Raw genomic sequence first — 114,795 nt, 5'->3', positions numbered from 1 at the left:
CGCCTGGGTCTCGACCGGCTGCGCTCTGCGCCACGACGCCGCGAGTCCTACTTCGGACAGTGGCTGCCCGAGCCCGTGGTCACCGGTGTCGGAGACTCCGATCCGCTGTCGGCCGTGGTGGCCGGTGAAGAGGCGCGGTTCGCGGCGATGGTGGTGCTGGAGCGGCTGACCCCCGACCAGCGGGTGGCCTTTGTGCTGCACGACGGCTTCGCGATGCCGTTCGGCGAGGTGGCCGCCGTACTGGGCACCAGTGAAGCCGCGGCCCGTCAACTGGCATCGCGGGCCCGCAAGGCCGTCCAAGCCGATCCGCCGCTGGCCCCCGACCCGCGCCATGACGAGGCGGTCGGCGCGCTGATGGCCGCGATGGCCACCGGGGACCTGGCCGCCGTGGTGGCAGTGCTGCACCCCGAGGTGACGTTCACCGGCGATGCCAATCGCCGCGCCCCGACTGCGGCGCGGGTCATCCGCGGCCCCGAGAACGTGGCCCGATTCCTGCTTGGCCTGGCGCGCCGTTACGGCCCGACGCTGCTCAGCGCCAACCAGCTAGCCCTGGTCAACGGCGAACTCGGTGCCTATACGCCGGGTGCGCCCGAGACCGACGGCTTTGCCGAACTGATGCCCCGCGTCACCGCGATGACGGTGCGAGACGGACGAGTGGTGGCGATCTGGGATATCGCCAACCCCGACAAGTTCAGCGCCTCACCACTGCGTCATCGGTGACCGCTTCAGGCCCACGGCACCCGGCAGGCATCCCCGGAGCTGAAGCCCTGCTCGGTGATACCCAGCGCGCAGTACATGCGGGCCCGCATGTTCTCGATCCCGATCTGGTAGGTCAGCTCTAGGACGCCGGCGTCACCGAAGCGGCGCCGCAGATCGGCAACCTGGTCGTCGGTGACGGTGTGCGGGTCGGTGGTGATCGCATCGGCGTAGGCGATCGCGGCCCGCTCGTCCCCGCTGTACAGCGGAGAGCTCGCGTAGTCGTCGATGTCCCTGAGCCGATCGATGTCCAGCCCTTCCAGCCGGGTCAGCATGGTTCCGAAGTCGACACACCACGAGCAGCCGACGGTACGGGCGGTCCAGAACACAGCCAGTTCGCGCACCGTGGCGGGCAGTGTGCGCGACGCGGACTGCAGCATGCCCTCGTGGACGGCGTTGGCCAGCAGCAGCCGAGGGTGGTGTGCGATCACGCTGAAGGGCTCCGGTACCTCTCCGAAGCGCCGTTTGGTGCAGCGGTACATCGCGCGCACCAGCGGGTTGGCCTTGCGGGGGGACAGCGGTTCGATTCGAGGTTTGGTAGTCATACCCGTCAGACGAGCCGGCCCGCCGAAGTGTGACAGCACCCCTCCGCCGAGCGTGAAGCCACCTTCACGCTCGGCGGGCGAACGTGAAGGTGGCTTCACGCTCGGCGAACGTCAGGACGGGCCTCAGATCAGAAAGGGGACCAGTGCCTTGCGGTCGGTCGGGTAGTCGACGAACTTCTCCTGGTACCACTTGTGGGTGCCCAGGGCGCGGGGGATCAGGTTGCCGGCGGTGATCAGCAGGATGGCGACGCCGGGCAGCGCCCAGGTCAGGATCGCGAATCCGGTCCAGGCGATCATCTCGCCCAGGTAGGCCGGGCTGGTGACGAACCGGAATCCGCCGCCGAACGGGATCCGGTATTCGGCGCCACCGGGGTTGTTCTTCTCACGCAGGTTGCGCACGATCGACTCGGAGTTGACCAGCAGTGCGAAGCCGCACAGGTAGATCACCAGGCCCACCAGGAATCGCGGGTCGGTCAGCCACTCGGATCCGTATCGACCGAAGTAGTTGTGGCTGAACAGTGCGCCGTTGAGGAACCCGTGCATGGACGTGACGAGCATGCCCATCACCACCACCGAGATGTTGAAGGTACTGCGCTTACCCGGTACCTGCCGGATCGCCAGCGGGAAGAACCACCCGCGGTTGGCGTAGTGCAGCGCCCAGATCCCGGCCAACACCAGTGAGGTGGGCTCGAAGCGGGCCGGCCCGCTCAGATAGGCGGCCAGAAACACCACGGTGGCCGGGATTTCCATCAACCACCACCCGAACTTCGGGTTGAGGTTCAGCCCGAGCTTGGTCGTGGAGAACCGGCCGTAGGAACTCTGCCCGAAGAAACCACCGATGATCACGAAGGCCGCGAAGGCAAACGCAGCGGTCAGGACGGAGTCATAGACGGTGTTTCCGGTGTACCAGTGCATGCCTAGTGGTCTATCACGGCCGGTGTGGCGCTGCGGTGGGCGGGGAACCCGAAGAGGCGGGCGCGTGCACCGAATCTCGGTCCGGTGTGAGATGCCCTGCCGGCGGGCGGGGTTGACGGTAGTCTGCCCCCTTCGTCGAGGTGGCAACGGCCGCTTGGTTTTTCCGACAGATTCAGGGGTGACGACGTATGGCGACTGCTGCTCAACCGGAGTGGATGGCACGTCGTATCAGCGAGTTGTACGCCACCGATCCGCAATTCGCCGCGGCCCGGCCCAGCGACGTGGTCAGAGCCCAGATAGACCGTCCCGGACTGAGGTTGCCGGAGCTGGTGCGCACCGTCTGCGAGGGCTACGCCGAGCGCCCAGCGCTGGGGCAGCGCGACTACCGGCTGGTCACCGACCCCTCGACCGGTCGCACGTCGGCGCAGGCTCAACCCGGCATGACGACCATCAGTTACCGCGAGATGGCCAAGCGTGTGGACGCGGTGGCCGGAGGCCTGGCCGGTGACCCGGTGCAGCCGGGGGACCTGGTCGCCGTACTCGGCTTTACCAGCGTGGACTACACCATCGTTGACCTGGCACTGGTCCAGCTGGGCGCGGTGGCGGTGCCGGTTCAGTACACGACGGCCGCCGCCGGACTGCAGCACATCATCGCCGAGACCGAACCGACCGTGCTGGCGGTCAGCGTAGAAGACCTGCCCAAGGCGGTGGAGGTGGCCGCCACCGCATCGGCACTGCGGCGGCTCGTCGTCTTCGACTACCTCGCGCAGATCGACGATCACCGGGACGCGATCGCCGCGGCGCGCCAACGCTTGACCCAGGCGGGCAGCGCGGCCGTGGTGGAGACTTTGGCGCAGGTGATGGACCGCGGAAAAGACCGGCCCACACCGAGAGTCGATGCGCCGGCCGACAACCCGATGGTCGCGGTGCTCTACACCTCCGGGAGTACCGGGGCTCCCAAGGGCGTCATGTGTTCCGAACAGTTGGTGACCCTGGCCTGGCGGGGCATCGCACCGGCCGGACTGCGCCACGACCTGCCGAGCATCACGCTCAACTTCCGTCCGATGAGCCACGTGGTGGGACGTTCGATGCTCTACGGCACGCTGGGCGCAGGCGGCACAGCGTATTTCGTCAGCTCCCGCGATTTCTCCACCTTTCTCGACGACCTGGCTCTGGTGCGGCCCACTCAACTGAACTTCGTGCCCCGGGTCTGGGACATGCTGTCCGAGGAGTTCGGCCGCGCCGTGTCACAGCGCGTGACCGACGAAGCTGAGCGCGCGGCGGTCCAAGAGCAGGTGATGGCCCAGCAGCGCCGCGACCTGCTCGGTGCCCGCTACGTGGTGGCGTCGACGGGCTCGGCACCGATCTCGGCGGAACTGAAGGCCTGGGTGGAAGCCTTCACCGCCATCCATCTGACCGAGACCTACGGGTCGACCGAGTCGGTCTTGCTGATGGTCGACGGCCGGGTGCAGTGCCCGCCGGTGACCGACTACAAACTCGTCGACGTGCCAGAACTGGGCTACTTTCGCACCGACCGGCCGCACCCTCGGGGCGAATTCGCGGTCAAGTCCAGCAGCCAGTTCTCCGGGTACTACAAGCGGCCGGACAAGACCGCCGAGGCCTTCGACCCTGACGGCTACTACCTGACCGGCGACATCCTGGCCGAAGTGGCGCCCGGCGAGTTCACCTTCGTCGACCGACGCAACGACGTGCTCAAGCTGTCGCAGGGCGAATTCGTCACCGTCTCCAAGGTGGAGGGGGTGTTCGCCGACAGCCCGCTGATCCACCAGATCTACGTCTACGGCAACAGTGCCCGCTCCTATCTGGTGGCGGTCGTGGTTCCCGCCGAGGAAGCGTTGGCCGCCCACGACGAGCGGACGCTGGAATCGCTGATCCGGCAGTCGTTGCAGGACACTGTGAAACGCGCCGGGCTGCAGTCCTATGAGGTCCCACGCGACTTCCTCATCGAGACAGAACCGTTCACGGCGCAGAACGGGTTGCTGACGGCGGTGGGTAAGCCGGCGCGGCCCAAGCTCAAAGAGCACTACGGCGAGCGGCTCGAACGGCTCTACGACGACGTGTCCGCGCGGCAGGCGCGCGAACTGCAGGCGCTGCGCGAGGGGGCCTCCGACCGGTCGGTGCAGGAGACCGTCATCCGGGCTGCCGCGGCGTTGCTCGGGGTAAGCGCCGCCGAGTTGTCCGCAGAGGCGCGTTTCGCCGACCTGGGCGGCGATTCACTGTCGGCGCTGACGTTGTCCAACCTGCTGCACGAGATCGTGAAGGTCGAAGTGCCGGTCGGTGTCATCGTCGGACCGACCAGCGATCTGCGCACCATCGCCGGCTACGTCGAGGCGCAACGCGAATCCGGCTCCCAGCACGCCAGTTACGCCGGCGTACACGGCCCCGACGCCACCGAACTGCACGCCGCCGATCTGGCGTTGGACAAGTTCCTCGATGCCGACACCCTGGCGGCGGCGCCGACCCTGCCGCGCCCGGCCGAGCAGGTGCGTACCGTGCTCTTGACCGGCGCCACCGGCTTTTTGGGCCGATATCTGGTGCTGCAGTGGCTGGAGAGGTTGGCGCCGATCGGCGGCACACTGATCTGCCTGGTGCGCGCCGGCGACGCAGCTGAGGGCCGTGCCCGGCTGGACCAGGTCTTCGACAGCGGCGACGCCGGCCTGCTGGCCCACTATCAGCGGCTGGCCGCCGAGCATCTGGAAGTGATCGCCGGCGACAAGGGTGAACCGGGCCTCGGCGTCGACGCCAGGACCTGGCAGCGCCTGGCCGACACCGTCGACCTGATCATCGACCCGGCCGCGCTGGTCAACCACATGCTCCCGTACCGACAGTTGTTCGTGCCCAACGTGCGTGGCACGGCCGAACTCCTGCGGGTCGCGATCACCGGACGGCTCAAGCCGTACGTCTATCTGTCGACGGTGGCGGTCGGGGACCAGATACCGCCGGCGATGTTCACCGAGGATGCCGACATCCGCGCCATCAGCCCGAGCCGTCAGCTGGGCGAGGGTCACGCCAACGGATACGCCAACAGCAAGTGGGCCAGTGAAGTGCTGCTGCGGCAGGCCAACGATCTGTGCGGACTGCCGATCACGGTGTTCCGTTGCGACATGATCCTGGCCGACACCACCTACGCCGGTCAGCTGAACCTGCCGGACAACTTCACCCGGCTGATCCTGAGCCTTGCACTCACCGGAATCGTGCCCGGCTCCTTCTATGAACGGGGCCCGGACGGTGACCGGCAGCGTGCGCACTACGACGGCCTGCCGGTGGGGTTCGTGGCCGACGCGGTGTCGACGCTGGGCGAGAAATGCGACGCCGGCCACCGGACCTTCCACGTGGCCAACCCCTACGACGACGGCATCGGGCTCGACGAGTTCGCCGACTGGCTGATCGCGGCCGACCCGGCGATTCGGCGCATCGACGACTATGCGATCTGGCTGCAGCGTTTCGAGACTGCGTTGCGGGCACTGCCGGATCGGCTGCGCCAGCACTCGCTGCTGCCGCTACTGGGCAACTATCGGCGCCCGCGCACGCCCATCGCGGGATCTGTGGTGCCGGCCACCCGGTTCCGGGCAGCAGTCCAGGCGGCGAAAATCGGCCCCGACCAAGATATTCCGCACATCTCGGCGCCGATCATCGGCAAATATCTCAGCGATCTGCGCCTGTTGGGGCTGCTCGGCTGATCTGGTCAGCGGGCGAACATCAGCGCCCGCTTGACCTCCTGGATCGCCTTGGTGATCTCGATGCCGCGCGGGCAGGCATCCGTGCAGTTGAACGTGGTGCGGCAACGCCACACCCCGTCGACCTCGTTGAGGATGTCCAGGCGCTCGGCGGCGGCCTCGTCGCGGCTGTCGAAGATGAACCGGTGAGCGTTGACGATCGCGGCCGGCCCGAAGTAGGCGCCCTCGCTCCAGTACACCGGGCAACTCGTGGTGCAGATGGCGCACAGGATGCACTTGGTGGTGTCGTCGTAGCGGTGCCGGTCGGTCTGGCTCTGGATGTGCTCGCGGGTGGGGTGGTTACCGGAGGTGATCAGGTACGGCTTGACCGCCTTGTAGGCATCCATGAACGGTTCCATGTTGACCACGAGGTCTTTTTCCACCGGAAGCCCACGCAGCGGCTCGATGGTCAGCGTCAGCTCCTTGCCCGGCTTCTTGGGCAGGATGTCGCGCATCAGCAGCTTGCAGGCCAGCTTGTTGTTGCCGTTGACCCGAACCCCGTCCGAACCGCACACGCCGTGCGCGCAGGACCGGCGGAAGGTCAGGCTGCCATCCAGGTAGCTCTTGACGTAGATCAGCAGGTTGAGCAGCCGGTCGGTGGGCAGTGCGGGAACCCGGAAGCTCTGCCAGCCATCGGTGGCGGCGTAGGCGTCGGGGTTCTCCGGGTTGTACCGGGCGATCTTGAGAGTGACCATCTGCGCGCCCTCGGGGACCGCGGGCAGTGGCGGGTCACCGGCCGGGGCAGTGTCGACCAGCGCCGCCGGTGCCGGACTCGACGGCCCTGGTGAGCAGCATCCGCCCTCGGACGAGCAGCAACCGGAGTCAGCTGAGGAGGACATCAGTACTTCCGTTCCTTCGGTTCGTAGCGGGTCTGCACCACCGGCTTGTAGTCCAGCCGGATGTCGGCGATCAGGTCGGAGCCTTCTTTGTAGGCCATGGTGTGGCGCATGTAGTTGACGTCGTCACGGTTGGGGTAGTCCTCGCGGGCGTGCCCGCCGCGCGATTCCTGGCGGTTCAACGCGCCCAGCACGGTGACCTCGGCCAGCTCCAGCAGGAAGCCCAGCTCGATCGCTTCCAACAGGTCGGAGTTGAAGCGCTTGCCCTTGTCGTGCACGGTGATCCGGGCGTAGCGCTCCTTGAGCGCGTGGATGTCGGTCAACGCCTGCTTGAGGGTCTTTTCGGTGCGGAACACCGCGGCGTTGTTGTCCATGGACTGCTGCAACGCACCACGGATGTCGGCGACGCGCTCGTTGCCGTGATCGGAGAGGATGTCGGACACCCAGCCCACCACCATGTCGGCGGGGTTCTCCGGCAGCTCGACGAACTCGTGGGCATTGGCGTACTCCGCGGCGGCGATACCCGCGCGCCGGCCGAACACGTTGATGTCCAGCAGGGAGTTGGTACCGAGCCGGTTGGCGCCGTGCACCGACACGCAGGCGCATTCGCCGGCGGCGTACAGACCCGGCACCGTGTTGGTGTTGTCGCGCAGCACCTGACCGGTATTGGTGGTCGGGATCCCGCCCATCACGTAGTGGCAGGTCGGGTAGACCGGCACCAGTTCCTTGACCGGGTCCACACCCAGGTAGGTGCGGGCGAACTCGGTGATGTCCGGCAGCTTCTCCTCGAGAACCTCTTCGCCCAGGTGACGCACGTCGATGTAGACGTAGTCCTTGTTCGGTCCGGCGCCGCGGCCCTCGAGGACCTCCAGCACCATCGAGCGGGCCACGATGTCGCGTGGGGCCAGGTCGACGATCGTCGGGGCGTAGCGCTCCATGAACCGCTCGCCGTCGGCGTTGAGCAGCCGGCCGCCCTCACCGCGGACGGCTTCGGAGATCAGGATGCCCAGGCCGGCCAGACCGGTCGGGTGGAACTGGTGGAACTCCATGTCCTCCAGGGGCAGACCCTTGCGGAACACGATGCCCAGTCCGTCACCGGTCAGGGTGTGCGCATTGGAGGTCGTCTTGTACATCCGGCCCGAGCCGCCGGTGGCGAACACGATCGCCTTGGCGTGGAAGACATGGATGTCACCGGTCGCCAGCTCATAGGCGACGATGCCGGTGGCCACCGGGCCGCTGGGCGTCTCGGTGAGCACCAGGTCCAGTGCGTAGAACTCGTTGAAGAACTCCACGCCGTGCTTGACGCAGTTTTGGTACAGGGTCTGCAGGATCATGTGGCCGGTCCGGTCGGCGGCGTAACACGCGCGGCGCACCGGGGCTTTGCCGTGATCGCGGGTGTGCCCACCGAATCGACGCTGGTCGATGCGGCCCTCCGGCGTCCGGGAGAACGGCATGCCCATGTTCTCCAGGTCCAGCACCGCGTCGATGGCCTCCTTGGCCATGATCTCGACCGCGTCCTGGTCGGCCAGGTAGTCGCCGCCCTTGACCGTGTCGAAGGCGTGCCACTCCCAGTTGTCGTCCTCGACGTTGGCCAGGGCCGCGCACATGCCGCCCTGGGCCGCGCCGGTGTGGCTGCGCGTGGGGTAGAGCTTGGTCAGCACCGCGGTGCGGGCCCGGGGGGCCGCCTCGACGGCCGCGCGCATCCCGGCGCCGCCGGCACCGACGATCACCACGTCGTATCGATGTTCTTGAATCACCGCGATATCACCCGTTCGCTACCGAAATCTGCCGTCAAGAAATGTTCGCGTCGAAACTCAGCAGCACGTAGCTGCCCAGCATCAGCGTGAATATCACCGACACCGCCAACAACGCCATCAGCCAGAACCGGCTGCGGGAGCTGCGGGTGTAGTCGCCGATGATCGTGCGCAAGCCGTTGGCACCGTGCAGCTCGGCCAGCCACAACAGGCATAGGTCCCAGATCTGCCAGTACGGATGGTGCCAGCGCTCCGCCACGTAGTTGAAGTCGATGCGGTACACCCCGTCCTGCCACATCAGCATGACGAAGAGGTGCCCCAGCACCAGGAAGATCAATGCGGCACCGGAGAACCGCATGAACAGCCAGGTGTACTTCTCGAAGTTGGCCATCCCGCTGTGCCGCTGCGGCGACCGGGGGTCGCCGAGGCTGGCCGGACGGTCCCGGTCCGGGCCGAGAATCGGGGCTATCGGGCCCCTGCTGCCCTGTACCTCAGTTGTGCTCATAGGAACCGCTCCACCATGTGCATGCCGATCCGAACCATCACCGGGACCATCACCACGAGCCAGATGGCGCCGACGGCCACCAGCATCTGGCGGTGCCAGCGGGTGCCCTGCCACCAGAAGTCGATCAGGATCAGCCGGACGCCGTTGAGGCCGTGAAACAGCACCGCGGCCACCAGCCCCAGCTCCATCAGGCCGACGAGCGGGGTCTTGTAGGTCGAGATCACCTCGTTGTAGGCCTGCGGGCTCACCCGCACCAGGGCCGTGTCCAAGACGTGGACGAACAGGAAGAAAAAGATGGTCGCCCCGGTGATCCGGTGCAGCGCGAACGCCCACATTCCCGGGTCGCCCTTGTACAGACTCTGCCGCCGGAGCCGGGTCGGATCCTTCCGCGTGCCCGGCGTAGCCGAATCGGCGGATGTCGCCGTCATCAGCGCCTCCAAATTTTCTGCGGCGGCCCGCTGTGCCCGGATATACCGTGCGTACGGTCGCTCCGCAACGCCATCGCTGTCAATAACCTCGGCAAGGACTCTAAACCCATCCACAGGGTGCCCACGACCACGTAAAAGTTACCGGCGAGTAGCCAGGGCCTGCGGCTACGCTGATTTGTGTTCGTTGCCGACGGGCTGATGGGGTCAGGCGGCGCGCCCACATCGACGGGAGATCTGTTGAATGTCCCACCAAATAGACTGGGATATGTTGCGGCGCAATGTGATCAACGTTTCCGCTCATGCCTACGCGCCGTACTCCGGCCTGCGGGTGGGTGCGGCCGGGTTGACTGACGACGGCCGGGTGTTCACCGGCTGCAATGTGGAAAATGTCTCATATGGGCTGGGTCTCTGTGCCGAGTGCGCGGTGGTCTGCGGGCTCTACGCCGCCGGTGGCGGACGTTTGGTGGCGCTGTCCTGCGGTGACGCCGACGGGAACCTGCTGATGCCGTGCGGCCGGTGCCGGCAGGTGCTGCTCGAACACGGGGGCGCGCAGCTGCTCATCGACCACCCGGCCGGGGCCCGGACGTTGGCCGAGCTGCTCCCGGACGCCTTCGGGCCCGAGGCGCTGCCTTGACCAGCGCCGTTGCACCTTTCGATGCCCCGACGCTGATCGCCACCAAGCGCGACGGCCACCGGCTGCCCGACGCCGGCATCGACTGGCTGATCGACGGCTACACCGCTGGGTGGGTGGCCGAAGAACAGATGTCGGCGCTGCTGATGGCGATCTACCTGCGTGGGATGGACGAGCAGGAGACCGCCCGGTGGACGCGAGCCATGATCGCTTCGGGCGAGCAGATGGACTTCACCGATCTGCGCCGCGACGGCCTGCCCCTGAAAACGGTGGACAAGCACTCCACCGGTGGGGTCGGGGACAAGATCACCTTGCCTTTGGTCGCCGTCGTCGCCGCCTGCGGTGCCGCGGTGCCCAGTGCCTCGGGTCGCGGCCTGGGCCATACCGGCGGCACCCTGGACAAACTGGAGGCGATCGCGGGTTTCGATGCGACGCTGTCGACGGCCCGGCTGCGTGAACAGCTGGTCGGGGTGGGCGCGGCGGTATTCGCCGCGGGCGCCCTGGCCCCGGCCGACGCCAAGCTCTACGCGCTGCGGGACATCACCGCCACCGTGGAGTCGCTGCCGCTGATCGCCAGCTCGGTGATGAGCAAGAAACTGGCCGAAGGGGCCGCGGCGCTGGTACTCGACGTCAAGGTCGGCTCCGGTGCCTTCATGAAGTCTGCTGAACAGGCCCGGGCCTTGGCCGACAGGATGGTCGACCTGGGCGCGGCATACGGGGTGCCGACCCGTGCGCTGCTCACGGACATGAGCTCGCCGCTGGGGGCCACGGTCGGCAACGCCCTCGAGGTCGCCGAGGCGCTGGAGGTGCTGGCCGGGGGCGGGTCTGACGATGTCGTGGAGCTGACGGTGCGGCTGGCGCAGGAGATGCTGGACCTGGCCGGCATCCACGACGCCGATCCGGCCCACTGCCTGCGTGACGGCACCGCCATGGACCGTTTCACCGCCATGGTCGCCGCCCAGGGCGGAGACCTGAGCGTGCCGTTGCCGCTGGGGGCGTGCACGGAGACCGTGACGGCCGATCGGGGTGGCGTCATGGGCGACATCGATGCGATGGCGGTAGCGCAGGCGGCGTGGCGGCTGGGCGCGGGCCGGTCGACGCCGGGGGAGCGGGTGCAGCACGGGGCCGGGGTGCGGATCCACCGGCGGCCGGGCGAGCCGGTGACCGCCGGGCAGGCCCTGTTCACCCTCTATACCGACACGCCCGAGCGGCTCGCACCGGCGTGCGGCGAGCTCGACGGCGGCTATCGCGTGCTGCGTCTCGGCGACACGCCGCCGCTCCGGCGTCCCCTGATCATCGAGGCCACCCCATGATGAAGCCATGAGCACACCGGTCAGCCTGGAGACCATCCGGGGAGTCCCCAAGGCGCTGCTGCACGATCACCTCGACGGTGGCCTGCGGCCGGCCACCGTCGTCGACATCGCCGGGCAGGTCGGCTACGACGCCCTCCCGGCGACCGACCCCGACGAGCTGGCGCTGTGGTTCCGGACCCGTTCCCACAGCGGCTCACTGGAGCGCTATCTGGAGCCGTTCAGCCATACCGTGGCCGTGATGCAGACCGCCGACGCCCTCTACCGGGTGGCCCGGGAATGCGTCGAAGACCTCGTCGCCGACGCGGTGGTCTATGCCGAGGTGCGCTTTGCCCCGGAACTGCACATCGAGGGCGGGCTGTCCTTCGATGAGGTGACCGACGCGGTGCTGGCGGGTTTTGCCGACGGTGAGCGCGACGCGGCGGTGGCCGGCCGCGAGATCACGGTGCGCTGCCTGGTCACCGCGATGCGTCACGCGGCGCTCTCGCGTGAGATCGCCGAGCTGGCCATCCGGTTCCGGGACAAGGGCGTGGTGGGCTTCGACATCGCCGGTGCCGAGGCCGGCCACCCGCCGACCCGGCACCTGGACGCCTTCGAGTACATGCGTGACCACAACGCCCGATTCACCATCCACGCCGGCGAGGCGTTCGGCCTTCCGTCGATCCACGAAGCCATCGCGTTCTGTGGTGCCGACCGGCTGGGGCACGGGGTGCGGATCACCGACGACATCACCGTCGACGACACCGGCGCGGTGCGGCTGGGCCGGCTGGCGGCGATCGTCCGGGACAAGCGGGTCCCTCTGGAGTTGTGCCCGAGTTCCAACGTGCAGACCGGCGCGGTCGGCAGCATCGCCGAACACCCCTTCGACCTGTTGGCCCGCGCTCGACTTCGGGTCACGGTCAATACCGACAACCGGCTGATGAGTGACACCACCATGAGCAAGGAGATGCTGGTGTTGGCCGAGACGTTCGGTTACGGCTGGGTCGATCTGCAACGGTTCACGGTGAACGCGATGAAGTCGGCATTCATCCCGTTCGACCAGCGGGTCGCGATCATCGAGGAAGTGATCAAGCCGCGATACGCGGCGTTGATCGACTGATTCGATCCAGGAACAACGCCGAAGGCCGGGCAATCGCGCTGGCGACTGCCCGGCCTTCGATCGCGGATCAGTGTTCGGTGACAGTGGCCTCGGCGTCACCGGTCTTCCAGGTGATGATGCCGTGTTCGAACGTGGTCTGCTTGGACCCGTCAGCGTTGGTGGTCTCGTCGCTGGTCGGGTAGCCGAGCTTGCCCTGCGAGCCGCCCAACTCATTCCACTTGTCGCGGATCTTGCCCCACACCACGTACGAACGCGTGGTGTGAACGATCACGCCACCGTCGAACTGCTGGTAGATGCCGCCGTCGGGGTTCTTCTGCTCGGCGCCGGTGGGCTCACCCAAGTCCTGCTTGGCGGCCGCGTCCAGCGAGTCGAGCTTGGCCAGGATCGGCCCCGAAACGGTGTACTCCTTGCCGTCGGCACCGGTGATCACGGTGGAGCTGCCGGCGCCGTCCTCGTCGGGGGCACCGACCACGGAGCTGACCGCAGAGGAGATCGCGGAGCCGGCCGACGACGCGGCCGAGCTTGCCGCGGATGCAGCCGAGCTGGCCGAGCTGAGGGCCTCGTTGGTCTTGTCCTTGGTGCTGCTGCTGCAACCCGTGCCGATCAGCGCGACTCCCAAAACTGCTGCGGATACTGCTGCGGCCCGCTGCGTTGCCTTGCGCATGTGTAGTCCTTTCGAATTGGAAGGCCCCCGCAAACCGCACGGCTCGGCCCGAGTGTTACCGGGCCAGATGTTAGTCGCGAATATCACGAGTCGACAGTGAAATGAGCAAATGATTGCCGCAATTCGAAATGAATTTCCGCAGTACGAGGCATGTCGCGCTGCGTGACGTCAGGCGCCACCTTCACCGAAGTGACGTGGCGATCGGCAAAGAGCTACTCGCGCCGCAGCCGTGACTGCACGAATTGTTCGAGCTGCTCCCATTCTTTGACTGCCGGAGCGAATGGCCGCTGCGGCTCGCCCACCGATTCCCGGTCGAGCACGTAGCTGACCATGCGGCCCAGCGGACGCTCGGGCTTGAGTGTTTCAGCGACCACGCCGTCCTCGGCGTAGGTGCCGACATCCTGGAGAAACTCGACGGCCAGGTCGAGCTGCTCGCGGTCCACCGCGTCCGGCCCGTCGGTGAGGTCGTCGGTCATTCCCGACAGCACGTAGACGTTGTCTTCGGTGATGTCGATCGACAGGGAACCGTCGGTGGCGGCGGTCCGGATGTCGTCGTAGGTGCTCAGATCCGACAAGTCGTGGTCGTGCTCGTCGGCCAGATACCGGGCCAGGGCGCGCTCGGAGCCGAAGACGCTGATCCGGCCATTGCGGCCCAGGAACACCGGCTGCTCTCCGAGATAGCAACGCAGCGTGAAGTACGTGCCGTTGTCGGTGATGATCCGAATCGGGTCAATGCCCACCTTGGTCCAGAAGTCCTCGTCACCACCGAGGACCACCCGGTCGCCTGCGGCGCGCTCGCCGGTCTTGACCGCCGCCGCCTCCTCGTCCTGGGCGTCCGTGCCGGTGGTGTCCTCGGCTTCGTCGGTCTCCGCGGGAGTCGGCTCCGGCTCGGCGGGAGCATCCGCGGCCAGCTCCTCGGCGGCCCGCGACGCCGCGGCGGCGTCGACGTCGGGCGTCGTGATGATCTCTTCGACCGCGGTGAGCGCATTGCCCCAGTTGCGACCGATGACCTCGGCGATCAGATCCCAGCGCTTGCGGCCGGCCCGGCCGGTGAAGTTGTCGACGCCGCCGGCCAGCCATCCCAGGTTGGGATTGCCGTTGAAGAACTTGGTCACCGCGGGCAGGTCGCACACCGAACCGATCGCCGAGACGATCTCCAATGCGGCGGCAATTTCCGCAACGGACTGTGCCGTCGGCTTCTCGGTCAGCAGTTCCTCGACCGCGATCAGGTCGTACTCGTCGTCGATGGCCGGTTCGAGTTTGTGGGCATTGGCCTGGACGAGTTGGGGCCAGCCCGGGTGGTCCACCAGGTCGTTGTTGGCGTTGACGCGTACGAACGCCACCAGGTCCGCCACGGTGGCGAAGCCGTAGAGGTCTTCGTCCCTGCCCAGAAACGCCTGCCACTCATCGCCGGAGTCGCGCCAACTCGGCGCCCAGAGGGTGTAGCGGTCGCCGGCGGTCACCGTGAGGCGGATCGGTACGAGGTCAGCTGCCATGGCGCAAACAATAACGATGCACGCTGGCGGCCCTGAAGCCGGGATTGCGCCGGGATCAGCACCGGGACCGGCGCGGCGCCACCGCATCGCAGTGGGAAGAACTCAGAAATTTGTGTTGCCCGGGTCATCGGGTGGCTAGGGTTCCCGCCGGGGGCGTGAGCCCTGGCAGGGCTTGATCATGACGGAACCGGCGCCCCTCATCCGGCCGGCGGTTTCAGCAAACGGCAGATCGACTGTCTTCGATTTGACAACACGTGTTTTCTGAAAGAAGGTCAACACTGAAATCTGCCTAATAGATTAATGTGATCTTGTCAGGTGGATTATGTGATCGCCGATCACAAATTCCAGACGACCCGGGAGGTCTGCGATGACGGCTAAGCGAGTTCATCCGCTGGGGGCCACGCTGCTGGCCGCGCTGTGCGCCGTCCTACTGGGTATGTCGTCGCTGCTGAGTCCGGCGCTGGCGTCGCGGGTCGACAAGATGATCGCCGATGTCGCGCTGCTCGCCGGCGAGAGCTGGATCATGAGCGGCACCGGCACCTCGGACCCGAACCTCGGCAACTACATGAACGCGGTGCTCGACTTCTACCTGCAGCCGACGACTCCGTGGTTCGCCGGACAGGCCACCTACCCGGGCTACGTACCCAACGGTCTGATCACCCCCGAACAGTTCTGTCCGATCGTCTGCCAGCCCTTGCCCGTTCCCCAGCTGAACTTCGCCGATTCGCTGGCCCAGGGCGCCGCCAACCTCGAAGGCGCCATCCGCCCGCAACTGGAGGCCGGTGAGAACGTCACCGTGTTCGGCTTCTCGCAGAGCGCCGTCGTCTCCACGCTGGCCATGCAGAACCTGCTCGCTGACGCGCCGGGCGGTTCCTACGACCCGCTGAACCTGCAGTTCGTGCTGATCGGAGACCCCAACAGTCCGATCGGCGGCATCCTGAGCCGGCTGCACTTCGCAGACGGGCTCGATGGGAACATGCAGCACATCCCGTTCCTGAACATCCCGGTGGGCATCGGCGCGGGTCCGACCGATTTCGCGGCCAGTATCTACAGCACCGAATACGACGGGTGGTCCAACTTCCCGCAGAACCCGCTCAACCTGCTGGCGGTCATCAACGCGTTGATGGGAATCCCGGCGGTACACAACGCCTATTTCAACGACAATCTCGCCAACGTCATCGAGCTCGGCTCGATCGGGTCGAACGACTTCTACATGCTGCCCACCGCTCACCTGCCGATCCTGGGGCCCCTCTACGCGCTGGGAGATGTGGGCAAGCTCGTCGGCGACGCGCTGTCGCCCATGCTGAAGATGGCCATCGACTGGGGCTACGGCAACCCCGGTGCCCCCGACGCCGGCATCACCGTGAACGGTGTGGACCCTATCGGCGCGGCCGGATCCTGGGCGGTCACCGCCACCGGCCAACTGTCCGAGGACACCGGAGTCGCAGGATTCCTGTTGCGGATGGACCCGCTGCAGATGTTGGCCGGCATGCAATACGCCGGTGTGCAGAGCTTTGCCAACACCGTCAACAACCTGCTGGACTTCGCCGGTCTGGCTCCGCTGTCGCAGTCCATCATCGATGCACTGCTCACCGGCTACAACTTCACGATCGACCTGGACCAGATGCTGCTCAACGGGTGGCAAGACCTGGCCACCGAATGGAACGTCCTGGACGTGCTTGGCCCTGACGCGATTTTCAATGGGGCGCCGCTGATCTCCGGTCAGCCGGTGCTGGACCTGGTCGGCGTGGGTTTCAGCCTGCTCAACTACCTCGGCATCGACCTCTGATCGATGCATACACGGCGGCCGCTGGGGGCGGTGCTGATTGCGGCGGCCTCGGTCCTGGCGGCGACCTGCGGGCCGGACGTGGCATCGGCCGGCCTGCAGGAGCGGCACGATGTCGAGCTGTTGGCCGGTGACGGCTGGATCATGGGCCCGACCAGCATTCCCGACCCCACGGTCGGCGGCTACATGGATGCGGTGCTCGACTTGTTCCTGCAGCCGGCCTCGCCGTGGTTCCCGGGGCAACCGACCTTCCCCGGCTCCACATTCGAGCCCTTGGTCACCCCTAACCAGTTCTGCCCGTTGGTGTGTCTGCCCCCGCCGAATCCCCAACTGACGTTCGCTCAATCGATAGCCAGCGGCACTGAGATCTTGCGGGCCGCGGTGGTGCCGCAATTGGAAGACGGTTCACAAGTCACGGTGTTCGGCTACTCGCAGAGCGCCACCGTCTCCACCCAGCTGATGATCGACCTGCTCGCCCAGCCGCCGGGCGGCGGCTACGACCCGGACAACCTCAACTTCGTGCTGATCGGCAATCCCAGCAACCCGCTCGGTGGCGTCCTGACCCGCTTTCCCGCCTATCCGCTGTTGAGCGACCAGCCGGTCACCCTGCCGTTCTTGGGCATCCCGCTGAGCATCGGTCCGACGCCGACCAGCGGATTCGAGACCGACATCTACACCGGCGAATACGACGGCCTGGCCAACTTCCCGCAGGATCCGACGAACCTGCTGGCCATGCTCAACGCGCTGATCGGTACGGCGACGGTGCACTTCTCCTACATCGACTTCGACAACCTGGCCGACACCATCGACCTCGGCCGCATCGGGGACACCGACTTCTACCTGATTCCCCAACAGCTGCCGCTGCTGTGGCCCATCTACCAGCTCGGTGACGTCGGCAAGGTCATCGGTGACGCGCTGGCGCCCCTGCTGAAGCTGGTAATCGACTGGGGCTACGGCAATCCCGGCAATCCGTTCGTCGGCGTCAACGGAACTGACGCCGTGGGGCCCTGGGCGGTCAACGCCAGTGGCGAATTGGCTGACGGTTCCGACGTCGCGGGTTTGCTGCTGCGAATGGACCCGCTGCAGATGTTCGCCGGGCTGCAGTACGCCGCGGTGCGCAGCTTCGTCGACCCGGTCAACGATCTCTTGGGTTTCGGCGGGTTGAGCCCGCTGTCGGATGGCTTCGTCGACGCACTGCTGACCGGCTATCGCGTCACTAATGACGTCGACGCGTACATCCTCGACGCCTGGAACGAGCTGGCGGTGTCGCTGAATGTCGCCGACTGGCTGGGCCCGGACGCGGTGTTCAACGGCGAACCGCTTATCTCGCTTGCTCCGGTGCTGGAGATGGGTGGGGTGGTCTTTGAGATCCTCAACTTCCTCGGCGCATGACCCGTAGGGTCCCAGGCGTGGATGTCTGCGTGGTCGATCACCCGCTGGCCGCAGCCCGATTGGCCACGTTGCGCGACCAGAGCAGTGGCAACGCGGTATTCCGGTCGGCGCTGAGCGACCTGACCTGGATGCTGGTCTATGAAGCCACCCGCGAGGCGCCCCGCGTGGAGATCACCGTGCGCACCCCGCTGACCGAAACCGTTGGGGCGCGGCTGGCGCAGCCCCCGTTGTTGGTACCGGTGCTGCGCGCGGGTCTGGGCATGGTCGAGGCCGCACACGCACTGATACCCGAGGCCAATGTCGGCTTCGTCGGTGTGGCCCGCGACGAGGCCACCCACCGGCCGGTGCCGTATCTGGCATCGCTGCCCGCCGACCTCAGCGGCACACCGGTCATGGTCCTCGACCCGATGCTGGCCACCGGTGGTTCCCTGGTGCACACCCTGGGACTGCTGTGCGAACGCGGCGCGACCGACATCACCGTGCTGTGCGTGGTGGCCGCTCCGGAGGGGGTGGCGGCGCTCGGGCAGGCGGCACCGGGAGTGCGGCTGATCACCGCCACCGTGGACGACGGACTGAACGAGAACGCCTACATCGTTCCGGGACTGGGAGATGCCGGCGACCGCCAGTTCGGGCCGCGCTGAATTCTCTGCCGTCATACCGGCTACCGATTTTCTACCCTCATGCGGCGACCGGCGGGCGTGTGTGGTTGTTGCCCGCCTTTGAGCGACAAACATTTCTTGCGTTGCTGGATTCGGCCCCGCCGACTCCCGTTGTCGCTCAAAGGCGGGCAATCATCACATACGGTCGGGTTGGTGCCAGCTGAGCCGGGTGTGGCGGCTGGTAGTTGATGGAGCGATCGGGCGTTACCAGGAGCGGACCACATCGGCGACGGCCTGGCACACCCGCTGCGCCTCGGCGTGGTCCGCGGCGAGGTCATCCGACGGTGGCCGGGTGACTTCCAGATAGCACTTGAGCTTCGGTTCGGTCCCGGACGGACGGACTACCACCCGTACCGTGGTGCCGGCCCGCTCGCCGGTGAACTCCAGGGCATCGGTGGTCGGCCCGCTGCGGTGCAGTAGATCGCTTGCAGTCACGGCGAATTCAGCGAGTTCGCCCGGCGGATCGGAACGCAGCCGGGCCATCACACCGGCCGCCTCGGCCGGACTCCCGACCCGGCGTGTCACGGCGTCAGTGACATGAACACCGTGCCGCCGGGCCAGCCCGTCCAAGGCCTGCAGAATCGAGCTGCCTCGACCCCGCAGCGCCGCCAGCAGGTCGCAGGCCAGCACCGCTGCGCTGATACCGTCCTTGTCCCGCACCGCCTCTGGGTCGACGCAGTAGCCGATGGCCTCCTCGTAGGCGTAGGCAAGCGTGGCACCTGGCGGCCCGACGGGCGGCATGTCGGCGCGCGCCAGCCATTTGAAGCCGGTCAGCGTCTCGACATGTCGAGCGCCGTAGTGCTGCGCGATCCGCGCCAGCATGCGCGACGAGACCACGCTGCTGGCCACCACGGCGGCGCCCGCGCGTGTCGCGGGCAGCTGCGACAGCAGATAGTCGCCTAACAGCCAACCGGTTTCGTTGCCGCTCAGCATCCGCCAGCCCCGCGGGCCGCAGATGCCGACGGCGCATCGGTCGGCGTCGGGGTCCAAGGCGATCGCGATGTCGGCGTCGACCTCGGTGGCCCGCTCCAAGAGCGCATCGGTGGCGCCGGGTTCTTCCGGGTTGGGGAAGGTCACCGTGGGGAATTCCGGGTCGGGATCGAACTGGGCGGCCACCGTGTGGATGTCGGTGATGCCCGCGGCGCGCAGGGCCGCCACCGCCACCTTTCCGCCGACACCGTGCAGCGGTGTCAGTGCTACTCGAACCCCGGTGCGGCTGCGGCGCACCGTGGCTGCCCGTGCGATGTAGCGTGCCAGCAGCTCGTCTCCGGTCGGGGTGACGGGGCGCCGGGCGATGGTGTCGGCTGGGGGAGCGTCGGCCATGGCGTCTTCGATCTCGGTGTCGATCGGCGAGACGATCTGGATGCCGCCGTCGAAGTACACCTTGTAGCCGTTGTCGGCGGCCGGATTGTGCGAGGCGGTGATCTGGACCCCGGCAGCTGCGCCGGTGTGGCGCACCGCAAATGCCAGTACCGGTGTCGGCGACGGATCCGGTAACAGCAACACCGAAAAGCCTGCTGCGGCAAACACTTCCGCCGTCGCTGTGGCGAACATCTCCGATCCGTGCCGCGCGTCGCGGCCCACCACCACCGTCGACCCGGTGCGTTGATGGGCGGACAGAACGCGGGCCACCGCCCAGCTGGCGCGCAGCACCACGGCGAGGTTCATCGCATCGGGCCCGCCGCGCACCGGACCGCGCAGCCCGGCGGTGCCGAACCTCAGCGGTGCCGCGAACCGGACGGCTAACTCGTCGGGGCTGCATGCTCTGAGCTCCGCGGCGGTCACCGGGTCGGGATCGTGCGCGATCCATTCCTTGGGAGTCACCTGCCAATTGTGCCAATTGTGGCAATCGACGTCGCGTCCAATATCAACTACTTGTTACTCTTCCCCGGTTTGCGTCCACCCGACCATGGAGTACCGGTGACCGATGTGACGTCCTTACTGGCGAAACGCTCAATCTGCTCGCCGGTGAACTGGCGCAGCATGATGCCGGTGGCCGTCGTGGTCGCCGTCACGGCCATCGTGCACCTGGCGGTCGCCACCCACTACGGCTGGCACACCGACGAGTTCTACTACGTGGTGTGCGGTCAGCACCCCGCTTGGGGCTACTTCGACCATCCGCCCCTGGTGCCCCTGATGGCCAGGGTGGCTGCCGTAGGCGGCTTGTGGGGACTGAGACTGCTGGCCATCGCGATCCACCTGGGCTGCATCGTGCTGGCGGCGCTGCTGACGGCGGAGTTCGGCGGACGGCGAGTGGCCCAGCTGATCACCGCGGCCGCGGTGGCGGCCAGCCCGCTGTTCATGGGTGCCGCGATGTTCTTCGGGACCACCGTGGTCGACCAGCTGATCTGGATCGCGGTGCTGCTGTTGGTGACGCGGGCGCTGCGGATCGGAACGATGATGGCCTGGCTGCCGGCCGGTGTGGTCGCCGGGATCGGGCTGGAGGCCAAACAGACCGTCGTCTTGCTGCTCATCGGGATCGGGGTCGGCCTGGCGATCTTCCGCCGAGATGCGCTGCGCACCACGGGGCCCTGGGGGGCCTGCGCGGTCGCGGCGGTGCTGGCGGCTCCGAACCTCATCTGGAACGCCGCACACGGCTGGCCGAGTCTGACGTTCGCCCACGCCATGTCGGTACGCATGGGCGGCCCGCTGGGTTCGCTGTCCCAGATGCCGTTACTTGTCTTTCTCTACGCCGGGCCACTGTTGATCGTCCTGTGGTTGATCGGCATCGGCTGGCTGGCCTCCCCGGCGGGAGCGGACTACCGCTGGATGCTGGTGGTGCCGGTGGTGGTGGTGGCATTGGTGGTCATCAGCGGTGGCCGCTGCTACTACGTGGGACCGGTGTTCGCGGTGCTGTTCGCCGCCGGTGCCATGCGCATCGAAGGGGCGAACCCCCACCGGGTACCGCCGGGCTGGGCCGCCGCGCTTGTCGGGCTGTTTGCCGGAGCGGTCTTGCTCTGCCTGCCGATGCTGCCCGTCACGACCGCCGACTCGTTGCGCAAGATCAATCCGATTCCACTCGAGACGTACGGCTGGCCGGCGTTCGTCGACGAAGTCGCGGCTGTCGCGGCGACGTTGCCCGCCGATGTGCCGATCTTCGCCGGGGACTACGGCGAGGCCTCCGCGCTGCGACTGTTCGGGCCGGCGGCGGGCATCACTGGTCCGGTGGTCAGCGGCGACAGCAACTACGCCGTATGGGGCCCGCCGAAAGGCAGCCCCGCCACCGTGCTGTGCGTGGGGAGATTCCCGGTCCGCAAACTCACCCAGTACTGGGAGAGCGTCACCTACCTGGCGTCGATCAAACTGCCCGGCGGGGTACACAACGGGTTGCACGGGGCCCACATCTACCTGTGTGAGCACCCGCGGGGCAGCTGGGCCGCGATGTGGCCGCGGATGCGGCACAGCTCCGGCGTTCCGTACTGATCTGTAGGCGCGGGACGGCGGGCGGTCGCCGGGGCAAGCAGTGTCAATTAGTTGCTACCATGCTCGGATCTGTACCGCTTGACGATGGAGAGCCGGTGATTCGCTCCACAGCCGTGCCGGGGCCGGAATCCACAGACTCGTGGGTGAGTCGCCACTCGCTCCTGCCTGTGGCCGCCGTGATGGCCATCGCCGCCGCGGTGCACGGGGTCTTTGCCATGAACTACGGCTGGCACCCCGACGAGTTCTACTACGTGATCTGCGGTCAGCACCCCGCCTGGGGCTACTTCGACCATCCGCCACTGGTGCCACTGCTGGCTCGGCTGGCGGCCGTGGGCGGCTTGCCGGGGCTGCGGCTCTTGGCCATCGCGATCCACCTGGGCTGCATCGCGCTGGCGGCGCTGCTGGCGGCGGAGTTCGGCGGACGGCGGGTGGCCCAGGGGATCACCGCGGCCGCGGTGGCGGCCAGCCCGCTGTTCATGGGTGCCGCGATGTTCTTCGGGACCACCGTGGTCGACCAGCTGGTCTGGATCGCGGTGCTGCTGTTGGTGACGCGGGCGCTGCGGATCGGAACGACGGTGGCCTGGCTGCCGGCCGGTGTGGTCGCCGGGATCGGGCTGGAGGCAAAGCAGACCGTCGCGTTGCTGCTCATCGGCATCGGGGTCGGCCTGGTGATCTTCCGGCGCGACACGCTGCGCTCGCCGGGACCGTGGCTGGCCGCCTCCACGGCGATCGTGATGGCGGTCCCCAACCTCATCTGGAACGCCGCACACGGCTGGCCGAATCTGACGTTCGCCCACGCCATGTCGGTGCGCATGGGCGGCCCGCTGGGATCACTGACCCAGCTACCTCTGCTGTTGCTGCTGTACGCCGGCCCGCTGCTGGTGCTGCTGTGGGTGATCGGAGCTCGCTGGCTGGTGGCCGACGAGGGCCGGGACGACCGTTGGATCCTGGTGGTGCCGGCGGTGGTCTTGGTGCTCTGCGTCATCACCGGAGGCCGCTGCTACTACGCCGGGCCGGTGCTCGCGGCGCTCTTCGCCGCCGGCGCGGTCCACATCGAGACCAAGTGGTCCGACCGGGCGCCGCTGGGCTGGGCGGCGGCGCTGGGTGCGTCGTTCGTCGGCGCGGTCGTGTTCTGCCTGCCGGTGCTGCCGCCGACCACCGCAACGGCGCTACGGCAGGTCAACCCCATTCCGATGGAGACCTACGGCTGGCCCCAGTTCGTCGATGAGGTGGCCGCTGCCGCTGCTTCACTGCCCAGCGACGTGCCGATCTTCACCAGCAACTATGGTGAGGCCTCGGCGCTGCGGGTCCTCGGGCCGGCGGCCGGCGTCACCCGGCCGGTGGTCAGCGGCGACAGCAGCTACGCCCTGTGGGGGCCACCTACGGGCAGCCCGGCCACGGTGCTGTGCGTCGGGCGGTTCCCCGTCCCCAGACTGAGCCAGTACTGGGCCCACGTCGGCTACCTGAACTCGATCCGTTTCCCCGCCGGAGTGCACAACGGCGAAAGCTCGGCGAAGATCTACCTGTGTGAGAAGCCACGGGGCAGTTGGGCCGCCATGTGGCCGCGGATGCGCCACAGCTCCGGTGTCAGTTACTGAGGTGCCGGTAGCCGGCTGATCACTTCGGCGAGGAGTGCCCCCATGTTCGCGGCCGCTTCGCGTCCGGCGGCCAGCACCTCGGCATGGCTGAGGGGTTCGCCGGTGATTCCCGCCGCCAGGTTGGTCACCAGCGACAGTCCCAGGACCTGGGCGCCGGCCGCTCGGGCGGCGATCGCCTCGTGGACCGTCGACATGCCCACCAGGTCAGCGCCCAGCGTGCGCAGCATCCTGATCTCGGCGGGGGTCTCGTACTGAGGGCCGGCCATTCCTGCGTAGACGCCCTCGGCCAGCGAGGGGTCGACGTGGTGGGCCAGTGCGCGCAGCGCTGGCGTGTAGGCGTCGACCATGTCGACGAAGTGCGCACCCTGCAGCGGGGAGCGCCCGGTCATGTTCAGATGGTCGCTGATCAGCACCGGCTGGCCCACGTGATAGCTGGTCCGCAGTCCGCCGGCGGCGTTGGTCAGGATCACGGTGGTGGCTCCCGCGGCGACCGCGGTGCGCACCGGACGTACCACGTCGGCCAGATCGTGGCCCTCGTAGGCATGGATGCGACCCGCCAGCACCAGCACCCGGTGCGTGCCGATCCGTACCGACACCAGCTCGCCGGTGTGGCCCGCCGCGGTCGGTGCGCTGAACCCCGGCAGCTCGGCCATCGGCAGGCTCGCGGTCGCGGCGCCGAGAGCTGCCACCGCGGGTGCCCACCCAGAACCGAGCACCACCGCGACGTCGTGCGTTTGCACGCCGGTGCGCTGGGCGACCACCGCCGCCGCCTGCGTTGCCAGCGGTACCGTCACAGGTCCTGAGTTTAGTCGCGTGCCGCGATGGGATACTGCCTGAATGTCTCCAGCCCCCATGTCGCACGCCGTCGAGGCGTGGCTGGCCGGCCATGCCGAGGAATTGGTGGCATGGCGGCGGCACCTGCACCGCCATCCGGAGTTGAGCCGCCAGGAGTTCGCCACCACTCAATTCATCGGTGAACGCCTGGCCAGCGCCGGCCTCAATCCCAAGGTCCTGCCCAGCGGGACGGGCTTGACCTGTGATTTCGGGCCAGAAGGCGGGCCTCGTCTGGCGCTGCGGGCCGACATCGATGCCCTGCCGATGACCGAGCAGACCGGGGCGCCCTACGCGTCGTTGGTGCCGGGGGTGACCCACGCCTGCGGTCACGACGCGCATACCGCGATTCTGCTGGGCGCGGCGCTGGCGCTGGCGTCGGCCCCGGAGTTGCCCGTCGGCGTGCGGCTGGTGTTCCAGGCCGCTGAGGAACTGATGCCCGGTGGAGCGATCGACGCGATCGCCGCGGGCGTCTTGAACGGGGTCAGCCGGATTTTCGCGCTGCACTGCGACCCCCGGCTGGAGGTCGGTCGGGTCGCCACCATCGCCGGGCCCATCACGTCGGCGGCGGACACCATCGAGATCATGGTCACCGGACCCGGCGGTCATACCTCGCGTCCGCATCTGACCGCGGACCTGGTCTACGGGCTGGGCACCTTGATCACGGGGCTGCCGGGAGTGCTGTCGCGGCGCATCGACCCGCGCAACAGCACGGTGATGGTGTGGGGGGCCGTCAATTCCGGAGCCGCCGCCAACGCCATACCGCAGTCGGGGCGGCTGGCCGGAACGGTGCGCACCGCCAGCCGGGATACCTGGGTGGCGATGGAGGGCATCGTCGAGGAGGCGGTGGCCTCGCTGTTGGCGCCGTTGAACATCGAGCACACGCTGCACTACTACCGCGGAGTGCCGCCGGTGGTCAACGAGGTGCTCTCCACGCGAATGCTGACCCACGCGATCGAGGCCATCGGGCCCGACGTGCTGGCCGAGACGCAGCAATCCGGTGGTGGCGAGGATTTCTCCTGGTATCTGGAGCAGGTGCCCGGCGCCATGGGCCGACTCGGGGTGTGGCCGGGCACCGGTCCGCAATTGGATCTGCACCAGCCGACGTTCGATCTCGACGAGCGGGCGCTGGCGGTGGGTGTGCGGGTGATGGCCGGCGTCGTCGAGCAGGCCGGTTTGCTCTAGCGGTCGCCTGAGGGCGACCCGGGGCCGATGTTTCGGGCCGGGCGGGTCTGCAGGTCGCGCACGTATTCCTCTGGCGCGCCGGCGATCTGGGCGGCCTCGGCCACCACGCCGAGGTATCGGGCGGAGGGTAGTCCACGCTCCCAGGCGTCCACCACATACAGCCAAGCCAGTACGGGGCCCGGTTCGCTGTCGGCCGGGTCGGAGGTGATCCCGTCCACCCGGTCCACCCGGCAGCGGATCTTCTTGTGGATGCCGAACTCCGAGCCTTCCCAGCTGTCCATGTTCTTCTCGTCCTCGGGCGTCACGTCGTAGAGAACGACGAACACGCTCGAAGCGGGATCCTCCACCACCGTCGCCAGGGCGCCCTCCCAGCCGATGTCCTCGCCGGCGAACGTCAGCCGCCAGCCGTGCAACCAGCCGGTGCCCGTCATCGGGGAGTGCGGGGCCCGCTGAAGCATCTGTTCGGGATGCATGTTTGACCCGTAGGCGGCGTAGAGCGGCACGGCAGAATCTTAAACGTCGCGCTGCAGATAGGTTAGTCGCTGTGACTTCTCCCTCGACGCGCATCGTGATTGTCGGCGGCGGCCCCGCCGGTTACGAGGCCGCCTTGGTCGCGGCCGCCAAGGGCCCCGAAGCCGTTTCGGTGACGGTGGTCGACGCGGACGGCATCGGCGGCGCCTGTGTGCTGTGGGACTGTGTGCCGTCGAAGACCTTCATCGCCTCGTCCGGGGTGCGAACTGAGCTGCGCCGCGCCCCCCACCTGGGTTTCGACATCCACTTCACCGACGCCGAGATCGAGCTGAGCCAGATCCACGAGCGGGTGAAATCGCTGGCCTCGGCGCAGTCCCACGACATCCGCACGCAACTGATCAACTCCGGGGTGGAGGTCATCGCCGGCCGCGGCGAGCTGATCGACTCCGCGACCGGCCTGGCCCATCACCGGATCAGGGTCACCGAGCATGACGGGACGCAACGGCTGCTCGACGCCGATGTCGTGTTGATCGCCACCGGTGCCAGCCCGCGCACCCTGGCCAGTGCCGAACCGGACGGCGAACGCATCCTGACCTGGCGTCAGCTCTATGACCTGAACGCGCTGCCCGAGCACCTGGTGGTGGTGGGTTCCGGCGTCACCGGCGCGGAGTTCGCCAATGCCTACACCGAACTCGGGGTGAAGGTGACGGTGGTGGCCAGCCGCGATCGGGTGCTGCCGCACGAGGACCCCGACGCCGCCCGGGTGCTGGAGACCGTGTTCGCCGAGCGGGGCGTCACCCTGGTCAAGAATGCGCGCGCCGCGTCGGTGACCCGCCACCAGGACGGGGTGCTGATCACCATGGCCGACGGCCGCACCGTGTTTGGAAGCCACGCACTGATGACGGTGGGTTCGGTACCCAACACGTCCGGACTGGGCTTGGAGCGCGTGGGGATCGCGCTCGGGCCGGGCGGCTACCTGCAGGTGGACCGGGTCTCGCGGACTTCGGTACCCGGGATCTACGCCGCCGGCGACTGCACCGGCCTGCTGCCGTTGGCGTCGGTGGCGGCCATGCAGGGGCGCATCGCGATGTATCACGCGCTGGGCGACGCGGTGGCACCGATTCGGCTGCGCACGGTGGCGGCCGCGGTGTTCACCCGCCCCGAGATCGCCGCGGTGGGAGTGCCGCAGTCCCAGATCGACGACGGCACCGTGCCGGCCCGCACCGTCATGCTGCCGCTGCAGACCAACGCCCGAGCCAAGATGAGCCGGATGCGTTACGGGTTCCTCAAGCTGTTCTGCCGGCCGGCGACCGGAACGGTGATTGGTGGGGTGGTGGTGGCCCCGATCGCGTCGGAGCTGATTCTGCCGATTGCGCTGGCGGTGCAGAACCGGATCACCGTGGCTGATCTGGCGCAGACGCTGGCCGTGTATCCGTCCCTGTCGGGATCGCTCACCGAGGCGGCGCGCCGGCTGATGACGCACGACGACCTGGACTGAGCCGCCCCGGTGAAGCGCGCGTCACACCCGGTCGGGCGGCAAAGCCACGTAGCCTGGCACACGTGAGCACGCTGGGACCGGACCAACGAGCACGAGCCTGGGAACAACTGGGCAGTGAGCAGTTCGACGTAGTGGTGATCGGCGCGGGTGTAGTGGGCGCCGGCTGCGCTCTGGACGCCGCCACCCGCGGCCTCAAGGTGGCGCTGATCGAGGCGCGTGACTTCGCCGCGGGGACCTCGAGCCGAAGCTCGAAGATGTTCCACGGTGGACTGCGCTACCTCGAGCAGTTGGAGTTCGGCCTGGTACGCGAGGCGCTGCACGAGCGCGAGTTGTCGCTGACCACGCTGGCCCCGCACCTGGTCAAGCCCCTGCCCTTCCTGTATCCGCTGACCCGGCGGTGGTGGGAGCGGCCGTATGTGGCCAGCGGAATCTTTTTGTATGACCAACTGGGTGGGGCGAAATCCGTTCCTGCGCAACGGCATCTGACTCGGGCGGGCGCCCTGCGGCTGTGTCCGGGGCTCAAGCGCAGTGCCCTGATCGGTGGCATCCGTTACTACGACACCGTGGTGGACGACGCCCGTCACACCCTGACCGTCGCGCGCACCGCGGCGCACTACGGGGCGGTCATCCGCACCTCCAGCCAGGTGGTCGCGCTGCTGCGCGAAGGCGACCGGGTAACCGGGGTGCGCGTCCGCGATTCCGAAGATGGCGCGATCACCGAGGTCCGTGGCCACGTGGTGGTCAATGCCACCGGGGTGTGGACCGATGAGATCCAGGCATTGTCGCGCCAGCGCGGCCGGTTCCACGTCCGCGCGTCCAAGGGCGTACACATCGTGGTGCCCCGGGACCGGATCGTCTCGGAAGCGGCGATCATCCTGCGGACCGAGAAGTCGGTGCTGTTCGTCATCCCGTGGGGCACGCACTGGATCATCGGCACCACCGATACCGACTGGAACCTGGATCTTGCGCACCCGGCGGCCACCAAGGCCGACATCGACTACATCCTGACCCACGTCAACACCGCGCTGGCGACCCCGCTGACGCACGCCGACATCGAGGGCGTGTACGCCGGTCTGCGGCCGCTGCTGGCGGGGGAGAACGACGACACCTCCAAGTTGTCGCGGGAGCACGCGGTGGCCGTTCCCGCGCCGGGTCTGGTGGCCATCGCCGGGGGCAAATACACCACCTATCGGGTGATGGGCGCCGATGCGATCGATGCCGCCGCCGAATACATCCCGACGCGCGTGGCACCGTCGATCACCGAAAAGGTCCCGTTGTTGGGGGCCGACGGCTATTTCGCGCTGATCAACCAGGCCGAGCACGTCGGCGCCGAGCAGGGCCTGCACCCCTACCGGGTGCGGCACCTGCTGGACCGCTACGGCTCGCTGATCCATGACGTGCTGGCGCTGGCCGACGAGGCGCCTGATCTGTTGGATCCGGTCGCCGAGGCGCCCACCTACCTGAAGGTCGAAGTCGCCTACGCCGCCTTCGCCGAGGGCGCCCTGCATCTGGAGGATGTTTTGGCCCGGCGGACCCGGATCTCCATCGAATACGCCCACCGCGGCGTGAACTGCGCCCGCGAGGTCGCCGAGGTGATGGCGGGGGTGCTCGGCTGGGACGAGGCCGCCATCGATCGCGAGGTGGCCAACTACCTGGCTCGGGTGGAGGCCGAGATCCTCTCGCAGGAGCAGCCCGACGATGCGTCGGCGGATGCGCTGCGTGCCAGCGCCCCCGAGGCACGGGCGGAAATACTCGAACCGATCCCGCTGACCTGAGTGCTGTCGTCTCGGTGAACGCTGGTCGCTCCCCACTGTTCGGCCACGCGTCGTCGACCGAGGCCGGCCGACTCGCCGATGTGCTCCGCAAGGAGACCGTCGGGGGCGCACTGTTGCTGGTGGCCGCGACCGTCGCCGTCGGATGGGCCAACTCGCCGTGGGCGGAGGCCTATTTCCGGCTGGGGGCCATCGCCGTCGGCCCCACTGCCTGGGGGCTGAACCTTCCCCTGTCGGCCTGGGCCGCCGACGCCCTGCTCGCGGTGTTCTTCTTCGTCGTCGGTCTGGAGCTCAAATACGAGGTGCTGGCCGGAGACCTGCGTGACCCGCGTCGCGCGGTGCTTCCCGTCGTCGCCGCCGTCGGCGGGATGGTGGTGCCCGCAGCGGTGTACGTCGCGTTCACCCTTCATGCCGGAGACGGGGCACTACGGGGATGGGCCATTCCCACCGCCACCGACATCGCGTTCGCGCTGGCTGTTCTGGCCGTGATCTCCTCGCATCTGCCCTCGGCGCTGCGCACTTTCCTGCTGACCCTGGCCGTGGTCGATGACCTTCTGGCGGTCACGGTGATCGCGGTGTTCTACACCGGGCACCTCGACCTCGTCGCTCTCGGCCTGGCCGGCGTCCCGCTGGTGTTGTTCGCGGTGGCGGCGCGACGCCTCGGCAACGCCGCGGTGCTGCTCCCGCTTGCGGCGGCCACCTGGTACTTCGTCCACGAATCCGGGGTGCACGCCACCATCGCCGGGGTGTTGCTCGGCCTGACGGTTCCGGTGCGGGCTCCGCGCAACGGCAGACCGAGGCAGCGGCGCCGGCTGGAGGCCAAGGAACTCGAGCACCGGATGCGTCCACTGTCGGCGGGCGTCGCCGTGCCGGTGTTCGCGTTCTTCGCGGCCGGGGTCACCCTCGGCGGGCTCGCCGGATTGACCACGGCCCTGCGTGATCCCGTCGCTCTCGGCATCGTCGCCGGCCTGGTCGTCGGCAAAGTCGTCGGTATCAGCGGCGCGGCCGCGCTGACCGCCGCACTGACTCGAGCCGAGCTCGACACCTCCCTGAAGTGGATCGACGTGGTGGCGCTGGCTCTGCTCGGCGGGATCGGCTTCACCATCGCGCTGCTCATCGGAGACCTCGCCTTCGCCGATCCCACCCGCCAGGAACACGTCAAGGTGGGCGTGCTGATCGGCACCCTGGTCGCGGCGTCGCTGGCGGCAACACTGTTGATCCTTCGTGACCGCAGCTACGCCCCCGATCCCGAGGGGCAGCCGCGATGACGCGTCGGCGCCCCGCGCCGCTGCCGGTCCGCGACGGACTGGGCCCGGCCCGGCTTCGCCTGCACGGCGGCCCGGTGGCGGCCGAGCTGCGGACCCGCTTCGGCGCCGCTGTGGCGGCCAAGGTGGCCGCCGGGGAGGTGGTGACCGCGACCGGGGCGCCCGTCGACGACACCACCACGCTGCCGGCCGGGAGCCATGTCTTCATGTACCGGGATCTGCCCGAGGAGGTCCCCGTGCCTTTCGAGATGCCGGTGCTGTACCGCGATAAGGACCTGGTCGTGGTGGACAAGCCGCATTTCCTGGCGACCATGCCGCGAGGCAGCCACGTGGCTCAGACCGCGCTGGTGCGGCTGCGGCGCGAGTTGGACCTGCCGGAGCTCAGTCCGGCGCACCGGCTGGATCGACTGACCGCCGGCGTGTTGGTGTTCACCACGCGCCGAGAGCTGCGCGGGGCCTATCAGACCCTGTTCGCCCGGGGTGTGGTGCGCAAGCAGTACCTGGCACGGTCCTCGGCGCAGCCCACCGGGGATTTCCCCCGGCTGTTACGCAGCCGGATCGTCAAGCAGCGCGGCTGCCTGCAGGCGCGTGAAGAGGAGGGCGAGCCGAACGCCGAGACACTGGTGGAGTACCTCGGCGAAGGCCGTTACCGGCTGAACCCGCGCACCGGGCGCACCCACCAACTGCGCGTGCACCTGGCCGCCCTGGGCCTGCCGATCGACGGTGACCCGCTCTATCCGCGGGTTCTCGACGTCGCCCCCGACGACTTCTCCCAGCCGCTGCGGCTGCTGGCCCACCGGCTGGAGTTTGAGGACCCGTTTTCCGGCCGGTCACGCAGCTTTTCCAGCGCCCGCGATCTCGACGCCGAGGGGCAGCCGCCCGTGCGGGTTTCGGCGGCCACTGTCCGGGGTACAGGAAGTCACGACCCAGAGCAGAGGGGAGTCTGATTCTCATGCAGGCACACAGCAAGATGACGATCGCGGTGATCGGCAGTGCGATGGCGCTGATGGCAGCCGGCTGCAGCGGCACCAAGGAAGAGGCGCCGAGCACCACGAGCACCACCACGACAACCACGAGCACCACCACCACCGAAGTCGCCCCTGAGCCGGTGCCCGGTGAGCCCGGTCCCGGTGAGCCCGGTGAACCCGGCGGTCCCACCGGAGGTGGTGGTCCCGGTGGGGGCGGCGGTGCGATTCCCGGTGGCCCGACCGGTGGCGGTGGCCCCAATGGCGGCGGCGGCGAGATTCCCGGTGGGCCGACCGGCAGCGGTGGCCCCGGCGGTGGCAGTGGCAGCATTCCCGGCGGGCCCACCGGTTGGGGCGGTCCCGGCGGTGGCGGCGGCTGCGTTCCCGGGGTCGGCTGCGGCGGCTGGCCGTGAGCTTCGCGCGACGGTGACGGGAATGGTGTTCAGCGCTGGCAGGTTGAGCACCAGAACCGGATCCGGTCACCGGCGCGATCCTCGCTGATCGCGGTACCGCACCGGCGGCATGGCAGACCGGCCCGGCCGTACACCCACAGGTGGCGGCCAGGCCGGGTGTCACCGGTGGTGCAGCGGGTCCGGCGCAGGCGATTGGCCCACAACATTTCCCGCGCCCGCGACACCAGTCGAGAAGGATCGGTGAGTTCGGCGACGGGACTGATCGGCAGTCGGCCCATCACGAAGCACAGTTCATTGCAGTAGACGTTGCCGATTCCGGCCATCACGGTCTGGTCCAGCAGAGCTGCCGCCAACGGGCGCTGCGGATCAGCGATCAGTCCGGCCACGGCCGCCTCGGGATTCCAGTCGTCCCCGAGCAGGTCGGGTCCCAGGTGAGCCACCGCGGCAGTGTCGAGGCGACGATCCAGCACCTCCAGCGTTCCCAGATCGATGCCGGTGGCACGAATCTGACCGGCCTCCACGATGATGCGCGCCCGGTGGTCGGGCAGGCGGCGGCCTATGCGCCAGCTGCCCTCCATCTTCAGATGCGAGTGAATGCTGGCCGACCCGACGCGGATGAACAGATGCTTGCCTCGACTGAGCACCTCGTCCACCCGCGCGCCGGTCAGATCGATCTCGGCGTAGCGGGGAACCCGGATGTCGCAGCGCGTCAGTGTCTTGCCCGACAGCGCGTCGGCCAGCACGGTCGCGGTGTGGAAGACGGTGTCTCCCTCGGGCATCAGCGCATCCGCAATCCACGCGGCGTGCGCGAGAACCCCGCCTGGATCAGCGCGTCGAGGGTGGGGGATTGGCGAACCTCCAAAACCGTTGCACCGTCGATCCGTTCGATGAGAATGCCGTCGACTCGCCGGTCGGCGATCAGGCCTGCCAGTGCCCCGGCGGCGGCGTTCTGCGCCTCGGCGGTGGCGGCAAAGTTCAGCAGTGATCGGCCACCACGCTCGACGAACCACGTCAGCTCGCCGTCGACCAGGACCACCAGCGCGCCCGCCTTGCGCCCCGGCCGCGCGGTCCCGGGATGGGCCGGCCAACTCAATGCCGCCCCGTAGGGATTGGCCGGGTCGGCCGCGGCCAAGGCCACGGCGTGGAATTCGGGTCGGGCCGGGTCGACGCCGTCGAGGTAGCCCCGGAGCCGATCGACGGTGGAGGCCCGCGCGAACTGTGCGGCGCCCAACGACTCGATGAAGTAGCCGCGTTGGCAGCGTCCCGCCTCCTCAAAGGCCGTCAGTACTTTGTAGGCGGCAGCGAACCCGCCCGGCAGCGCTTCTGCGGCGACGGCGCCGCGGGTGAGTACCCCGTAACGGTGTAGGAGAAGTTCGGCGCTGTGGTGTGCCCGCAGCGTGGAATCGGGTTCAGGCGCAGGCAGAACTGACCAGCGTCCGGCGACGGCCGGGTCCGCGGTGCGGGCAGTGGCGTGTGCGACGCTGTAGCGGCTGAGCCGAGGCGGGCGTCTGGTGCGGTGTGCCGGGGTGGTGCGCCGGGTTCCTGCCAGGACCGCCCGCACCGGAGCGAACGTGTCGCCGGTGATCCAGCCCGCCCAGATCAGCTCCCACAGTGCGGATGTGAACTCCGACTCGCTCGCGTCCCCGCACAGCTGTCGGAAGAAGAACGCTCCGCCGCCGCCGAGCGTGTCGAGGATGGCCCGGTGGGTGTCGCCGAATTCGATGGGTGTCCCGGGCGCCAGCGTCAGCGCAGCCGAATCGGCGGTATGAAAGCTGATCCAGCCGTCGCTTGCCGGGGCACTGCCGGCGGGAGCTCCGGCGCCCGACCAGAGCACCTCCCCGGAGGCCAGCAGTTCGTCGAGCATGGCCGGTGAGTAGTCGCGCACCCGTGGACCGAGGATCAGCGGTTCGACTGCGGATGCGGGCAGGGCCACGCCGGCCAGCTGCTCGATCACCCCGGCCAACCCGTCGATGCCGCTGGCGGTGGCGCCCGGAGTACCGATCTGCTGCCAGGCCGGCAGGAACCTCCCATAGGCCGCCGGTGATACCGGCTCGATGGCCGCGCGCAGTGCGGCCAGCGAGCGGCGTCGCAGGATCCGCAACACCTCGGTGTCGCACCACTGCTCGCCGGGAGACTGCGTCAAGTCGGTGAATTCACCGCGCATCACCCGGCCGTCGGCCGCCAGTCGACCCAGCGCATCGGCCGCCACCCGCACACCCAGCCCGAATCGCTGCGCTGCGTGCCCGGTGGTGAACGGACCCCGGGTGCGGGCGAAGCGGCCGAGCAACTCACCCAGTGGGTCGGCCACCGGTTCGGTGAATCCCGTTGGAACTCCCGGCGGTACGGCTACGCCGAGCCCGTCGCGCAGCCGGCCGATGTCCTCGATGGCGACCCACCAGCGCTGCCCGCCGAACGCCACCGTCAACACCCGCCGGGCCGACAGCAGGTGTTCCAGCCAGCCACCCACGTCCGCTCCGGCGGCCCGCGCGCCGATCTCCTCGATGGTGAGCGGGCCCAGCAGCCGAAGCAGGTCGGCGACCGCCTCGGCATCGCGGGCGCCCTTCTCGGGGGTGAGGTGCTGCAGTTGCGCGGTCAGGGTGGTGATCACCGCCGGGTCAAGCAGCTCGCGCAGCTCGACCCGGCCCAGCAACTGGGCCAGCAGGGTGGGGTCCAGCGAGAGTGCTGCCGCGCGCCGCTCGGCCAGCGGGCTGTCGCCCTCATACATGAACGCCCCGACGTAGCCGAACAGCAGCGACGCCGCGAACGGCGACGGGGTGGCCGTCTCGACTTGCGACACGCGCACCCGGCGCTGGGCGATCTGTGTCATCAGGCTCGTCAACGCGGGGACGTCGTAGACATCCTGCAGGCACTCCCGCACGGTCTCCAGGACGATCGGGAAGGCCGGGTATCTGCGTGCGACATCAAGTAACTGGGCGGCGCGCTGGCGTTGCTGCCACAACGGTGTCCGGCGGCCGGGGTGTCGGCGCGGCAGCAGCAGTGCCCGGGCCGCGCACTCGCGGAATCGGCTGGCGAACAGTGCTGAGCCACCCACCTCCGCGGTGACGAGCGGCTCGATCTCGTCGGCGTCGAACACGAACAGGTCTGCGCCAGGGGGCCCGGCATCGCCGTCGGGCGTCATGTCGGGCAGCCGGACCACGATGCCGTCGTCGGAGGCGGTCGGCTTCTCGTCGATGCCATAGCGGTCACGCAGCCGGCGGCCCACGGCCAGGGCCAGCGGCCCGTGTACGCGCAGTCCGTACGGTGAGTGCAGCACCACCCGCCAATCGCCGAGCTCGTCGCGGAACCGCTCCACCAGCAGTGTGGTGTCGGTGGGCACCGTTGCGGTGGCGGCGCGCTGGTCGTCGAGCAGTCGTCGCAGGTTGTCGATCGCAAAGTCGTCGAAACCCAAACCTGCACAACGCTTGTCGAACGCGTCGGGCGCCAGGCCGGCCAATTCTCCGGTGAAGGCGCCCAACGCCGCGCCCAGCTCGGCGGGTCGTCCCACGCCGTCGCCGTGCCAGAACGGCAGTCGGCCCGGCTGGCCGGGCGCCGGGGCGACCAGCACCCGGTCATGGGTGATCTCGGTGATCCGCCAGCTGCTGGCCCCCAGGGAGATCACGTCGCCGGGACGCGACTCGTAGACCATCTCCTCATCGAGTTCGCCTACCCGGGAGGGCTTCTCCGCGCCCGCGAGATACACCGCGAACAGTCCCCGGTCGGGGATGGCTCCGCCGGAGGTGACGGCGAGCCGTTGCGCACCCGGCCGGGCGGTCAGAATTCCGTTGTCGCGGTCGTAGACCAGCCGCGGCCGCAGCTCTGCGAATTCGGTCGAGGGGTATTTACCGGAGAGCAGATCCAGCGTCGCCTCGAACACGCCCCGCGTCAGGGTCGCGAACGGGGCGCTGCGGCGCACCGTGTCGAACCAGGCCTCGGCGTTCAGTGGCTCCAGGGCGGCGGCGGCCACCGTGTGCTGGGCCAGGATGTCGAGCGGATTGGCCGGCACGGTCAGCGTCTCGATCGCACCTGCGAGCATCCGCTGCACGGTGACACCGCACCCGATCAGGTCGGTACGGTGCTTGGGAATCAGCACGCCCGACGAGATCTCGCCCACCTGGTGGCCGGCACGGCCGACGCGTTGCAGGCCGCTGGCCACCGAGGGTGGCGCCTCGATCTGGATGACCAGGTCGACCGCGCCCATGTCGATGCCCAGTTCCAGGCTCGAGGTCGCCACCACCGCGCGCAGCCGCCCACTTTTGAGGTCTTCTTCGACGTCGGCTCGGGTCTGCAGTGACACCGAGCCGTGGTGTGCCCGCGCCAGCGGTACCGCCGCATCCTCGGTGTCGACGCAGCGTTCTGCGTGAATCTCGTTGAGCCGCCCGGTCAGGCGCTCGGCGAGCCGCCGGGAGTTGGCGAACACGATCGAGGACCGGTGGGCTTCGATCAGGTCGACGACGCGCTCTTCCACCTCCGGCCAGACCGACCCCTCGGCCGGGTTGGCCATGTCGGGAACGGGGACCTGCACGCTCAGCTCGAACGTCTTGGCGGTCGGGGGAGCCACGATCGTGGTCGGGGACTGCCCCGACAGGAATCGGGCGACCTCGTCGGCGGGATGCACCGTTGCGCTGAGCCCGATCCGCTGGGCGGGGCGGGGGAGCAGCGCATCGAGGCGTTCCAGCGACAGGGCCAGGTGTGTCCCGCGTTTGGTTCCCGCCACGGCGTGCACCTCGTCGACGATCACGGTGCCTACCCCGGTCAAGGTTTCCCGGGCTGCCGAGGTCAGCATCAGAAACAGCGACTCGGGAGTGGTGATCAGGATGTCGGGCGGTGTGGCAATCAGCTCTCGGCGTCGTGCCGGTGTCGTGTCACCCGAACGCACGCCGACGGTGATGTCAGGGCCGGGCAGGTCCCGCTGTGCGGCCATGCGGGCGATGCCGTTCAAGGGGGTGCGCAAGTTGCGCTCGACATCGACGGCCAGGGCCTTCAGCGGTGAGACGTACAGGACCCGCGTGTTGTTGCGCGGCGCGGTGGTCGGCTGGGCGCTGAGCTGGTCCAACGCCCACAGGAATGCCGCCAGCGTCTTGCCCGATCCGGTCGGGGCGATCACGAGGGTGTTGTGGCCGTCGGCGATCGCCGACCAGGCCTGTTCCTGTGCCGGTGTCGGTGCGCTGAAGGTGCCGGTGAACCAGTCCCGGGTCAACGCCGAGAACCGTGTCATCGGTTCGGCGTGCTCGGAGCTCATCTAGCCATCGTGCCAATTTCTCAGCCGCCGTGGGGGCGGGTAGCCGGTCAGCGGGTTTGGCCGGCCTGCCCAGGGGTATTCGGGGTCGGTGAGTGGAGAGGGACTGAAGGCCATGGTGGACCACGGAGTGCGACCCATGGGGCCGATCTTCTCGGACGCCGTGCAGGATGCGGCGGTGCCGGCAGATCTGCAGACGCCGGTCCGAGATTGGACGTGGATCAACTGGACGTTGTCGCTGCTCACAGCTCCTGCAGCGGTGTTGACGATGGCGTTCTCTCTCGGCAGGCTCTCGGGCGCCGCTGCATGCGCGTCGTCTTGCCCCGGTCTCGCAATGAGTGGGTCGTCGTTCGCCGTGCTCTATCACGCCGCAGCGGGAATTGCCGCGCTGACACTATTTCTGGCGTTCTTCTTCGCCACCCACCGTCATGGGTTCCTGGTGTGGATCGGTGGCTGGACACTGCTCGCAGCCGATCTGCTGACCGTGCTGGCGCTGTTCTGACCCTTCAGTTGGCGACGGCCCACGGCGTCTGGGGCGGCTGCGGAGCCATGTAGCCGACCCCGCGGACGGTGTCGACCATCGACTCGTACTCGCTGCCAAGCTTGGCGCGTAACCGCTGGACGTGTACGTCGATCTTGCGGCGGTTGCCCTTGCCCGACCACAGGTCTTGAAGGAGCCGTGTCCTGCTGCACGCCTGACCGGCATGGCGGACCAGGTGGTGCAGGAGTTTGAACTCGGTGAGGGTCAGATCAAGTTCTCGATTCGACAGCGATGCGGTGAAGCTGTCTGGGCGAATCACCAGGGGGCCGAACTGCAGTGTGTTCGGATCGAATTCGTGTCGGCGTGCCCGTGCCAACTGCAGCCTCGCATTCACCTCGGCGGGGCTGGCGGTCGCGACTACGACATCGTCGACGTGCCAATCGAGACCGACCGCGGAGAAGTCTTCGGTGGCCACCACCGCCAGTACAGCAGCCGAGGGAGCCCAGGCTCCGAGCTTGCGGCAGCTCTCACGCGCGGCGGCTTCCTCGGAGCTGCCGTCTACCAGAACGGCCTCGGCGAGTCCGCAGTTCGCGCGCGTGTTCACGGCCAGCGGGCCGCGGGTGGTGGAATGCCCGAAGGCACGCAGACCCGACAGCGATTGTGCGAACTCGTCGCGATCTGTCAGTAGCAGGATCTCCATCGCCTGACTCCAAACCGTGGATACGTCTCCGTCTCAACGCTTTTAGTACCCAATGTGCCGCGGATGTAATCGGCGGCACCGTAGCGACAGGCCCGGTCCGCGTGGCGGACCGGGCCTGCCCTCCCCTCGGGTTACTGGTGCGACTGCTCGCGCGCCTCAGCCGCCTTAGCGGCTGCCCTGGCCGATTCGGCCTCGGCTTGATGTTTGGCGGCGTCGCGCTCTGCCTCGCCTTTGTCCTGCTGCGCTCGGCCCTCGCGTACCGTCTCGTCGTCCCCGGTCACGGCTCCGAACACTTCCTTGGCCTTGCCTTTGATACCTTCCACGGCACCTCGGACGCCGTCTTCGGTGGCACTTCGTTTCTCGTCGGACATCTGTCCTCCCTTCGTGGCGGTGACAGACCCATGCGGTCTAGAGCCCGTCACAACGGCAAGGCTTCCCGGCCCGTCGAGCGCCCAAACGTTGATGCCGGTGTCGAATCGCCTTGACGCAGAGTTCATCAGCGCGGACGGTGGAGATGTGGAACCACGGATGCGAGCGGGCGCCACTCCCGGTGGCGACCGCCTGGGGCAGGAAGATCCTCAGGTACGTGCGGCCGTCCACTTCGCCGCTGCCACCGGCGCCGCAGCAGTGGCATTCGTCGTGATGGCGCTGCTGTGGACGGGCTCCTGTGACCCGGGGTCGGCCACCGTGACGTGTGGGAGGCCGTGTCGGACGGTGCTGGCGGTCGGAGCTCCGGCGATCTTGGCCGGCGGGGGCCTGCGGGCGTTCTGCCGCACCTATCGGGTCTGGCGTCGGCAGGGCACCTGGTGGGGCTGGCAGGGCGCCGGGTGGTTCCTGCTGACCTTGATGCTGGTGGTCTTGTTGATGACCGCCGTTCCGATCATAGGTCTGGGGTGATTGAGTTCATCGGAGAGTGGGTACAGACTTGCCATGACTGATCTCCCGGCAGCCGGCATGCCATGGTGATGTCGTCGGGTGAGGGCGGAATGCGTGTGGGTGCCTGCATGCCAGGGTGGTGGGCAGCCGATTGACGCGCAGCAGTAGTCTCGGTCCGATTTCGCCGGGAGGCTTCATGACCGATATTGACAGTGATCGGGCGCGGCGCGCCTGCAGCGAACGGGCCGTCGAACTGCGGGTGACGCCCAGGCTGGAAAGTCTGGCGGTGATCCGCATGTTGGTCGGTGCCGTCGCCACGTATGAGGATCTGGATGTCGACACCGTCGCAGACCTGCGGCTGGCGATCGATGAACTATGCACACAGTTGATTCGCAGTGCCGCGCCGGGCGCGATGCTGACGGTCGTCGTCGACCCGAACGACGAGTACGTGACGGTCCAGGCGTCGGCACCGGGCACCGCGGCTGGTGTGCTGGTTCCGGGAAGCTTCAGCTGGCACGTGCTCACCGCGTTGGTCGACGAGGTCGAGGCGTTCCGTGAGGGGCCCGAAACCGATGGTGCGGGGGAGGTCTTCGGGGTGACATTGACGACCCGCCGGGCGGATTCCGGGCGGTGAGTCCGCGCGCCGCGCGCAGCGGCTCACAGTCCGGATCGGAGTACGCCGACGTCGGCGACATGTTTCGTGAGCTCGCCGAGTACGACACCGATTCGGTCGACTTTCGAAACCGCAAGGACAAGATCGTGGAGCGGTGTCTCCCGCTCGCGGACCACATTGCGCGCCGGTTCGAGGGGCGTGGAGAGCAGCGTGACGATCTGGTTCAGGTGGCGAGGGTGGGCCTGGTCAACGCCGTCACACGTTTCGACGTCGAAACCGGCTCGGATTTCATCTCCTTCGCGGTCCCAACGATCATGGGCGAGGTCCGCCGCCACTTTCGCGACAACAGCTGGTCGGTCAAGGTGCCGCGCCGGCTCAAAGAGCTGCACCTGCGCCTGGGTGTCGCCACCGCGGAACTCTCGCAGCGCCTAGGGCGCGCGCCCACCGCCTCCGAGCTGGCCACGGAGCTCGAGTTGAGCCGTGAGGAGGTGGTCGAAGGGCTTGTGGCGGGCAGTTCCTACAACACTCTGTCGATCGACGGCGGCGGGGGAGGCTCGGACGAAGACGACGCCCGCTCGATCGCCGACACTCTCGGCGATGTCGATACCCGAATGGACCGGATCGAGGACCGTGAGGCGTTGCGGCCCTTGCTGGAGGCGCTGCCGGAGCGCGAACGCACCGTGCTTGTCCTGCGGTTTTTTGAGTCGATGACTCAGACACAGATAGCCGACCGGGTCGGAATCTCACAGATGCACGTGTCCCGACTGCTGGCCAAATCGTTGGGCAGGCTTCGCGATCAGTTGCAGTAGCGGCTCAGGTGCCGGCGGTCAGGCCGCGGGTGGCCGGGCCTTCCAGCAGGCTTCCGTCGGGCGCGAAACGCGAACCATGCAGTGGGCACTCCCACGCCCGGTCGACCTCATTCCAGTTCACGATGCCGCCGAGGTGCGGGCAGACCGGGGAGAGCCGGTGCTCGACACCGTCCACCTGGCACTGAGCCTGCAGGTGCCAAGGTGGTCCGCTGACCACACCGTTATCGCTTCCGTGGTGGCCGCCGTCTAGGCGGACCGCCGGGGTGATCCAGCCTTTCGCCAGATGGAATCCGACCGCAAGATTGGCGGCCATGGCCGTGGGCAGGCCGCGCAGTTCGCCGGTGCGCCAGCTCGTAAACGCTTGGTCCCACCTTGGTCGCGCGCCGAGGATGCGGCCTGACAACGCCAGTGCCGCGGCTGCCCCATTCGTCATGCCCCATTTGTTGAAACCAGTTGCGACATAGATGGTCTCGCTACCGGGAAGGAGAGGGCCGACGAAGGGAAGTTCGTCTACAGGGGCATAGTCCTGGGCCGACCAGAGGTGCGTTCGGACTGCTCCCGGGTAGTGCCTGACCGTCCAGGACTCCAGTTCTGCGAGCGCTTCGCCGGGGTGCTTCTCGCGGCCCACGGTGTGCCCGCCCCCGCCGACGAGCAGTAGTCGCGAGTCGCCGGACGGGGCGTAGCGCAGCGACCGGGTCGGTGTGTCGGTGGAGATCATCATCGGCCGGGTGATGTCGCCGGGTACCTCGAATGCCATGCAGTAGGAGCGGCTGGGCTTGGCTCGGGCGAAGTATCCACCGCGGTCCAGGACCGGTATCCCGGTGGCCAGCACCAGCTGAGCGGCCCGCAGTTCGGCCTGCCCACGGGGGCTGTCCACGCGTAGGCGGAGGGTGCGGTGGCTGCTGGAAACATGCTGCACGCGTGTGTGTTCCAGCACTTGTCCGCCGTTTTCGCCCAGCTCAGCGCGGAGCGCGTCGAGAAAGGTCATCGGATCGAACTGAGCTTGTTCTTCTAGGCGGACCCCGCCGTAGTAATCAAACGGCGTGTCGGCATGTGCCTCCCATGTGGCCGGCAGCCCCAGCGTTCGGCAGGCTTCGAACTCGGCGCGGGCCGCGGCCACCCCGCGCTTGGACTGGGCGAAGCTATAGGCGGATTCGCGCTGGACCGGCACCCCGGAGGCGGCGCAGAATTCCAGCAGCCACTCCTGCCCGGCGCGATTGCCGGCCAGGTAGGCAGCGGCCAGGTCCTTGCCCTGCTTGGCCAAGATCTTTGAGAGCTGGGTGGCCTGCAGCAGGCTGATCTTGGCGGTGGTGTTTCCGGTCGCGCAGGCGCCAACGGTGCGGGCTTCCAACACCAACACCTGGCGGCCCGCTCGAGCCAGCAGCACCGCGGTCATCAGACCAGTGATGCCCGCGCCCGCCACCACCACGTCGGCGTGATCGGGCAGATCCTCAGCGCGGCCCGAGTCCGGCGCTGTTGCAATCCTGTTGGCCAGCCACAACGACGTCATGCTCGAATCTGTACCCCTCCGGCAACGTCCGAAACGTTTCCGTCGGTGCGCTAGTTCTTGTACTTCCCGGAGGACGGGGCGGGCCGCCAACGCTGGCTAGAACGGCTGTCCCGGAACGGTTTCAGGTGGCCGCAGATGGTCGACGACAAAGTCAGCGGCTTGCCCCGTCATGCCATTTGCCGCGTATGCGCTGTGCGCGGCCCCATTGTCTCCTGCCGAGCAGACCGGATCGCCGGGCGCGCACAGGTCGATGGTCTTGGCGGCGTAGCTCGGTCCGATTGACAGCGGTGGCGCCGCGATTGAACTCAAGAAGGCAGCGGAGGGTCTGCCCAGCAAGACCACGGCGGCGATGTGACTGGCCGCCTCGGGAGGCAGTGGGTCCCCGAACTCACCGGCCGATTCCGGGTCGGTGACATATCCGATCAGTGCCGCGCCACGCGAGTATCCGCCGACGATGAGTCGGGTACTTGGACACCTGGTGTACAGATCGCGGAGCTGGTTGGCGGCATTGGCGACGCCGACGGCCGAGGGCGCGAACTCGGGCACGGCGGGAAAGTCCACGGGGTAGACATCCAGCCCGCGCCCCCAGGTGCGCCATCGCAGCGCGTCGACAAACTGCTGACCCATCCAACCGACGCCCGGAGCTTCTCCGGTGCCGCGCGCAAACACCACCGCGATATCGGTGCACCCGGCGGCGGCCGCCTCGCCGCTCGCCGGTGTGAACAACAGTGTGCATCCTGACGCGACTGCGGCGGTAAGGATCTGCCTCATCACAACGAGACAACGCATACCCGTGGCAGGCCGGTGGCAAACGGTGGTTTCACCCCAGGAGAAAGTGGCAAGACTAGATTGGTGCCACCGTGGCGGATCGCCCTTGTAGGGTGAGTCGCCAATGATTGCAACGTCTTTGGGCAGGCATCTGTCGACGTAGCAGTCGAAACCAACCAATCGGTCCGCTGCACCGAAGGGAGATCTCATGTCTGGTGCGCACCCCGTGCTGGCCTCTACCGTGGGTCAGATGCAGGCTCTCCATCGTCGGGACCGCGCCGGCGTGCGACGACTTCGGTGCGCTGGTCCTGCCTGGCGAGGTGTCCAACACCAACCAGTGGCGGACCAAGGACCCGCAACGAGGTCGTGATGGTTGAGCCCATGCCGGTCCCGGTCGAGACCAGCAACCACCGCGCCCGGCTCTGGGTCAACTGGGCCGCTGCTCTGCTGACCGCGGCCGGCGCGGCCCTGGTAATGGTGTTCGCGACGGCTGCGATGATGAGCACCGCCGCGTGCAGCACCGCCGAGTGCCCGGACGTCGGCCCCAGTGGAGCGGTGTTCGCCGCGCTGTACTACGGAGCGCCGTTCATCGCTGCGCTGACCATCCTGGCCTCGTTCTTCACCGCGGGCAGACGGCGCGGGTGGTGGGTACCGGCCGCGGGGTGGGCGCTGTTGGCGGCCGATCTGCTGGCACTGGTGATCGCTTTTCGACGCTGACTGAGGCCGGCACATCAGCGTGGTGGCATGACGTGCCGGCGAGTTTTGCCCCCAGCCGTTCGGGGTATCCCTGTGCGATGGCACAGACGACATTGGCGCTGCCTGCGTTCGCGGGCTCCCGCACCTGGACGCTGGACCGAGCGTTCGACACGATGATTCTGGGGCTCGGCTCATGATCGGCGTCGGGCTCGTGCTGCTGATATTGGGAATGGTGTTCAACATCTATGTCCTGTGGGCCATGGGCATAGTCCTACTGGTGGTCGGAGCGGTGTTCTGGCTGCTGGGAGCCCTCGGTCGCCCGGTGGCCGGCAGGCGCTATTGGTACTGAGCGTGTGCTCACCCGTCGGGCCGGCGAGATAATCCCAAGAGGCGGTTTGAGTCATCGTCGGCGCGGGCACCTCAATGGACATGCTTGTTCGTAACAATCTCGCTTCCTTCGGTTCGGTGGCGGTCCTGGCATTCGCCGGCGCCACCTTCCTGATGGGTCCGGTACCCCTTGCTGGGGCCGAGCCGCCCTGTCCCGACACCGAGGTGGTGTTTGCCAGGGGTACGGGTGAGCCTCCGGGCGTGGGGCCGACCGGTCAGGCGTTCCTCAGTGCGCTCACCACGCGCATGGGAAGGAGCCCGGCCGTGTACGCCGTGGATTACCCCGCCAGCGACCAGTGGGACACCGGAGTGGACGGCATCCGGGATGCGGGGGCGCACGTGCTCTCCCGTGCCACTACCTGTCCCACCACCAAGATGGTTCTCGGCGGCTACTCCCAAGGGGCCGCGGTCATGGGCTTTGTCACGTCGGCTCAGGTGCCCGACGGCGTCGACCCCGCGACCGTGCCTAAGCCACTAGATCCCGAGGTCGCCGACCATGTGGCCGCGGTGGTGTTGTTCTCGATGCCCAACGAGCGGGCGATGAACTTCCTCAACGAGCCCACGATCGTCATCGGTCCGCTGTACCAGGCGAAGACGCTGCAGGTGTGTGCTCCTGAGGATGCCGTCTGTTCCGACGGAATGAACTTTGCCGCCCATGACAGCTACGCCGGAGACGACCCGACCATGGTTCAGCACGGCGCCGACTTCGCATTCCATCAGCTGCAGGGACGAGTCGGGTAGACGCTGGCGGGGCCGGTGTGTGCGGTCAGCGGACCGGGCGGAAGACCTGCGCACCGGCAAGTGCGTCGGCTCGTGACGGCGTGGTCGGCAGCATGTTGTCGGGATCGCAGATGCGCAACAGCCGCGCAACCGCGGCGCCGGGAACCGTAGTGCAGTAGATCCGGTCTTCAGCGCACCGGTCGGCGATCGTCTTCAGCGTCGAAAAGCCGACGGTGCCAATGAAATCCAGCGTGCTGAGGTCGAGGACCAGCCAATCGCAGTAGTACGCGCAGCGCTGCACGTAGTCGGCCAGGTCGCCGACGTTGGAGGCGTCGAGTTCTCCCTCCACGCTGATCACCGCGCCGCTGCGTCCCCAGTGGGTCACAGATTGCGCGGCGTGGCTACTCCACGTATCAGCGGGGGAAGGGGAGTGTGAGCGAGAGGCCGAATGCAGTGATCCAGCGGTTTTCAGAATTGGCATTGCATTGCTCCATCAGTCGAAACTCGTACTGTGGCGCGTCGATGCGAGTTACACCTTCACGGATGAGATGCAGGGAATATGCCCCCTGGCTAGCGTGGGTGACGCGTCTTCCGGGTGGCTGTTAACTCAACCTAGAGACGAACCTACGCCGTTCACGCCGATACTGCAACGATTCGGTAACGGCGCTGGGTGACCTAGTGAATTCGCTTGCGACACTTTACGTTAAAGACGGTTTGCACCGCTTTCGTTCGTGCGTGAAATGAAGTTGATCCCGCGGCAGAGGTGTCCTACCTGGGCGAATGTGTAACTCCTGAAATTAAATTGAGCATTTCTTTGAATCGGCGTTGTGCGCCATACCTTTGTGCCCATGTGGTTGCCGTGCAACGGGGGTCGGAGGATTATCGGAACCGCATCATTCAGGCCGGGGCTGGGCTCAGGTCACGGTCAGCAGGGTGTGGTCGAGGTCCGAGAGCACCTCGGCGGGGAGTCTGCCGGTGAACGCGGCCACGAATCGGGTGGCCAAGTCGCGCACCTTGACATTCGTCTCCTGCGAACGCCACACCAGGATGTCGAACGCCCGTTCAGCGGAGATGCCGTAGCCGACCATCAAGACTCCCTTGGCCTGTTCGATCACCGCGCGAGATTCGGCGACCTCGGAGACCGCGGCGCTGACATCGGCCTGCAACACATCGGTGACGTCGACATAGAAGCCGGCCGTTCCGGTGACCACCCCGGCGTCGTCGAGCATGCGGTCACCGACGACGATCACCCAGTGCTCCAGCCCCCCGGTGTCGATGATCCGGTGCCGACTGCTGAATGGCTCGCCCCGTAGCACGCGCTCCAGGACTTCGGCCACCTGCGGGCGGTCCTCGGGATGCTTGTGCTGCAGCAGCAACTCGGTGCTCGGCGCGACGGTTCCCGGCTCGTAGCCGTGCATGCGGGCCACCGTGTCCGACCATTCCCAGCGCTGCTCGCCCAGCCAGTACCGGAACCGGCCCACTCGCTGCGGTTCGCCGTGACCGACCACCAGGTCCAGGCCGCTGTGTGCCTCGGCTTCGTTGCCCGTGTGCCCCGCAAATTCAGCGTTGAGATCCTCGATCACCGCAAACCCGCCTTCTCGCACCCGCACAGTATGAGTTGATCCCTTGGCCGGTGGGCGAGCCGCGGTCTGAAACGCAGGAATGGATGCAAGGTCGATCCGGACCGGCGCTGTCTGCTGAACGCCCGAGGTTGGCGTAACTATCCACAATTTCCCCACTGTGCGCAACCACCACCAGGTTTCACCTTCGGGCGCACGGGGTAAGTGCTCTGAGACGCGCGGCCAAGTTCCAGAGAAGCGGACCGCCGCCACGTATCGAAAAGAATCGGAGGAGTCAGAGATGAAGCTCTCCACAACTGCGGTCAAGACGGCCGCGGGCGCGGCCGGAATCGCCGCGCTAGGTCTCTTTGCCGCCGGAACCGCGCTGGCCGAGCCGGCGGTTCAGCCGTTCGGCACGCCATCGCAGCTCAATGACGGGCCGATGGTGACGTCCTACACGGTGAGCAATCTGGAGCCGGCCAACGTCACCATTCCGGGCTATCAACCGCGCGGCAAGCTGTATCAAGCCGACGTCACCGCTCGTGCCGACAGCGGCACCGTGACACCGGTGGTCGCTGACTTCAACGCCAGGGCGGCCAACAGTGACACCTATCGGGTGGTCAACACGGTCCCGACGCCTGGCGGCATCAGTCCGGCACCGATCGCCCAGGGCACGGCGGCGAACGGCAAGATCTACTTCGACGTGACGGGCCCTGCGCCGGACGGCGTGGTCTACAACGACGGAGTTCAGGATGTACTGATCTGGACGAGCAACACCTGACCCTTGCAGCCGAGCTGGGCCCGATCCTTCGGATCGGGCCCAGCGGCGTTGCGGGCTCGCTTCGCGTGATTGGACGGAGATCGCTTGGGGCGCAGTGTTTGACGCTGCTGCTCCCGGGTATTCGATGTCGCGTGACATCTTCTGCAGAAGTGACGGTCAACCGCTCATGACCATCGTTGGCCTGCCAGCAGCGCGACCGCACCGGTCGGCGCGCCACGACGGTGTCTATGCCCCGCAAGCAGATTCGCACCTGCTCATCGAAACCATCGAGCGCACCGGTCTGGCTCACCGCGCCAGGGTGCTGGACCTCTGTACCGGCAGCGGAGTCGCGGCCATCGCGGCGGCCGAGCTGGGTGCCGCCGGTGTCACCGCAATCGACATCTGCTCGCGAGCTGTCCGGTGTGCGCGTGACAACGCTCGCGCTGTCGGCGTCAATATCACCGTCCGGCAGGGGCCCTGGGACGACGCGCTGCGGTACGCTCCCTTCGACCTGGTGGTAGCCAATCCGCCTTACGTGCCTTCGCCGAGCCACGGTGCTCCCGTACGGCCGGCCGGCGGCCCGGAATGGTCATGGAACGGCGGAGCGGACGGCCGGCTTGTGTTGGATCCGCTGTGCCGCTCTGCGGCGTCACTGCTGGCCAATGGGGGTTCCCTGTTGCTGGTGCAGTCCGCTCTTGCCGGTGTCGCGCGTTCCCTTGCGTCGTTGCGTGCGGTGGGGCTGAGCGCCGAGGTGGCTGCCGTTCGGCACATCCCCTTCGGGCCTGTGCTCTTGGCGCATGCCGGCTGGCTGGAATCGACCGGCCAGGTGCCCTACGGCTGTCGGGTGGAACAGCTGGTGGTGATCAGGGCGGACAAGCCATGACTGCGTCAGAGCATCGGGTGGTGAAGATCGTGCGCAACGGCCCGATGCTGGTCGCGGGGCCGGTGCGAATCGAGACACCCGACGGCGTGGTCGAGTCCGAGCGGTTCATGGTGGCCATCTGCACGTGTGGACGCAGCCGCAACTATCCGTTGTGCGACACCAGTCACCGGCGGCGCTGCGGTCCGTCCCGGCAGGTGCAGGTGGATGCCGCCGACTCGGGCTAACCGCGCGGCCGCGGCCGGCCCGAGGCCTTCCGGGCGTCAGCCAGTAGGGCGTAATCGGTCTTGAGCTGCGAGTTATCCGATCGCAGCCGGCTGTTATCGGATTGCAGCCGGGTGTTGTCGGACACCAATCGGGCATTGTCGGCTTCCAGGCCGAGTATCTGGCCGATACCTGCCACGTTGATACCGATGCCCACCAGCTCCGTGATGCGTCGTAGCCGAGCGATGTCGTCATCGCTGTAGCGGCGCGTTCCCCCTGGAGTGCGCGCCGGGGTCAGTAACCCGCGACTCTCGTACAGACGCAGTGTCTGCTGCCCGACTCCGGACAGTTCGGCCGCCACCGAGATCCCGTAGACCCCGAGCCCGGATCGGGTGTTGCTGTCTGGTGCCACCTGTGCGCCGCCTTCGCTCATCGAAAATTCGTTGCCGCCACCTGTTGCATCAACCTACCACTGGTGCTATATAAAAATCTATGTCGGCAGGCATAGATGATCTGCCGAAAAGCTAGGAGGTGGAGATGATGTTGATGCGTACCGACCCGTTCCGTGATCTCGACCGCTGGACCCAGCAGGTGTCGGGTACCGCGGCGCGACCGGCGCTCATGCCGATGGACGCCTGGCGTGACGGTGACCAGTTCATCGTCGAGTTCGACCTCCCCGGCGTGGCAGAGGATTCCTTGGATCTCGACGTCGAGCGCAACGTGCTGACCGTGCATGCCCGGCGTCCGGCGCTGGATCAGAGCCGCGAGATGGTGTCCGCGGAGCGGCCCCGCGGCGTGTTCAGCAGGCAGCTTTTCCTCGGGGACACCCTCGACGCCGAGCAGATCCAGGCCAGCTACCACGACGGCGTGTTGCGCCTCACCATTCCCGTCGCCGAGAAGGCGAAGCCGCGCCGCATCAAGGTCGCCAGCGGTCACGGCGATCGGGTCATCAACGCCTGACCGACGTGGGCGGGTGCGGCGTACTGATCGCGCACGTACCAAGCGAAGGAGGTGATGTTCCACGGTGATGCACGACATGCGGCGGTAAACGCGTATTGCCACGGCCTGGCGGACAAGCAGTGTGCAAGCGCGCGACGTTACCGAGGGGTCCGGCGAGGTAACGCAGCGGTCCATTGCTCTCCCCGCAGCGTTGCCTCGCCGGCCCGTCCGCGCTCAGCGGCGCATCCGCAGATGCGCCTGCACGGTGGTCCCCGTCGGCGCGGCGTGGATACGCACCAGATCAGCGGTCGCATTGACCACATAGAGGCCCCGACCGTCATCGACGTCGCCCACGATCGGCCGCCGTCCGGCAAGTCGGTCGGTCAGGTGCCCGGCGTCGCGCACCTGGCACACCAGCTGGCCCGCAGATTCCCACAGCAGCAGGGTGATCGGCCTGCGTCCGTGCTGCAGGCTGTTGGTCGCCAGCTCATTGACGATCAACTGCAGATCGGCAATGGCATCGGCGGTCAGCCCGAACCATCGCGCGTATCTGGCGCAGAACTGTCGTGCGCCGGCGAGGTCGGCGAGGCGGTGTACGGCGTAGCTCGCCGCGGTGGGGTTGCCCGGCAGCGGCTCGTTGCAGCGCTCCCACGCGGCTTGGGGAGCGAACGTCGCGCTGGCGCGATCTCCACGCCCGCCCCGGCTTACGCGTGGGTGGGTGATCTCCGCGTCCACGAGGGTCGCTGAGTCCACATGCGTTGCGTCAAAGGGGCAGACCACTGTGAGGTCGCGACCGGCGAAGGCCTCGTTGACCAGTGCCTCATGCTGGAGGCAGGCCGAATACTCCTGCGGTGATCGGCCATGCCAGATCTGTTCGCCGACCATCTTCACCGGGCTCGACCGATGCCGGGCGGCAAAGGCGCCGAATACCCCTCCCAAGATGTGGCCGGGGTTGCGTCCGGCCCGGCTCATGTCGACCGCGGTCACCGCGTCGAAGGTGCCTGGGGACAGGGCGCTGCGCAGCAGCGCAAGACTGGGCCCGGGGACAGCGATCAAGACCGGGACGCCCTCGGCCACACCATCGCCGACGAACGTCACCAGATAATCCAGGTATTCCTGTGGTGATCCGTAGGTCAGCGCGATGTGTCTGAAGGAGTCCCGATCCTCCCCTGCGGCGACGGCCATCGCATCTGCCCCCGTCCTCCAACATGAGCGGTCCCAGAACGGGCCCAGATCAAGATTTCAGCGGCCCGATCCGATGACGGGTGGCGCGCCCGGGGGTGATCAGTACCAGTAGCGGCGGCCCGCAACTGGGCGTCCGATCGCGCCCAGAATCCACAATGCGGCACCGACCACCAGCAGAATGACGCCGACAGTCCACAGAACGTTGATCTTGAATACGAGCGCGAGAATAAGCAGAACTACCCCGAGGCCAATCATTTTCTAATCCCTTCCCTCACACAATGAAACCGACCGCATCCAACGATGAAGGCTGCGGCAAATGGCAATCCGATACGACTGGTTTGACGCCGGCATAGTTCAGTGGGCCGGCTAGAACGGTCACGGCGATGGTCCCGGCACTTGCGCAGCTGGTCTGGCTCCCGTGAAAGTAGTCGCGCTGCCACGCGGCGAAAATGCCGATCACCAACCAGAGCAGCACAATAGGTCCGGCCAATCCACCGATCCGCATGCGTCCTCCATTCGTGTTGTGAACGCATTCATTCCCGCTGCGATCGCAGTTGAAACCTCAGAGTTGAGAAAAGGCCGGCTCGGCGGCCACAGTTCTCCCCGGATTGGCTGGTATGCCGGGCGGGTATCCAGGTCCGATCGAGACGTTCACGAGGAGGCCTCATGCCCAAGATGTCGAAGAGCGGCACACCCAAGCGCAGCGAGTTGCCCACCACGCTGCAGCGTTCCAGCGCTAAAGCACAACGCACCTTTGCCGAGGCCCACGATGCGGCCGCCAAGGAATACGGCAGTGAACAACGTGCCCACCGGGTGGCCTATGCGGCCCTCAAACACAGCTTCGAGAAAGTCGGCGACCACTGGGAGGCGAAGGCCAAGCCTGGCCCGTCGGACAAACGTGCCGAGGGTGGCGGCCCGAATAACAGCGGGCCCTCCGCTGAGGGGGTCGACGCCAACGCCAGCAAGCAGCACCTGCTGGATGTTGCGCGCCGGCTCGACATCCACGGGCGGTCGACCATGCGCAAGGCCGAACTCGTGACAGCCATCAAGAAGCACAACCGCCGGGTCCGGGGGCGCTAGCAAAGACACGGGAGCACCTGGCGGTCTACCGCAGGTGCCGGTCTGCTATCTCGTCGTCAGTGTGGCGATCGGGGTGTCGTCAATGCTGTTCAGCAGGTTGGCGGCATTGTCGAAAACGGTAGCCGCGCCTGCGGACTCCAACTCCCCGCGTGAGACGCCGCCGCTGAGTACCCCGATGCACGCGACCCCGGCGCGCACGGCTGCCTGCATATCCCAGACCGCATCACCGACTAAGACCGCCCGCTGTGCCACGGCGCCAATCCGCTCCAGCGCAATCTCGATGATGTCCGGATGCGGCTTCGCGACGTCAACATCGGCCGAAGAGGTAACCGCCGTGACAAGGTCGTCGCAGTCCAGCACCCTGCGCAGCATCGCCAACTCGTCTTCGGGCGCCGAGGTTGCCAGCACCACCGGAATGCCCAGGGACGCTATGCGTTCCAGGAGATCCCTCGAGCCGGGGAGTGGTGACAGCAGCTCCGATGACCCCAGGTAATACTGCGAATGCAGGTCTTTGAGTTGTCGGCAGACCGCGTCGGGCGCGCCGTCGGACAGCAGGTCAACCAGCTTGGATCCGTCCATACCGATCGCGCGGTGGATGCGCCACGACTCCACCTCGATGTTCAGATCGGCGAATGCCCGCCGCCAGGCGTGCACATGCAGATAGTTGGAATCGACCAGCGTGCCGTCGACGTCGAACAGCACAGCTGATTGTGTTCTCACACTTGCTCCTTCGTTGGCGGATGTCCCGGCTGGGATACCCACGAAGGGACTTCGCCATACGAACGAGAGGAACAATGTGGCAGCGTGACCGTCGACCGCGCTTTCACGACGCGGTAGTGGTGGCCCTGTGGACCCCGACGGCCGCTACGGCACTGTCGAAGAACGCGGTCCCAGCGTGACGTCAGGGCACCAGGCGAAGCGGCCGACCGAGGCGCTGCACGTCGGCCAGGGCTTCCGACAGTGATTCCACCAGCGGAAGCCGAGCCTGTGGGTCGCAGATCCGCAGCAGGGTACGCAGTGCCGTACTGGGAACCACCTTCAGCTGCGTCTGGGCGCTGGCGCACTGCGCGCTGACCGATTGGAGGGCCGAAAACCCTTCGGTACCGATGAAAGTCAGCGCAGACAGGTCCACCACCAGCCATTCGCAGCAGTCAGCGCACTGCTTGGCGTAGTCGGCGAATGCGCTCGCGTTGGCGGCGTCTATCTCTCCGTCGACGGCGACCACAGCTCCGGCCCGGCCCCAATGGACCGTGAATTTGGCGGTGTGGCTGCGCCAAGCCTGGGTGGCTTCGGTGGCAGGGGTGGCGACAGCGATCTCGGCGATTCTGCTACTCGTCATATTCTCACTCCATCAGGCGACGAATCGTACTGCTGGATGACATCAGCACATCTGTTCCGGGCAACGTGACCCGGAGACGTTCTGCTGCGGCTGTGAGCTCAACCGGAGAAACCAGACGTTACCCAACGGTGATTCACTTGGCAAAGAAAACGCCGACAATTGGGGAAAATCCCAGTGAAACCTTAAGTCTCACAGCGTGACTAGTGACGAGCGGCCCTTCGCCCAGGCCGAGGTCATGAGTTCTGCAAGCCGATTCTCCACCGCAGCGTGAGCACGCATACCGAACACGACATCGGTCTCCAAATGCGGACAGTGGTGCAACAGGTCCCCGATGACATCGGCGCGCACCACTTGTTCGTGCACCGCGTCAGCCTCGACGTGCTCGGCGTAGAAGGTGACGCACGCAGCCGGCGCGCCCATCCGCCGTAGCGCCGTGACCAGTCGGCTTGAGCCCGGTGGTGACGTGATCTCGGTGGCGGCAAAGTGCCCCGCGGCCGCGCCCCGCCAGCGGCGGTGCAACCCGAACAGCGACATCAGGTTCACCACCGCCAGCGCCTCGGCCGCAGCGACGTCCAGGTACGCGAGGTATCCGGCATCCAGGCCGGCGGCGGTGAGCAGGTCGGCAAACAGTTGCTGGTGCACCTTGCGCCCCTGGCCGGCGCCGTACTCATCGAACTCGACCGCGACAAACGACGCCTTGGCCTGGCCGGTCAGGCGCGGGATGATCCAAGCGTGCGGGTCGCCCTCCTTGAGGTGATACAGCGACCTATGGACGAAGTACTCGCGGGCCTGATCCCAGGTGCCGTGATCCCGCAGATGCCACGAGGGGCCCGTGCCGTGCACCGGCTCGGTGGCCGCAGCATCCATCTCGTCGTTCGCCGACCGCGACCGCGGTACTGCCCCGACGTCCTGGCGGACGCGGTCGAGGAACGCTCGCTCCAGGTTTGCGCGGAACGCCAGCAGGCCAACGTCCCATTCCCAGTCCGGATCCACGCCGGCGAACCCGCGATAGTGCAGCTCGTAGCAGACGTACAACGCCAATTGCAGGTCGCGGCCGTAGGGGTCGGTGCCGGCGATCGGCGGCAGGTGCCCGGGGGCTGTGCCCGGGTCCAGGGTCAGCACCTCGCAGACCGCCGTCGACAACGGGCCACAGGCGACGGGCAGGCGGGGCTCGGTGGTGATCGCTGCGATGGGCACACCCGCGGTTACCCCGTGCGGGGGGCGAGCCAAACGGCGCCGCACCGTTTCACCGATCGAGTGCTGGGTAACCACGCTGCCATGACACGCCTTGGCTATACCCTCATGACCGAACAGAGTGGGCCCACCGACCTTGTCCGCCACGCCGTTGCCGCCGAGCAGCGCGGGTTTGATTTTGCAGTGTGTAGTGATCACTTCTCGCCGTGGTTGACCGCGCAGGGCCATGCCCCCCACGCGGCGACGGTGCTGGGCGCCGTCGCGTACGCCACCGCCGACATCGACCTGTACAGCTACGTGACCTGCCCGACCATGCGCTACCACCCCGCGGTCGTGGCTCAGCAGGCGGCGACCCTGCAGATCCTGGCCGAGGGGCGATTCACCTTGGGGCTGGGTAGTGGGGAGAACCTCAACGAGCACATCGTCACCGGGACGGGCTGGCCGAACGTCCGGCGCCGGCAGGCCATGCTCAGCGAAGCCATCAAGATCATTCGGGAGCTGTTGATGGGCGAGACGGTCGACCACGACGGCGAGTACTTCCAGCTCGACCAGGCGCGGCTCTGGGACCTTCCCGGCATACCGGTTGCGTTGGCGGTAGCCATGTCGGGGGGAGAGGGCATCGACAGATTCGCCGCGGCCGCCGACCACCTGATCGCAGTACAGCCCGACAGCGACCTGGTTCAGTCCTGGCGCACCGCACGCCAGGCGGCCGGGCTGGCCGAGGGCGGCCGCGTCATCGGCCAGCTCCCGGTGTGTTGGGACCCCGACCGTGACACGGCGATCCAACGCGCCCACCAACAGTTCCGCTGGTTCGGCGGCGGCTGGTCGGTCAATGCCGAGCTGCCGACACCGGCGGCGTTCGCCGCGGCCACCCGCTTCGTCCAGCCCAGCGACGTTGCCGAAGCGATTCCCTGTGGACCGGATCTGGGCGCGATCGTCGATGCGGTGGGCGCCTACCGCGAAGCGGGATTCACTGACATCGCGCTGATTCAAGTCGGGGGAGAGACGCAGGAGGCGTTCCTCAAGGAGGCCGCGGAACCGCTGTTGGCGGCGCTGCGTGACGCAGCGTCATAGCGGTAACGGTGTTTCGGGGGCCGGTGCCGCGGGTACCCGAAAGCGCATGAGCGATACCGATGAAGGAGTCGATCGCCGGCGAACGACGCATCCGCGCGCCGGATTGGTGTTCAAAGACCGCCGCGAACTGCCGGGGCTGGCCATGCTGGTGCTGGCCGCGTTGGCATTGGTGGGCTTTATGAGCGCGGCGGCGCTACACGACGCCAGCTGGACGCTGGGCTTCGGGATCGCGGTCCTAGCCCTGGCAATCGGCGGCGTCGCATGGCTTTTCGTCGGCCGTAGCCGGACCGTTCGCGAAGGCCGTCGCCGGGGTCAGTCCTAGCGCTGCGACCGCGAATCGGCCCACCGCCTCAGCTCCGGTGCGGCCTGCCTCGGCGTGGCCCGGCCGGTGCCGCACACCGAGTTCACCGGAACCTGGGTTCAGCGCCACCTCCGCCAAGAGCTCGCCGGTGGTCGGCTCGCAGACTGCCCATAAATATCGCCAGTCCTCGGCCCAGCCGGCTTCGGCCTTGGCGACGTAGTCCGGATCTGTCTCCCCGAGGTCGGCCAGGCTGGGGCGGTCATCGACCCGATCGTCGGCCCGTGGCATCCGCAGATACCACGGGCCGGCGTTGATCTCGACGGGTTCTATGGGACCGTTACTTGATCTCGCAGAGCACGGTGCCCTGGGTGATCGCCGAGCCCGCCTCAGCGGACAGCCCGGTGATGACACCGTCCTTGTGCGCGGTGACCGGGTTCTCCATCTTCATGGCTTCGAGGACAACGACCAGGTCACCAGCGGCGACCTCCTGGCCCTCCTCGACGGCCACCTTGACCACGGTGCCCTGCATGGGCGCCGTCACGGCGTCGCCGGATGCTGCTGCACCGCCGTGCGCGCCACGCTTGCGGGCCTTGGGCTTCTTGCGGATCGCGCCGGCGGCACCGCCGCCGCCCAGGGCCAGATCGCCCGGCAGGGACACCTCCAGCCGGCGACCGCCGACCTCGACGACCACCTTCTGCCGCGGCGCGGCGTCGTCCTCGTCGAGAGGCTCACCGCCGGTGAAGGGCTCGATGTTGTTCTCGAACTCGGTCTCGATCCAGCGGGTGTGGACGGTGAAGCCGTTCTCGTCGCCGACGAACGCCGGGTCGCGCACCACCACACGGTCGAACGGGATGACCGTGGCCAGCCCCTCCACGTGGAACTCGTCCAGGGCGCGCCGGGCGCGCTCCAAGGCCTCGCTCCGGGTCGCGCCGGTGACGATCAGCTTGGCCAGCATCGAGTCGAACTGACCGCCGATCACCGAACCGGTCTCCACGCCGGAGTCCATTCGGATGCCGGGGCCGGTCGGCGGGTCGAAGCGGGTCACCGGTCCGGGCGCGGGCAGGAAGCCGCGGCCGGCGTCCTCGCCGTTGATGCGGAACTCGATGGAGTGACCGCGCGGCGCCGGGTCTTCGGTGATGTCCAGGGCCTCACCGTTGGCGATCCGGAACTGCTCACGGACCAGGTCGATACCCGAGGTCTCCTCGGTGACCGGGTGTTCCACCTGCAGTCGGGTGTTGACCTCCAGGAAGCTGATCAGCCCGTCCTGGCCGACCAGGTACTCCACGGTGCCTGCGCCGTAGTAGCCGGCCTCCTTGCAGATCCGCTTGGCGGACTCGTGGATCTCCTTGCGCTGCGCGTCGGTCAGGAACGGCGCCGGGGCCTCCTCGACCAGCTTCTGGAAGCGGCGCTGCAGCGAGCAGTCGCGGGTACCCGCGACCACGACGTTTCCGTGCTGGTCGGCAATGACCTGGGCCTCGACGTGGCGCGGCTTGTCCAGGTAACGCTCCACGAAGCACTCGCCACGGCCGAAGGCGGCAATGGCCTCGCGGGTGGCCGACTCGAACAGCTCGGGGATCTCCTCGAGGGTGCGGGCCACCTTCATGCCGCGACCACCGCCGCCGAACGCGGCCTTGATCGCCACCGGGACGCCGTACTCCTTGGCGAAGGCCACCACCTCGTCGGCGTCCTTGACCGGGTCCGGGGTGCCGGGCACCAACGGGGCCTTGGCGCGGGCAGCGATGTGGCGTGCGGTGACCTTGTCGCCGAGGTCGCGGATCGACTGCGGGCTCGGCCCGATCCAGATCAGCCCGGCGTCGAGCACGGCCTGGGCGAAGTCGGCGTTCTCCGAAAGGAAGCCGTAGCCCGGGTGGATGGCGTTAGCGCCCGACTGGGCCGCGGCGTCGAGGATCTTCTCGAACACCAGGTACGACTCGGCGGAGGTCTGCCCACCCAGGGCGAAGGCCTCATCGGCAAGCCGGACGTGCGGTGCGTCGGCGTCGGGTTCGGCGTACACGGCCACGCTGGCCAATCCGGCATCACGCGCGGCGCGGATCACCCGGACTGCGATCTCTCCGCGGTTGGCGACGAGCACCTTGGAGATCTTCGAGCTGGCATGGTTCGCCACTGGCCCTCCTGATGGCATGTTTAAGAAAGGTCTTTAAGAATCTAGCTTCAGGCAGTGTAAGGCGCGACCGCTGAACGAGTTCCAGGTGCCCCTTATGCGGCGCGTAAATGCCGCTTGATGCGCGTCAACATGGCCGACATTCCCCGCAGTCGCAGCGGGCTGATCAGCGCGGCCAGGCCCAGCTGGGATGCGAAGTCCTCCGGCACGCCCAAGATGACATCGGCGGGCTGGCCGTCAAGGCCGGCGGCCCAGATCGATGCGAAGCCACGCGTCGTCGGCGCCTCGGGCGGCGCGCTGAAGTACAGCCGCACTCGTTCTCGGTCCGTAGCGTCGACATGCAGGAACAACGGCGACTGGCACTCCGGTACCGGCTCCATGGCCGATTCGGCCAGGTCGTCGGGCAGTGCGGGCAGTTCGTCGGCGAATTCGATCAACAGTCGCAGCTTGTCCTGGCCCTCGACTTCGGCGAAGTCGGACGCCACCTGCGCCAATCCCTCCGGGAGGCCCATCAGCTGTTCGCGGCCCCGGCGAGCTGTCCGGGGTCGGGACCGTCGACGATCGGCACGCGAACCGTGTTGCCCCACTCTGTCCACGAACCGTCGTAGTTGCGAACGTTGTCCAGCCCGAGCAGATGGGTCAACACGAACCAGGTGTGGCTGGAGCGTTCCCCGATGCGGCAGTAAGCGATCGGCTTGTCGCCGGGCTGGAGAAACCCGTAGAGCGCCTCAAGTTCCTCGCGCTTGCGGAAGCGGCCGGCATCGTCGGCTGCCCGGCTCCAGGGGACCGACACCGCGGTGGGGATGTGGCCCCCGCGCAGCACACCCTCCTCCGGGTATTCCGGCATGTGAGTGCGCTCGCCGGTGTACTCCTGTGGAGAGCGAACGTCGATCAACGGCACCTGGCCGATACTGGCCAGCACGTCGTCCTTGTAGGCCCGGATGGGGGCGTCGTTGCGCTGGACGACGGGGTAGCCGGTCGTGGTCTTCGACGGCACATCCAGCGTGGTCTCACGGCCCGAGGACACCCACAGGTCGCGCCCGCCGTCGAGCAGCCGCACGTCTTCGTGGCCGAACAGGGTGAACACCCACAGCGCATAGGCGGCCCACCAGTTGGACTTGTCGCCGTAGATGACGACGGTGTCGTCGCGGGAGATGCCTTTGCGGTTCATCAGGTCGGCGAACTGCTCACCGGTGATGTAGTCGCGGACCGGGGAATCGTTGAGGTCGGTGACCCAGTCGATCTTGATGGCGGTGGGAATGTGGCCGATGTCGTAGAGCAACACGTCCTCGTCGGACTCCACCACGACGAGACCGGGCCTGCCCAGATTGCCCGCCAGCCAGTCGGCTGTCACGAGTCGTTCGGGGTGGGCGTAGGACTGAAGGGCGGGGGTGGGATCGGCAGGCACTGGCACGAAGCCGAGCCTACCGGTCGGTAACCGTTGCGCCACTTGTGCCGGGAAATCCGTTCGGCAAGCGCAGCCGCGCAGGGTCAGACGGGATTGGACTTCCACAGTGCGGCGACCGACAGGCCGGCCCGGCGCAGCAGGCGGCGCACCATCGGCAGGCTGATGCCGATGACGCTGGAGGGGTCTCCGTCGACGCCGTCGACGAACCAGCCACCCAGCCCGTCCAGGGTGAATCCACCGGCCACCCGCAGCGGCTCCCCGCTGGCCAGATAGGCCTCCAAGTCGTCGTCATCGGGCCGGCCGAACCGCACCGTGGTCACGGCCGATTCGCTGAGGCGATCAGTGATCTCGTTGTCACGCAACCGGATCAGGCTGTGTCCGGTGTAGAGCTGGCCGGAATTGCCGGCCATCTCGCGCCAGCGGATGCGGGCCTCGTCGACGGTGGGGGGCTTGCCGCACAGCTTGCCGGCCATGTAGAGCATCGAATCACAGCCGATCACAACGCAATCGGCGCTCACCGGTGCAGTGATGACGGAGGCAACCTGCTCGGCTTTGGCCACCGCCAATGCCTCGGTCACAACATCCGGGCCGGAGCCTGCGGGCAGGCCCGCCATCACGGCGTCCTCATCGACGCCGGAGACCACCACCAGCGGGTCGAGTCCGGCGCCGCGCAGCACCGCCAGGCGGCCTGAGGAGGCCGAGCCGAGGACCAGTCGCGTCACCGACGGGTCACCGGCGCATATGCGTGCGTTCCCGCAGAGTGATCAGCTGCCAGCTGAACACCGGAATCCGCAGCTTATCCACCGGGTGGCCCCACAGGTTGCGGTCCCGCGAACCGGTTTCGGCTCCCGCGCCGCCCGCGGTGCCGAGCACCGCGACCAGCGCCGCGATCTCCTCGTCGCTGGGGTTGCCCCGCAGCACCTTGATGTGTGGCTCGGTGGCCACCGGAGTTTCGTCGACCGCCGTGGTCGCTTCGGTCTCTTCGCTCACAAGCTCGCTCCGCTCTCGTGGCTCACAGGAGCTGCACTGCTCGCGTCACTCGCGTCGATCGCTGCGCTCCCTCCGCTCGTTCCGCTCACAGGGGAATGTTTCCGTGCTTCTTGGGCAGCGGCTGGACGATCTTGCGCTCCAGCAACCGCAGCGACGTCGCGATGTAGCCGCGGGTGTGCGACGGCGGGATGACCGCATCCACGTAGCCCCGTTCGGCGGCGACGTAGGGGTTGACCAACGTGTCCTCGTACTCCTGCTGGAGCTGCAGGCGAAGCGCGTCGACGTCGTCACCGCTCTTTGCGGCCTCGGTGAGCTGCTGACGGTAGACGAACCCGACCGCGCCGGAGGCGCCCATCACCGCGATCTGGGCGGTAGGCCAGGCCACATTGACGTCGGCGCCCATCTCCTTGGAACCCATCACGCAGTACGCGCCGCCGTAAGCCTTGCGGGTGATCACGGTGATCTTGGCGACCGTGGCCTCGCCGTAGGCGTAGAGCAGCTTGGCGCCGCGGCGGATGATCCCGTTGTACTCCTGCTCGGTGCCGGGCAGGAAGCCGGGCACGTCGACCAGCAGCACGATCGGGATGTTGAAGCAGTCGCAGGTCCTGATGAACCGGGCGGCCTTCTCGGAGGCGTTGATGTCCAGGCAGCCGGCGAACTGGGTCGGCTGGTTGGCCACGATGCCGACGGTGCGCCCCTCGATGCGGCCGAAGCCCACGATGATGTTCTGCGCGTAACCGGCCTGGACCTCGAGGAACTCGTCGTCGTCGAGGATCCGGGTGATGACCTCGTGCATGTCGTACGGCTGGTTGGGCGAGTCCGGGATCAGCGTGTCGAGCTCGATGTCCTCGGCGGTGAGGTTGTCCTCGATGGAACCCTCGGCGGCCGGCACCGGGAAGTGCGGCGGGTCGGCGTAGTTGTTCGGGGGCAGGTAGCTCAGCAGGTCGCGGACGTAGTCCAGCGCGTCCTGCTCGCCGGAGGCCACGTAGTGCGCGGTGCCTGACTTGCCCATGTGGGTGTGGGCGCCGCCCAGCTCCTCCTGGGTGACCTCCTCACCGGTGACGGTCTTGATCACGTCAGGACCGGTGATGAACATCTGGCTGGTCTGGTCGACCATCACGATGAAGTCGGTCAGGGCGGGGGAGTACACGTGACCGCCCGCGGCCGCACCCATGATCAGCGAGATCTGCGGGATCACGCCGGAGGCGCGGATGTTGTTGTGGAAGATCTTGCTGTACAGACCCAGCGAGACCACACCCTCTTGGATGCGGGCACCGGCGCCGTCGTTGATCCCGATCAACGGCCGGCCGGTCTTCATGGCCAGCTCCTGCACCTTGACGATCTTCTCGCCGTAGACCTCGCCGAGGCTGCCGCCGAACACCGTGGCGTCCTGGCTGAAGATGCAGACCTCGCGGCCGTCGATGGTGCCGTATCCGGTCACCACACCATCGCCCAGCGGGCGCTTGTCGGCCAGGCCGAAGTTGGTGCTGCGGTGCTTGGCCAGTGCGTCGAGCTCGACGAACGAGCCCTCGTCGAGCAGGGCGTAGACCCGTTCGCGCGCGGTCAGCTTGCCCTTGGCGTGCACCTTCTCCACGGCGGCCTCGCCGACCGGGTGCAGGGTCTCCTCGGTCCGACGCTTGAGGTCGGCGAGCTTGCCCGCGGTGGTGTGGATGTCGACGACATGCTCGGCTTGCGCCTCTACGTGGGCCTCACCGGAGTGCTCAGTAACACTGGTCATAAGAAACGATCTTAAAGTGTGGGCCAACGGATCGCCCGACCGGATCGGTTAGGCGAGTCACCTGCCCCGCGCCGGCTCCAGTCGGATCACCACGGCCTTGGATACCGGCGTGTTGGACTTGGCAGCGGTGTGGTCCAGCGGAACTAGCGGATTGGTCTCCGGGTAGTAAGCCGCCGCGTTGCCGACCGGTGTGGAGTAGGCCACCACCAGGAAATCGTCGGCGCGCCGCTCCTGCAACCGGCCGTCGGCGTCGCGCCACTCCGACACCAGGTCCACGCGGTCGCCGTCGGACAGCCCCAGTGCGCCGATGTCGGTGGGGTTGACGAACACCACCCGGCGGCCGCCCGTCACCCCGCGGTAGCGGTCATCGAGCCCGTAGATGGTGGTGTTGTACTGATCGTGGCTGCGCAGGGTCTGCAGCACCAGCCGCCCGGGCGGCGTCGGGACCCACTCCAGGGGATTGATCGCGAAGTTGGCCTTGCCTGTGTGCGTGGGGAATTCGCGGGCGTCACGCGGCGGATGGGGCAGCTGGAAGCCATCGGGTTGGCGGACCCGGCGGTTGTAGTCGGCGCAGCCGGGAACCACCGCCGCGATCGCATCGCGGACGCTGTCGTAGTCGGCGGCGAAGCGCTCCCAGGGCACCGGATGCTCCGGTCCGAGGACGGTGCGGGCCAGCTCGCAGACGATCTGCACTTCGCTGCGAACCTCGTCGCTGGGTGGGCGCAGACGGCCCCGTGACAGGTGCACCATCGACATCGAATCTTCCACCGACACCACTTCTTTGCGTCCGTTGCGGACGTCGCGGTCGGTGCGGCCCAGGGCCGGCAGGATCAGGGCGCTGCTGCCATGGATCAGGTGGCTGCGATTGAGCTTGGTGGACACCTGCACCGTCAGTGCACAGCGTCGCAGTGCGGCCTCGGTGACCGCGGTGTCCGGCGAGGCGGCCGCGAAGTTGCCGCCCATGGCCATGAACACCGTGGCTCGGCCGTCGCGCATCGCCCGGATGGCGTCCACCGTGTCATAGCCGTGTCGGCGCGGGCTCACGATGCCGAAGTGGCTATCCAAAGCGGCCAGGAACGATTCGGGCATCTGCTCGTAGATGCCCATCGTTCGATCGCCCTGAACATTGGAGTGCCCCCGCACCGGACAGACCCCGGCGCCGGGCTTGCCGATCATGCCGCGCAACAGCAACACGTTGGTGGCCTCGCCGATGGTGGCCACCGCGTGACGGTGCTGAGTCAGGCCCATCGCCCAGCACAACACCGTGCGCTGCGACGCCATCAGCATCTCGGCGACGCGGTGCAGCTGAGCCTGCCCGACTCCCGTCGCGGCGGCCACCACCTCCCAATCCACCTCGCGCGTGCGGCGGCGGTACTCGTCGAACCCGGCGCAATGCGCATCGACGAAGGCATGGTCGACCACGGTGCCGGGCGCGCGCTCCTCGGCTTCGAGCAACAGTCGGCCCAGTCCGGCGAACAGCGCCATGTCGCCGCCGAGACGGATCTGGACGAACTCGTCGGCGATCGGGACGCCGTGGCCGAGCACGCCATTGAGTTTCTGGGGATCCTTGAAGCGGATCAGTCCGGCCTCGGGCAGCGGATTGATGGCCACCACCTGTGCCCCGTTGGCCTTGGCCTTCTCCAGCACCGACAGCATTCGCGGGTGGTTGGTGCCGGGATTCTGGCCGGCGATCAGGATCAGGTCGGCGTGTTCGATGTCATCGACGGTGACCGAGCCCTTGCCGATCCCGATCGATTCGCCCAGCGCCTGCCCCGACGATTCGTGGCACATGTTGCTGCAGTCGGGGAGGTTGTTGGTGCCGAAACTGCGAACCATCAGCTGGTAGGCGAAGGCGGCTTCGTTACTGGTGCGACCCGAGGTGTAGAAAACCGCCTGGTCGGGGCTGTCCAGGGCCTGCAGCTCCGTGGCGATCATTCGATAGGCGCCGTCCCAGCTGATCGGCCGGTAGTGGTCATCGCCCGGGCGAAGCACCATCGGCTCGGTGAGGCGGCCCTGTTGGGACAGCCAGTACTCCGGTTTGTCCGACAGCTCGTCGATCGAATGACGGGCAAAGAAGTCCGGCCCGATGACGCGGCTGGTGGCCTCCTCCGCGACGGCCTTGGCGCCGTTCTCGCAGAATTCGGCGATCTTGCGCCCGCCGTGTTCCTCCGGCCACGCGCAGCCGGGGCAGTCGAACCCGTGCCGTTGATTCAGCCGCGCCCAGGCGGCACCGGTCCGCCACAGCCCCATCTGGCTCAGGCTGCGCTGCAGCGAGACCAGCACCGCTCGCATTCCGGCGGCTTCGCCCTTGCGCGGGGTGATGCGCACACCGTGCTCGTCGTAGTCGCTGTCAATGTCTGCACCGTCGGCGCGAAATCGGCCCATGATGATGCCAACCTAGAACGTGTGGTGCCGCTGCGGAACCCCGCCCGGTCGTAAGCTGACCGCCATGGACAGACCCGCGCTCGACGCCGCCGCGCTGCGCGCTGCGCTGATCGGTCCCACAGGCTGGCGTGCGGTGGATGTCGTGACCGAAACCGGCTCCACCAATGCCGACCTGCTGGCCCGCTCGGCACAGGGCGAGGACATCGACGGCGCGGTGCTGCTGGCTGAGCATCAGACGGCCGGTCGTGGGCGTCACGGTCGGCACTGGAGCGCGCCGCAGCGCAGCCAGCTCGCCCTGTCGGTGGGCGTCGCCGCGGACACCGTGCCGACTGCGGGCTGGGGTTGGCTGACGCTGGCGACCGGGGTCGCCGTGGCGGACGCGATCGCCGAGGTATCGGGCATCGAGGTCGGCCTGAAGTGGCCCAATGACGTTATGGCGGGCGACGGCAAGCTGGCCGGCATCCTGGCCGAGGTGGCCGCGCCGCAGCAGCGGATCGTGGTGGGGCTCGGTCTCAACGTGACCATGACCGCGCAGGAGGCCCCTGACCCAGCTGCCGTCTCCTTGGCGATGCTCGGATCCGCGGTGATCGACCGCACCGTCTGGGCCGGCGCGGTTCTGCGACACCTGGCGGATCGGATCGCGGCCTGGCGCGCGGCCGGTGGCGCCGATGCCGCGCTGGTGTCGGACTATCGGCGGCACAGCTGCACGCTGGGGGCTCAGGTCCGTGCCGACATCCCCGGAGGCCACCAGGTGATCGGGGTGGCCGAGGCCATCGATGACACGGGCCGCCTGGTCATCAACACCGGCGACACCACCGTCACGGTGTCGGCCGGTGACGTCACTCGGCTGCGGCGCAACGGCTAGGCGGCTGCAGTGGGTTACCCGGAGAACGTGCTGGCCGCGGACGAGCAGCTGGTGCTGCATCGCCATCCGCATGTCAAACGCCTGATTCTGCCGGTGCTGGCGCTGCTGCTGGCGACCGCCTTCGCCGCGTTCGCCGCCGGTTTCGTCAACCCGCGGGCCTGGGATCAGACCGCCAAGAACGTGGTGTTCGCGGTGATCGGGGTGATCTGGCTGGTGATCGTCGGCTGGCTTTCGGTCTGGCCGTTCCTGAGCTGGCTCACGACGCACTTCGTCGTCACCGACCGGCGGGTGATGTTCCGGCACGGTTTGCTGACCCGCAGCGGACTCGACATCGCCCTGTCCCGGATCAACAGTGTGGAGTTCGTCCACGGTTTCATCGACCGGATCCTGCGCACGGGGACGCTGATCATCGAGTCGGCGTCACAGGAGCCACTGGAGTTCTACGACATTCCTCGGGTAGAGCAGGTCCACACCCTGCTCTATCACGAGGTCTTCGACAGTCCGTCCGCTCGGGGCTGATGGCTCGGTGGGCGCCTGAACAGCGTCACCACGCCGGTGTCCGGGCCACCTTCCAAGACGTCCTCGATGGCCTCGGCCAGTGCACCGGTTTCCAGCGTTGCGTCCAGTGCGTTGGCGGTGCTGCGGGCGAACTCGTCGGGGAAAACCCAGCGGCGGAACGCCCAGAACCGGAACGCCATCTGTAGCAGGTTGCCGATGATGTACGCCGAGACGAAGTCCGAGAGATTCTCAACGGTCAACGACACCATGGGGACGCGCAGCCCGAGCACGTAGCTGGAGAACCACAGCGGCGCCATCGACAACAGCACGCCCACGCCGCTGACCCCGAAGAACAGCAGTGCCTCGTGGTGGCGCTCCCGGCCTCCGCGGTCCTTGAAGCTCCACTCCCGGTTGAGGATGTAGGAGGCGATCACCGCGACGATCCCGGAGATCACCTTGGCGGTGACGGGCTTGGGCGACAGGATCGTCAGCTTGAGGGTGTAGAACAGCGCCGAGTCGATGACGAAGGTGGTTGCGCCGACGATGGCGAACTTGATCAACTCGTGATGGCGTTCGGCCAGCGGACGGATCACCCGCGGCAGGCGGGCGATCGTGGCGTCGGTAAAAGACACAAGTTGCCAGTGTACGGACTCGGGCCCATCTGCGCCTAACGACTGCATAACGACCCCGTCGGGTCGACGTGACACGATATTGCCCGTGCCGAACCCCCCAACCGCCACGCCGCCAGACGGTGGACGCATTCCCTTGGTCGCCATGGTGGGAGGTGGCCAGCTGGCTCGCATGACCCATCAGGCGGCGATCGCGCTCGGACAACGTTTGCGGGTGCTGGCGGCTGCGGCCGACGAACCTGCCGCCCAGGTCACCCCGGACGTGGTGATCGGATCGCACACCGATCTCGATGACCTGCGCCGGGCCGCCGCCGGGGCCACGGTGCTCACCTTCGACCATGAGCACGTCCCGGGGGAGCTGCTCGACCAGCTGATCGCCGAGGGTGTCTCCGTGGCGCCGCCGCCGGCGGCGCTGCTGCACGCTCAGGACAAGCTGGTGATGCGCCGCAAGCTGGCGGCACTGGGGGCGCCGGTACCGCGGTTCGCCGCGATCGAGACCCCCGAGGATCTCGAGGAGTTCGCCGTGTTGACCGGCGGCCCCATGGTGGTCAAGGCGGTCCGGGGCGGCTACGACGGTCGCGGGGTGTCGCTCGTCGATGACCTCTCGGCCGCCCGTGCGGTGGTAGCCGAGTATCAGGGTGCCGGGGTGGCGGTCCTGGCCGAAGAGCGGGTCGTGATGCGCCGCGAATTATCGGCGCTGGTCGCCCGGTCACCGTTCGGTCAGGGCGCGGCCTGGCCGGTGGTCGAGACCGTCCAGGAGGACGGAATCTGTGTGACGGTGATTGCCCCGGCGCCAGATCTTTCCGACGAATCTGCTTTGGCCGCTCAACGATTGGCCCTGAACCTGGCGGACGAACTGGGTGTCGTCGGAGTGCTGGCCGTCGAGCTCTTCGAAACCGTCGCGGGAGAGCTGCTGGTCAACGAGTTGGCCATGCGGCCGCACAACTCGGGGCACTGGACCATGGACGGCGCAGTCACCAGTCAGTTCGAACAGCATCTTCGCGCGGTCCTGGACTATCCGCTCGGCGCCACCACGCCGGTGGCACCGGTGACCGTGATGGCCAATGTTCTGGGCGCCCCGCAGGCCCCGGCGATGACGATGGACGAGCGGCTGCACCACCTGTTCGCTCGGTATCCCGACGCCCGGGTCCACCTCTACGGCAAAGGTGAACGGCCGGGCCGCAAGATCGGCCACATCAACTTCCTCGGCGGGGACGTGAAGGACTCAGTGAAGCTGCGCGAGCGCGCCGAAGGCGCGGCACACTGGTTGTCGCACGGGCAGTGGCGTGCCGGCGACGAGGAGGAACGGCACTAAGTGACAAATGGATGGGATCCGCATGAGTGAGCACAAGCCCGGTCCCCGGGTCGGCGTGATCATGGGCAGTGATAGTGACTGGTCGGTGATGGAAGAGGCGGCGCTCGCGCTGGCCGAGTTCGACGTTCGGTTCGAGGTCGGCGTGGTCTCGGCGCACCGTACTCCGCAGCGCATGTTCGACTACGCCCGCGACGCCGCCGGTAGGGGCATCGAGGTGATCATTGCCGGGGCGGGCGGCGCCGCGCACCTGCCCGGCATGGTGGCTTCGGCCACACCGCTGCCCGTGATCGGGGTACCGGTCCCGCTCGCCCGGCTCGACGGCATGGATTCTTTGCTGTCGATCGTGCAGATGCCTGCAGGTGTTCCTGTGGCCACTGTTTCCATTGGCGGCGCCCGGAATGCCGGTTTGCTGGCAGTGCGTATTCTGGGATCGGCTGACGAGGTGTTGCGAGCCCGGATGGCGGATTTTCAGGTGCAGCTGGAGCAGAGCGTGCTTGCGAAGGACGCGATGCTTCAAGGTAAAGTTACCGGCGAGTAGCTTAGGAGGCTGTCATGGCTGGGTGGGCCGGAGATCCATCGTTTGACCTGTTCAAGCTCCCCGAGGAGCACGACGAGTTGCGGGCGGCCATCCGCGCGCTGGCGGAGAAGGAGATCGCTCCCCACGCCAAGGACGTCGACGAGCGGGCCCGGTTCCCCGAAGAGGCCTTGGCCGCGCTGAACGCCTCCGGATTCAACGCCGTACACGTCCCCGAGGCGTACGGCGGGCAGGGTGCCGACTCGGTGGCGGCCTGCATCGTGATCGAAGAGGTGGCCCGCGTCTGCGCCTCGTCGTCGCTGATCCCGGCGGTGAACAAGCTCGGCACCATGGGGCTGATCCTGGCGGGCTCGGAGGAACTCAAAGCCCAGGTGCTTCCTGGCCTGGCCGCCGGCGAGGTGATGGCCTCCTACGCGCTTTCCGAGCGCGAGGCCGGCAGCGACGCCGCGGCGATGCGCACCCGCGCCAAGGCCGACGGCGACGACTGGATCCTCAACGGCTCCAAATGCTGGATCACCAACGGCGGCAAGTCCAGTTGGTACACCGTGATGGCCGTGACCGACCCGGACCTGGACGCCAACGGCATCTCGGCGTTCATGGTCCACATCGACGACGAGGGATTCACCATCGGTCCCAAGGAGCACAAGCTCGGGATCAAGGGCTCGCCGACCACCGAGCTGTACTTCGAGAATTGCCGGATTCCCGGTGACCGGATCATCGGCGAGCCGGGGACCGGGTTCAAGACCGCGTTGCGCACGCTGGACCACACTCGTCCCACGATCGGTGCTCAGGCCGTGGGTATCGCTCAGGGCGCGCTGGACGCGGCCATCGAATACACCAAGGACCGCAAGCAGTTCGGAAAGAACATCAGCACCTTCCAGGGTGTGCAGTTCATGCTGGCCGACATGGCGATGAAGCTGGAGGCCGCGCGGCTGATGGTGTACTCGGCGGCGGCTCGCGCCGAGCGGGGTGAGACGGGCCTGGGCTTCATCTCCGCGGCGTCGAAGTGCTTCGCCTCCGATGTCGCCATGGAGGTCACCACCGATGCGGTGCAGTTGTTCGGCGGGGCCGGCTACACCACCGACTTCCCGGTCGAGCGAATGATGCGTGACGCCAAGATCACCCAGATCTATGAGGGCACCAATCAGATCCAGCGTGTCGTGATGAGCCGGCACCTCCTGCGCTGACGCCCAGGCGATGACCGCGCGACTCGACACCATCCGCACGGCGCGGCATGGGTTCGTCGACACCGTCGAAGGGCTCACCGAAGCCGAGTTCGACCACGGCACCACGTTGTGCTCGGCCTGGGCGCCGCGTGACGTGCTGGCCCACCTGATCGGCACCGCCGAGGCGCTGGGGCTGTGGCTGGGCGGTCGCACCGTCTCCGATGTGCAGATCGGCTGATATCGGTCACGCGCATCGGCGAACTGCCCACCCCCGCAGCCCTAAGATTGGCAATCGGCGCTGCCCGACTCACCTAGGAGAGGCTTGATGGCAGGACTACGGCCCGAGGTCGACCCCGACGGCTTACTGGAGTACTCCGTCGTCTACACCGACCGGGCGCTCAATCACATGTCCACCTGCTTCCAGACCGTGATGAACGATGTCTCGGCCATGCTGCGCGAGGTGTACCATGCGGATGCGGCGGTGCTGGTGCCCGGCAACGGGACGTGCGGCATGGAGGCGGTCGCGCGCCAGTTCGCCACCGACGCTGAGGTACTTGTGCTGCGGAACGGGTTCTTCAGCTACCGGTGGAGCCAGATCCTGGAGACCGGACGGATCACCGACCGCATCACCGTGCTGAAGGCAGGCCCGACCGGCGACGGGGACCAGGCGCCATGGGCTCCTGCGCCCGTCGAGCAGGTCGAGGCGGTCATCGCCCGGACCCGGCCGGCGGTGGTGTGTGTGCCCCACGTCGAGACCTCCAGCGGCATCCTCCTTCCCGACGACTACCTGGCGCGCGTCGGCGCGGCGACAACGGCGGTGGGCGGCCTGTTCGTCCTGGACTGCATCGCCTCGGGAGTGATCTGGACGGATATGGCGGCCCTCGGCGTCGACGTGTTGGTGACCGCACCGCAGAAGGGCTGGAGCTCCGAACCGGGCTGCGCCATGGTCTGCCTGTCGCGCCGCGCCGTGGAGGTCATGGAAGGCACCCAGAGCACCAGCTTCGCGCTGGATCTGAAGAAGTGGCGCGACGTCATGGCCAGCTATGAGAACGGCGGCTACGCCTACCACGCGACCATGCCGACCGGGGTGATCAGGAGCCTGCGCGACGCCATGGCCGAGACCCGCGAGCTCGGTTTCGGGGTGGTGCGCGAACAGCAGTTCACCCTGGGGCGCAAGGTACGGGCCCTGTTGGCCGAACGGGGCTTCCCGAGTGTGGCAGCGCCGGGGTTCGAGGCTCCCGGTGTGGTGGTCAGCTACACCACCGACCCCGATATTCGGAGCGGGAAGAAGTTTGTGGCACAGGGGCTTCAGACCGCAGCGGGAGTGCCGCTGCAATGCGACGAGCCGGCGGCGTTCAGCACGTTCCGGTTGGGGCTGTTCGGTCTGGACAAGCTCGCTGACATCGAGGGAACGGTGGCGCGACTGACTGCGGCGCTGGACCGGATCGCCGTGGTCTGAGCCGATGTCAGAAGGCAACGCGGACGCCTCGAGCATCTACCTCGCCGCTGCCGAGGGCGGCACAGGAAAGTCCGTCCTGGCACTGGGGCTGCTGAACCAGCTGGCCGCCTCGTCGGCGCGCGTGGGCGTCTTCCGCCCGGTCGTGCGATCGCTGGACGAACCCGACGAGCTGCTCGAGTTACTGCTTGCGCACGCCACCGCCACGGTGGATCGTCACGACGCCTGCCGCGGTGTCACCTACCAGCAGGTTTACGCCGACCGTGACGCCGCGCTCAGTGAGATCGTCGCGCAGTTCCACGAAGTCGCCCGGCGCTGCGACACGGTGCTGGTGGTCGGCAGCGACTACACCGACATCGTCAATCCGAGCGAGCTGAGCTTCAACGCGCGTATTGCGGTGAACCTGGGGGCGCCACTGGTGCTCGCCGTCAACGGCCACCTTCGCGACGCCCAGGCCATTGCGGAGATCACCGATCGGTGCCTGGCCGAAGTGGCCGCGGTGCACGCACGTACGGCGGCGGTGATCGCCAACCGTTGCGACCCGGACCAGCTGACCGAGATCACCCGGGCGATCGCGGGGACGTTGGCCGGCGCCGATATCCCGACCTTCGCGGTTCCCGAGGTTGCTCTGCTGTCGGCTCCGACGATGGGCGAACTCTGCACCGCGCTGGACGGCACCGTCTACAGCGGCGACCCGGAGTTGCTGCGACGCGAAGTTCTCGGCGTCATGGTCGGCGGCATGACCGCCGAGAACATCCTCGACCGGCTGATCGAAGGCCAAGTGGTGATCGTGCCGGCCGACCGCTCCGATGTGCTGTTGGCCTTGGTGAACGCCCACGAGGCACAGGGATTTCCCTCCCTCGCCGGCATCATCCTCAACGGCGGACTGCTGCCGCACCCGGCCATCGACAAGTTGGTCAAGGGCCTGCGCCCCACCTTGCCCTTGATCGCCACCAGCCACCGCACCTACGACACCGCCGAAATGGTGTCCAACACCGGATCGAAGATCACCGTCGGTGCGCTGCGCAAGATCGACACCGCACTCGCGCTGATGGCGGCGCACGTCGACGGCGTCGAACTGGCCGAACGGCTCCGGGTTCCGCAGTCGACGGTCGTCACCCCGCAGATGTTCGAATACCGGTTGCTGGAACGGGCCCGGCGCGATCGTCGCCATATCGTGCTGCCGGAAGCAACCGACGACCGAATTCTGTTGGCAGCCGGACGGTTGCTGTCTCGCGGCATCGTCGATCTGACCCTGCTGGGCGTGGAAGGTGCGGTGCGCAGGCGCGGCGCCGAACTGGGCGTCGACCTGGACGCTGCGCGGGTGATCGATCCTGCGAGCAGTGAACTGCAGGGAAGATTCGCCGCCGAGTACACCCGGCTGCGTGCCCACCGGGGCATGACCGAAGAGCGTGCCGGCGAGATCATGCGCGACATCTCCTACTTCGGCACCATGATGGTGCACCTTGGGCTCGCCGACGGCATGGTCTCGGGTGCCGCGCACACCACGGCCCACACGATCAGGCCGGCTTTCGAGATCATCCGGACCGCACCCGGGGTCTCCACTGTCTCCAGTGTGTTCCTGATGTGCCTGTCGGATCGGGTGCTGGCCTACGGGGACTGTGCGGTGGTACCGGATCCGACCATCGAGCAACTCGCCGACATCGCGATCTCCTCGGCCGCCACCGCTGCCGCGTTCGGCATAGAACCGCGGGTGGCACTGCTGTCCTATTCCACCGGTGAATCCGGATCCGGCGCCGGAGTGGACAAGGTCCGTGCCGCAACGCAATTGGTCCAGCAGCGTCGGCCCGACCTGCTCGCTGACGGTCCGATCCAGTACGACGCGGCGGTCGACGAGGGGGTGGCCGCGGTCAAGATGCCGGAGTCGAAGGTGGCCGGCCGAGCCACCGTACTGGTGTTCCCAGACCTCAACACCGGCAACAACACCTATAAGGCGGTGCAACGCAGCGCCGGCGCGATCGCTATCGGCCCGGTACTGCAGGGCCTCGCCAAGCCCGTCAACGACCTGTCGCGGGGAGCGCTGGTCGACGACATCGTCTACACCGTGGCCATCACCGCGATCCAGGCGCAGGAGGTGGCCCGATGACCGCGGCCACACCCGGGTTGGTGCTGGTACTGAACTCGGGCTCGTCATCGGTCAAGTTCCAGCTGGTCGACCCGGTGGCCGGCACCGCGCCCCTGTCCGGCCTGGTGGAACAGATCGGCGAGCCGGACAGTCCAGTGGTCGACCACGCAGCCGGCCTACGCCTGATCCATCGACAGCTCATCGACTCCGGCATCGATCTTGCCGCCGTGCGGGCCGTGGGGCATCGAGTGGTGCACGGCGGCAACCTGTTCTATGCCCCGACGCTGATCACCGATGAGGTGGTGGCCGAGGTGGCACGGCTGTCTGAGCTCGCGCCCCTGCACAATCCCGCCAATGTGATCGGGATCGAAGTGGCCCGCAAGGACTTTCCCGCCGTCCCCCACGTGGCGGTATTCGACACCGGGTTCTTCCACTCGCTGCCGGCCGCTGCCGCCAGCTATGCCATGGACCATGACATCGCGACCCACTACGGCATCCGTCGCTACGGATTCCACGGCACCTCGCACGAATACGTCTCCGGTGAAGTCGCCACGCTGTTGGACCGTGATCCGGGTGACCTGAACGTCATCGTTTTGCACCTGGGCAATGGCGCGTCGGCGTCGGCGGTACGGGGCGGCGTGGCCGTCGAGACATCGATGGGACTGACCCCTCTGGAGGGCCTGGTGATGGGCACCCGCAGCGGAGACATCGACCCCGGGGTACTGTTCCACCTCAACCGCACGGCCGGACTGGGCGTCGACGAGCTCGACGAGCTGTTGAACCGGCGTTCTGGACTCAAAGGCCTGTGCGGGGTCAACGACTTTCGGGAACTGTTGGAGCTGCGGGGCGCAGGCGGCGCGCGTGGTGAGGCCGCCGCGCTGGCCTACGACGTCTATATCCACCGGCTGCGCAAATACGTGGGCGCCTACCTGGCGGTGCTGGGCCGTGTCGATGCGATCGCCTTCACCGCAGGGGTGGGGGAGAACGCGCCGAGCGTGCGCGAGGACGCACTGGCGGGCCTGGACGGGCTGGGCATAGTGGTGGACGCCGAGCGCAACCGCAGTGGCAAGGGGGCTCGGATCATCTCCACCGAGGCGTCGCCCACCACCGTCCTAGTGGTGCCCACCAATGAGGAGTTGGCGATCGCGCGCGCCGCCTGGCAGTTCGTGTGAACCCCGTCCGCGATCTGGACCCGGTGGCCCCGCTGTGGCGGGCCGCCCAGGTGTTCCGGCTGCTCAGTTGCCTGTATGCGCTGGGATTTCAGCTCGCGATCAACGACGACCTGCGTCGTCCCGGGCTGGCCTGGCTGCTGTTCGCGGTCCTGATCGGCTTCAGCGGCCTGTGCGGGGTCGGGTATCTGCGCGGCTTCGCCCGCCGCCCGTCGTGGGTGATCGCCGAGATCGTGGTGGTGGTCGCACTCATGCTCTCCACCGAGGTGGTGGCCTCCCGGCAGTGGGAACTGGACAACCAGTCCTGGCCGACGACCTTGTGGGCCAGCAATGCCACCGTGTCGGCCGCGCTCCAGTTCGGCTCCACCGGCGGGATGGCGACCGCGGCCGTGGTGACCGCGGCCAGCGCCTTCCTCAAGGGCTACGTGAGTCTTAACTTCGGCCGCAACGCCACGATGATCGTCGAACTGGCTCTGGGGCTGGCGGTCGGCATGGCCGCGCAGACCGCGCGGCGGGCCCACGACGACCTGCAGCGGGCGACCCGGCTGGCGGCGGCAACCGAAGAACGCGAGCGGCTGTCGCGGCATGTGCACGACGGAGTCATCCAAGTGCTGGCGCTGGTGACCCGACGTGGTCGTGAAATGGGCGGCGCTGCGGCGGAGTTGGCTGAGCTCGCCGGCGAGCAGGAACGCGCGCTTCGCCGGCTGGTGAGCTCCGGGGACCTGCACTCGGACTCCGGTGACACGGATCTGCGGGCCCTGCTGAACCGTCGTGCCGGAGAACGTGTATCGCTCAGTCTGCCCGGCACCGCGGTGCTGTTGGACGCACGGACGGCTGCCGAGCTCGACGCGGCCGTGGGCAATGCCCTGGACAACGTCGCAGCCCACGCCGGCCCGCGGGCGCGGGCCTTCGTGCTGTGTGAAGACCTGGGCGAGACGGTGACCGTCACCGTGCGCGACGACGGCGTGGGGATAGCGGCCGGCCGACTGGAGGAGGCCGCACGCCAAGGCCACGTCGGGGTGTCGAAGTCGATCGTGGGCAGGCTGGTCGCCTTGGGCGGCAGTGCGGTGCTGCACACCGAGGTCGGGGAGGGAACCGAGTGGGAACTGAGCATCCGACGGTGATGGTGGTCGATGACCATCCGATCTGGCGCGACGCCGTAGCCCGTGATCTGGCCGACTCCGGGTTCACCGTGGTCGCCACCGCCGACGGCGTCCACACCGCACGTCGCCGTGCCGCGGTCGTCAAACCCGATGTGGTGCTGATGGACATGCGCCTGGGCGACGGCGACGGGGTGGCCGCCACCACGGCGGTCCTGGCGGTCTCGCCGGAGTCCAGAGTGCTGGTGCTGTCGGCCTCCGACGAACGCGACGACGTCTTGCAGGCGGTCAAGGCCGGTGCCACCGGTTATCTGGTCAAAAGTGCCTCACGCGAGGAGCTGACCGACGCGGTACACGCCACCGCGGCTGGGCGCGCGGTGTTCACCCCGGGCCTGGCCGGACTGGTGCTCGGCGAATATCGCCGCCTCGAGCGCAGCCCGGATGCCGGTCCGGCCACTCCCGCCCTGACCGAGCGGGAGACCGAGGTGCTGCGCCACGTGGCTAAGGGCTTGTCCGCCAAGCAGATCGCGCAGCGGCTCAGTCTGAGCCATCGCACCGTGGAGAATCACGTCCAGGCGACGTTCCGCAAGCTGCAGGTCGCCAACCGCGTTGAACTGGCCCGTTATGCCATCGAACACGGATTGGACAGCTGAGGGGCAAAGTCGAGTAGTCCTACTCATCCGATTTCACCCGCCGTGCGGCAACGTTGCCGGCGTGACCGAACCACGTGCCGTTCTCACCCGGCTTACCGCAGAATGCCACGCGGTGTCGTGGCAGCTTTACCGAGTCTCGGCTGAACTCGCCGAACTGGATCGCCAGCTCAGCGCGCCGAGCCTCCCGCCGCCTGTCCCTGGCCCCGTGCATCCGGTGACGGCCCCGGCCGTGCCGTCGAGACCGGCGTCACCGTCAAGTCGGGAAGAACCGAAACCTGCAGTCACCGTGGGCGACTCGGGATGGATCGGCAAACTGCTGGCCGTCGCGGGGGTCACGGTGACACTCGTCGGGGTGGTGCTGCTGCTCGTACTGGCGGCCCAGGCCGGCATCCTGCGCCCCCAGATCCGGGTGGCGGGCGGCTTCGTGCTGTCGGCCGTGCTGGTCGGAGCCGCCTGTCGGCTGCACAGCCGCCCGGGTGGACGGACCGGGGCCATCGCGTTGGGGGCCACCGGGATCGCCGCGGCCTACCTGGACATCGTGGCGATCACCGCCTACTACCAGTGGGTTCCGGCGGCCGTCGGGTTGGTGGTTGCGGCCGTGGTCGGTGGGGCCGGACTGGTCGCGGCGAGGCGCTGGGACTCTGAGCACCTCGCGGTGCTGGTGCTGGTACCGCTCATCGGTCTGGCGCCGGTCCTCACCGGTGACGTGGACCTGTTGCTGATTGGCTTCCTGCTGGCCTTGTCGGCGACGGCGCTGCCGATTCAGCTGGGCAAGGACTGGACCGGGATGTTCGGGGCCCGCATCGCTGCCGCGACGCTGCCCCTGCTGGCCGCGCTGGTCGCCGGCAGCGGCCATGACCACCGGCTGCTGATCGGTGGTGCCTGCGCGGTGGCTGCGATTCTGGCCGTCCTGAGCGGTCTGCTGGTACTGCCGACCAGCGCCAGGCCCGGCCCGATCGCGCTGCTGACCGCCGCCGGGACCGTGCCGGCGCTGGCGGCTGGCGCCGCGCTGGACCGGGTATCGGCCAGCATGCTGGCCGGGGCGCTGTCGCTCCTCATGCTCGTCGTGGTGGTGGCTCACCGGGCATTGCAGCCGGTGGCCGTGCAGGTCTTCGCCGCGCTGTCCGCGGTCGCCGCACTGATCGCAGTCACCACGGCCTTCCACGGCTCTGTGCTGGCGCCGGTACTGCTGGGTATGGCCGTGTTGATCGCGATCGCCGGACGCCGCAGCGGTGTGGCCCGTTGGGCCGCAGCAGGATTCGGTTTCGCGGGGGGCATCGTCTACCTCGACTACGCCGCCCCCGGGAATCTGATCACCCCCACGCAGCTACCGGTTGCCGACACGGTCGCCACGCTGGTTGCGAGCCTGCTGGTGATCGCGCTGGTGGTCGCCGTGGCCCGCGCCTACGCCGTGGCCGAGAACACCGATCCGGCCAATGCGCCCATCCTGGCGGTGGCCGGCGGAGGGCTGATCGGCTATGGCGTCACCGCATTCACCGTCACCGCCGGCGTCGCGATCGGCGGGACCGGAGCAGGCTTCCTGACCGGCCACATGGCGGCCACCCTGTGCTGGATCACCATGGCGGCCCTGCTGTTGCGCCACGCGTTGCGGCTGGCCGACCGCGGCGCCCGCACCTGGGCGATCGCTGCCGGTTTGGCGCTTACCGGAGCCGCCACGGCCAAGCTGTTCCTGTTCGATCTGGGCACCCTGGACGGCATGTTCCGCGTCGCGGCATTCATCGTCGCGGGCCTGCTGCTGCTGGGCATGGGCACCGGGTACGCGCGCAGCCTGGCGCAGCAGGACGAGCGGTAGCCGATGATCACCACACTGCTGGGATTCCCCGAACCCGCCGAACTGGACGCTGTCACGCCGGTCGGGCGTGACCGTGCTCTGGACGTCATACGCATCAGCGCGCTGCTGGGGGTGGTCGCCGGGCACACGGTGATGGCCACCAGCGTGATCCGCGACGGGGTGCTGATCTGGGACAACCTGCTGACCGCCACACCTGCACTGGTGGGATTGACCTGGGTCTTCCAGGTCATGCCGTTGTTCTTCTTCGCCGGTGCGGCGGCCTGCCTCACCACCTGGCGGCCGGGCGGCCAGTGGGGTGTCTGGCTGATGAAACGCTGCACCCGGTTGTTCCGGCCGGTGTTCTTCTACCTGGGCTTCTGGGCCGTGACCTTGGCCGTGCTGCGGCCATTGCTGCCCCGACACGTCTACGAGCCGGTGGCCGGCGTAAGCATTCAACTGCTGTGGTTCCTGGGTGCCTACGTTCTGGTGCTGGCCGTGATGCCGGTGCTGTATCGGATCACCACCGCAGGAATGCTTCTCGTCGGCGTCGCCGCCGTCTATGCGGTGATCGCGACGGTCGACGCGGTTCGGTTGCACCACCCGACGCTGGCACCGATCGGCTATCTGAATCTCATCGTCTGGCTGATCCCGGCCATGTTCGGGGTCGCCTACCGGCGGACACTGTTGCCCCGGCGCACGGCGCTGGCAGTGGCGCTGTTCCTACTGATGATCGATGTCGCGCTGGTGGCCCTCGGGCCTTATCAACTGAGCATGGTGGGTACCGGCGATCACCAGCTGTCCAACACCAATCCGCCGTCACTGCTGCTGGCCGGGCACGCGATCGTGCTGAGTACCCTGGCGATCTGCGCCGCGCCGGCGATCACCCGATGGGCGCACCGGCCCCGGGTGTGGTGGCTGACAGCGGTCGGCAACTCAGGAGCCATGACGCTGTATCTCTGGCACATTCCGGTGCTGCTGGGCGTTCACCTGCTTTTTGACCGGCTGGGCCGGGCCCGCTACCCGGGACATCCGCACTTCGCGCTCATCAGCGTCGCGCAGCTGATCCTGGTGGCAGCGGCGGTCGGTGGGCTGTTCGCCGTGCTGCGGGGGTTGGAGAACAACCCGCTACGCGGCTGGGACGCTCCGATCGTTGCGACCCCGGGCCGCGGCACCGCCGCGGGACTACTGCTTGTGGTGGCGGGTGCCGCGACATTGGTGGCGGTCAAGTGGGGCCTCAAGGACGACGGGCTGACCTGTGTCGCCGTGCTGTTGGCCGCGCTGACCAGCGCACGGATGCTCCTCACCGGACCCGGAACCGCGTCGGCCTGACCGCGCTCAAACCGGCAGTACCGGGCCCATAGCCGAGCGGTCGCGGTACAGTCTCGTCCTGTGAAATCCGGCCGATCGACCGTACTTGCGGCGCTACTTACGATCGGTGCACTCATGGTCTCGGCCTGCGGCGAGAGCGCCACGCAGTTGGTGTCCTCCGCCGATCCGTCGGCGGGGGTGGACTGCGGGGGTAAGGGGGAGCTGCGCGCTGGAGGCTCGACCGCCCAGACCAGGGCGATCGAGCAGTTCGGCTACGCCTACAGCCGGGCCTGCCCGGGTCAGACGCTGGACTACGTCGCCGACGGCTCAGCGGGCGGTGTGGACGACTTCATCGCCAATGAACTCGATCTGGCCGGCTCCGAGGTGGCCCTGGATCCCGCGAAGACACAGCCGGAACGGGCGGCGGAACGTTGCGGATCGCCGGCCTGGAATCTGCCCGTGGTGTTCAGTCCGATCGCGGTCACCTACCGCATCACCGGGGCGGACAGCCTCAGCCTGGACGGGCCCACCCTGGCGAAGATCTTCAACGGCAGCATCGGCAGCTGGGACAACCCCGCGATCAAGGCGCTCAACGCCGGCGTCACCCTGCCTGCGCTGCCCATTCATGTGGTCTACCGGGGCGACCGAGCCTCCAGCACCGCCAGTTTCCAGCGGTATCTCGACAGCGCCTCTGAGGGCGCATGGTTTGCCGGTGGCGGCGACATGTTCAACGGCGGCATCGGCGAGGCCGCCACCGGAAACAACGGCGTCGCGTCAGCGATGCAGAGCACTGAGGGTTCCATCACCTACACCGAGTGGTCTTATGCGGTGGGCAAGCAGCTGCCCATCGCACAGGTCATCAGCGCCGCCGGGTCAGCGCCGGTGGCGATCTCCGCGGAATCGGTGGGCAAGACCATCGCGGGCGCAAAATTCCTGTCCGAGTCCGTCCAGAACAACGACCTGGTGCTCGATGCGGCCTCGCTGTACCGGCCCGTCGACCGCGGCGCGTATCCGATCGTGTCGGCCACCTACCAGATCGTCTGCTCCAAATACCCCGACACCGCGACCGGCACGGCGGTCAAGGCGTTCTTGCAGGCCGCGATCGGTCCTGGCCAGGATGGCCTGGACCAGTACGGCTCCATTCCGCTGCCGGCTTCCTTCTCATCCCGGGTTCTGACGGCGGCGAACGCGATCTCGTGACCGTTTGCGGCGTTGTTGCCGGTTAGTCTGGTAGCCAATCTTTCGCCGCAGTGCGCGGCACTGTGGTCGAAGGGAGTGTCGTCGGTGAACAAGCCCGAACCGGGTTCGCGGACCGGATCGCGATTCGGCCCGTACCAATTGGGGCGGTTGCTCGGCCACGATGCCGTGGGTGATGTCTACCTCGCCGAGGACACGCGCCATGACGAGACGGTGGCGCTCAAACTGATCTCCGAGGAACTCTCCGCCGATGCGGCGTTCCGCGGCAGGCTCGAGGACGAAGCCGAGGCAGCCGGTCAGCTGACCGAGCCACACGTGGTGCCCATCCGGGCCTACGGGGAGATCGACGGGGTGCTCTACCTGGAGACGGGCCTGATCGACGGCACCGACCTGGCGACGGTGTTGGCGGACTCCGGTCCGCTGAGCCCGCCACGGGCCGTAGCCATCGTGCGCCAGCTCGCCGCGGCGCTGGATGCGGCGCACAACGCCTATGTGGTGCATCGCGACGTCAAACCCGCCACCGCCCTGGTCACCCGTGACGACCTGGCCTACCTGGTGGATTTCGGGGTGGCAGCGGCACTCGCCGAACCCGGTGCGCGGGCCAAGCCGTCGGCAGGAACCCTCGCCTACATGGCGCCCGAGCGTCTCACCGGGGAACAGGTCACGCACCTGGCCGACATCTATTCGCTGGCCTGTGTGTTGGCCGAAGCGCTCAGCGGGGTGCCCCCATTCTCCGCCCAGACGGTCGACGAGGCGATCGAAGAACGCCGCACCGCAGAGCTGCCGCAGCCGAGCAGGCTGCGTCCCGGGCGCGTTCCGGCGGCCATCGACGCCGTGCTGGCCCGCGGGCTGGCGCGCAAACCCGAGGAGCGCTACAGCAGCGCCGGTGAGCTGGCGGCCGCGGCCTACCACGCCCTGACCGAGCCCGAACGTCACCAGGTCTCGCGCATTCTGCGACGCGGCGAGCCTGCACTGCACTTGCCAGGCGGCCTGGAGCCCGAACCCCGGCTCGAGTTCCGGGGCGGCACTGCACTGTCGGCAGGCGTCAGCCGAGCGGGCTGGACGCCGGCGGAAGCGGGTTTCGGTGCCGCATGGGAAGCCGGCCTCGGCGGCTCCGCCCCGGCACCGTTTCCCATGTCGCCCCTGTTGCGCGGCGATCTGCACACGCCTCCGGCCATCCCCACCCCGTCCCGGCGCTGGCGACGGCCCAGCAAACCGGTGCTGGTGGCGGCCGCCGCGGTCGCGGTGGTCACGGTCATCGCCGGCATTGGGCACCTGGCGTCGCAGCCCTCGTCGGCGACACCCGTCGCCGCGCCACCCCAGGATGTGCTGCCATTCACCGACCTGGAATACCGACTCTCACCCGGCGGGGTGGCGTTGGACGGCGACGGCAACGTCTACGTCGCCAGCGAGGGCATGCATGGGCGGGTCGTCCGTTTGGCCGCCGACTCGACCGCTTCGACGGTGATGCCGTTCAGTGACCAGTACCAGCCGCGCGGTCTGGTGGTGGACAGCGCCGGCAACGTGTACTTCTCCGACGTCAACAGCAGGGTGGTCAAACTCGGCGCCGATTCCAACACCCACACGGTGCTGCCGTTCGCCGGCCTGGACGACCCCGACGGTGTCGCGGTGGACTCCGAGGGCAACGTCTACGTCGCCGACCGCGGCAACGACGTGGTGCTGCGGCTGGATGCCGTCTCCAACGTCCAGACCACGGTGCCGTTCGTCGGTCTCAATAAGCCCGATGGGGTGGCGGTGGACTCCGCCGGCAACGTTTACGTCACCGATACCGGCAACAACAGGGTGCTCAAACTGGTGGCCGCCTCGGGCGAACAGGTGGTGTTGCCGTTCGCCGGCATCGTCGCGCCGTGGGGTATCGCGGTCGACGAGGCCGGTGACGTCTACGTCACCGAACACAACCGCAACAAGGTGGTGAAACTGGCAGCCGGGGCCGCGATCCCCGTGGTGCTCCCGTTCACCGGTCTCAACGCTCCGCTGGATGTGGCGGTCGACAAGCACGGCGGTGTCTATGTCGCCGACCGCGGCAATGACCGGGTGGTCAAGGTAGACACCGACAGTTAGGCGACCGGTGCCGCGGCCGCTGTGACGGCTGTCTCACTGAAACGGCAGGTAGCATTTTTTCCGTGGACAGTCGCGTCGTGGGGCCTGCAACGGGCATCGCCGAGCCGGTGAACGATGCGCACGACCATGATCACGCCGGGCACGCCCATACCGTTCCAGTGGTTCGAGATGAGGGCTGGCGCCGTGCGGCGATCTGGGCCCGTCGGCTCGCCTGGGTGAGTCTGGTGCTGGTCTCGGTGGAAGGCGTGATGGGCCTGTGGCAGGGTCTGGCGGCAGGGTCGATCGCGCTGACCGGTTGGGCCCTGGGCGCTATTCCCGAGGCGCTGGCCGGTGCCGTGGTGATCTGGCGGTTCACCGGTGCTCGCACGCTGTCCGAGACCGCCGAGCGGCGCGCCCAGATCGGGGTCGCGATCTCGTTCTGGATCAACGCCCCCTATATCGCGGCGGAGTCGGTGCACCACTTCTTCGGAGACCAGCGCAGTGAGGGCACCGCCATCGGCATTGCGGTGACGGCCGCCGCCGCTCTGGTGATGCCGATCTTGGGCCGTGCCCAGCGACGGCTCGGCACGAGGTTGGGCTCGGCGGCGACGGTCGGTGAGGGAGTGCAGAACTACCTGTGTGCCATCCAGGCCGCCGCGGTGCTGGTCGGGCTCACGCTCGCCACGCAGTGGGCCGGTGGTTGGTGGCTGGACCCGCTGATCGGCCTGGGGGTGGCGGGCGTTTCGGTGTGGCAGGGTTTCCGCTCATGGCGCGGTGAGGGCTGCGGCTGCTGAACCCTGCTCGGGGCAGCCGGCAGACACTGGGGCAGGAACGCGAAGTCCCGACTGCCCTGGAGCTGGTGGTGGTGCTCGACAGGAACAGTCGGGACGGGGAACAGATTACGGCACCACAGGTGCAGACGCCAACGGTTCTGTCTGCAGCCGGTAGCGGATCAATCGCGAGCTGTTGGCCACGACGGCCACCGACGACGCGTTGTGCAGGATCGCCGCCAGCACCGGCGACAGCGCACCGCCGGCACCGATCAGCAGGCCGACCGCATTGACCGCGATCGACATGCCGTAGTTCTGCCGGATCACCTCGACGGCCCGGCCGCCCAGATCCCGGACATCGAGCAGTCGGCGCAGATCGTCGTTGGCCAGGGCCACATCGGCGGTCTCGACCGCCACGTCCGTGCCGGCCAGCCCCATCGCGATGCCCATGTCGGCGGCGGCCAACGCCGGCGCGTCGTTGACGCCATCGCCGACCATGCCCACCACGTAGCCCTCGTCCTGCAATCCGCGGACCACCTGCAGCTTGTCTTCGGGTAGCACCTCGGCGCGCCATTCCGCGATACCGAGCTCGCCGGCCACCGCCGCCGCGGTCTCGGGGTGGTCGCCCGTGAGCATGACGATCCGGCGAATTCCCTTGGTGCGCAGCTCCTCAATCACCTCACGGGCCTCGGGGCGGACTTCGTCGCGCAAGCTGATCAAACCGACCAGGACGCCATCGACCGCCAGCAGCAGCGGAGTCTCGGCCTGAGCGCGCAGTTTGGTGACCCAGTCCGCCGCCTTCTTCGAAATGCGGACCTTCTCCGAACGCAGCAGGTTCGGGCTGCCCAGCAGCAAGGTGCGGCCATCCGCCCAGGTTCGGATGCCCAGACCGACCAGGACCTCGCACTCCTCATGCGGTGGGATGATGATGCGGCGTTCCTCGGTGGATCGGATCACCGCCTCGGCCAGGGGGTGGCGCGAGTGCAACTCGGAGCTGGCCGCGTAGGCGAGCACCTGCTCGGGTTGCCAATCCTTATGAATGGCAACGATGTTGGTCACCACTGGGCGGCCCACCGTCAACGTTCCGGTCTTGTCGAAGACGATCGCGTCGACCCGGCCGGCCTGCTCCAGATGCGATCCGCCCTTGATCAGGATTCCGCGGCGAGCGCCGTTGCCGATCGCCGCGCTGATCGCGGTCGGGGTGGACAGGCCCACCGCGCAGGGGCAGGCGATCAGCAGCATCGTCATCGCGCGGCGGACGTCGCCGGTGAGCACCAGGGTGGCTGCCGACAACAGGAACGACGCCGGAACGAAGCGCCGGGAGAAGTTCTCGCCGACGGTCTGGATCGGTGCGCGGTCGTGCTGGGCCTCCTCGACGCGGCTGATGATCCGGCCGATCACGGTCTCGGTGCCCACCGCTGTCGCCCGTACGACCAGTCGGCCGCGTACCACCACGGAACCGGCGTGCACGCCCGCGCCGGTGGCCACGCTGACCGGCAGGGTCTCGCCGGTGATCGCGGACTGGTCCACGATCGCGTCGCCGTCGACGACGTCGCCGTCGACCGGGATCGCCACGTGGTCGTGGATGATCACCTCGTCGCCGATCTGCACCGTGTCGATGGGCACCTGTACTTCGGTGCCGTCGGCCAGCCGGATCCAGGCCGTGTCCTGGTTGCCGCGGAGCAGATCGGAGATGGCGCGGCGGGTGCGGCGCAACGTCAGATCCTGCAGGTACTCGCCGATGTTGAGCAACCACAACACGGTGAGCGCTACCACGTTCTCGCGCAGGACCAGGCTGGCCACCGTTGCGGCGGTCACCAGCGCGTCGGTTCCGGCTTTGCCGGACCGGATCGAGCGCAGCGCGCCCCGCAGGAAGGGGTAGCCCATGAACACCGTGGCGCCGGTGGCCACCAGCTGGCCGCTGGGTCCCAGCAGCGGCGGTCTGGCGAAGACGTAACGGCGCATTCCCAACAGCGCCAGCGCGGCGCCGCCGATCACCATGCGCAGCACATCGGTGTTACGGACGTCGGCCGAGCGGGGAGTGCGGGCCGGGATCAGCTCGGTGGCGACGGTGGCCGCCGATGCGATCGCCGCAAGGATCTCCGCGGTGTCGCTGCGTTGCGGTGAATACCAGACCACGACGGCTCCGGTGCGCGGGTAGGCGTGCACGGTGCGCACACCGTTGACTCGTCCGGCGGCTTCCTCGGCGGCCACCGCACGTCGCGAATCGCCGCGTACCCATCCGACCCGTACCCGCATCCGGCCGGCCGCGTCGGAGACGACGGTCAGCTCGTCATCGGGGGCCACGGTCGCCACGGCGCCGTTGCGTGTCATCGTTGGGCTTCCCATCGTCGGCGCCGGGCGGTCAGTGGTCGTGGTCGTGCGCGACGGCCGCGGCCGGCGGGGTGGCCTCCTCGCCGATGCGCTCCCGGGCCTCGGCGACCACGTCGGCGACCTTCAGCCGGGCTGATTCGGCCACCTCTTCGGCCCGGCGGGTGCCACGCAGGCTCCACTCGGTGGCGGTGACCGCGGCCTCATGCAGCGGAGCCTTCGCCAGGGCCCGTCGGGCCACCTCGTAAGCACTTACACCGACCAGCCCGGTGAACACCGTTGACGCCGCTTTAGCCAGCAATCCCTGCACTGCCATGAGCCTTCTCCTCGTTTCCTGGGCGCGTACTTGCGGGCAAGAGTATCAGCATATAAGCATCTATGCATGAATAGCGGGGCGCGGTGTGGTGCGGAGGCGGGCGCCCAGCCGGAATCCGGCGACGAGAAATGGGCGTGTCGTGTCGTGTCGTGGAGGTCCGACTCGCGGGCGGGTCGGTGGTTCAGTCCAGCGTTCGGGTGACCTTTTCGCTGGCCCGGCGGTGCTCCTGCAGGTCGGGGTCGGGGTTGGCGACCTGTACCAGGGACGCACCCACGGCGAACACCGACAGCATGTGCTCGATCAACTCAGCCGGGGTCTCCCAGCCGCGGTCGGACCACACCCGATCCGATGGCGTCAGACCCGTTGCTGCCGCGAAGCTCCGGCACCGCGCCAATACGTCGTCGGCGGAGGCGGCGGCCAGGGCCGGGCCGGGGTGCCGTTCGGCCACGAGCTGGTCGCCGTGCACGCGCACCGACGTTGCGTAGTCGGTGACGCCCACCGGCAGGTCCGGGGCGGGCCTGCCGAACGGGTCCAGGGACAGCACCACCACTTCGCCGCCGCGATCTGCCACCGCTGCATCACCTTGGTCGAGACGGTCGGCTGTGCACAGCGCGACGTCGGCGTCGCCGTCCGGCGCGTCCAGCAGCACCTCGGCGCCGATCCACCACACGCCGAACAGCACCGCCGCGGTCTGCCAGTGCGCCGGCAACAACACCGCGACGCGGCTGCCCGGGCCGGCGCCGAGCTCGTCGCGCAGCAGGTTGCCGGTCTTGGCTGCCCAATTCGCCAATGTCGCCGCGGACAGCTCGATGCGTTCCCCGGTCGCGTCGTCATAGTGGGTGATTCGTGGCCCCACCGGGTCGGCGCGCAGGATCGGATCAAGGATCGCCGAGCTGAGGTTGGTCACCGCAGCGACGTTAGTTCACGCACTGCGGGTCGTTGGAACCTGCGGTCAGGATCGGTGATGCAACCGGGATTTGAGGCGCGTCGTCTTCGTCGTAGCTGGAGATGCCGGCCGCCTCGGTGCGATCGCCGGAGCCCAGGCCCGATCCGGGGCCGGTGTAGTCATTGGACAGCACCACGCGCACCGTGCCGCTGGGAACGGACTCGTTGGCCACCACCGGCAGTCCACCCAGGTCCCTGGCCACCGCGCGCGCGCCGGGGTCTTCGGCCGAGGAGGCCTGCACCTGACTGGTGGTCACGTGCTCGGTCTCGTTGTTGCCGACGGCGCCGGTCCCGAAGCCCTTGGCGTTGAGCACGCCGGAGACCGCCGCGGCCAAGCCGTTGATGTCGGTGTCGTTGAGCACGCTGGCGGTGGTGTTCTCCGGGCTGTAAGCCAGCAGCTCGGTCTTGCCCTCGTCCTGATCGTGCAGCAGGCCGGCCACCCAGTCGGCAACCTGGTTGGGGTCGACCCGCACCACGCTCTGCATGCCGTCGTCGCTCCACCCGGCCTCCTCGAGCACCGGGATGGTCGCGAAGGCGACCTTGCCCGCCGCCAGGTCTTGGGCCTTGGTGACGAAGTCGATCACGTCCCACCCGGCGGAGAGCACCACCGAACGCTGCACTGCGGCCTGCAGTCGGGAGAGGGTGCCCGGGCTCGACAGTGTCTTGCCGGAGATGACCTGGTGGGCCAGCGACGCCATCACCGTCTGCTGGCGCCGGACTCGGTCCAAGTCGCCGTGGGGAAGTTCGTGGCGCTGCCGCACGAAGCTGAGCGCTTGGGCGCCGCCCAGCCGTTGCCAGCCGGCCGGGAAGTCCGCGCCGGAGAGCTCCTCAAACACGGGCTCCTTGAGGCATACGTCGACGCCTCCGAGGGCATCGGTGATCAGCGAGAATCCCAGCAGTCCGATCTCGGCGTAGTGGTCGACGGTGACGCCGGTCAGATCGGCCACCGTCTTGATCAGGGCCTCACGTCCCGCCTCGGTGCCGCGCGCCTGCGCCTGGATCGGGTCCATCCCGGATTCGACGAGTGCGTCGGCGGTCTCCAGCCGGGTGGCCCCGTACACACCGTTGATCTTGGTCTTGTCCAGCCCGGGTGCGGCCACGTAGGAGTCGCGGGGGATCGAGATCGCGGTGGCGGACTTCCCGTTGTTGGGGATCCGGACCAAGATGATGGTGTCGGTGTTGGTGGCTTCGTCGTCCCCGACGCGCAGTGCGGCCAGCTCTTCGGGGGTCAGTGGGTTGCCGTGCGCGTCGGTGCGGCTGTCCATCCCGACCAGCAGGATGTCGACCGCTCCGTCGGATCCGCCGTCACCCAGGGCCAGCGATGAGACGTGGAAGATGCCGTCCTCGAAGGACCGGACTTGGCTCCAGGCGACTCCGGTGCCCAGGACGATGGCGACGGCTGCCACCGTGGCGATCACACGAATCACACGTTGCACAGGCATCACTTCAGATTACTTGTGTAACTGCCGTATCGCCGGTAGCCGACTTCGGCGTGCCAGTGCTGGGCCGGTGGCTTAGCGAGCCTCGACGAAGGAGAGGCGAAGCTGGAGCCGCCGTTTGGGGCCGGTGGCTTAGCGAGCCTCGACGAAGGAGAGGCGAAGCTGGAGCCGCCGTTTGGGGCCGGTGGCTTAGCGAGCCTCGACGAAGGAGAGGCGAAGCTGGAGCCGCCGTTTGGGGCCGGTGGCTTAGCGAGCCTCGACGAAGGAGAGGCGAAGCTGGAGCCGCCGTTTGGGTCCGGTGGCTTAGTGAAGCTGGAGCCGCCGCATAAGCTCGTCGCTCATGCGGATCGTGATCACCGGAGCCGGCGGCCAAGTCGGAACTTTCCTGGCCAAACGTGCTGCTGACGCGGGTGCCGACGTGCTGGCGCTGACCTCGGCGCAGTGCGATATCACCGATCCTGACGCGGTGGATCGCATCGACGTGCGCGCCGGTGACGTGCTGATCAATTGCGCGGCCTATACCCAGGTGGACGCCGCGGAGGCCGATGCCGAGCGGGCCCACGCCGTCAACGCGGCCGGACCAGGCCACCTGGCGGCCGCCTGCGGGCGTGCCGGTGCGCGGCTGATCCACATCTCCACCGATTACGTCTTCGATGGCGACTTCGGCGGGGCCGCGCCGCGGCCGTACGAAACCGGTGATGCCACCCGCCCGCTGTCGGTGTACGGCCGCACCAAGCTGGCCGGTGAGAGTGCCGTGCTGGCGGCCTCGCCGGACGCCCTGGTGGTGCGTACCGCGTGGGTATACACCGGCGCCCCCGGTGGCACCGACTTCGTGGCGGCGATGCGCGAGAAGGCCGCTGGTGACGGCGACGTGGAGATGGTCGACGACCAGATCGGGTCCCCGACCTATGTCGGTGACCTCGTCGATGCGCTGCTGGCGCTGGCGGCCGCACCGCCACGCGCCCGGGTGGTGCACGCCGCCAACGCCGGGGCCGCGAGCCGGTACGAACAAGCCCGGGCGGTGTTCGCCGCGGTGGGCGCCGATCCGGACCGGGTTCGCCCGGTCAGCAGTGCCGTGCATCCCCGCCCGGCGGCCCGGCCCGCCTACTCCGCGCTCTCGGGAACTGAATCGGCGCGGGCCGGCCTGCAGCCGCTGCGCCGGTGGAGCGATGCACTGTCTGCGGCATTGGCCAGATAACCTCTACGCCGTGAGTGAGGCGCTACCGGTGGTGACGGTGACCTATTCGCCGGGTTGGCATCTGGATCGCTTCCTGGCGTCGTTGTCGCTGGCAACCGATCGCCCGGTTCGCGTGGTGATGGCCGACAACGGATCGACCGATGGTGCCCCGGAGGAGGCCGTGCAGCGGTATCCCCATGTGCACCTGCTGCGGACCGGGGCCAACCTGGGCTACGGCGGCGCGGTCAACGCCGGGGTGGCGCAGCTGGACACCGAGGATGCCCCCCGTAGCGAATTTCTCATCGTGGCCAATCCCGACGTGCAGTGGGGGCCGGGCAGTATCGATGCCCTGCTGGATGCCGCTGCCCGTTGGCCGAATGCGGCGACGCTGGGCCCGCTGATCCGGGACCCCGACGGCTCGGTGTATCCCTCGGCGCGGCATCTGCCCAGCCTCATCCGCGGGGGAATGCATGCCGTCGTCGGCCCGGTGTGGCCCAACAACCCGTGGAGCCGCGCCTATCGGCAGGAGCACCAGGAACCCAGCGAACGCCCGGTGGGGTGGCTGTCCGGGGCTTGCCTGCTGGTACGCCGGGCTGCGTTCGACGCGATCGGTGGCTTCGACGAGCGCTATTTCCTCTACATGGAGGACGTCGACCTGGGGGACCGGCTGGCCAAGGAAGGCTGGCTCAACGTCTACGTGCCCTCCGCCGAGGTGTTGCATCAGAAGGGTCACGCCACCGGCAAGGACCCGGCGCGCAACCTGGCGGCACACCACCGCAGTACCTACACCTACCTGGCCGACCGGCACACCGGATGGTGGCGGGCCCCGCTGCGCTGGAGCATGCGGGGTGCGCTGGCAGTGCGCTCACATCTGGCGGTGCGCAACGCTCGCCGCAAACTGACGAAGGGGCAACCGTGACACTGAGCGAAGTCGACGCGGTCGTCCTCGTCGGCGGCAAGGGGACTCGGCTGCGGCCGCTGACGCTGTCCGCGCCCAAGCCGATGCTGCCGACCGCGGGTCTGCCGTTCCTGACTCATCTGCTGTCACGGATCGCCGCCGCCGGAGTCCAGCACGTCATTCTCAGCACCTCCTACAAGCCGGAGGTGTTCTCCGAGGAGTTCGGCGACGGGTCGGCGCTGGGCCTGCAGATCGACTACGTGACCGAGGAGGAGCCGCTGGGCACCGGCGGCGGCATCGCCAACGTCGCGGCAAAGCTGCGCCACGACACGGCGATGGTGTTCAACGGCGACGTCTTGTCCGGGGCGGACTTGACCGAGTTATACGACTACCACCGCGAGCACGGCGCTGAGGCCACCCTGCACCTGGTGCGGGTAGGTGACCCGCGGGCCTTCGGGTGCGTCCCCACCCGTGACGGCCGGGTCACCGCATTCCTGGAGAAGACCGAGGACCCACCGACTGACCAGATAAATGCCGGCTGTTATGTGTTGTCCCGCAAAGTGATCGAGGCCATTCCGCGTGGGCGGCCGGTCTCGGTGGAGCGCGAGGTGTTCCCGGCGCTGCTGTCGGACGGGGTGAAGGTCTGCGGCTACGTCGACACCAGCTACTGGCGCGACATGGGCACTCCGGAGGACTTCGTGCGCGGTTCGGCTGACCTGGTGCGCGGCATCGCGCCGTCGCCCGCGCTGACCGGACAACGTGGTGAGTCCCTGGTGCACGATGGGGCCTCGGTGGCGCCGGGTGCGGTGCTGATCGGCGGGACCGTGGTGGGCCGGGGCGCGGAGATCGGTCCGGGGGCTCGGCTCGACGGCGCGGTGATCTTCGACGGGGTGAAGGTCGAGGCCGGTTGCGTCATCGAACGCTCGATCATCGGCTTCGGCGCCCGGATCGGCCCGCGGGCACTGATCCGCGACGGGGTGATCGGCGACGGCGCCGACATCGGGGCGCGCTGTGAGCTGCTGCGGGGGGCCCGCGTCTGGCCCGGGGTGTCGATTCCGGACTGCGGAATCCGCTACTCCAGCGACGTGTGAGCCGCCTCGCGCGTTGACTCTGCGCTCACGCCGCACCCTTCTCGCGTTTTTCCGCCCTAGACGCAGAGTCAACGGTGGATAGTCATAGCCATGATCACCAGGGTCTTGATCACGTGCGCTGTCGCGCTCGCCGTGGCACCGTCGGCGGGGGCGGATCCGCTGGATCCGATACCCGGTGACGGTGTCTTTCGCGTCGACGCCGATATCGCGCCGGGTCTGTACCACACGGGCGGGTCGGGTTCGGCCTTCGGCGTGTGGATCAACGATGTGCCGACCCAGGAATCGATGTGCTCGTGGTTCACCTACAGCACGCCGGATGCGACCAAAGACCATGTGGTGCAGGCGAACACGTCGATCGGCCCGATGTATGCCAGCATTCCGGAGACGGTCAGGGCCTTTGAGTCGCACAACTGCCAACCCTGGACACGAGTGACCGACTCCCCGTAAGGGGTCTACCCGACCGCTCGCGCCACCAGATGCGCCAAGGCGTCGTCGGCATCCGGTGGCAGCGCGTCCACCGGCCACCAGCGCAGGGCCAGCGATTCCTCGCTGATCCCGATCTGCGCGTCGGCCGGGGCACGCGCCACGAACTGCAGGTCGAGGTGGCGGGTCGGCACCCCCAGCGAGCACGTCACCGGGTGCACATGAACGGCCGCCAGCTGCGGCTCCAGTCGCAGACCGACGATCCCGGACTCCTCGGTGGCCTCGCGTAGCGCGGCGGCGGTGATATCGGCGTCGGTGTCCTCGCAGTGCCCGCCGAGCTGCAGCCAGCGCCCGACGCGCGGGTGCAGCGTCAGCAGCGCCTGCCCGCCGCTGTGGTCCAGCACCAGGGTGGATGCGGTGATGTGGCCGGGCACGCATTCGCGCCGGCAGGCGTCACTGCGCGCATCCAAGAATGCCAGGACGGCGTGCCGCAGTGAATCCTGTGCGGAATCCGGTGCGGTCCAGGAGCGTAGCGTCGCGACAGCGGAGTCGTGCAGACTCATCGACGCACCAGCAGCTCGCCGACCTCAGCCGGTGGACGCGGCTCGGGCGGCTCACTGGGATAGCCGATCGCGATGGCGCCCAAAGGTTCCCAATCGGCCGGCAGGTCGAGTTCGGCGCGCACCAGGGCCGGAGTGAAGATGGTCGACCCGATCCAGCAGCTCCCCACACCCCGGACCGCCAGCGCCACCAACAGGCCCTGGACGGCGGCGCCGACAGCAACCGTGAACATGGTGTGCTCGGCCGCGGTACGGACCGCGTCGGGGTAGTGGTGTGCTCCGTCGGGAACCATCATCGGTATGACGACTTCGGGTGCGTCGTAGAGGATCCGGCCGCGTGAAACCCTGGCCTCGATTGCTTCCGGGGACTTGCCGTCGTCGGTCAGGTCGGCCCGCCACTGGGTGGCCATGGCATCGAGCAGTCGCCTGCGCACCTGCGGAGTCTGCAGCCAGACGAACCGCACCGGGCGGGTGTGGTGCGGCGCCGGAGCGGTCAGGGCCTCGGCCATGGCGTCGGTGACCAGTTGTTCGGCAACAGGTTCGCTGGTGAAGCTGCGCACCGAGCGGCGCAACAGCTGAGCCTGGGCTCGTCCGGCCTCGATGGCTTCGGCGGTGCCTAGCCAGAACAAGTCATCGGAGCCCGAGCGCACCAATGCCGCCGCGGTGGAACCGTTGTCGGGGCTGTGGACTCCGCGTACCACGGCCACCGGCACGTCGGTGAGTTTGCCTTTGACCAGGTCGGCGGCAGCGGCCAGTTCGTCAGCGACGGCGACTTCGGTGACCACCAACTCGTTGCCGTGCCGGTCGTGGGCGCCGGCGTAGCCGTTGAGGACCGTCAGCCCAGACGCACCGATCGCGACATCGATCTGGCCGTTGCGCCAGGCTCGGCCCATGGTGTCGGTGATCAGCACGCCCACGTCCACGCCCAGCTGCTCGGCCAGCCCGGCGCGTAACTGCGCCGCGCTGCCGTCTGGATCAACCGGCAGCAGCGCGAGCTCGTCGGATCCGACATTGGAGCCGTCCACACCGGCTGCGGCCTGCACCAGTCCGATGCGGTTCTCGGTGATCCAGGTGCGGCCTTTGCGGGCCAGCACCCGCACCGCCTCCGCCTCGACCAGTTGCCGCCGCAAGGCATCACGCGCCTCGGCGTCGTGCGGCGCCGGCACGATGCGACCCTCGCACTTGGAGACCACCTTGCTGGTCACCACCACGATGTCGCCGTCGGCCAGCCAGGGCGCCGCTTGCGCCAGTGCCGATGCGAGATCGTCGCCCGGCCGGAATTCGCCGAGGCCGCTTACGGGCAGTATCTCGACTTTGGCTGCGCTGCCGTGTTCGCTCATCGCACGCCCGCGAGATCCATTCCGGTGCGCACCATCTCGGCGGTTGCCGCCGGGTCGCTCATCAGCAGCGGGGCGGCATGCACGGTCACGCCGGCGATTTCGTCTCCGATGTCTTCACCCTCGTGTACTAGCCAGTAGTCAAGTATCCCGGTTCCGCTGCGTGCGCCGTAGTGCTCGCCGACGGCCCGCGAGGTGGAATCCAAGCCGATCACGCTCAGGCAGATGTCGGCCATGCCGCGCAATGGCTTTCCAGCGACGATCGGGGAGTACCCGACGACGGGCGCCGCCGTCGAACGCAGCGCTGCGCGCACACCCGGGACGGCCAGGATGGCGCCGATGCTCACCACCGGATTAGAGGGGGCCAGCAGCACGATATCGGCATCGGTGATGGCGTCAACGACTTCTGGTGCGGCCGATGCCTTCTCCGCGCCCACGAAGCCGAATCCGTGGGTGGGCACCTGGGCGCGGTGGCGCACCCACCACTCCTGAAAGTGGATCGCTCGCTGCGTGTCGTCCTCGGGATCGGTGATCACGACGTGGGTTTCGCAGCTGTCATTGGTGACGGGCAGCAGCCGCGCTCCGGGCCGCCAGCGCTCACACAGGGCGGCCGTCACCTCCGACAGCGGATAACCGGCCCGCAGCGCCTGGGTCCGGACCAGGTGGGTGGCCAGGTCACGGTCGCCGAGGCTGAACCAGTCCGGTTGCATGCCGTAGCGGGCCAACTCCTCCATGGCGTGCCAGGATTCGTCCCGGTGGCCCCAGCCGCGCTCGGGATCCACACCCCCGCCCAGGGTGTACATGCAGGTGTCGAGGTCCGGGCAGATGCGCACGCCGTGCATCCAGGCGTCGTCGCCGACGTTGACCACCGCGGTCAGGTCGTGCGCGGGTGCGTCCGCGTCGGCCGAGGACGAGGCGAATTGGCCCAAACCCAGCAGTTTCTGGACGCCGAGCAGGAATCGGGCGCCGCCTACCCCCCCGACGAGAACGGTGACCTTCACAGCGCACGACAGTACCTTTGGCGCCGCTATGGTCGTTGTGGCGGACCGCCGTCAGGGGGCCGCGGCAGTGCGGTAGGACACGCCGACGGTCCTATGTGGGGTAGATGACAGGGACTCGCCGATAACGGACGCGTGGGAAAACGATCACGAGATGGTAAGGAATTTCGCCATTCGGCTTGACCGGGCTGGGGCAACCCGTGTCTAATCACACTAGTGTCATTTCCCGGTTGGCCAGCCGATTTCGGTGTCGCAGACCGAGATTCGATCACATGTTCGAATTGAGACGGTCAGCATCTCGTTTTTCGGCAGACATATCAGTATCGCTCTACAGGTGAGGAGGCGGAGCATGTCCTATGAGCACCTTTGGGGCGTGATGGGGGGCGTGTCGCACGCCGGTGCCGAATTGGCCGCGCCGAGCGGGCTCGAGGTGATGCCTAGTCGGCCGCATCTGAGTCTGGTTCCCGAACCTGAGGACTACGACGAGTTCGACTCGTTCGACCCTGCGACGGCCACCAACGAGCAGTGGCAAGACCGTGCGCTCTGCTCGCAGACGGACCCCGAAGCCTTCTTCCCGGAGAAGGGTGGGTCTACCCGCGAGGCCAAGAAGATCTGCCAGCGCTGCTCGGTGCGTAGCGAGTGCCTGGAGTATGCCCTGGCGCATGACGAGCGCTTCGGCATCTGGGGCGGGCTCTCCGAGCGGGAGCGCCGTCGCCTCAAGCGCGGCATCATCTGAGCTCGCTGCCGACCGCGCCGCTGGCGCGCATGCTCTTGCGCGAACTCAGTCGTCGATCGTCGGGTCGATGACGTTCGGTTCGACGTCCAGGTAGGTGGCCACTTGGGCCACCAAGATCTCGTGTAATAGGTCATCGAGTTCAGTGCTGTCATTTGCGCGCTGCTCAATTGGCTTGCGGAACAGCAGGATCCGGGCGCGCGTGGGGTTGCCGCGAACATCGACCCCGGCAGGTATCAATCGGGCAAGAGGAATCGGTCCGTCGGCGACCACCTCGGGGGGCCACTGCACGCTGTCGGGATCCTTGGCGGCTATCCGCGGGATCTCATCGACGGCCACATCAAGGGCGGCCAGCCGTTGCTTCCACCGCTGTTCGATGGGTTCGTAGGCCTCCAGCACCGCCATGTCGAAGCGTTCCGCGCGACTGCGCCACCCCGGCACGGTCGGCGGCAACAACGGTCCGCGGGCCTCACGGCCGCGCCAATGCCGACGCGTGGCGATCACGCCCACGATGGTAACGGTTGTGCATAGGGTGCCTGTCGCTTGCGCGTGTCCGGCGGCGTCGCGGCGCGCGGCCACGATAGCCTCGACCGCGTGAACGTTCCCCGCCGCTGCTGCAGGCCAGGGTGTCCGCACTATGCGGTGGCGACGCTGACGTTTGTCTACTCGGACTCCACCGCCGTGGTCGGTCCGTTGGCGACGGCCGCCGAGCCGCATTCCTGGGACCTGTGTTTCAGCCATGCCGGCCGGATCACCGCCCCGCGGGGTTGGGAGCTGGTCCGCCACCCCGGCCCCTGGGTGTCGCCCGAAGAGGATGACCTGATCGCGCTGGCTGAGGCTGTCCGCGAAAGTGAATCCGGACGAGCGGCTCCCGCCAACGGGTGGTACCCGCAGACCAATCCGGTCGACTCGTCGAACCGGGGCGCACCGGCCGCTGCGCCTGGTGGCGGCCTGTTGGCACCCGCTGGTCCACCTGGTAAGACCAACGGTCGCCGGCGCGGCCACCTGCGCGTGTTGCCCGACCCGTCGGACTGAGCGCAGGTTCCGGGCTAGGCTTGGGTGTCTCAAGTCCACTTCGTCAGGAGCCCTTCCCATGTCTCGGCCCGCTGCGGCTGTCCACCGTGTGATCAAGGCGTACGACGTACGTGGCCTGGTCGGTTCAGAGATCGATGAATCCCTCGTTGCTGAGGTCGGGTTTTCGTTTGCCCGCCTGATGGCCGAGGAAGGCGCCCGCCAGGTGGTGATCGGCCACGACATGCGGGACAGTTCGCCTCCGCTGTCGGCGGCGTTCGCCGAAGGGGTGCGGGCCCGAGGCCTCGATGTGATCCGGATCGGCCTGGCCTCCACCGATCAGCTCTATTACGCCTCCGGGGCGTTGGACTGCCCGGGCGCCATGTTCACCGCCAGCCACAACCCGGCGGCCTATAACGGCATCAAGCTCTGCCGCGCCGGGGCCAAACCGGTGGGTGCGGACAGCGGTCTGGACCGGATTCGCGATGAGTTGATCGCCGGGGTGGACCCGGCCGGTGACGGCACCTGGCCGCGCGGCGGCATCACCGACCGCGACGTGCTGGCCGACTACGCGGCATTCCTGCATTCCCTGGTCGACATCTCCGGGCTGCGTCCGCTGCGGGTTGCTGTCGACGCCGGCAATGGAATGGCCGGCCACACCGCGCCGGCGGTGTTCGGTTCGGTCGGCGCGATCACGGTGCTGCCGTTGTTCTTCGAGCTCGACGGCAATTTCCCCAACCACGAGGCCAATCCGCTGGATCCGGCTAACCTCGTGGACCTTCAGGCGTTCGTGCGCGAGCAGGGTGCCGATATCGGGCTGGCCTTTGACGGTGATGCCGACCGGTGCTTCGTGGTCGACGAGCGGGGCGAGCCGGTGTCGCCGTCTGCGGTGACCGGTCTGGTGGCTGCTCGCGAGCTGGCCCGCGAACCCGGGGCCACCGTGATCCACAATCTGATCACCTCGCGGGCGGTGCCCGAGTTGGTGGCCGAACGCGGCGGGACCCCGCTGCGGTCGCGGGTGGGGCACTCCTTCATCAAGGCGTTGATGGCGAAGACCGGCGCCATCTTCGGTGGGGAGCACTCGGCGCACTACTACTTCCGGGACTTCTGGGGTGCCGACTCGGGCATGTTGGCAGCCCTGCATGTGCTGGCCGCCCTCGGTGAACAGTCCCGGCCCCTTTCGGAGCTCACTGCCGACTACCAGCGTTACGCGGCGTCGGGAGAGATCAACTTCACCCTGACGGACGGAGTCGATGCGTCCCTCCTTGTGGATGCCGTGGTCTCGGCGTTCGGCGAGAAGGTGACCGTCGACAACCTTGACGGTGTGACCGTGGATCTGGGCGCGGGCAGCTGGTTCAACCTGCGCACGTCCAACACCGAGCCGTTGTTGCGGCTCAATGTGGAGGCACCCGACGCCGCCGCGGTGGACGCGGTGGTGGCCCGGGTTGCCGAAAAGATCGAACAGCATGCCGCGGAGACTCCGCGGCCGTGACCGCTTTCTCGGGCTCCTTCTCCACCGTCGACCTCGATGACGCCGAGGCCTTGCTGGCCGCTGACCACGACGGTGCGCTGTGGGCCGCCTCGATGGCGGGGGCGCAGGTGCGTGCGACTGCAGCGACAGTCGACGAGGGTGCGTTGGACGCGGTGCGCAGTGAGAGCGCGGACTACCCGCCGCGGTCGGTGATCTGGTTGTCCACCCGTGGAACAGCGGCCACGGCCGGGTCTTTGCTGACTGCGGTGCGTGGCGATGCCGCTCGGGCACCCCTGGTGCTGGCCGCGGAGGCGCCGGCCTGGATCGGGTCGCTGGACGTTCTGATCGTGGCCGGCGATGACCCGGGGGATCCGGCGCTGGTCGCCGCCGCCGCAGCCGGGGTGCGTCGGGGGGCGCGCGTGGTGGTGGTCGCCCCCTATGAAGGTCCGCTGCGCGACGCCACGGCCGGCCGGGCCGTCGTGCTGGAACCGCGGATCGCGATCCGCCCCGAGTTTGGCCTGCTGCGTCACTTTGCCGCCGGACTGGCGGTGCTGGACGCGCTGGGGGCGGCCGGGGAGTCACCCGTGGATCTGGGTGCGCTCGCCGATGAGCTCGACGCCGAGGCGCTGCGCAACAGCGCCGCACGTGAGCTGTTCACCAACCCGGCGAAGCTGCTCGCGGACCGTATCGTGGGCCGTGAGGTGGCGCTGGCCGGTGACTGTGCGGCCACGTTGGCGCTGGCCCGACATGGGTCGGCGACGATGCTGCGGGTGGGCCGCAGCGCAGTGGCGGCGGTCGGACTGTCCGATGCCGTGAGCGCGCTGCGCGCGCGGTCCGCGGTGGGTCGCGACGTCGCCGACATCTTTCATGACGACCAGATCGACGGTCCGGCCGGCGACCGGTTGCGCGTGCTGGCGCTGACGCTGGCTGAGGAACGGACGGTGGTCGCGGCCCGGATCAACGGCTTGGGCGACGTCGACCTCATCGCAGCCGGGGATGTTCCGGTGGTACCGGGCGCTGCGGAGGAGTTTGCGGTGCCGACGGAGAGTCCTGCTCCGGCCGGCTCGGTCAGGGCCGAACAACAACTTGCGGTGTTGGCCGTGCGGTTGGAGATGGCCGCTGCCTACGTGCGACTTCTGCGGGGTTGACGGACAGTGGAACAACTACACGGTGCGATCCGGACCTACGCCTGGGGCTCGAGGACAGCTATCGCCGAGTTCACCGGGCGGCCGGTTCCGGCGGCGCATCCGGAGGCCGAGCTGTGGTTGGGCGCGCACCCGGGGGACCCGGCCTGTCTGGACACCGACACCGGTGAGGTGTCGCTGCTCAACGTGCTGACCCAGGACCCGGAGGGCCAGCTGGGCTCGGTGGCACAGGCCCGATTCGGTGACCGGCTGCCGTTTCTGGTCAAGGTCCTGGCCGCCGACGAACCCCTGTCGCTGCAGGCGCATCCCAGCGCTATGCAGGCGATCGAGGGTTACGAACGCGAGGAGCGGCTCGGGGTCGCGGTGTCCTCGCCCATTCGCAATTACCGCGACACCAGTCACAAGCCTGAACTGCTGGTGGCATTGCAGCCATTCGAGGCGCTCGCCGGGTTCCGTCCGGTGGCCCGCACCATCGAGCTGTTGCGGGCACTGGCGGTATCGGATCTGGATCCATTCATCGCCCTGCTCGGTGGCCAGTCCGGCAGTGATTCGGCGCCTGCCCAATCCGATGCCGACGGTCTGCGGGCACTGTTCACCACCTGGATCACCGCGCCCCAGCCCGATCTGGATGTGCTGGTGCCGGCGGTGCTCGAAGGCGCCATCCAGTACCTCAGTTCCGACGCCGGCGAGTTCTCCGCCGAGGCCAAGACGGTGCTCGAACTCGGTGAGCGCTATCCGGGCGACGCCGGCGTGCTGGCCTCGCTGCTGCTGAACCGGGTCACGCTGGCGCCGGGCGAGGCGATTTTCGTCTCGGCCGGCAACCTGCACACTTACCTGCACGGCGTCGGACTGGAGGTGATGGCCAACTCCGACAACGTGTTGCGCGGTGGGCTGACGCCCAAGCACGTCGACGTCCCGGAGTTGCTGCGGGTGCTGGACTTCACCCCAACCACGGAGGAGGCGTTGCGCCCGGCCACCTACACCGACGGGCTCGAGCTGGTCTACCAGACACCGGCCGAGGAGTTTGCGCTGTCGCGACTGACGGTGGACGGTGACCATCTCGGTCACGAGGTCGACGCGCCCGCGCGCCACGAGGGTCCCCAGATCCTGCTGTGCACCGAGGGCTCGATCACGGTGCACGCCAAGTCCAAGACGTTGACGCTGCACCGGGGCGAATCGGCCTGGGTGCCCTGCGACGACGGGCCGATCCGGCTGCTCGCACAGAGACCAGCGGTCCTGTTTCGGGCGACGATAGGGCTCTAGGAGTGTCGTCGTCGGGTAGTACCAGGGCCATCATCGCGGCCCTGACGGCCAACGCGGGCATCGCGGTGGCGAAGTTCACCGGCTATGTGATCACCGGCAGTGCGGCAATGCTCGCCGAGGCGGTGCACTCGGTGGTCGATACGTCCAACCAGGCGCTGCTGTTGTTCGGGCAGCGCGCCGCCGCCAAGGCGCCCGACGCCCTGCATCCGTTCGGGCACGGCCGCAGCCGGTACTTCTGGTCGTTTGTCGTGGCCCTGGTGTTGTTCAGCCTGGGCTCGATGTTCGCGCTGTATGAGGGCTACGAGAAGGTGCGGCATCCGGTGGAGTTGAGCTCCCCGGTGGTCGCCGTCGCGATCCTGGTGGTGGCGATCGGGCTGGAGACCTACAGTTTTCGGACCGCGGTGAAGGAGTCACGGCCGCTGAAGGGACCGGGAAGCTGGTGGCGGTTTCTGCGCACGTCCCGCAATCCCGAGCTTCCGGTGGTGTTGTTGGAGGACACCGCGGCATTGATCGGCCTGGTGCTGGCATTGGCAGGCGTGGGGCTGAGCATGCTCACCGGAAATCCGGTGTGGGACGGCGTGAGCACCCTGGGCATCAGCGCCCTGCTGGGTGCTGTCGCGGTCTTCCTCATGGTCGAGATGCACAGCCTCCTGATCGGTGAGGGGGCTACGGCCGCCGAGGACCACGCCATTCGCGCGGCGTTGGAGGGGACCGAGAACGTCACCCGCCTGATCCACATCCGCACCCAGTACCTGGGCCCGGATGAGATGTTGGTGGGAGCCAAGATCGCGCTGGTTCCGAGGCTGGACTTGGCCGGCGTCGCGGCCACCATCGATGCGGCCGAAGCCAACATCCGCGCGGCCGTCCCCGCAGCGCTGGTCATCTATCTCGAGCCGGATCTGGATCGCACGCCTGTGCCACACTCGGTGGAACAGAAAGGTTGACCGATTTGTCCACACTCTCCTTTGACCAGCTCGCCGCGGCGTGTCAGGCCGGCGGTGGTAGCACGCTGAGCGTCTCCACCGAGCTGGCGCCGGCCGGTGGGCCGCACGCCGCGATCAGCCCCGTGCATCGCGCAGGGCGCGGCGGCGCGGGCGCGGAGACGCGGCTGATCGACGGGGAGCCGACGGCGACGGCGCTCATCGATGACAACCACAGCCAGGTCCAGCGCGTCGAAGCGGCGATTCTACGGAGCGTCCGTGATCAGCACCCGCTGCTGAGCAGGGTGCCCCGCATCGAGGTCTCCTATGAGGGCGGCCGGCTGGTCTACACCGATCTTGAACTGCCGCAGCGTATTTTCGACGGACATTTCCTGACCGGATCCATCGACGGCAAGCCTGCCATCGCACACCCCGCGTACCGTTCGGCGCGCGAGAGCACCCCCGACAATGCCCGTGCACTGTTGGAGTTGAGCCCCGGCAGCCTGATCTTCGGTGCGATCGACGCGGCCTTGGGCACGGGTCAGAGTCGATTCCGGGGTGTGCTGTCTGGCGAGATCATCGGCGTTGTGGTCGATGGCGCACCCGCCGATTCCCGCACGGCATCTGATGTCGGGGTCTGTTGCAGCCGGATCATCCGCACCCAGGTGCTCAGCTTCGCCGCACTGCGGCAACTGCGGTTCGACTGCGGGCCGGACGGGGATGAGGCGGGTCGTGTTCTCTTGGCCGCCTATGCGTTGGCCGGACTGGCACGCGCCAATGCCGAACTGAGTATCCGGGCCAACTGCGACTTGGTGGAGACCGGTCCCACCACGCTGCGCCTCGATGCGCGTGACGGGGAATTCGTCGCTTTGGCGGCGCTGTCGATCGCCGAAGCCGACGCGCTGCTGGAGCGCGCCCTGATCGACGCCTACCGAGAAGCCGACATCACGTGGCGGGGTCAGATATTGCACGTCACCGGCAATTCCGCGGCATACACCGCCGCTCAGAACGGTGGGGCTGCACAGAACGCGACGGTGGTCCATGGTCCGCGCCGGTTCCGGTTGCCGCACTTCATCGAGAGCCGGTTGAGCACGACCAACTGAGTCACGACGCCGCGGCGACGGCCTTCCAGAAGGACGTCAGCGCGGCGGCCCCGCGCACCGGGTCCTGGGTCATCCACCAGTGGCCGAGCCCTTCGAGCTCCGCGGTACGGGCACCGGCCTGCTGGGCGCAGCGGCGCCGGATGCTCTCAGAGCCCACGTAGGGGTCGGCGGTCGCCAGCAGCGAAAGGCCTGGACGGGCGCGCGCGCGTTCCAGTCCGCCGCCGGTCTCCGCCATTGCGCCGGGGCCCTCCACCGAGCGGTACAGCAACAGGGTGGCACGCCCCATCTCCGGGCCCTGCGCCTCGGCGAGGGACCTGGCGATGTCCGGCGGCAGCGTGGCCGACCACAGAGCCGTCCGCTCGGCGACGGTCCCGCCGAGCATGTTCTCGACCAGCCGCTCACCCGCTCCCGGTGTCCGCCAGATCTGGGCAGTCTCGGGCCAGACGTAGTCCGGATCGAATACTCCGATGATGTCGCTGGCCCAACTACGCACCAGTTCGGGTCGATGCATCATCGCGTTGACTACGTGTACGCCGCCCCAGTCGTGCCCCACGAGGTCGATCGGTTCACCCGAGGCGCTCAGGGCTTCCAGCTCCGATTCGAGCCAGTCGCGGTAGGCCAGGTAGGTCGCGGAAAAGCCTTGCGGCAGTGGGGCACCGAAACCCGGCGGCGAGAGCCGCACGATATCGTCACGATTCAGGGCCTGCACCAAGGGATTCCAGATCGCTTCAGATTCCGGGTTCCCATGCACCAGCACTACCGACATGTGCCGATCATGGCACGCAGTGAGGCGCTCGACTGGGCGACCCCAATCGAGCGCCTCACCTGATCACTGTTGCCCGATCACTCGGGCGCTAGTGGTCGTGGTCGTGGTCGTGGTCGTGGTCGTGGTCGTGGTCGTGGTCGTCACCGTCACCGTCGTGGTCATGGTCGTGGTCGTGCGGATGACCGATTCCGCCGGTGCCTCCCGTGCCGCCGGTCGCGCCGACGGCCGCACCGCCGACGGCACCGGCGTCACCGGTCAGATTCCCGGAAGCGCCGCCGTTGCCGCCGGCGCCACCGTCACCCCCGGGAGCCAGCAGTGCGTCGTACTCGTCGCGGGCGCCGCTGCCTCCGCTGCCGCCGGCTCCGCCGTCGCCCCCGGCCCCATGGCCGTTGGTGTTGTCGCCGCCGTTTCCGCCGATCCCACCCTGGCCGCCGGCGCCGTAGACCACGCTGCTGTCCGGCAAGGTGATGCTCTCGCCGGCTGAGCCGCCGCCGTTTCCGCCGCCGCCGCCTTGGCCGCCATTGCCGGTGGTGCTGGCTCCGCCCGCCCCGCCTGCGCCGCCTACGCCGCCCAGGACGTAGCCGCCGCCACCGTTGCCGCCTGCACCGCCGGTACCGCCCGCGGCGACGGTGCTGTTGCCGCCGTCGGCGCCCGCGCCGCCTGCGCCGCCGTTGAGGCCGGCGCCGCCGTTGCCGCCCGCGCCGCCTGCCCCGCCGATGCTTCCGTTGCCGCCCGCGCCACCTGCGCCGCCGGCCGCGCCAGAGGAGACGAACCTGTCATCGTTGATCGCGCCGCTGCCGCCGTTGCCGCCTGCGCCACCGTCACCGGCGGCTCCTGCGGTGCCTGCGTTGCCCTGCGTACCGAACAGGGCGCGAACCAGTCCTGCGCTGCCCGCCGCGCCGCCGTTGCCGCCGATGCCCCCGATTCCGCCTTCGGTGGCCTCGTGAACGTAGTGCTCATGGTCGTGCGCGTGCGCGATGCTGTCGGCGCCAAGGCCGCCCGCGCCACCAGCGCCCCCGACGCCGCCGTTGCCCGCGTCCCCGCCGTCGCCGAAGAACTTGCCGCCGTGCCCCCCGGCTCCACCGGCGCCACCTGCTCCGCCGTTGCCACCGTTGCCGCCGATCTGCTCCAGCAGGGCGGCGGTGCCTGCGCTGCCGGCTCCGCCTGCCCCGCCGTTGCCTCCGGCTCCGCCGTTGCCGATGAAGATCGCGTTACCCCCGGCGCCGCCCGTGGCGCCGAAACTGCCGTCAAAACCATCGGTCAAGATGCCGCTCCAGCCCGCGCCGCCGACACCGCCGTTGCCGCCGTCGCCGAGCAGCCAGCCGCCGGAGCCGCCGACGCCACCGGCGGTGGCGTCGATCAGGGTGTCCCCGCCGTAATAGCCGGCGTCCAGCCCGGCACCGCCGATGCCACCGTTGCCGATCATTCCGGCATTGCCGCCGGCGCCCGCGGCGATGAGCACGTTGTCGATGTAGGTCGCGTCGCTGCCGGCACCTCCGTCACCGAAGAGGAATCCGCCGTCGCCGAGGTCCCCGATGCCGGGCAGCCAGCCGAACAACGATGTGTTGGTGCCGGTGAAGTCATCGAGACCGTTGCCCACCAAGAGCCGGCCGAAAAGGGCTTCGTAGAGTCCAAAGCCGTTGATGAAGTTCAGGAGATCGGCGCTGGCGGAGTCGGTGATGAAGTCCTGGACACCGGCATAGAAGTCGCCCGCGGCAGCAGGGCCCGCCATGTCGGCTGATGCAGCGCTGACGTCGAAGAGATCCACCAGCCAGTCGACGTCGGCGTTCGCCTGGGGTGCGGCTGCTATAGGCGCCAGGGTGAAGGTCATCAACGCTCCGACCGCGCTGCCGGTGCCGACTGCTGCGCGGCGTGCGCGGGCTCGCCGCCGCGAATTGTGCTGAGTATTCATGGGTGTTCCTCCAGTTGAGTGTGGTTGTTCCGCCGGTTGAGCCCATGCGCAAACAACGCCGGCCGATGAGGTCAATCGGCGGCGCGGGTCAACAAAGCGCGAAGTGGCAGCTGCGAAGAGACGACGGGAAGGCTTATCTCACAGCAGGATTGGTTCCTGCGGAAGCGTCATTCCGGTCGAACGCTGTGGCGGAGACGCCGGGAAGTGTGGATGTCGGTGAGAACCGGTCCGTGACGGGGTAGAACGCGTGGTGCGAAAGTTCGGATCAGGTCACGGCGGCTCCTTCGGTCCCTGCGAGTCAGCTGTGCAAAAGCTTATTGGTAATGAAAATCATTGTCAATAAGATGTCTGAGCATGCCTCGCTCGGCAGGGGCGGCCGACGCCACGCCGGTTCGTCGCCGGACTTGCGTGACCGGCATGGGGCATGGGAAAGGGCGAGCCCGGCGATCAGGCCCGAATCGGCGTGGTGCGGCTAGGGCGTGGACTCGGTCGCGGCGTCCCAGGCTTCAAGCAGGGTGCGCAGAATCTCCTCGGCACGCCCCAGGCCGGCCAGGTGACTCTCGCCGGGCATCGGGTAGAGCCGCGCGTCGGGGAGCAGCGACACCGCGTGCTGGCCATGGGAGAACGGGATGATGTGGTCGGCGTCGCCGTGCCACCAATGCACCGGCACCTGCACGTCGCCGAGGCGAAATCCCCAGGGCCGGGCGAACAGAACGGAATCGGCGATCGGGGCGGCGAGCTGCTTGCGGGATCCGTTGAGCAGGTCATCGAGGAACATCGCCTTGAATTCCGGGCGGGACAGCATCTCGCGGTCACCCTCGGGGGAGAGCCGAGCGTAGAGCTCCAGGGCGGGCGAGGCCACCGGCCGGACCATCCGAATCAGTGCGGCCGCCACCACGCTGATGGGCCGCCCGGCGCGATCGAGCACCGGCTCGGCCAGCCGGACCAGTTTCATCAGGTTGCTGTCGATGGAGTCGGGGCCCGCCGCCGGGGCGACTCCGCCCAGAATGCCGGCCGCCACCACCCGATCGGGCATGGCCGCGGCGCACGCCAGGGTGTAGGGGCCCCCGCCGGACAGCCCGATGATCGCCATCTTGTCGATCCCGAGTGTGTCGGCCACGGTGCGCAGATCGGTGGGGAACTGGGAGATCGTCTCGTACTGAAACGGCGTCGAGGAACCGATACCGGGCCGGTCCACCCCGATCAGGCGGATATTGGCTTCCGTGGCGTACACCCGCGCCTCGAGGGGAATCTGCCGGCGGGCGCCTGGCGTGCCGTGCAGCCAGAACATCGCGCGGCCCTGCGGGGCGCCGAACTCGGCGAATCCGAGCTGACGGCCCTCGCCGACGGCGATGTTGCCTTCCATCTGCGGACGGGTGATCTCAAAAGCCATGTTCGGAGTCTGGCACGCGCCTCGAACCCAGGTCACCCCCGGTCAGGCTGGGGAAGCGGCATAGACATCTCGGTGGGCTGAGAGCGGCCGCGCAACGTCGCCGAACCGTAGTTCATCCAGTGCGCCCGTTCGTCGTCGTCGGCGAGGTCGAGCGCGGTCTGCGAACACAGCACTCGGGTGCCGACACTCTTGGCGCGATCGGCCAGACGTGCCGCTTCGTTGACGGCGTCGCCCACCACGGTGTACTCGTAGCGGTTCTCGCTGCCGATGTTGCCCGCGAACACCCGCCCCGCCGAGACTCCGATGCCGAAGTCGACCAACGGCAGCCGTCGTAGCCGATTGATCAGGATGCGGGCGGTTGCCAACGCCTGGGCGGCCGCATCCTCGGAGGGCACCGGGGCGCCGAAGACCGCCAGCGCCGCGTCGCCCTGAAACTTGTTGATGGAGCCGCGCTGGGCGTCGACGGTGTCCACCACGATGCGAAAGAAGTCGTTGAGCACCCCGGCGACTTCGTCCGGCGGGTGGGTGGCCGCCAGCTCGGTCGACCCCACGAGGTCGATGAACAGAATCGCCGCCTCCTGTACTGAGCCCGACAGTGCCAGGTCCTGTTCCACCGCCAACCGGGCCACATCGGAGCCGACGTGCCTGCCGAAGAGGTCTTGGAGCCGGTCGCGTTCGACCAGGCCGGCCACCATGCGGTTGAACCCGGCCTGCAGCCGGCCGATTTCGGAGTGTTCGTAGACGCCGACCGCGGTGTCCAATTGGCCGCGCTCGATCCGGGCCATCGCGTTGACCACTTCGCCGACCGGATCGGAGATCGACCGGGCCACCAGGATCATGGCGCGGACCCCGAGCAGCACCGCCACCACGCACAACACCAGAACGGGGATCTCCACCGATGAACTGGGGTCGATGATCCATCCCATCCGGCGGCAGACGATCAACGTCACGATGGCCAAGGATGGCAGCGCGCAGGTGACGAACCACATGGTCACCAGTCGGGTCAGCACACCCGGTGCGGCGACGCGGATGCCCGAACCCTGCCAGGCCAGTGCCATCATCGGGCGGAAGGTGCGCTGGGTGAACAGCATGCTGGTGCTCACCGACGCCGTCCCGCCGAAGACGATGATGGTGCTGAGCAACACGATCAGCCCGACGTTGTGGGAGTGGAATACGGCCAAGGCGATGACCCCGCTCACCACCCACGTTCCGAACACGATCAGCGACTGGCGCCGCAGGATGTTGATCGCCGCCCGGCACTGCCGGGAATCGGGCATCTGCCCGGCCGCGTACCAGCGCACCGACGGGGCGATACTCACGGCTCCGGCGATCGCGACGGTCAGCGTCCCTAACGCCACCAGCGCCGTGACCAGGGCAAGGTTCGGCCAGTGCAGCAGGCTGTTAGGGCCAACCGCACTCTCATCGTTGAGCGAGACCACCACGGCGATGGCCTCGAGACTGGTCAGCAGGTGGGCGAAGGCCAGGCCCGTCGCGTAGTCGCGGACCCGAACGGCGGTACGCGGCCGCGAACCACCGGCCGAACCTGCAGTCGTCATCGCGGTCGTGCCCATCCCTGAGTGCGTTGTGCACTCAAGTTATACGGATCCGCGGAACGCGGAGCGGCAGGCGCTAACGTGACCACGGTGAAACGCATTTCCTATGCCGAGGCATCACGGGCGGTGCTGCGTGATTCGGTGTTGGACGCGATGCGGGAGTTGCTCACCCGGCGGGACTGGTCCTCGATCACGTTGGCGGCGGTCGCGGAGGCGGCCGGGGTCAGCAGGCAGACCATCTACAACGAATTCGGCTCTCGACAGGGCCTGGCGCAGGGTTATGCGGTCCGGCTCGCCGACCGCCTGGTCGACGCCGTCGAGAACGCCATGACCCACAACGTCGGTGACATCCACGCCGCGTTCCTGGAGGGGTTCCGGACCTTCTTCTCTGACTCGGCCGCCGACCCGTTGGTGATCTCTTTGCTGACCGGGGCTGCCAAGCCGGACTTGTTGCAGATCATCACCACCGACAGTGGTCCGATCATCACCCGCAGCTCGCAGCGGCTCACCTCGTCGTTCATGCACAGCTGGGTCAAGGTCAGCGAAGACGACGCCGGAATCTTGGCCCGCGCCGTCGTCAGGCTCGCCATGAGTTATGTCTCCATGCCTCCAGAATCCGACCACGACGTGGCGGCCGACCTGGCTCGACTGTTCACCCCGGCAGCACAGACCTACGGCGTCGTCGACGCCGAATGACCCGCCCGAGCGGACTCCGGCCTGCGCCGGTAGCTTGTATCGGAGCCAATTCACCGAACCTAACGGGGGCGTACTGATGAGTTTGACCGCGGACAGCCGCAACGGCATCGACTACAAGGTCGCCGACCTGTCGCTGGCCGAGTTCGGCCGCAAGGAGATCCGGCTGGCCGAGCACGAGATGCCGGGCCTGATGGCGTTGCGTCACGAATACCACGGGGTCAACCCGCTCAAGGGCGCCCGGATCACCGGTTCGCTGCACATGACCATCCAGACCGCGGTGCTCATCGAGACCCTGGTCGACCTTGGAGCCGAGGTCCGCTGGGCGTCGTGCAACATCTTCTCCACCCAGGACCACGCCGCCGCCGCGGTCGTCGTCGGGCCGCACGGCACCGTTGAGGAGCCCAAGGGCACCCCGGTCTTCGCGTGGAAGGGCGAGACCCTTGAGGAGTACTGGTGGTGCGCCGAGGAAGCCCTGACCTGGGATGGCGAGCCGGCCAACATGATCCTCGACGACGGCGGTGACGCCACCATGATGGTGCTGCGCGGCGCCCAGTACGAGAAGGCCGGCGTGGTTCCGCCCGCCGAAGAGGGCGACTCGCACGAGTGGAAGGTCTTCCTGGCCAGGCTGCGCGAGCGCTACGAGACCGACAAGACCAAGTGGACCAAGATCGCCGAATCGGTCCAGGGTGTCACCGAGGAGACCACCACCGGCGTGCTGCGCCTGTACCAGCTGGCGGCCGCGGGTGAACTTGTGTTCCCGGCGATCAACGTCAACGACTCGGTCACCAAGTCCAAGTTCGACAACAAGTACGGCTGCCGGCACTCCCTGATCGATGGCATCAACCGTGGCACCGACGCCCTGATCGGCGGCAAGAAGGCGCTGGTCTGCGGGTTCGGCGACGTGGGCAAGGGCAGTGCGGATTCGCTCAAGGGCCAGGGTGCGCGGGTCACGGTCACCGAGATCGACCCGATCAACGCGCTGCAGGCGCTGATGGAGGGCTACGACGTGCAGACCGTCGAGCAGGCCATCGGTGAGGCCGACATCGTCATCACCACCACCGGCAACAAGGACATCATCACCCTCGAGCACATGAAGGCGATGAAGAACCAGGCCATCCTGGGCAACATCGGTCACTTCGACAACGAGATCGACATGGCCGCCCTGGAGAGCTCGGGCGCCGTCCGCGACAACGTCAAGCCGCAGGTCGACGTGTGGACCTTCCCCGACACCGGCAAGTCGATCATCGTGCTGTCCGAGGGCCGGCTGCTCAACCTGGGCAACGCCACCGGACACCCGTCGTTCGTGATGAGCAACAGCTTCTCCAACCAGGTGATTGCGCAGATCGAGCTGTGGACCAAGGGCGACGAGTACGACAACGAGGTCTACCGCCTGCCCAAGCACCTCGACGAGAAGGTCGCCCGGATCCACGTCGAGGCCCTCGGTGGCACCTTGACCAAGCTGACCAAGGACCAGGCCGAGTACATCGGTGTCGACGTCGAGGGTCCCTACAAGCCGGACCACTACCGGTACTGATCTCGGCTCCCTCGCCGAGCGTGAAGTTGGGTTCACCGTCGACCATCGAGCGTGAAGCCAACTTCACGCTCGCGGTGGCGGATTAGGCTCGGCGCGTGCTGATCGCGATCGAAGGCGTTGACGGCGCCGGCAAGAACACCCTGACCCAGGGATTGCGCGCGGCCTTCGAAGGTGACGGCCGGACAGTCGCCACGCTGGCGTTCCCACGTTACGGTGTGTCGGTGACCGCGGATGTGGCCGCCGAAGCGCTACGCGGCGGGCACGGGGACCTGGCTGCTTCGGTTTATGCCATGGGGATGCTTTTCGCCCTGGACCGCGCCGGCGCCAAGGATCAGATCGCCACCCTGCTCGCCGGGCACGACGTGGTGATCCTCGACCGGTACGTCGCCTCCAGTGCCGCCTACAGCGCCGCTCGGCTGCACCAGGAGGCCGACGGTGCGGTGGTGGACTGGGTACGGGAACTGGAATTCGGCCGGTTCGGGCTGCCCACACCGGACTGGCAGGTGTTGCTCGACGTTCCGGCCGAGCTGGCTGCGCAGCGGGCCCGGCATCGCGAAGACGCCGATGCCGCTCGCGCCCGGGACAGCTACGAGCGCGACGACGGTCTGCAGCGCCGCACCGGCGCGGTCTACCGCGGGTTGGCCCAGGCGGGCTTTGGCGGATGCTGGCGCGTGGTCGGTCCCACGGTCGACGCGGCCGGCCTGGCGGCCGATCTGACTGCACAGATGCGCGGGTAACTCCGCGAAACGCGCGTGTGCTAGCAGCGTTTTGTCTCGTTCTGGTGACACCATGTACGCCATGAGGCAAAGGATTCTTGTCGTCGACGACGACGCGTCGCTGGCCGAGATGCTCACCATCGTGTTGCGTGGGGAGGGTTTCGACACCGCGGTCGTCGGTGACGGCACCCAGGCGCTCACCGCGGTCCATGAGCTTCGGCCCGACCTGGTGCTGCTGGACCTGATGCTGCCCGGCATGAACGGCATCGACGTCTGTCGGGTGCTGCGTAAGGACTCTGGTGTGCCGATCGTGATGCTCACCGCCAAGACCGACACCGTCGACGTGGTGCTCGGGCTGGAGTCGGGCGCCGATGACTACATCATGAAGCCGTTCAAGCCCAAGGAGCTGGTGGCCCGGGTGCGGGCCCGGCTGCGCCGCAACGACGACGAACCGGCCGAGATGCTCTCGATCGCCGACATCGACATCGACGTGCCCGCGCACAAGGTGAGTCGGGCCGGCGAGCAGATCTCCTTGACCCCCCTGGAGTTCGACCTGTTGGTGGCGCTGGCACGCAAACCGCGGCAGGTGTTTACTCGTGAGGTGCTCCTCGAACAGGTCTGGGGATACCGGCATCCGGCCGACACTCGGCTGGTGAACGTGCACGTCCAGCGCCTGCGGGCCAAGGTTGAGCAGGACCCGGAGAACCCGACTGTGGTGCTGACGGTGCGAGGAGTGGGTTACAAGGCCGGACCTCCGTGATCCTGACCGGGGAGCGTGCGTGATCTTCAGCTCCAGACGACGCCCCCGGCGTTCGGGTCCCCTGCTGCTCGGTGTGAACACACTGCGCCGCGCGGTTCAGGTTGCCTGGCGCCGTTCATTGCAGTTGCGGGTCGTGGTGCTCACCTTGGGCATGTCGGCAGCGGTCATCCTCGGCCTCGGGTTCGTGCTGACCAGCCAGATCACCGATCGGGTGCTCGATGTCAAGGTCCGCGCGGCCACCGAACAGATCGTCCGTGCGCGGGTCACCGCCGGCGGCATCGTCGGTGGGGAGGAGGCTCGTTCCTTGTCATCGAGCCTGCAACTGGCGCGCAACACGCTGATGTCCAAGACCGACCCCGCCGCGGGCAGCGGAACCGCAGGTGCTTTCGACGCGGTGCTGGTGGTTCCCGGTGAGGGGCCGCGAGCGGCGACCGCCGCCGGGCCGGTCGATCAGGTTCCGGCCGCCCTGCGCGAGTTCGTCAAGGCTGGTCAGGTCAGCTACCAGTACGCGACCGTGCACGTAGAGGGGTTTTCCGGGCCGGCTCTGGTGGTGGGCACCCCGACCACATCGCGGATCACCAACCTGGAGCTGTATCTGATCTATCCGCTGGGCACCGAGCGCAACACGATCAGCATGGTGCGGGGCACGATCGCCACCGGCGGTCTGGTGCTGCTGGTGCTGCTGGCCGGTATCGCGCTGCTGGTGTCACGGCAGGTGGTGCTGCCGGTGCGGTCGGCCTCACGGATCGCCGAGCGGTTCGCCGAGGGGCATCTGTCCGAACGTATGCCGGTGCGCGGCGAAGACGACATGGCCCGGCTGGCGGTGTCGTTCAACGACATGGCCGAGAGCCTGTCACGCGAGATCACCCAGCTTGAGGAGTTCGGCAACCTGCAGCGCCGATTCACCTCCGATGTCAGCCACGAGCTGCGCACCCCACTGACCACGGTGCGGATGGCCGCTGACCTGATCCACGATCACAGTGCAGATCTGGAGCCCTCGCTGCGGCGCTCCACCGAGCTGCTGGTCAGTGAGCTGGACCGGTTCGAGTCACTGCTCAACGACCTGTTGGAGATCTCCCGGCATGACGCCGGGGTGGCCGAACTGTCCGTGGAGTCGGTGGACCTGCGCGCGACGGTCAACAGTGCGCTGGAGAACGTGGGTCACCTGACGGCTGAGGCCGGAGTCCAGCTCAAGGTGGACATGCCGGGTGATCCGGTGATCGCCGAGGTCGATCCGCGCCGGGTGGAACGCATCCTGCGCAACCTGATCGCCAACGCCATCGATCACGCCGAGCGTAGGCCGGTGGTGATCCGCATGGCCGCCGATGACGACACGGTCGCCGTCACCGTGCGCGACCATGGGGTGGGGTTGCGGCCCGGCGAGGAGAAACTGGTGTTCAGCCGGTTCTGGCGTGCCGACCCCTCGCGGGTGCGGCGCTCGGGCGGGACCGGGCTGGGACTGGCGATCAGCGTGGAGGACGCCCGCCTGCACCAGGGCCGGCTGGAGGCCTGGGGCGAACCGGGCAAGGGGGCGTGCTTCCGGCTCACCCTGCCGCTGGTGCGCGGCCACAAGGTCACCACCAGCCCGCTGCCGATGAAACCGGTAAGCCCCGCCGAACGCCGGGAACGTCGTCAGCGGGCCCGTGAGCATGCCGAGCGGGTCGGATGATGCGCCGCAGCCGCGCGGCGGTGATGTTGGCCGTGGCGGGACTGGTTGCCGGACTCTCGGGGTGCGCGGGGGTCCCCACCACGTCGGCGCCGCAGGCGGTCGGCACGGTGGAGGCGCCACCGCCCTCGGTATTGCCCAAGCCCACACCGGGCATGGATCCCGAGGTGCTGTTGCGCGAATTCCTCAAGGCGACCGCCGACCCGGCGAACCGCCACCGGGCGGCCCGCCAGTTCCTCACCCAAGAGGCCTCCGACTCCTGGGATGACGCCGGCAGCGCCCTGTTGATCGACAACGTGGTGTTCGTCGAGACCCGCAGTGCCGGCCGTGTCGCGGTCACCATGCGTGCCGACATGCTGGGGTCGCTGTCGGATATGGGCGTGTTCGAGACGGCCGAGGGTGCGCTGCCGGCGCCGGAGCCGATCGAACTGCTCAAGACCTCAGACGGCTGGCGCATCGACCGACTGCCCAACGGGGTGTTTTTGGACTGGCAGCAGTTCCAGGCCACCTACAAGCGCAACACGCTCTACTTCGTCGACCCGACCGGTAAGACGGTGGTTCCCGATCCCCGCTATGTCGCGGTGTCCGACCCCGATCAGCTGGCGACCGAATTGGTGTCCAAGCTGATCGCCGGACCACGGCCGGAGATGGCCGGCGTCCGCAATCTGCTGGCGCCGCCCGTGCGGCTGCGCGGTCCGGTGACCCGCGCCGACGGTGGCAAGAGCGGGGTGGGTCGCGGCTACGGCGGCGCGAAGGTCGACCTGGACAGTCTGTCGGCCACCGATCCCAACACCCGGCAACTGCTTGCCGCGCAATTGATCTGGACGTTCGCCCGAGCCGACATCAAGGGTCCCTATGTGATCGACGCCGACGGCGCCGCGCTGGACGACCGGTTCCCAGATGGCTGGACGACTTCCGATGTGGCCACCACCGATCCCGGTGCCTCCGACGGCGCAGGCGCCGGCGTACACGCGCTGGTCGGTGGATCGCTGCTCGTCCTGGACGGGCAGCAGGCCAACCGGGTGCCCGGGGCGTTCGGTCGGGAGCCGGACCAGGAGTCATCGGCGTTGTCGCGCACCGGACGCCAGGTGGCGTCGGTGGTGGTGCACCCCGGCGACCCGGAGGCCACCCTGTGGATCGGTGACCTCGGTGGCGAGGCCGTGCAGGCGGCCGAGGGGCACACGCTGTCACGGCCGAGTTGGTCGCTGGACGAGGCGGTGTGGGTGGTGGTCGACGGCAACAACGTGTTGCGGGCCATCCAGGAAGTGGCCTCGGGGCGCCCCGCCCGGATCCCGGTGGACTCCGGGGCGGTCTCCGCGCGGTTCCCCGGCCCGATCAGCGAATTGCAGCTGTCCCGCGACGGCACGCGGGCGGCCATGGTGATCGGCGGCCAGGTGATTCTGGCGGGCGTCGAGCAGATGCCCGGCGGCCAGTTCGTGCTGCACTATCCCCGCCGGCTCGGATTCGGGCTCGGTACCTCGGTGGTGTCGCTGGCATGGCGCACCGGCGACGACATCGTGGTGAGCAGGTCCGATCCGAAACATCCGGTGTCCTACGTCAACATCGACGGGGTGAACTCCGACGCGCCCAGCGGCAATCTGCAGCTGCCGGTGTCGACGATCGTCGCGGACCCGTCCACGGTCTATGTGGCCGACCCGCGCGGGGTGCTGGCGTTGTCGTCTGCGGCGGCCGAGGAGGAGCAGGGCTGGGCGCCGCTGGGGCCGTTCATGGTGACCGGCGCCGTGCCCGTACTGCCGGGCTGATATCGCGCTCCCGCCCGGGAGGCGCAGGCAGGGCCAGAAGTCCCGAGTCCACGGCCAAGGTGCGGGTCTTCCTGCCCTGTTGGGGCCCGCCTGTTCAGAGGATCCTTGCGGAGACAGGTTCTCTTGGGCTCAGCGAGAATTCGGCTGAGGTCCGCGGCACCAGAGAGGGGTCCGATCGTGGCGGAGCAGACCGCGGTTGACCCGCATGGGGTTCCGGTTCACGAGATCGTCCGAACCGCGCTGTTGCTGGCGACGCGTGCGCCATCGGTGCACAATTCCCAGCCGTGGCGGTGGCGGGCGGAGCTGACGCCGTCGTCTGCGCGGGTTGATCTTTATATGGAACCTGATCTGCAGCTGCGCAACGTCGATCCTGACGGGCGGGGCATG

Annotated in this window: 111 protein-coding genes (2 of these 111 only partly in view); 64 read left to right on the top strand and 47 right to left on the bottom strand. The window is 68.0% G+C overall.

All coding sequences use genetic code 11. The features are described 5' to 3' along the window. Positions 1 to 720, top strand: the 3' portion of a protein-coding gene (locus tag BST15_RS01335) for a sigma-70 family RNA polymerase sigma factor (RefSeq protein ID WP_046189917.1). The gene continues 180 nt to the left of window position 1, outside the view; the window shows 720 of its 900 coding nt (coding positions 181–900); its start codon lies off the left edge, out of view; it ends in the stop codon at positions 718 to 720. 5 nt (positions 721 to 725) lie between these two features. Here the strand turns inward: BST15_RS01335 and BST15_RS01330 are convergent, their stop codons facing one another. Beyond that, the gene (locus BST15_RS01330; protein WP_046189918.1) at positions 726 to 1,301 is read right to left on the bottom strand and encodes a carboxymuconolactone decarboxylase family protein; all 576 of its coding nucleotides are present in this window, start codon (positions 1,299 to 1,301) and stop codon (positions 726 to 728) included. Positions 1,302 to 1,424: 123 nt separating this feature from the next. Next, positions 1,425 to 2,216: a phosphatidylethanolamine N-methyltransferase family domain-containing protein gene (locus BST15_RS01325; RefSeq protein WP_046190946.1), complete on the bottom strand. Its 792-nt coding sequence runs from the start codon at positions 2,214 to 2,216 to the stop codon at positions 1,425 to 1,427. Positions 2,217 to 2,404: 188 nt separating this feature from the next. Here BST15_RS01325 and car point away from each other — a divergent pair, with 188 nt between their 5' ends. Then, complete coding sequence (gene car / locus BST15_RS01320; protein ID WP_046190947.1) at positions 2,405 to 5,917, top strand: carboxylic acid reductase; 3,513 nt, start codon at positions 2,405 to 2,407, stop codon at positions 5,915 to 5,917. Positions 5,918 to 5,922: 5 nt separating this feature from the next. On the opposite strand, the gene BST15_RS01315 is transcribed toward car, so the two are convergent. Genes BST15_RS01315 through sdhC form a run of 4 tightly spaced genes read right to left on the bottom strand, consistent with a single transcriptional unit; the run spans position 5,923 to position 9,476 of the window. Next, positions 5,923 to 6,792: a succinate dehydrogenase iron-sulfur subunit gene (locus BST15_RS01315; protein WP_234708256.1), complete on the bottom strand. Its 870-nt coding sequence runs from the start codon at positions 6,790 to 6,792 to the stop codon at positions 5,923 to 5,925. Beyond that, a complete protein-coding gene (gene sdhA, locus BST15_RS01310) occupies positions 6,792 to 8,546 on the bottom strand; it encodes a succinate dehydrogenase flavoprotein subunit (protein WP_046190948.1) in 1,755 nt (584 codons plus the stop codon). The genes BST15_RS01315 and sdhA overlap by 1 nt, the downstream gene beginning before the upstream one ends. Positions 8,547 to 8,580: 34 nt before the next feature. Next, the gene (locus BST15_RS01305; protein WP_046190949.1) at positions 8,581 to 9,048 is read right to left on the bottom strand and encodes a succinate dehydrogenase hydrophobic membrane anchor subunit; all 468 of its coding nucleotides are present in this window, start codon (positions 9,046 to 9,048) and stop codon (positions 8,581 to 8,583) included. Then, positions 9,045 to 9,476, bottom strand: coding sequence for a succinate dehydrogenase, cytochrome b556 subunit (sdhC, locus tag BST15_RS01300; protein ID WP_082104095.1), 432 nt, complete (start codon positions 9,474 to 9,476; stop codon positions 9,045 to 9,047). The genes BST15_RS01305 and sdhC overlap by 4 nt, the downstream gene beginning before the upstream one ends. 241 nt (positions 9,477 to 9,717) lie before the next feature. Here sdhC and BST15_RS01295 point away from each other — a divergent pair, with 241 nt between their 5' ends. The 3 genes from BST15_RS01295 to BST15_RS01285 are packed head-to-tail and all read left to right on the top strand — an operon-like array spanning position 9,718 to position 12,516. Then, the gene (locus tag BST15_RS01295) at positions 9,718 to 10,110 is read left to right on the top strand and encodes a cytidine deaminase (protein ID WP_046190951.1); all 393 of its coding nucleotides are present in this window, start codon (positions 9,718 to 9,720) and stop codon (positions 10,108 to 10,110) included. Continuing rightward, positions 10,107 to 11,420: a thymidine phosphorylase gene (locus BST15_RS01290; RefSeq protein ID WP_046190952.1), complete on the top strand. Its 1,314-nt coding sequence runs from the start codon at positions 10,107 to 10,109 to the stop codon at positions 11,418 to 11,420. Before BST15_RS01295 ends, BST15_RS01290 begins: the two co-directional genes overlap by 4 nt. Positions 11,421 to 11,427: 7 nt before the next feature. Further along, positions 11,428 to 12,516, top strand: a complete 1,089-nt coding sequence (locus BST15_RS01285) for an adenosine deaminase (RefSeq protein WP_046190953.1) — start codon at positions 11,428 to 11,430, stop codon at positions 12,514 to 12,516. A gap of 67 nt (positions 12,517 to 12,583) precedes the next feature. On the opposite strand, the gene BST15_RS22330 is transcribed toward BST15_RS01285, so the two are convergent. After that, positions 12,584 to 13,180 carry an LGFP repeat-containing protein gene (locus BST15_RS22330; protein WP_188108749.1) on the bottom strand — a complete coding sequence of 199 codons (597 nt, stop codon included), beginning with the start codon at positions 13,178 to 13,180 and terminating at the stop codon, positions 12,584 to 12,586. A gap of 212 nt (positions 13,181 to 13,392) precedes the next feature. Continuing rightward, positions 13,393 to 14,676, bottom strand: a complete 1,284-nt coding sequence (satS, locus tag BST15_RS01275; RefSeq protein WP_046686395.1) for a protein export chaperone SatS — start codon at positions 14,674 to 14,676, stop codon at positions 13,393 to 13,395. 367 nt (positions 14,677 to 15,043) lie between these two features. Between satS and BST15_RS01270 the strand changes: the two genes are divergently transcribed. The 3 genes from BST15_RS01270 to upp are packed head-to-tail and all read left to right on the top strand — an operon-like array spanning position 15,044 to position 18,495. Continuing rightward, positions 15,044 to 16,465 carry a PE-PPE domain-containing protein gene (locus BST15_RS01270; RefSeq protein ID WP_234708257.1) on the top strand — a complete coding sequence of 474 codons (1,422 nt, stop codon included), beginning with the start codon at positions 15,044 to 15,046 and terminating at the stop codon, positions 16,463 to 16,465. Positions 16,466 to 16,468: 3 nt separating this feature from the next. After that, positions 16,469 to 17,854: a PE-PPE domain-containing protein gene (locus tag BST15_RS01265; RefSeq protein WP_046190688.1), complete on the top strand. Its 1,386-nt coding sequence runs from the start codon at positions 16,469 to 16,471 to the stop codon at positions 17,852 to 17,854. A 17-nt stretch (positions 17,855 to 17,871) separates the two neighbouring features. Then, entirely contained in the window at positions 17,872 to 18,495 is a 624-nt protein-coding gene (gene upp / locus BST15_RS01260) for a uracil phosphoribosyltransferase (protein WP_046190689.1), read from the top strand. 222 nt (positions 18,496 to 18,717) lie between these two features. On the opposite strand, the gene BST15_RS01255 is transcribed toward upp, so the two are convergent. Next, positions 18,718 to 20,337: a phospho-sugar mutase gene (locus BST15_RS01255; RefSeq protein WP_046190690.1), complete on the bottom strand. Its 1,620-nt coding sequence runs from the start codon at positions 20,335 to 20,337 to the stop codon at positions 18,718 to 18,720. Between the two features lie 96 nt (positions 20,338 to 20,433). Here BST15_RS01255 and BST15_RS01250 point away from each other — a divergent pair, with 96 nt between their 5' ends. Together BST15_RS01250 and BST15_RS01245 are read left to right on the top strand one after the other, a co-directional pair. Continuing rightward, positions 20,434 to 21,936, top strand: coding sequence for a glycosyltransferase family 39 protein (locus BST15_RS01250; RefSeq protein WP_234708258.1), 1,503 nt, complete (start codon positions 20,434 to 20,436; stop codon positions 21,934 to 21,936). A 143-nt stretch (positions 21,937 to 22,079) separates the two neighbouring features. After that, entirely contained in the window at positions 22,080 to 23,534 is a 1,455-nt protein-coding gene (locus BST15_RS01245) for a glycosyltransferase family 39 protein (protein ID WP_234708259.1), read from the top strand. Here BST15_RS01245 and BST15_RS01240 read toward each other — a convergent pair. Continuing rightward, positions 23,528 to 24,328 (bottom strand): purine-nucleoside phosphorylase, encoded by an 801-nt coding sequence (locus BST15_RS01240; protein WP_046190691.1) that lies wholly within the window; start codon positions 24,326 to 24,328, stop codon positions 23,528 to 23,530. The two genes, BST15_RS01245 and BST15_RS01240, sit on opposite strands and share 7 nt — an antisense overlap. 43 nt (positions 24,329 to 24,371) lie before the next feature. Here BST15_RS01240 and BST15_RS01235 point away from each other — a divergent pair, with 43 nt between their 5' ends. After that, on the top strand, positions 24,372 to 25,550 hold the full coding sequence (locus BST15_RS01235) for an amidohydrolase (RefSeq protein ID WP_083070763.1): 1,179 nt from the start codon (positions 24,372 to 24,374) through the stop codon (positions 25,548 to 25,550). Here BST15_RS01235 and BST15_RS01230 read toward each other — a convergent pair. After that, entirely contained in the window at positions 25,547 to 26,053 is a 507-nt protein-coding gene (locus BST15_RS01230; protein WP_046190693.1) for a gamma-glutamylcyclotransferase family protein, read from the bottom strand. The genes BST15_RS01235 and BST15_RS01230 overlap by 4 nt on opposite strands. 41 nt (positions 26,054 to 26,094) lie before the next feature. On the opposite strand from BST15_RS01230, the gene BST15_RS01225 reads away from it, so the two are divergent. The 5 genes from BST15_RS01225 to BST15_RS22995 are packed head-to-tail and all read left to right on the top strand — an operon-like array spanning position 26,095 to position 31,934. Then, positions 26,095 to 27,519, top strand: a complete 1,425-nt coding sequence (locus tag BST15_RS01225; RefSeq protein WP_083070762.1) for an NAD(P)H-quinone dehydrogenase — start codon at positions 26,095 to 26,097, stop codon at positions 27,517 to 27,519. Then, complete coding sequence (locus BST15_RS01220; RefSeq protein WP_370759725.1) at positions 27,516 to 29,294, top strand: glycerol-3-phosphate dehydrogenase/oxidase; 1,779 nt, start codon at positions 27,516 to 27,518, stop codon at positions 29,292 to 29,294. Before BST15_RS01225 ends, BST15_RS01220 begins: the two co-directional genes overlap by 4 nt. A gap of 14 nt (positions 29,295 to 29,308) precedes the next feature. Continuing rightward, positions 29,309 to 30,559, top strand: coding sequence for a Na+/H+ antiporter NhaA (nhaA, locus tag BST15_RS01215; protein ID WP_046190696.1), 1,251 nt, complete (start codon positions 29,309 to 29,311; stop codon positions 30,557 to 30,559). Then, a complete protein-coding gene (locus tag BST15_RS01210) occupies positions 30,556 to 31,503 on the top strand; it encodes a pseudouridine synthase (RefSeq protein WP_083070760.1) in 948 nt (315 codons plus the stop codon). The genes nhaA and BST15_RS01210 overlap by 4 nt, the downstream gene beginning before the upstream one ends. Before the next feature lie 5 nt (positions 31,504 to 31,508). Beyond that, on the top strand, positions 31,509 to 31,934 hold the full coding sequence (locus BST15_RS22995; protein WP_046188703.1) for a hypothetical protein: 426 nt from the start codon (positions 31,509 to 31,511) through the stop codon (positions 31,932 to 31,934). Between the two features lie 29 nt (positions 31,935 to 31,963). Here the strand turns inward: BST15_RS22995 and nei2 are convergent, their stop codons facing one another. Next, positions 31,964 to 32,713 (bottom strand): endonuclease VIII Nei2, encoded by a 750-nt coding sequence (gene nei2 / locus BST15_RS01200; protein WP_046188704.1) that lies wholly within the window; start codon positions 32,711 to 32,713, stop codon positions 31,964 to 31,966. Further along, the gene (locus tag BST15_RS01195) at positions 32,713 to 37,173 is read right to left on the bottom strand and encodes an ATP-dependent helicase (protein WP_046188705.1); all 4,461 of its coding nucleotides are present in this window, start codon (positions 37,171 to 37,173) and stop codon (positions 32,713 to 32,715) included. Before BST15_RS01195 ends, nei2 begins: the two co-directional genes overlap by 1 nt. Positions 37,174 to 37,261: 88 nt before the next feature. On the opposite strand from BST15_RS01195, the gene BST15_RS01190 reads away from it, so the two are divergent. Continuing rightward, a complete protein-coding gene (locus BST15_RS01190) occupies positions 37,262 to 37,672 on the top strand; it encodes a hypothetical protein (RefSeq protein WP_234708224.1) in 411 nt (136 codons plus the stop codon). Between the two features lie 4 nt (positions 37,673 to 37,676). Here the strand turns inward: BST15_RS01190 and BST15_RS01185 are convergent, their stop codons facing one another. Together BST15_RS01185 and mbp1 are read right to left on the bottom strand one after the other, a co-directional pair. After that, a complete protein-coding gene (locus tag BST15_RS01185; protein ID WP_046188706.1) occupies positions 37,677 to 38,351 on the bottom strand; it encodes a winged helix family transcriptional regulator in 675 nt (224 codons plus the stop codon). Positions 38,352 to 38,482: 131 nt separating this feature from the next. Continuing rightward, the gene (gene mbp1 / locus BST15_RS01180; RefSeq protein WP_046188707.1) at positions 38,483 to 38,722 is read right to left on the bottom strand and encodes a microaggregate-binding protein 1; all 240 of its coding nucleotides are present in this window, start codon (positions 38,720 to 38,722) and stop codon (positions 38,483 to 38,485) included. A gap of 157 nt (positions 38,723 to 38,879) precedes the next feature. On the opposite strand from mbp1, the gene BST15_RS01175 reads away from it, so the two are divergent. The 3 genes from BST15_RS01175 to BST15_RS01165 all read left to right on the top strand — a co-directional run bounded on the left by BST15_RS01175 (position 38,880) and on the right by BST15_RS01165 (position 40,649). Continuing rightward, entirely contained in the window at positions 38,880 to 39,248 is a 369-nt protein-coding gene (locus BST15_RS01175) for a hypothetical protein (protein WP_046188749.1), read from the top strand. A 175-nt stretch (positions 39,249 to 39,423) separates the two neighbouring features. Next, the gene (locus BST15_RS01170) at positions 39,424 to 39,861 is read left to right on the top strand and encodes an anti-sigma factor (RefSeq protein WP_046188708.1); all 438 of its coding nucleotides are present in this window, start codon (positions 39,424 to 39,426) and stop codon (positions 39,859 to 39,861) included. Then, a complete protein-coding gene (locus BST15_RS01165; protein WP_046188709.1) occupies positions 39,858 to 40,649 on the top strand; it encodes a SigB/SigF/SigG family RNA polymerase sigma factor in 792 nt (263 codons plus the stop codon). Before BST15_RS01170 ends, BST15_RS01165 begins: the two co-directional genes overlap by 4 nt. Before the next feature lie 4 nt (positions 40,650 to 40,653). On the opposite strand, the gene BST15_RS01160 is transcribed toward BST15_RS01165, so the two are convergent. Beyond that, positions 40,654 to 42,159 carry an FAD-dependent oxidoreductase gene (locus BST15_RS01160; RefSeq protein ID WP_046188710.1) on the bottom strand — a complete coding sequence of 502 codons (1,506 nt, stop codon included), beginning with the start codon at positions 42,157 to 42,159 and terminating at the stop codon, positions 40,654 to 40,656. A gap of 96 nt (positions 42,160 to 42,255) precedes the next feature. Beyond that, positions 42,256 to 42,885 carry a cutinase family protein gene (locus BST15_RS01155; RefSeq protein WP_234708223.1) on the bottom strand — a complete coding sequence of 210 codons (630 nt, stop codon included), beginning with the start codon at positions 42,883 to 42,885 and terminating at the stop codon, positions 42,256 to 42,258. Between the two features lie 411 nt (positions 42,886 to 43,296). On the opposite strand from BST15_RS01155, the gene BST15_RS01150 reads away from it, so the two are divergent. The 3 genes from BST15_RS01150 to BST15_RS01145 all read left to right on the top strand — a co-directional run bounded on the left by BST15_RS01150 (position 43,297) and on the right by BST15_RS01145 (position 44,751). Continuing rightward, on the top strand, positions 43,297 to 43,644 hold the full coding sequence (locus BST15_RS01150) for a hypothetical protein (protein WP_046188750.1): 348 nt from the start codon (positions 43,297 to 43,299) through the stop codon (positions 43,642 to 43,644). A gap of 172 nt (positions 43,645 to 43,816) precedes the next feature. Beyond that, positions 43,817 to 43,972, top strand: coding sequence for a hypothetical protein (locus BST15_RS21990; RefSeq protein ID WP_165757089.1), 156 nt, complete (start codon positions 43,817 to 43,819; stop codon positions 43,970 to 43,972). 80 nt (positions 43,973 to 44,052) lie between these two features. Further along, the gene (locus BST15_RS01145) at positions 44,053 to 44,751 is read left to right on the top strand and encodes a cutinase family protein (RefSeq protein WP_046188751.1); all 699 of its coding nucleotides are present in this window, start codon (positions 44,053 to 44,055) and stop codon (positions 44,749 to 44,751) included. Positions 44,752 to 44,776: 25 nt separating this feature from the next. Here the strand turns inward: BST15_RS01145 and BST15_RS01140 are convergent, their stop codons facing one another. Continuing rightward, positions 44,777 to 45,115: an STAS domain-containing protein gene (locus BST15_RS01140; RefSeq protein WP_234708222.1), complete on the bottom strand. Its 339-nt coding sequence runs from the start codon at positions 45,113 to 45,115 to the stop codon at positions 44,777 to 44,779. A 529-nt stretch (positions 45,116 to 45,644) separates the two neighbouring features. Next, entirely contained in the window at positions 45,645 to 46,310 is a 666-nt protein-coding gene (locus tag BST15_RS01135) for a PAS and ANTAR domain-containing protein (RefSeq protein ID WP_198528286.1), read from the bottom strand. Between the two features lie 280 nt (positions 46,311 to 46,590). Between BST15_RS01135 and BST15_RS01130 the strand changes: the two genes are divergently transcribed. The 3 genes from BST15_RS01130 (at position 46,591) to BST15_RS01120 (ending at position 48,156) form a co-directional block, all read left to right on the top strand. Further along, complete coding sequence (locus BST15_RS01130) at positions 46,591 to 47,070, top strand: MPT63 family protein (protein WP_046188712.1); 480 nt, start codon at positions 46,591 to 46,593, stop codon at positions 47,068 to 47,070. A 166-nt stretch (positions 47,071 to 47,236) separates the two neighbouring features. Next, positions 47,237 to 47,932, top strand: a complete 696-nt coding sequence (locus tag BST15_RS01125; protein ID WP_046188754.1) for a HemK2/MTQ2 family protein methyltransferase — start codon at positions 47,237 to 47,239, stop codon at positions 47,930 to 47,932. Beyond that, a complete protein-coding gene (locus BST15_RS01120) occupies positions 47,929 to 48,156 on the top strand; it encodes a CDGSH iron-sulfur domain-containing protein (protein WP_046188713.1) in 228 nt (75 codons plus the stop codon). The genes BST15_RS01125 and BST15_RS01120 overlap by 4 nt, the downstream gene beginning before the upstream one ends. Here BST15_RS01120 and BST15_RS01115 read toward each other — a convergent pair. After that, on the bottom strand, positions 48,153 to 48,566 hold the full coding sequence (locus BST15_RS01115) for a MerR family transcriptional regulator (RefSeq protein ID WP_046188714.1): 414 nt from the start codon (positions 48,564 to 48,566) through the stop codon (positions 48,153 to 48,155). The two genes, BST15_RS01120 and BST15_RS01115, sit on opposite strands and share 4 nt — an antisense overlap. A 104-nt stretch (positions 48,567 to 48,670) precedes the next feature. Between BST15_RS01115 and BST15_RS01110 the strand changes: the two genes are divergently transcribed. Further along, on the top strand, positions 48,671 to 49,093 hold the full coding sequence (locus BST15_RS01110) for an Hsp20/alpha crystallin family protein (protein WP_272937511.1): 423 nt from the start codon (positions 48,671 to 48,673) through the stop codon (positions 49,091 to 49,093). Between the two features lie 213 nt (positions 49,094 to 49,306). On the opposite strand, the gene BST15_RS01105 is transcribed toward BST15_RS01110, so the two are convergent. The 3 genes from BST15_RS01105 to BST15_RS01100 all read right to left on the bottom strand — a co-directional run bounded on the left by BST15_RS01105 (position 49,307) and on the right by BST15_RS01100 (position 50,762). Then, positions 49,307 to 50,257, bottom strand: coding sequence for a sensor histidine kinase (locus tag BST15_RS01105; protein WP_046188715.1), 951 nt, complete (start codon positions 50,255 to 50,257; stop codon positions 49,307 to 49,309). 99 nt (positions 50,258 to 50,356) lie between these two features. After that, positions 50,357 to 50,512 (bottom strand): hypothetical protein, encoded by a 156-nt coding sequence (locus tag BST15_RS21985; RefSeq protein ID WP_165757088.1) that lies wholly within the window; start codon positions 50,510 to 50,512, stop codon positions 50,357 to 50,359. A 16-nt stretch (positions 50,513 to 50,528) separates the two neighbouring features. Then, positions 50,529 to 50,762, bottom strand: a complete 234-nt coding sequence (locus tag BST15_RS01100; protein ID WP_046188716.1) for a hypothetical protein — start codon at positions 50,760 to 50,762, stop codon at positions 50,529 to 50,531. A 161-nt stretch (positions 50,763 to 50,923) separates the two neighbouring features. On the opposite strand from BST15_RS01100, the gene BST15_RS01095 reads away from it, so the two are divergent. Continuing rightward, positions 50,924 to 51,337, top strand: coding sequence for a ChaB family protein (locus tag BST15_RS01095; protein WP_046188717.1), 414 nt, complete (start codon positions 50,924 to 50,926; stop codon positions 51,335 to 51,337). A 45-nt stretch (positions 51,338 to 51,382) separates the two neighbouring features. On the opposite strand, the gene BST15_RS01090 is transcribed toward BST15_RS01095, so the two are convergent. The 3 genes from BST15_RS01090 to BST15_RS01080 all read right to left on the bottom strand — a co-directional run bounded on the left by BST15_RS01090 (position 51,383) and on the right by BST15_RS01080 (position 53,873). Further along, complete coding sequence (locus BST15_RS01090; RefSeq protein WP_046188718.1) at positions 51,383 to 52,057, bottom strand: HAD family hydrolase; 675 nt, start codon at positions 52,055 to 52,057, stop codon at positions 51,383 to 51,385. Positions 52,058 to 52,238: 181 nt separating this feature from the next. Then, positions 52,239 to 52,676: an STAS domain-containing protein gene (locus BST15_RS01085; RefSeq protein ID WP_046188719.1), complete on the bottom strand. Its 438-nt coding sequence runs from the start codon at positions 52,674 to 52,676 to the stop codon at positions 52,239 to 52,241. A gap of 189 nt (positions 52,677 to 52,865) precedes the next feature. Further along, positions 52,866 to 53,873, bottom strand: coding sequence for an iron-containing redox enzyme family protein (locus BST15_RS01080; protein ID WP_046188720.1), 1,008 nt, complete (start codon positions 53,871 to 53,873; stop codon positions 52,866 to 52,868). Positions 53,874 to 53,954: 81 nt separating this feature from the next. Here BST15_RS01080 and BST15_RS01075 point away from each other — a divergent pair, with 81 nt between their 5' ends. After that, complete coding sequence (locus BST15_RS01075; RefSeq protein WP_046188721.1) at positions 53,955 to 54,944, top strand: TIGR03557 family F420-dependent LLM class oxidoreductase; 990 nt, start codon at positions 53,955 to 53,957, stop codon at positions 54,942 to 54,944. A gap of 46 nt (positions 54,945 to 54,990) precedes the next feature. Beyond that, the gene (locus BST15_RS21980) at positions 54,991 to 55,266 is read left to right on the top strand and encodes a hypothetical protein (protein ID WP_157861718.1); all 276 of its coding nucleotides are present in this window, start codon (positions 54,991 to 54,993) and stop codon (positions 55,264 to 55,266) included. Here BST15_RS21980 and BST15_RS22475 read toward each other — a convergent pair. The 8 genes from BST15_RS22475 to BST15_RS01035 form a co-directional block, all read right to left on the bottom strand. Next, entirely contained in the window at positions 55,180 to 55,575 is a 396-nt protein-coding gene (locus tag BST15_RS22475; RefSeq protein WP_046188756.1) for a hypothetical protein, read from the bottom strand. The two genes, BST15_RS21980 and BST15_RS22475, sit on opposite strands and share 87 nt — an antisense overlap. Before the next feature lie 7 nt (positions 55,576 to 55,582). Further along, on the bottom strand, positions 55,583 to 57,370 hold the full coding sequence (locus BST15_RS01065) for an acetyl/propionyl/methylcrotonyl-CoA carboxylase subunit alpha (protein WP_046188722.1): 1,788 nt from the start codon (positions 57,368 to 57,370) through the stop codon (positions 55,583 to 55,585). Between the two features lie 92 nt (positions 57,371 to 57,462). Continuing rightward, positions 57,463 to 57,879 carry a SufE family protein gene (locus tag BST15_RS01060; protein ID WP_046188723.1) on the bottom strand — a complete coding sequence of 139 codons (417 nt, stop codon included), beginning with the start codon at positions 57,877 to 57,879 and terminating at the stop codon, positions 57,463 to 57,465. Next, positions 57,879 to 58,781: a sulfurtransferase gene (locus BST15_RS01055; RefSeq protein ID WP_046188724.1), complete on the bottom strand. Its 903-nt coding sequence runs from the start codon at positions 58,779 to 58,781 to the stop codon at positions 57,879 to 57,881. Before BST15_RS01055 ends, BST15_RS01060 begins: the two co-directional genes overlap by 1 nt. A gap of 77 nt (positions 58,782 to 58,858) precedes the next feature. Further along, positions 58,859 to 59,497, bottom strand: a complete 639-nt coding sequence (locus BST15_RS01050) for a Maf family protein (RefSeq protein WP_046188725.1) — start codon at positions 59,495 to 59,497, stop codon at positions 58,859 to 58,861. A gap of 7 nt (positions 59,498 to 59,504) precedes the next feature. After that, positions 59,505 to 59,765 (bottom strand): acyl-CoA carboxylase subunit epsilon, encoded by a 261-nt coding sequence (locus BST15_RS01045; protein WP_046188726.1) that lies wholly within the window; start codon positions 59,763 to 59,765, stop codon positions 59,505 to 59,507. A gap of 85 nt (positions 59,766 to 59,850) precedes the next feature. Beyond that, entirely contained in the window at positions 59,851 to 61,503 is a 1,653-nt protein-coding gene (locus BST15_RS01040) for an acyl-CoA carboxylase subunit beta (RefSeq protein ID WP_046188727.1), read from the bottom strand. Positions 61,504 to 61,560: 57 nt separating this feature from the next. Then, on the bottom strand, positions 61,561 to 63,888 hold the full coding sequence (locus tag BST15_RS01035) for an FdhF/YdeP family oxidoreductase (protein WP_046188728.1): 2,328 nt from the start codon (positions 63,886 to 63,888) through the stop codon (positions 61,561 to 61,563). A 64-nt stretch (positions 63,889 to 63,952) separates the two neighbouring features. Between BST15_RS01035 and BST15_RS01030 the strand changes: the two genes are divergently transcribed. Continuing rightward, complete coding sequence (locus BST15_RS01030; RefSeq protein WP_046188729.1) at positions 63,953 to 64,753, top strand: biotin--[acetyl-CoA-carboxylase] ligase; 801 nt, start codon at positions 63,953 to 63,955, stop codon at positions 64,751 to 64,753. 9 nt (positions 64,754 to 64,762) lie between these two features. Beyond that, positions 64,763 to 65,272 carry a PH domain-containing protein gene (locus tag BST15_RS01025; RefSeq protein ID WP_046188730.1) on the top strand — a complete coding sequence of 170 codons (510 nt, stop codon included), beginning with the start codon at positions 64,763 to 64,765 and terminating at the stop codon, positions 65,270 to 65,272. Here BST15_RS01025 and BST15_RS01020 read toward each other — a convergent pair. Continuing rightward, complete coding sequence (locus BST15_RS01020) at positions 65,236 to 65,883, bottom strand: GtrA family protein (protein WP_046188731.1); 648 nt, start codon at positions 65,881 to 65,883, stop codon at positions 65,236 to 65,238. The genes BST15_RS01025 and BST15_RS01020 overlap by 37 nt on opposite strands. 85 nt (positions 65,884 to 65,968) lie before the next feature. Between BST15_RS01020 and BST15_RS01015 the strand changes: the two genes are divergently transcribed. From BST15_RS01015 to BST15_RS00950, 14 genes are all read left to right on the top strand, one after another. Next, positions 65,969 to 67,195, top strand: coding sequence for a 5-(carboxyamino)imidazole ribonucleotide synthase (locus tag BST15_RS01015; RefSeq protein ID WP_264002414.1), 1,227 nt, complete (start codon positions 65,969 to 65,971; stop codon positions 67,193 to 67,195). Between the two features lie 22 nt (positions 67,196 to 67,217). Beyond that, a complete protein-coding gene (gene purE, locus BST15_RS01010; protein ID WP_046188757.1) occupies positions 67,218 to 67,733 on the top strand; it encodes a 5-(carboxyamino)imidazole ribonucleotide mutase in 516 nt (171 codons plus the stop codon). A 14-nt stretch (positions 67,734 to 67,747) separates the two neighbouring features. Then, entirely contained in the window at positions 67,748 to 68,917 is a 1,170-nt protein-coding gene (locus tag BST15_RS01005) for an acyl-CoA dehydrogenase (RefSeq protein ID WP_046188733.1), read from the top strand. Between the two features lie 10 nt (positions 68,918 to 68,927). Continuing rightward, entirely contained in the window at positions 68,928 to 69,134 is a 207-nt protein-coding gene (locus BST15_RS01000; RefSeq protein ID WP_046188734.1) for a maleylpyruvate isomerase N-terminal domain-containing protein, read from the top strand. Between the two features lie 87 nt (positions 69,135 to 69,221). Further along, a complete protein-coding gene (locus tag BST15_RS00995; protein WP_046188735.1) occupies positions 69,222 to 70,355 on the top strand; it encodes an aminotransferase class V-fold PLP-dependent enzyme in 1,134 nt (377 codons plus the stop codon). Positions 70,356 to 70,359: 4 nt separating this feature from the next. Then, positions 70,360 to 72,459 carry a phosphate acetyltransferase gene (gene pta / locus BST15_RS00990; RefSeq protein WP_046188736.1) on the top strand — a complete coding sequence of 700 codons (2,100 nt, stop codon included), beginning with the start codon at positions 70,360 to 70,362 and terminating at the stop codon, positions 72,457 to 72,459. Continuing rightward, entirely contained in the window at positions 72,456 to 73,610 is a 1,155-nt protein-coding gene (locus BST15_RS00985) for an acetate kinase (RefSeq protein ID WP_046188737.1), read from the top strand. Before pta ends, BST15_RS00985 begins: the two co-directional genes overlap by 4 nt. Then, a complete protein-coding gene (gene macS, locus BST15_RS00980; protein ID WP_046188738.1) occupies positions 73,607 to 74,731 on the top strand; it encodes a MacS family sensor histidine kinase in 1,125 nt (374 codons plus the stop codon). Before BST15_RS00985 ends, macS begins: the two co-directional genes overlap by 4 nt. After that, the gene (locus BST15_RS00975) at positions 74,731 to 75,360 is read left to right on the top strand and encodes a response regulator (protein ID WP_109370725.1); all 630 of its coding nucleotides are present in this window, start codon (positions 74,731 to 74,733) and stop codon (positions 75,358 to 75,360) included. The genes macS and BST15_RS00975 overlap by 1 nt, the downstream gene beginning before the upstream one ends. A 61-nt stretch (positions 75,361 to 75,421) precedes the next feature. After that, positions 75,422 to 77,173, top strand: coding sequence for a DUF2339 domain-containing protein (locus tag BST15_RS00970; protein ID WP_046188740.1), 1,752 nt, complete (start codon positions 75,422 to 75,424; stop codon positions 77,171 to 77,173). A gap of 3 nt (positions 77,174 to 77,176) precedes the next feature. Beyond that, on the top strand, positions 77,177 to 78,481 hold the full coding sequence (locus BST15_RS00965) for an acyltransferase family protein (RefSeq protein WP_198528285.1): 1,305 nt from the start codon (positions 77,177 to 77,179) through the stop codon (positions 78,479 to 78,481). 60 nt (positions 78,482 to 78,541) lie between these two features. After that, positions 78,542 to 79,660 (top strand): phosphate ABC transporter substrate-binding protein PstS, encoded by a 1,119-nt coding sequence (gene pstS / locus BST15_RS00960; RefSeq protein ID WP_046188741.1) that lies wholly within the window; start codon positions 78,542 to 78,544, stop codon positions 79,658 to 79,660. An 84-nt stretch (positions 79,661 to 79,744) separates the two neighbouring features. Next, positions 79,745 to 81,739, top strand: coding sequence for a serine/threonine-protein kinase PknD (locus tag BST15_RS00955; RefSeq protein WP_046188759.1), 1,995 nt, complete (start codon positions 79,745 to 79,747; stop codon positions 81,737 to 81,739). Positions 81,740 to 81,846: 107 nt separating this feature from the next. Further along, positions 81,847 to 82,512: a cation efflux transmembrane domain-containing protein gene (locus BST15_RS00950; RefSeq protein ID WP_046188742.1), complete on the top strand. Its 666-nt coding sequence runs from the start codon at positions 81,847 to 81,849 to the stop codon at positions 82,510 to 82,512. Between the two features lie 105 nt (positions 82,513 to 82,617). On the opposite strand, the gene ctpC is transcribed toward BST15_RS00950, so the two are convergent. The 4 genes from ctpC to BST15_RS00930 form a co-directional block, all read right to left on the bottom strand. After that, a complete protein-coding gene (gene ctpC, locus BST15_RS00945) occupies positions 82,618 to 84,822 on the bottom strand; it encodes a manganese-exporting P-type ATPase CtpC (protein ID WP_046188743.1) in 2,205 nt (734 codons plus the stop codon). Positions 84,823 to 84,853: 31 nt separating this feature from the next. Beyond that, on the bottom strand, positions 84,854 to 85,135 hold the full coding sequence (locus BST15_RS00940; protein ID WP_046188744.1) for a DUF1490 family protein: 282 nt from the start codon (positions 85,133 to 85,135) through the stop codon (positions 84,854 to 84,856). Between the two features lie 181 nt (positions 85,136 to 85,316). Further along, the gene (locus BST15_RS00935) at positions 85,317 to 86,042 is read right to left on the bottom strand and encodes a TIGR03089 family protein (protein WP_046188745.1); all 726 of its coding nucleotides are present in this window, start codon (positions 86,040 to 86,042) and stop codon (positions 85,317 to 85,319) included. Between the two features lie 10 nt (positions 86,043 to 86,052). Then, a complete protein-coding gene (locus BST15_RS00930) occupies positions 86,053 to 87,522 on the bottom strand; it encodes an LCP family protein (RefSeq protein ID WP_046188746.1) in 1,470 nt (489 codons plus the stop codon). 337 nt (positions 87,523 to 87,859) lie between these two features. On the opposite strand from BST15_RS00930, the gene rfbD reads away from it, so the two are divergent. From rfbD to BST15_RS00910, 4 genes are all read left to right on the top strand, one after another. After that, positions 87,860 to 88,717 carry a dTDP-4-dehydrorhamnose reductase gene (gene rfbD / locus BST15_RS00925; RefSeq protein WP_046190921.1) on the top strand — a complete coding sequence of 286 codons (858 nt, stop codon included), beginning with the start codon at positions 87,860 to 87,862 and terminating at the stop codon, positions 88,715 to 88,717. Positions 88,718 to 88,727: 10 nt separating this feature from the next. Continuing rightward, positions 88,728 to 89,615, top strand: coding sequence for a glycosyltransferase family 2 protein (locus tag BST15_RS00920; RefSeq protein WP_046190922.1), 888 nt, complete (start codon positions 88,728 to 88,730; stop codon positions 89,613 to 89,615). After that, positions 89,612 to 90,685: a mannose-1-phosphate guanylyltransferase gene (gene manB / locus BST15_RS00915; protein ID WP_046190923.1), complete on the top strand. Its 1,074-nt coding sequence runs from the start codon at positions 89,612 to 89,614 to the stop codon at positions 90,683 to 90,685. Before BST15_RS00920 ends, manB begins: the two co-directional genes overlap by 4 nt. Positions 90,686 to 90,775: 90 nt before the next feature. Then, the gene (locus BST15_RS00910) at positions 90,776 to 91,132 is read left to right on the top strand and encodes a hypothetical protein (protein WP_046190924.1); all 357 of its coding nucleotides are present in this window, start codon (positions 90,776 to 90,778) and stop codon (positions 91,130 to 91,132) included. A 5-nt stretch (positions 91,133 to 91,137) separates the two neighbouring features. On the opposite strand, the gene BST15_RS00905 is transcribed toward BST15_RS00910, so the two are convergent. From BST15_RS00905 to cofD, 3 genes are read right to left on the bottom strand one after another with little or no spacing between them, the layout of a single operon-like run. Beyond that, on the bottom strand, positions 91,138 to 91,671 hold the full coding sequence (locus tag BST15_RS00905) for an NUDIX hydrolase (protein ID WP_046190925.1): 534 nt from the start codon (positions 91,669 to 91,671) through the stop codon (positions 91,138 to 91,140). Continuing rightward, positions 91,668 to 93,008: a coenzyme F420-0:L-glutamate ligase gene (locus BST15_RS00900; RefSeq protein WP_046190926.1), complete on the bottom strand. Its 1,341-nt coding sequence runs from the start codon at positions 93,006 to 93,008 to the stop codon at positions 91,668 to 91,670. Before BST15_RS00900 ends, BST15_RS00905 begins: the two co-directional genes overlap by 4 nt. Further along, a complete protein-coding gene (cofD, locus tag BST15_RS00895; RefSeq protein ID WP_046190927.1) occupies positions 93,005 to 94,006 on the bottom strand; it encodes a 2-phospho-L-lactate transferase in 1,002 nt (333 codons plus the stop codon). The genes BST15_RS00900 and cofD overlap by 4 nt, the downstream gene beginning before the upstream one ends. Before the next feature lie 373 nt (positions 94,007 to 94,379). On the opposite strand from cofD, the gene BST15_RS00890 reads away from it, so the two are divergent. Next, positions 94,380 to 94,739, top strand: a complete 360-nt coding sequence (locus tag BST15_RS00890; protein WP_234708225.1) for a WhiB family transcriptional regulator — start codon at positions 94,380 to 94,382, stop codon at positions 94,737 to 94,739. Positions 94,740 to 94,784: 45 nt separating this feature from the next. Here the strand turns inward: BST15_RS00890 and BST15_RS00885 are convergent, their stop codons facing one another. Further along, positions 94,785 to 95,237 (bottom strand): metallopeptidase family protein, encoded by a 453-nt coding sequence (locus BST15_RS00885; RefSeq protein WP_046190934.1) that lies wholly within the window; start codon positions 95,235 to 95,237, stop codon positions 94,785 to 94,787. 93 nt (positions 95,238 to 95,330) lie between these two features. On the opposite strand from BST15_RS00885, the gene BST15_RS00880 reads away from it, so the two are divergent. Genes BST15_RS00880 through BST15_RS00855 form a run of 6 tightly spaced genes read left to right on the top strand, consistent with a single transcriptional unit; the run spans position 95,331 to position 101,649 of the window. After that, a complete protein-coding gene (locus BST15_RS00880; RefSeq protein ID WP_109370724.1) occupies positions 95,331 to 95,771 on the top strand; it encodes a DUF3499 domain-containing protein in 441 nt (146 codons plus the stop codon). A gap of 58 nt (positions 95,772 to 95,829) precedes the next feature. Then, positions 95,830 to 97,239: a phosphomannomutase/phosphoglucomutase gene (locus BST15_RS00875; RefSeq protein ID WP_046190930.1), complete on the top strand. Its 1,410-nt coding sequence runs from the start codon at positions 95,830 to 95,832 to the stop codon at positions 97,237 to 97,239. Continuing rightward, on the top strand, positions 97,236 to 98,366 hold the full coding sequence (locus tag BST15_RS00870) for a hypothetical protein (protein ID WP_046190931.1): 1,131 nt from the start codon (positions 97,236 to 97,238) through the stop codon (positions 98,364 to 98,366). The genes BST15_RS00875 and BST15_RS00870 overlap by 4 nt, the downstream gene beginning before the upstream one ends. Positions 98,367 to 98,372: 6 nt before the next feature. Then, on the top strand, positions 98,373 to 99,626 hold the full coding sequence (gene manA, locus BST15_RS00865; protein ID WP_046190932.1) for a mannose-6-phosphate isomerase, class I: 1,254 nt from the start codon (positions 98,373 to 98,375) through the stop codon (positions 99,624 to 99,626). A 2-nt stretch (positions 99,627 to 99,628) separates the two neighbouring features. After that, positions 99,629 to 100,570: a cation diffusion facilitator family transporter gene (locus BST15_RS00860; RefSeq protein ID WP_046190933.1), complete on the top strand. Its 942-nt coding sequence runs from the start codon at positions 99,629 to 99,631 to the stop codon at positions 100,568 to 100,570. Between the two features lie 5 nt (positions 100,571 to 100,575). Continuing rightward, positions 100,576 to 101,649, top strand: coding sequence for a type I-U CRISPR-associated protein Cas7 (locus BST15_RS00855; protein ID WP_046686368.1), 1,074 nt, complete (start codon positions 100,576 to 100,578; stop codon positions 101,647 to 101,649). Position 101,650: 1 nt separating this feature from the next. Here BST15_RS00855 and BST15_RS00850 read toward each other — a convergent pair whose 3' ends face one another. The 4 genes from BST15_RS00850 to BST15_RS00830 form a co-directional block, all read right to left on the bottom strand. Further along, on the bottom strand, positions 101,651 to 102,415 hold the full coding sequence (locus BST15_RS00850) for an alpha/beta fold hydrolase (protein ID WP_046191516.1): 765 nt from the start codon (positions 102,413 to 102,415) through the stop codon (positions 101,651 to 101,653). A gap of 88 nt (positions 102,416 to 102,503) precedes the next feature. After that, positions 102,504 to 104,327, bottom strand: a complete 1,824-nt coding sequence (locus tag BST15_RS21975; protein ID WP_165757087.1) for a PE family protein — start codon at positions 104,325 to 104,327, stop codon at positions 102,504 to 102,506. Positions 104,328 to 104,799: 472 nt separating this feature from the next. After that, complete coding sequence (locus BST15_RS00835; RefSeq protein ID WP_046190398.1) at positions 104,800 to 105,720, bottom strand: alpha/beta fold hydrolase; 921 nt, start codon at positions 105,718 to 105,720, stop codon at positions 104,800 to 104,802. Positions 105,721 to 105,752: 32 nt separating this feature from the next. Continuing rightward, complete coding sequence (locus tag BST15_RS00830; RefSeq protein ID WP_046190411.1) at positions 105,753 to 107,204, bottom strand: adenylate/guanylate cyclase domain-containing protein; 1,452 nt, start codon at positions 107,202 to 107,204, stop codon at positions 105,753 to 105,755. A 159-nt stretch (positions 107,205 to 107,363) separates the two neighbouring features. Here BST15_RS00830 and alkX point away from each other — a divergent pair, with 159 nt between their 5' ends. The 7 genes from alkX to BST15_RS00795 form a co-directional block, all read left to right on the top strand. After that, a complete protein-coding gene (alkX, locus tag BST15_RS00825; RefSeq protein ID WP_046190412.1) occupies positions 107,364 to 107,969 on the top strand; it encodes a TetR family transcriptional regulator AlkX in 606 nt (201 codons plus the stop codon). Between the two features lie 73 nt (positions 107,970 to 108,042). After that, positions 108,043 to 109,503: an adenosylhomocysteinase gene (gene ahcY / locus BST15_RS00820; RefSeq protein WP_109370720.1), complete on the top strand. Its 1,461-nt coding sequence runs from the start codon at positions 108,043 to 108,045 to the stop codon at positions 109,501 to 109,503. Between the two features lie 95 nt (positions 109,504 to 109,598). Then, positions 109,599 to 110,240 carry a dTMP kinase gene (locus BST15_RS00815; RefSeq protein ID WP_046190400.1) on the top strand — a complete coding sequence of 214 codons (642 nt, stop codon included), beginning with the start codon at positions 109,599 to 109,601 and terminating at the stop codon, positions 110,238 to 110,240. 52 nt (positions 110,241 to 110,292) lie between these two features. Continuing rightward, positions 110,293 to 110,979: a two-component system response regulator MtrA gene (gene mtrA / locus BST15_RS00810; RefSeq protein WP_019737852.1), complete on the top strand. Its 687-nt coding sequence runs from the start codon at positions 110,293 to 110,295 to the stop codon at positions 110,977 to 110,979. Between the two features lie 19 nt (positions 110,980 to 110,998). Beyond that, positions 110,999 to 112,648, top strand: a complete 1,650-nt coding sequence (mtrB, locus tag BST15_RS00805) for an MtrAB system histidine kinase MtrB (RefSeq protein WP_046190401.1) — start codon at positions 110,999 to 111,001, stop codon at positions 112,646 to 112,648. 23 nt (positions 112,649 to 112,671) lie between these two features. Next, positions 112,672 to 114,408 (top strand): MtrAB system accessory lipoprotein LpqB, encoded by a 1,737-nt coding sequence (lpqB, locus tag BST15_RS00800; protein WP_234708220.1) that lies wholly within the window; start codon positions 112,672 to 112,674, stop codon positions 114,406 to 114,408. Between the two features lie 177 nt (positions 114,409 to 114,585). Beyond that, positions 114,586 to 114,795: the beginning of an Acg family FMN-binding oxidoreductase gene (locus BST15_RS00795; protein WP_046190403.1), read on the top strand. 846 nt of this gene lie beyond the right edge of the window; only the first 210 of its 1,056 coding nucleotides appear in the window; it begins with the start codon at positions 114,586 to 114,588; the stop codon falls past the right edge of the window.

Source organism: Mycolicibacter arupensis, from assembly GCF_002086515.1.
Lineage (GTDB): Bacteria > Actinomycetota > Actinomycetes > Mycobacteriales > Mycobacteriaceae > Mycobacterium > Mycobacterium arupense.
The sequence above is the reverse complement of the archived record's forward strand: the minus strand, read 5'-3'. Positions and strand labels throughout refer to the sequence as shown.

Coding starts and splice junctions, on each gene's coding strand:
- BST15_RS01060 (WP_046188723.1), bottom strand. CDS start 57,879: ATGGGCCTCCCGGAGGGATTGGCGCAGGTGGCGTCCGACTTCGCCGAA.
- satS (WP_046686395.1), bottom strand. CDS start 14,676: ATGGCAGCTGACCTCGTACCGATCCGCCTCACGGTGACCGCCGGCGAC.
- car (WP_046190947.1), top strand. CDS start 2,405: ATGGCGACTGCTGCTCAACCGGAGTGGATGGCACGTCGTATCAGCGAG.
- BST15_RS01265 (WP_046190688.1), top strand. CDS start 16,469: ATGCATACACGGCGGCCGCTGGGGGCGGTGCTGATTGCGGCGGCCTCG.
- BST15_RS01095 (WP_046188717.1), top strand. CDS start 50,924: ATGCCCAAGATGTCGAAGAGCGGCACACCCAAGCGCAGCGAGTTGCCC.
- BST15_RS21980 (WP_157861718.1), top strand. CDS start 54,991: ATGAGCGATACCGATGAAGGAGTCGATCGCCGGCGAACGACGCATCCG.
- BST15_RS21990 (WP_165757089.1), top strand. CDS start 43,817: ATGATCGGCGTCGGGCTCGTGCTGCTGATATTGGGAATGGTGTTCAAC.
- BST15_RS22330 (WP_188108749.1), bottom strand. CDS start 13,180: ATGCGCAAGGCAACGCAGCGGGCCGCAGCAGTATCCGCAGCAGTTTTG.
- BST15_RS00965 (WP_198528285.1), top strand. CDS start 77,177: ATGATCACCACACTGCTGGGATTCCCCGAACCCGCCGAACTGGACGCT.
- BST15_RS01040 (WP_046188727.1), bottom strand. CDS start 61,503: ATGACCAGTGTTACTGAGCACTCCGGTGAGGCCCACGTAGAGGCGCAA.
- BST15_RS01000 (WP_046188734.1), top strand. CDS start 68,928: ATGACCGCGCGACTCGACACCATCCGCACGGCGCGGCATGGGTTCGTC.
- sdhC (WP_082104095.1), bottom strand. CDS start 9,476: ATGACGGCGACATCCGCCGATTCGGCTACGCCGGGCACGCGGAAGGAT.
- BST15_RS21975 (WP_165757087.1), bottom strand. CDS start 104,327: ATGAATACTCAGCACAATTCGCGGCGGCGAGCCCGCGCACGCCGCGCA.
- BST15_RS01295 (WP_046190951.1), top strand. CDS start 9,718: ATGTCCCACCAAATAGACTGGGATATGTTGCGGCGCAATGTGATCAAC.
- BST15_RS01195 (WP_046188705.1), bottom strand. CDS start 37,173: ATGAGCTCCGAGCACGCCGAACCGATGACACGGTTCTCGGCGTTGACC.
- BST15_RS01285 (WP_046190953.1), top strand. CDS start 11,428: ATGAGCACACCGGTCAGCCTGGAGACCATCCGGGGAGTCCCCAAGGCG.
- BST15_RS01125 (WP_046188754.1), top strand. CDS start 47,237: ATGACCATCGTTGGCCTGCCAGCAGCGCGACCGCACCGGTCGGCGCGC.
- BST15_RS01030 (WP_046188729.1), top strand. CDS start 63,953: ATGGACAGACCCGCGCTCGACGCCGCCGCGCTGCGCGCTGCGCTGATC.
- BST15_RS01105 (WP_046188715.1), bottom strand. CDS start 50,257: ATGGCCGTCGCCGCAGGGGAGGATCGGGACTCCTTCAGACACATCGCG.
- BST15_RS01075 (WP_046188721.1), top strand. CDS start 53,955: ATGACACGCCTTGGCTATACCCTCATGACCGAACAGAGTGGGCCCACC.
- BST15_RS00850 (WP_046191516.1), bottom strand. CDS start 102,415: ATGTCGGTAGTGCTGGTGCATGGGAACCCGGAATCTGAAGCGATCTGG.
- BST15_RS01315 (WP_234708256.1), bottom strand. CDS start 6,792: ATGTCCTCCTCAGCTGACTCCGGTTGCTGCTCGTCCGAGGGCGGATGC.
- BST15_RS01130 (WP_046188712.1), top strand. CDS start 46,591: ATGAAGCTCTCCACAACTGCGGTCAAGACGGCCGCGGGCGCGGCCGGA.
- BST15_RS01110 (WP_272937511.1), top strand. CDS start 48,671: ATGATGTTGATGCGTACCGACCCGTTCCGTGATCTCGACCGCTGGACC.
- BST15_RS01170 (WP_046188708.1), top strand. CDS start 39,424: ATGACCGATATTGACAGTGATCGGGCGCGGCGCGCCTGCAGCGAACGG.
- BST15_RS01005 (WP_046188733.1), top strand. CDS start 67,748: ATGGCTGGGTGGGCCGGAGATCCATCGTTTGACCTGTTCAAGCTCCCC.
- BST15_RS00900 (WP_046190926.1), bottom strand. CDS start 93,008: ATGAGCGAACACGGCAGCGCAGCCAAAGTCGAGATACTGCCCGTAAGC.
- BST15_RS01210 (WP_083070760.1), top strand. CDS start 30,556: ATGACGCGTCGGCGCCCCGCGCCGCTGCCGGTCCGCGACGGACTGGGC.
- pta (WP_046188736.1), top strand. CDS start 70,360: ATGTCAGAAGGCAACGCGGACGCCTCGAGCATCTACCTCGCCGCTGCC.
- BST15_RS01305 (WP_046190949.1), bottom strand. CDS start 9,048: ATGAGCACAACTGAGGTACAGGGCAGCAGGGGCCCGATAGCCCCGATT.
- BST15_RS01175 (WP_046188749.1), top strand. CDS start 38,880: ATGCGAGCGGGCGCCACTCCCGGTGGCGACCGCCTGGGGCAGGAAGAT.
- BST15_RS00940 (WP_046188744.1), bottom strand. CDS start 85,135: ATGGCAGTGCAGGGATTGCTGGCTAAAGCGGCGTCAACGGTGTTCACC.
- BST15_RS01185 (WP_046188706.1), bottom strand. CDS start 38,351: ATGGAGATCCTGCTACTGACAGATCGCGACGAGTTCGCACAATCGCTG.
- BST15_RS01150 (WP_046188750.1), top strand. CDS start 43,297: ATGGTTGAGCCCATGCCGGTCCCGGTCGAGACCAGCAACCACCGCGCC.
- BST15_RS00985 (WP_046188737.1), top strand. CDS start 72,456: ATGACCGCGGCCACACCCGGGTTGGTGCTGGTACTGAACTCGGGCTCG.
- BST15_RS01115 (WP_046188714.1), bottom strand. CDS start 48,566: ATGAGCGAAGGCGGCGCACAGGTGGCACCAGACAGCAACACCCGATCC.
- rfbD (WP_046190921.1), top strand. CDS start 87,860: ATGCGGATCGTGATCACCGGAGCCGGCGGCCAAGTCGGAACTTTCCTG.
- BST15_RS01035 (WP_046188728.1), bottom strand. CDS start 63,888: ATGGGCCGATTTCGCGCCGACGGTGCAGACATTGACAGCGACTACGAC.
- BST15_RS00910 (WP_046190924.1), top strand. CDS start 90,776: ATGATCACCAGGGTCTTGATCACGTGCGCTGTCGCGCTCGCCGTGGCA.
- BST15_RS01270 (WP_234708257.1), top strand. CDS start 15,044: ATGACGGCTAAGCGAGTTCATCCGCTGGGGGCCACGCTGCTGGCCGCG.
- BST15_RS00875 (WP_046190930.1), top strand. CDS start 95,830: ATGTCTCGGCCCGCTGCGGCTGTCCACCGTGTGATCAAGGCGTACGAC.
- BST15_RS01330 (WP_046189918.1), bottom strand. CDS start 1,301: ATGACTACCAAACCTCGAATCGAACCGCTGTCCCCCCGCAAGGCCAAC.
- purE (WP_046188757.1), top strand. CDS start 67,218: ATGAGTGAGCACAAGCCCGGTCCCCGGGTCGGCGTGATCATGGGCAGT.
- BST15_RS01120 (WP_046188713.1), top strand. CDS start 47,929: ATGACTGCGTCAGAGCATCGGGTGGTGAAGATCGTGCGCAACGGCCCG.
- BST15_RS00835 (WP_046190398.1), bottom strand. CDS start 105,720: ATGGCTTTTGAGATCACCCGTCCGCAGATGGAAGGCAACATCGCCGTC.
- BST15_RS01100 (WP_046188716.1), bottom strand. CDS start 50,762: ATGCGGATCGGTGGATTGGCCGGACCTATTGTGCTGCTCTGGTTGGTG.
- BST15_RS00995 (WP_046188735.1), top strand. CDS start 69,222: ATGGCAGGACTACGGCCCGAGGTCGACCCCGACGGCTTACTGGAGTAC.
- mtrA (WP_019737852.1), top strand. CDS start 110,293: ATGTACGCCATGAGGCAAAGGATTCTTGTCGTCGACGACGACGCGTCG.
- ctpC (WP_046188743.1), bottom strand. CDS start 84,822: ATGACACGCAACGGCGCCGTGGCGACCGTGGCCCCCGATGACGAGCTG.
- BST15_RS00905 (WP_046190925.1), bottom strand. CDS start 91,671: ATGAGTCTGCACGACTCCGCTGTCGCGACGCTACGCTCCTGGACCGCA.
- mbp1 (WP_046188707.1), bottom strand. CDS start 38,722: ATGTCCGACGAGAAACGAAGTGCCACCGAAGACGGCGTCCGAGGTGCC.
- BST15_RS00930 (WP_046188746.1), bottom strand. CDS start 87,522: ATGCCTGTGCAACGTGTGATTCGTGTGATCGCCACGGTGGCAGCCGTC.
- BST15_RS00975 (WP_109370725.1), top strand. CDS start 74,731: ATGGTGGTCGATGACCATCCGATCTGGCGCGACGCCGTAGCCCGTGAT.
- BST15_RS01160 (WP_046188710.1), bottom strand. CDS start 42,159: ATGACGTCGTTGTGGCTGGCCAACAGGATTGCAACAGCGCCGGACTCG.
- nei2 (WP_046188704.1), bottom strand. CDS start 32,713: ATGCCCGAGGGAGACACCGTCTTCCACACCGCGACCGTGCTGGCCGAC.
- BST15_RS22995 (WP_046188703.1), top strand. CDS start 31,509: ATGCAGGCACACAGCAAGATGACGATCGCGGTGATCGGCAGTGCGATG.
- BST15_RS01325 (WP_046190946.1), bottom strand. CDS start 2,216: ATGCACTGGTACACCGGAAACACCGTCTATGACTCCGTCCTGACCGCT.
- lpqB (WP_234708220.1), top strand. CDS start 112,672: ATGTTGGCCGTGGCGGGACTGGTTGCCGGACTCTCGGGGTGCGCGGGG.
- BST15_RS01085 (WP_046188719.1), bottom strand. CDS start 52,676: ATGACGAGTAGCAGAATCGCCGAGATCGCTGTCGCCACCCCTGCCACC.
- BST15_RS01235 (WP_083070763.1), top strand. CDS start 24,372: ATGTCTCCAGCCCCCATGTCGCACGCCGTCGAGGCGTGGCTGGCCGGC.
- BST15_RS21985 (WP_165757088.1), bottom strand. CDS start 50,512: ATGATTGGCCTCGGGGTAGTTCTGCTTATTCTCGCGCTCGTATTCAAG.
- BST15_RS01145 (WP_046188751.1), top strand. CDS start 44,053: ATGCTTGTTCGTAACAATCTCGCTTCCTTCGGTTCGGTGGCGGTCCTG.
- BST15_RS00890 (WP_234708225.1), top strand. CDS start 94,380: ATGGGGGGCGTGTCGCACGCCGGTGCCGAATTGGCCGCGCCGAGCGGG.